Source organism: Pantoea sp. XAF26B01_ASV70 (genome assembly GCF_054512635.1).
In genome coordinates this window covers 2002569-2116412 of sequence record NZ_CM137251.1, presented here as the reverse complement: position 1 = coordinate 2116412, position 113844 = coordinate 2002569, and the positions used below count along the sequence as shown (strand labels likewise).

107 protein-coding genes, 2 pseudogenes and 1 other annotated feature (2 of these 110 running past the window's edge) are annotated in these 113844 nt (G+C 55.0%); of the genes and pseudogenes, 56 read left to right on the top strand and 53 right to left on the bottom strand.

All coding sequences use genetic code 11. From position 1 onward, the window contains the following. Positions 1-737 carry the 3' portion of a LysR substrate-binding domain-containing protein gene (locus ACX8ZY_RS09870; RefSeq protein WP_010670205.1) on the top strand. Its footprint begins 184 nt before the window's first position, so 737 of the gene's 921 nt are visible here — the last part of the coding sequence; its start codon lies beyond the left edge, outside the window; it ends in the stop codon at positions 735-737. Here ACX8ZY_RS09870 and smrA read toward each other — a convergent pair. Next, a complete protein-coding gene (gene smrA / locus ACX8ZY_RS09865; RefSeq protein ID WP_045140320.1) occupies positions 734-1300 on the bottom strand; it encodes a DNA endonuclease SmrA in 567 nt (188 codons plus the stop codon). The two genes, ACX8ZY_RS09870 and smrA, sit on opposite strands and share 4 nt — an antisense overlap. Before the next feature lie 317 nt (positions 1301-1617). Between smrA and ACX8ZY_RS09860 the strand changes: the two genes are divergently transcribed. Continuing rightward, entirely contained in the window at positions 1618-2370 is a 753-nt protein-coding gene (locus ACX8ZY_RS09860; RefSeq protein WP_010244686.1) for an FNR family transcription factor, read from the top strand. A 117-nt stretch (positions 2371-2487) separates the two neighbouring features. Next, positions 2488-3444, top strand: coding sequence for a universal stress protein UspE (gene uspE, locus ACX8ZY_RS09855; protein ID WP_010244683.1), 957 nt, complete (start codon positions 2488-2490; stop codon positions 3442-3444). A gap of 46 nt (positions 3445-3490) precedes the next feature. Here uspE and pntB read toward each other — a convergent pair whose 3' ends face one another. Next, positions 3491-4879: a Re/Si-specific NAD(P)(+) transhydrogenase subunit beta gene (gene pntB, locus ACX8ZY_RS09850; protein ID WP_010670206.1), complete on the bottom strand. Its 1389-nt coding sequence runs from the start codon at positions 4877-4879 to the stop codon at positions 3491-3493. Positions 4880-4882: 3 nt separating this feature from the next. Further along, the gene (pntA, locus tag ACX8ZY_RS09845) at positions 4883-6415 is read right to left on the bottom strand and encodes a Re/Si-specific NAD(P)(+) transhydrogenase subunit alpha (protein WP_010670207.1); all 1533 of its coding nucleotides are present in this window, start codon (positions 6413-6415) and stop codon (positions 4883-4885) included. Positions 6416-6955: 540 nt separating this feature from the next. Here pntA and ydgH point away from each other — a divergent pair. Beyond that, positions 6956-7909, top strand: coding sequence for a DUF1471 family protein YdgH (gene ydgH / locus ACX8ZY_RS09840; RefSeq protein ID WP_010244673.1), 954 nt, complete (start codon positions 6956-6958; stop codon positions 7907-7909). Between the two features lie 206 nt (positions 7910-8115). After that, positions 8116-9507, top strand: a complete 1392-nt coding sequence (locus ACX8ZY_RS09835; protein ID WP_010244671.1) for a basic amino acid/polyamine antiporter — start codon at positions 8116-8118, stop codon at positions 9505-9507. Positions 9508-9649: 142 nt separating this feature from the next. Here the strand turns inward: ACX8ZY_RS09835 and ACX8ZY_RS09830 are convergent, their stop codons facing one another. After that, positions 9650-10063, bottom strand: a complete 414-nt coding sequence (locus ACX8ZY_RS09830) for a hypothetical protein (RefSeq protein WP_010244668.1) — start codon at positions 10061-10063, stop codon at positions 9650-9652. Between the two features lie 178 nt (positions 10064-10241). Between ACX8ZY_RS09830 and rstA the strand changes: the two genes are divergently transcribed. From rstA to ACX8ZY_RS09800, 6 genes are all read left to right on the top strand, one after another. After that, positions 10242-10967, top strand: coding sequence for a two-component system response regulator RstA (rstA, locus tag ACX8ZY_RS09825; protein WP_010244666.1), 726 nt, complete (start codon positions 10242-10244; stop codon positions 10965-10967). Beyond that, positions 10964-12265, top strand: coding sequence for a two-component system sensor histidine kinase RstB (rstB, locus tag ACX8ZY_RS09820; RefSeq protein ID WP_421665373.1), 1302 nt, complete (start codon positions 10964-10966; stop codon positions 12263-12265). The genes rstA and rstB overlap by 4 nt, the downstream gene beginning before the upstream one ends. A 19-nt stretch (positions 12266-12284) precedes the next feature. Further along, a complete protein-coding gene (locus tag ACX8ZY_RS09815) occupies positions 12285-13772 on the top strand; it encodes a carboxypeptidase M32 (protein WP_421665372.1) in 1488 nt (495 codons plus the stop codon). A gap of 159 nt (positions 13773-13931) precedes the next feature. Further along, entirely contained in the window at positions 13932-14459 is a 528-nt protein-coding gene (asr, locus tag ACX8ZY_RS09810; protein ID WP_071785070.1) for an acid resistance repetitive basic protein Asr, read from the top strand. 81 nt (positions 14460-14540) lie between these two features. Further along, positions 14541-14621 (top strand): small membrane protein YdgU, encoded by an 81-nt coding sequence (gene ydgU / locus ACX8ZY_RS09805; RefSeq protein ID WP_010244657.1) that lies wholly within the window; start codon positions 14541-14543, stop codon positions 14619-14621. Positions 14622-14736: 115 nt separating this feature from the next. Continuing rightward, positions 14737-15546, top strand: coding sequence for a trypsin-like serine peptidase (locus tag ACX8ZY_RS09800; protein WP_010670211.1), 810 nt, complete (start codon positions 14737-14739; stop codon positions 15544-15546). 58 nt (positions 15547-15604) lie between these two features. Here the strand turns inward: ACX8ZY_RS09800 and hrpA are convergent, their stop codons facing one another. Next, positions 15605-19507 carry an ATP-dependent RNA helicase HrpA gene (gene hrpA, locus ACX8ZY_RS09795; RefSeq protein WP_421665371.1) on the bottom strand — a complete coding sequence of 1301 codons (3903 nt, stop codon included), beginning with the start codon at positions 19505-19507 and terminating at the stop codon, positions 15605-15607. Positions 19508-19765: 258 nt separating this feature from the next. Between hrpA and azoR the strand changes: the two genes are divergently transcribed. After that, positions 19766-20365, top strand: a complete 600-nt coding sequence (gene azoR, locus ACX8ZY_RS09790) for an FMN-dependent NADH-azoreductase (protein WP_010244651.1) — start codon at positions 19766-19768, stop codon at positions 20363-20365. Positions 20366-20429: 64 nt separating this feature from the next. Here azoR and ACX8ZY_RS09785 read toward each other — a convergent pair whose 3' ends face one another. From ACX8ZY_RS09785 to ACX8ZY_RS09775, 3 genes are read right to left on the bottom strand one after another with little or no spacing between them, the layout of a single operon-like run. Continuing rightward, positions 20430-20768: a YdbL family probable chaperone protein gene (locus ACX8ZY_RS09785; RefSeq protein ID WP_010244649.1), complete on the bottom strand. Its 339-nt coding sequence runs from the start codon at positions 20766-20768 to the stop codon at positions 20430-20432. Positions 20769-20779: 11 nt separating this feature from the next. Next, the gene (locus ACX8ZY_RS09780) at positions 20780-20968 is read right to left on the bottom strand and encodes a YnbE family lipoprotein (RefSeq protein ID WP_009090058.1); all 189 of its coding nucleotides are present in this window, start codon (positions 20966-20968) and stop codon (positions 20780-20782) included. Further along, the gene (locus tag ACX8ZY_RS09775) at positions 20965-23595 is read right to left on the bottom strand and encodes a YdbH family protein (RefSeq protein WP_421665370.1); all 2631 of its coding nucleotides are present in this window, start codon (positions 23593-23595) and stop codon (positions 20965-20967) included. Before ACX8ZY_RS09775 ends, ACX8ZY_RS09780 begins: the two co-directional genes overlap by 4 nt. Before the next feature lie 146 nt (positions 23596-23741). On the opposite strand from ACX8ZY_RS09775, the gene ACX8ZY_RS09770 reads away from it, so the two are divergent. Continuing rightward, the gene (locus tag ACX8ZY_RS09770; protein ID WP_010244644.1) at positions 23742-24734 is read left to right on the top strand and encodes a 2-hydroxyacid dehydrogenase; all 993 of its coding nucleotides are present in this window, start codon (positions 23742-23744) and stop codon (positions 24732-24734) included. A 31-nt stretch (positions 24735-24765) separates the two neighbouring features. Here ACX8ZY_RS09770 and ACX8ZY_RS09765 read toward each other — a convergent pair whose 3' ends face one another. After that, entirely contained in the window at positions 24766-25041 is a 276-nt protein-coding gene (locus ACX8ZY_RS09765) for a putative hemolysin (protein WP_003853763.1), read from the bottom strand. Between the two features lie 184 nt (positions 25042-25225). On the opposite strand from ACX8ZY_RS09765, the gene ACX8ZY_RS09760 reads away from it, so the two are divergent. The 4 genes from ACX8ZY_RS09760 (at position 25226) to ttcA (ending at position 28446) form a co-directional block, all read left to right on the top strand. Continuing rightward, the gene (locus ACX8ZY_RS09760) at positions 25226-25882 is read left to right on the top strand and encodes an MgtC/SapB family protein (protein ID WP_010244641.1); all 657 of its coding nucleotides are present in this window, start codon (positions 25226-25228) and stop codon (positions 25880-25882) included. A gap of 213 nt (positions 25883-26095) precedes the next feature. Then, complete coding sequence (locus ACX8ZY_RS09755) at positions 26096-26356, top strand: hypothetical protein (protein ID WP_010670215.1); 261 nt, start codon at positions 26096-26098, stop codon at positions 26354-26356. Positions 26357-27045: 689 nt separating this feature from the next. After that, complete coding sequence (locus ACX8ZY_RS09750; protein WP_010670216.1) at positions 27046-27204, top strand: hypothetical protein; 159 nt, start codon at positions 27046-27048, stop codon at positions 27202-27204. A 306-nt stretch (positions 27205-27510) separates the two neighbouring features. Beyond that, positions 27511-28446 carry a tRNA 2-thiocytidine(32) synthetase TtcA gene (gene ttcA / locus ACX8ZY_RS09745; protein WP_033767345.1) on the top strand — a complete coding sequence of 312 codons (936 nt, stop codon included), beginning with the start codon at positions 27511-27513 and terminating at the stop codon, positions 28444-28446. Positions 28447-28932: 486 nt separating this feature from the next. On the opposite strand, the gene zntB is transcribed toward ttcA, so the two are convergent. After that, positions 28933-29916 (bottom strand): zinc transporter ZntB, encoded by a 984-nt coding sequence (zntB, locus tag ACX8ZY_RS09740; RefSeq protein ID WP_010244630.1) that lies wholly within the window; start codon positions 29914-29916, stop codon positions 28933-28935. 117 nt (positions 29917-30033) lie between these two features. Further along, a complete protein-coding gene (locus ACX8ZY_RS09735) occupies positions 30034-31653 on the bottom strand; it encodes a peptide ABC transporter substrate-binding protein (protein ID WP_010670219.1) in 1620 nt (539 codons plus the stop codon). A gap of 152 nt (positions 31654-31805) precedes the next feature. On the opposite strand from ACX8ZY_RS09735, the gene mpaA reads away from it, so the two are divergent. Further along, entirely contained in the window at positions 31806-32513 is a 708-nt protein-coding gene (gene mpaA, locus ACX8ZY_RS09730) for a murein tripeptide amidase MpaA (protein ID WP_010670220.1), read from the top strand. Here mpaA and ycjG read toward each other — a convergent pair. After that, positions 32488-33471 (bottom strand): L-Ala-D/L-Glu epimerase, encoded by a 984-nt coding sequence (ycjG, locus tag ACX8ZY_RS09725; protein WP_064691347.1) that lies wholly within the window; start codon positions 33469-33471, stop codon positions 32488-32490. The genes mpaA and ycjG overlap by 26 nt on opposite strands. 146 nt (positions 33472-33617) lie before the next feature. On the opposite strand from ycjG, the gene tpx reads away from it, so the two are divergent. Further along, the gene (tpx, locus tag ACX8ZY_RS09720; RefSeq protein ID WP_010244619.1) at positions 33618-34121 is read left to right on the top strand and encodes a thiol peroxidase; all 504 of its coding nucleotides are present in this window, start codon (positions 33618-33620) and stop codon (positions 34119-34121) included. Between the two features lie 291 nt (positions 34122-34412). Here tpx and tyrR read toward each other — a convergent pair whose 3' ends face one another. The 7 genes from tyrR to pspA form a co-directional block, all read right to left on the bottom strand. Next, positions 34413-35978 carry a transcriptional regulator TyrR gene (gene tyrR, locus ACX8ZY_RS09715; protein ID WP_010244616.1) on the bottom strand — a complete coding sequence of 522 codons (1566 nt, stop codon included), beginning with the start codon at positions 35976-35978 and terminating at the stop codon, positions 34413-34415. 336 nt (positions 35979-36314) lie between these two features. Further along, positions 36315-37376 (bottom strand): YcjF family protein, encoded by a 1062-nt coding sequence (locus ACX8ZY_RS09710; protein WP_060680277.1) that lies wholly within the window; start codon positions 37374-37376, stop codon positions 36315-36317. Continuing rightward, entirely contained in the window at positions 37373-38770 is a 1398-nt protein-coding gene (locus ACX8ZY_RS09705) for a YcjX family GTP-binding protein (RefSeq protein WP_010244602.1), read from the bottom strand. The genes ACX8ZY_RS09710 and ACX8ZY_RS09705 overlap by 4 nt, the downstream gene beginning before the upstream one ends. Beyond that, on the bottom strand, positions 38751-38999 hold the full coding sequence (gene pspD / locus ACX8ZY_RS09700) for a phage shock protein PspD (protein ID WP_010670225.1): 249 nt from the start codon (positions 38997-38999) through the stop codon (positions 38751-38753). Before pspD ends, ACX8ZY_RS09705 begins: the two co-directional genes overlap by 20 nt. 61 nt (positions 39000-39060) lie before the next feature. Then, positions 39061-39411 (bottom strand): envelope stress response membrane protein PspC, encoded by a 351-nt coding sequence (gene pspC, locus ACX8ZY_RS09695; protein WP_010244595.1) that lies wholly within the window; start codon positions 39409-39411, stop codon positions 39061-39063. Continuing rightward, positions 39408-39635 carry an envelope stress response membrane protein PspB gene (pspB, locus tag ACX8ZY_RS09690; protein WP_010670226.1) on the bottom strand — a complete coding sequence of 76 codons (228 nt, stop codon included), beginning with the start codon at positions 39633-39635 and terminating at the stop codon, positions 39408-39410. The genes pspC and pspB overlap by 4 nt, the downstream gene beginning before the upstream one ends. Positions 39636-39670: 35 nt before the next feature. After that, on the bottom strand, positions 39671-40336 hold the full coding sequence (gene pspA / locus ACX8ZY_RS09685) for a phage shock protein PspA (protein WP_052271819.1): 666 nt from the start codon (positions 40334-40336) through the stop codon (positions 39671-39673). 164 nt (positions 40337-40500) lie between these two features. On the opposite strand from pspA, the gene pspF reads away from it, so the two are divergent. Beyond that, entirely contained in the window at positions 40501-41502 is a 1002-nt protein-coding gene (gene pspF, locus ACX8ZY_RS09680) for a phage shock protein operon transcriptional activator (RefSeq protein ID WP_010670227.1), read from the top strand. Between the two features lie 92 nt (positions 41503-41594). Here pspF and ACX8ZY_RS09675 read toward each other — a convergent pair whose 3' ends face one another. Together ACX8ZY_RS09675 and ACX8ZY_RS09670 are read right to left on the bottom strand one after the other, a co-directional pair. Then, the gene (locus ACX8ZY_RS09675) at positions 41595-42830 is read right to left on the bottom strand and encodes an MFS transporter (RefSeq protein ID WP_060680283.1); all 1236 of its coding nucleotides are present in this window, start codon (positions 42828-42830) and stop codon (positions 41595-41597) included. A gap of 162 nt (positions 42831-42992) precedes the next feature. Next, positions 42993-43166, bottom strand: coding sequence for a hypothetical protein (locus tag ACX8ZY_RS09670; RefSeq protein WP_199267454.1), 174 nt, complete (start codon positions 43164-43166; stop codon positions 42993-42995). 171 nt (positions 43167-43337) lie between these two features. Between ACX8ZY_RS09670 and sapA the strand changes: the two genes are divergently transcribed. The 4 genes from sapA to ACX8ZY_RS09650 all read left to right on the top strand — a co-directional run bounded on the left by sapA (position 43338) and on the right by ACX8ZY_RS09650 (position 47470). Then, positions 43338-44960, top strand: a complete 1623-nt coding sequence (gene sapA / locus ACX8ZY_RS09665) for an ABC transporter substrate-binding protein SapA (RefSeq protein WP_031292936.1) — start codon at positions 43338-43340, stop codon at positions 44958-44960. Then, complete coding sequence (gene sapB / locus ACX8ZY_RS09660) at positions 44961-45926, top strand: putrescine export ABC transporter permease SapB (RefSeq protein WP_010244573.1); 966 nt, start codon at positions 44961-44963, stop codon at positions 45924-45926. It begins immediately after the preceding gene. A gap of 151 nt (positions 45927-46077) precedes the next feature. Continuing rightward, a complete protein-coding gene (locus tag ACX8ZY_RS09655) occupies positions 46078-46284 on the top strand; it encodes a TraR/DksA C4-type zinc finger protein (RefSeq protein WP_010244571.1) in 207 nt (68 codons plus the stop codon). A gap of 295 nt (positions 46285-46579) precedes the next feature. Then, positions 46580-47470 (top strand): GNAT family protein, encoded by an 891-nt coding sequence (locus ACX8ZY_RS09650; protein ID WP_060680287.1) that lies wholly within the window; start codon positions 46580-46582, stop codon positions 47468-47470. Positions 47471-47675: 205 nt separating this feature from the next. On the opposite strand, the gene ACX8ZY_RS09645 is transcribed toward ACX8ZY_RS09650, so the two are convergent. Then, complete coding sequence (locus ACX8ZY_RS09645) at positions 47676-48086, bottom strand: helix-turn-helix domain-containing protein (protein ID WP_158131662.1); 411 nt, start codon at positions 48084-48086, stop codon at positions 47676-47678. 583 nt (positions 48087-48669) lie between these two features. Here ACX8ZY_RS09645 and ACX8ZY_RS09640 point away from each other — a divergent pair. After that, positions 48670-48873, top strand: coding sequence for a hypothetical protein (locus tag ACX8ZY_RS09640; RefSeq protein WP_010244562.1), 204 nt, complete (start codon positions 48670-48672; stop codon positions 48871-48873). 68 nt (positions 48874-48941) lie between these two features. Here ACX8ZY_RS09640 and ACX8ZY_RS09635 read toward each other — a convergent pair. Continuing rightward, a pseudogene (locus ACX8ZY_RS09635) lies at positions 48942-49222 on the bottom strand (Arm DNA-binding domain-containing protein); the annotation flags it as partial. A gap of 174 nt (positions 49223-49396) precedes the next feature. Here ACX8ZY_RS09635 and sapC point away from each other — a divergent pair. From sapC to ACX8ZY_RS09610, 5 genes are all read left to right on the top strand, one after another. Then, positions 49397-50287, top strand: coding sequence for a putrescine export ABC transporter permease SapC (sapC, locus tag ACX8ZY_RS09630; protein ID WP_010670235.1), 891 nt, complete (start codon positions 49397-49399; stop codon positions 50285-50287). Then, a complete protein-coding gene (sapD, locus tag ACX8ZY_RS09625) occupies positions 50288-51283 on the top strand; it encodes a putrescine export ABC transporter ATP-binding protein SapD (protein WP_010244553.1) in 996 nt (331 codons plus the stop codon). It begins immediately after the preceding gene. A 1-nt stretch (position 51284) separates the two neighbouring features. Continuing rightward, positions 51285-52088 (top strand): putrescine export ABC transporter ATP-binding protein SapF, encoded by an 804-nt coding sequence (sapF, locus tag ACX8ZY_RS09620; RefSeq protein WP_010244550.1) that lies wholly within the window; start codon positions 51285-51287, stop codon positions 52086-52088. A 141-nt stretch (positions 52089-52229) separates the two neighbouring features. Beyond that, on the top strand, positions 52230-53018 hold the full coding sequence (fabI, locus tag ACX8ZY_RS09615; protein ID WP_010244547.1) for an enoyl-ACP reductase FabI: 789 nt from the start codon (positions 52230-52232) through the stop codon (positions 53016-53018). Between the two features lie 217 nt (positions 53019-53235). Continuing rightward, positions 53236-54348 carry a CMD domain-containing protein gene (locus ACX8ZY_RS09610; protein WP_158131661.1) on the top strand — a complete coding sequence of 371 codons (1113 nt, stop codon included), beginning with the start codon at positions 53236-53238 and terminating at the stop codon, positions 54346-54348. Between the two features lie 6 nt (positions 54349-54354). Here the strand turns inward: ACX8ZY_RS09610 and ACX8ZY_RS09605 are convergent, their stop codons facing one another. The 4 genes from ACX8ZY_RS09605 to ACX8ZY_RS09590 all read right to left on the bottom strand — a co-directional run bounded on the left by ACX8ZY_RS09605 (position 54355) and on the right by ACX8ZY_RS09590 (position 59643). Further along, positions 54355-55251: a LysR family transcriptional regulator gene (locus tag ACX8ZY_RS09605; protein ID WP_031292934.1), complete on the bottom strand. Its 897-nt coding sequence runs from the start codon at positions 55249-55251 to the stop codon at positions 54355-54357. A 191-nt stretch (positions 55252-55442) separates the two neighbouring features. After that, the gene (locus tag ACX8ZY_RS09600) at positions 55443-56174 is read right to left on the bottom strand and encodes a YoaK family protein (RefSeq protein ID WP_050679877.1); all 732 of its coding nucleotides are present in this window, start codon (positions 56172-56174) and stop codon (positions 55443-55445) included. Between the two features lie 151 nt (positions 56175-56325). Then, the gene (locus tag ACX8ZY_RS09595; protein WP_010244535.1) at positions 56326-57870 is read right to left on the bottom strand and encodes a methyl-accepting chemotaxis protein; all 1545 of its coding nucleotides are present in this window, start codon (positions 57868-57870) and stop codon (positions 56326-56328) included. 186 nt (positions 57871-58056) lie between these two features. Continuing rightward, positions 58057-59643: a PTS transporter subunit EIIC gene (locus ACX8ZY_RS09590; RefSeq protein ID WP_086905469.1), complete on the bottom strand. Its 1587-nt coding sequence runs from the start codon at positions 59641-59643 to the stop codon at positions 58057-58059. Between the two features lie 261 nt (positions 59644-59904). Here ACX8ZY_RS09590 and ACX8ZY_RS09585 point away from each other — a divergent pair, with 261 nt between their 5' ends. From ACX8ZY_RS09585 to pdeR, 5 genes are all read left to right on the top strand, one after another. Beyond that, complete coding sequence (locus tag ACX8ZY_RS09585) at positions 59905-62208, top strand: FdhF/YdeP family oxidoreductase (protein ID WP_033757827.1); 2304 nt, start codon at positions 59905-59907, stop codon at positions 62206-62208. 112 nt (positions 62209-62320) lie between these two features. After that, the gene (locus ACX8ZY_RS09580) at positions 62321-64255 is read left to right on the top strand and encodes an exoribonuclease II (RefSeq protein ID WP_158131660.1); all 1935 of its coding nucleotides are present in this window, start codon (positions 62321-62323) and stop codon (positions 64253-64255) included. A gap of 201 nt (positions 64256-64456) precedes the next feature. Then, positions 64457-66526, top strand: a complete 2070-nt coding sequence (locus ACX8ZY_RS09575) for a carbon starvation CstA family protein (RefSeq protein ID WP_010244523.1) — start codon at positions 64457-64459, stop codon at positions 66524-66526. Then, positions 66519-66809, top strand: coding sequence for a YbdD/YjiX family protein (locus tag ACX8ZY_RS09570; protein WP_010244521.1), 291 nt, complete (start codon positions 66519-66521; stop codon positions 66807-66809). The genes ACX8ZY_RS09575 and ACX8ZY_RS09570 overlap by 8 nt, the downstream gene beginning before the upstream one ends. A gap of 159 nt (positions 66810-66968) precedes the next feature. Next, positions 66969-68954 (top strand): cyclic di-GMP phosphodiesterase, encoded by a 1986-nt coding sequence (gene pdeR, locus ACX8ZY_RS09565; RefSeq protein ID WP_010244518.1) that lies wholly within the window; start codon positions 66969-66971, stop codon positions 68952-68954. A 12-nt stretch (positions 68955-68966) separates the two neighbouring features. Here pdeR and ACX8ZY_RS09560 read toward each other — a convergent pair whose 3' ends face one another. The 3 genes from ACX8ZY_RS09560 to araD form a co-directional block, all read right to left on the bottom strand. Further along, positions 68967-69833, bottom strand: coding sequence for a crotonase/enoyl-CoA hydratase family protein (locus ACX8ZY_RS09560; protein ID WP_003853843.1), 867 nt, complete (start codon positions 69831-69833; stop codon positions 68967-68969). Between the two features lie 144 nt (positions 69834-69977). Then, positions 69978-70961 carry a 2-keto-3-deoxygluconate transporter gene (kdgT, locus tag ACX8ZY_RS09555; RefSeq protein ID WP_010244511.1) on the bottom strand — a complete coding sequence of 328 codons (984 nt, stop codon included), beginning with the start codon at positions 70959-70961 and terminating at the stop codon, positions 69978-69980. A gap of 218 nt (positions 70962-71179) precedes the next feature. Next, entirely contained in the window at positions 71180-71878 is a 699-nt protein-coding gene (gene araD / locus ACX8ZY_RS09550) for an L-ribulose-5-phosphate 4-epimerase (protein WP_010244508.1), read from the bottom strand. 347 nt (positions 71879-72225) lie between these two features. Between araD and osmB the strand changes: the two genes are divergently transcribed. Beyond that, positions 72226-72441 (top strand): osmotically-inducible lipoprotein OsmB, encoded by a 216-nt coding sequence (gene osmB / locus ACX8ZY_RS09545; protein WP_003853848.1) that lies wholly within the window; start codon positions 72226-72228, stop codon positions 72439-72441. A gap of 77 nt (positions 72442-72518) precedes the next feature. Here osmB and yciH read toward each other — a convergent pair whose 3' ends face one another. The 5 genes from yciH to pgpB all read right to left on the bottom strand — a co-directional run bounded on the left by yciH (position 72519) and on the right by pgpB (position 76137). Beyond that, positions 72519-72842 (bottom strand): stress response translation initiation inhibitor YciH, encoded by a 324-nt coding sequence (yciH, locus tag ACX8ZY_RS09540; protein WP_010244495.1) that lies wholly within the window; start codon positions 72840-72842, stop codon positions 72519-72521. Next, positions 72842-73561, bottom strand: coding sequence for an orotidine-5'-phosphate decarboxylase (gene pyrF / locus ACX8ZY_RS09535; protein ID WP_346460887.1), 720 nt, complete (start codon positions 73559-73561; stop codon positions 72842-72844). Before pyrF ends, yciH begins: the two co-directional genes overlap by 1 nt. 198 nt (positions 73562-73759) lie before the next feature. Next, complete coding sequence (gene lapB / locus ACX8ZY_RS09530; RefSeq protein WP_346448489.1) at positions 73760-74929, bottom strand: lipopolysaccharide assembly protein LapB; 1170 nt, start codon at positions 74927-74929, stop codon at positions 73760-73762. 6 nt (positions 74930-74935) lie between these two features. Continuing rightward, complete coding sequence (locus ACX8ZY_RS09525; protein WP_010670247.1) at positions 74936-75244, bottom strand: LapA family protein; 309 nt, start codon at positions 75242-75244, stop codon at positions 74936-74938. Positions 75245-75378: 134 nt separating this feature from the next. Further along, positions 75379-76137, bottom strand: a complete 759-nt coding sequence (gene pgpB / locus ACX8ZY_RS09520) for a phosphatidylglycerophosphatase B (protein WP_060680299.1) — start codon at positions 76135-76137, stop codon at positions 75379-75381. Between the two features lie 227 nt (positions 76138-76364). On the opposite strand from pgpB, the gene ribA reads away from it, so the two are divergent. Next, a complete protein-coding gene (gene ribA / locus ACX8ZY_RS09515) occupies positions 76365-76958 on the top strand; it encodes a GTP cyclohydrolase II (protein ID WP_010244482.1) in 594 nt (197 codons plus the stop codon). A 343-nt stretch (positions 76959-77301) separates the two neighbouring features. On the opposite strand, the gene acnA is transcribed toward ribA, so the two are convergent. From acnA to topA, 4 genes are all read right to left on the bottom strand, one after another. Next, a complete protein-coding gene (gene acnA, locus ACX8ZY_RS09510; RefSeq protein WP_089414143.1) occupies positions 77302-79983 on the bottom strand; it encodes an aconitate hydratase AcnA in 2682 nt (893 codons plus the stop codon). Positions 79984-80584: 601 nt separating this feature from the next. Then, positions 80585-80743 carry a YmiA family putative membrane protein gene (locus ACX8ZY_RS09505; RefSeq protein ID WP_071778593.1) on the bottom strand — a complete coding sequence of 53 codons (159 nt, stop codon included), beginning with the start codon at positions 80741-80743 and terminating at the stop codon, positions 80585-80587. 496 nt (positions 80744-81239) lie between these two features. Then, positions 81240-82214 carry an HTH-type transcriptional regulator CysB gene (cysB, locus tag ACX8ZY_RS09500; RefSeq protein ID WP_003853865.1) on the bottom strand — a complete coding sequence of 325 codons (975 nt, stop codon included), beginning with the start codon at positions 82212-82214 and terminating at the stop codon, positions 81240-81242. A 184-nt stretch (positions 82215-82398) separates the two neighbouring features. After that, on the bottom strand, positions 82399-84996 hold the full coding sequence (topA, locus tag ACX8ZY_RS09495; RefSeq protein ID WP_421665369.1) for a type I DNA topoisomerase: 2598 nt from the start codon (positions 84994-84996) through the stop codon (positions 82399-82401). A gap of 371 nt (positions 84997-85367) precedes the next feature. Between topA and ACX8ZY_RS09490 the strand changes: the two genes are divergently transcribed. Then, the gene (locus tag ACX8ZY_RS09490; protein ID WP_033757844.1) at positions 85368-85616 is read left to right on the top strand and encodes a YciN family protein; all 249 of its coding nucleotides are present in this window, start codon (positions 85368-85370) and stop codon (positions 85614-85616) included. Between the two features lie 39 nt (positions 85617-85655). Here ACX8ZY_RS09490 and sohB read toward each other — a convergent pair whose 3' ends face one another. Next, positions 85656-86702, bottom strand: coding sequence for a protease SohB (sohB, locus tag ACX8ZY_RS09485; RefSeq protein WP_010244469.1), 1047 nt, complete (start codon positions 86700-86702; stop codon positions 85656-85658). Between the two features lie 173 nt (positions 86703-86875). Between sohB and ACX8ZY_RS09480 the strand changes: the two genes are divergently transcribed. Together ACX8ZY_RS09480 and cobO are read left to right on the top strand one after the other, a co-directional pair. Next, complete coding sequence (locus tag ACX8ZY_RS09480; RefSeq protein WP_010670249.1) at positions 86876-87637, top strand: YciK family oxidoreductase; 762 nt, start codon at positions 86876-86878, stop codon at positions 87635-87637. Next, complete coding sequence (gene cobO / locus ACX8ZY_RS09475) at positions 87637-88227, top strand: cob(I)yrinic acid a,c-diamide adenosyltransferase (RefSeq protein ID WP_010670250.1); 591 nt, start codon at positions 87637-87639, stop codon at positions 88225-88227. The genes ACX8ZY_RS09480 and cobO overlap by 1 nt, the downstream gene beginning before the upstream one ends. Positions 88228-88281: 54 nt before the next feature. Here cobO and rluB read toward each other — a convergent pair whose 3' ends face one another. Then, positions 88282-89172: a 23S rRNA pseudouridine(2605) synthase RluB gene (gene rluB, locus ACX8ZY_RS09470; protein ID WP_010670251.1), complete on the bottom strand. Its 891-nt coding sequence runs from the start codon at positions 89170-89172 to the stop codon at positions 88282-88284. A 779-nt stretch (positions 89173-89951) separates the two neighbouring features. On the opposite strand from rluB, the gene ACX8ZY_RS09465 reads away from it, so the two are divergent. Beyond that, complete coding sequence (locus ACX8ZY_RS09465) at positions 89952-90599, top strand: hypothetical protein (protein WP_010244455.1); 648 nt, start codon at positions 89952-89954, stop codon at positions 90597-90599. A 10-nt stretch (positions 90600-90609) separates the two neighbouring features. On the opposite strand, the gene ACX8ZY_RS09460 is transcribed toward ACX8ZY_RS09465, so the two are convergent. Both ACX8ZY_RS09460 and rnm read right to left on the bottom strand, forming a co-directional pair. After that, positions 90610-91230, bottom strand: coding sequence for an L-threonylcarbamoyladenylate synthase (locus tag ACX8ZY_RS09460; RefSeq protein ID WP_003853883.1), 621 nt, complete (start codon positions 91228-91230; stop codon positions 90610-90612). A 12-nt stretch (positions 91231-91242) separates the two neighbouring features. Continuing rightward, positions 91243-92127 (bottom strand): RNase RNM, encoded by an 885-nt coding sequence (rnm, locus tag ACX8ZY_RS09455; protein ID WP_163763012.1) that lies wholly within the window; start codon positions 92125-92127, stop codon positions 91243-91245. A 153-nt stretch (positions 92128-92280) separates the two neighbouring features. Continuing rightward, positions 92281-92382: a sequence feature (Trp leader region), on the top strand. 23 nt (positions 92383-92405) lie between these two features. Between rnm and ACX8ZY_RS09450 the strand changes: the two genes are divergently transcribed. The 6 genes and pseudogenes from ACX8ZY_RS09450 to ACX8ZY_RS09425 all read left to right on the top strand — a co-directional run bounded on the left by ACX8ZY_RS09450 (position 92406) and on the right by ACX8ZY_RS09425 (position 99433). Then, a complete protein-coding gene (locus ACX8ZY_RS09450; RefSeq protein WP_421665368.1) occupies positions 92406-93971 on the top strand; it encodes an anthranilate synthase component 1 in 1566 nt (521 codons plus the stop codon). Continuing rightward, positions 93971-95565: pseudogene (gene trpD, locus ACX8ZY_RS09445) on the top strand (bifunctional anthranilate synthase glutamate amidotransferase component TrpG/anthranilate phosphoribosyltransferase TrpD). The gene ACX8ZY_RS09450 and the pseudogene trpD overlap by 1 nt, the downstream one beginning before the upstream one ends. 2 nt (positions 95566-95567) lie before the next feature. Next, positions 95568-96929, top strand: coding sequence for a bifunctional indole-3-glycerol-phosphate synthase TrpC/phosphoribosylanthranilate isomerase TrpF (gene trpCF, locus ACX8ZY_RS09440; protein ID WP_010244438.1), 1362 nt, complete (start codon positions 95568-95570; stop codon positions 96927-96929). Positions 96930-96975: 46 nt separating this feature from the next. Next, positions 96976-98166 carry a tryptophan synthase subunit beta gene (gene trpB, locus ACX8ZY_RS09435; protein ID WP_010244436.1) on the top strand — a complete coding sequence of 397 codons (1191 nt, stop codon included), beginning with the start codon at positions 96976-96978 and terminating at the stop codon, positions 98164-98166. Continuing rightward, entirely contained in the window at positions 98166-98969 is an 804-nt protein-coding gene (gene trpA, locus ACX8ZY_RS09430) for a tryptophan synthase subunit alpha (RefSeq protein ID WP_010244433.1), read from the top strand. Before trpB ends, trpA begins: the two co-directional genes overlap by 1 nt. A 149-nt stretch (positions 98970-99118) precedes the next feature. Continuing rightward, positions 99119-99433 (top strand): BON domain-containing protein, encoded by a 315-nt coding sequence (locus ACX8ZY_RS09425; protein WP_010244430.1) that lies wholly within the window; start codon positions 99119-99121, stop codon positions 99431-99433. Between the two features lie 57 nt (positions 99434-99490). Here the strand turns inward: ACX8ZY_RS09425 and ompW are convergent, their stop codons facing one another. Beyond that, the gene (ompW, locus tag ACX8ZY_RS09420) at positions 99491-100126 is read right to left on the bottom strand and encodes an outer membrane protein OmpW (protein WP_029519099.1); all 636 of its coding nucleotides are present in this window, start codon (positions 100124-100126) and stop codon (positions 99491-99493) included. 249 nt (positions 100127-100375) lie between these two features. On the opposite strand from ompW, the gene ACX8ZY_RS09415 reads away from it, so the two are divergent. Genes ACX8ZY_RS09415 through yciA form a run of 4 tightly spaced genes read left to right on the top strand, consistent with a single transcriptional unit; the run spans position 100376 to position 102626 of the window. Continuing rightward, entirely contained in the window at positions 100376-100792 is a 417-nt protein-coding gene (locus ACX8ZY_RS09415) for a YkgJ family cysteine cluster protein (RefSeq protein WP_033757852.1), read from the top strand. 27 nt (positions 100793-100819) lie between these two features. Continuing rightward, the gene (locus ACX8ZY_RS09410; RefSeq protein WP_010244420.1) at positions 100820-101554 is read left to right on the top strand and encodes a YciC family protein; all 735 of its coding nucleotides are present in this window, start codon (positions 100820-100822) and stop codon (positions 101552-101554) included. Positions 101555-101605: 51 nt separating this feature from the next. Then, positions 101606-102145: a septation protein A gene (locus tag ACX8ZY_RS09405; RefSeq protein WP_010244416.1), complete on the top strand. Its 540-nt coding sequence runs from the start codon at positions 101606-101608 to the stop codon at positions 102143-102145. A 58-nt stretch (positions 102146-102203) separates the two neighbouring features. Further along, the gene (gene yciA / locus ACX8ZY_RS09400; protein ID WP_010244413.1) at positions 102204-102626 is read left to right on the top strand and encodes an acyl-CoA thioester hydrolase YciA; all 423 of its coding nucleotides are present in this window, start codon (positions 102204-102206) and stop codon (positions 102624-102626) included. A gap of 36 nt (positions 102627-102662) precedes the next feature. Here yciA and tonB read toward each other — a convergent pair whose 3' ends face one another. Further along, a complete protein-coding gene (gene tonB, locus ACX8ZY_RS09395; protein WP_029519522.1) occupies positions 102663-103418 on the bottom strand; it encodes a TonB system transport protein TonB in 756 nt (251 codons plus the stop codon). A gap of 197 nt (positions 103419-103615) precedes the next feature. Between tonB and ACX8ZY_RS09390 the strand changes: the two genes are divergently transcribed. Continuing rightward, positions 103616-103912, top strand: coding sequence for a YciI family protein (locus ACX8ZY_RS09390; RefSeq protein ID WP_010244407.1), 297 nt, complete (start codon positions 103616-103618; stop codon positions 103910-103912). A gap of 77 nt (positions 103913-103989) precedes the next feature. Continuing rightward, entirely contained in the window at positions 103990-104175 is a 186-nt protein-coding gene (locus tag ACX8ZY_RS09385; protein WP_010670260.1) for a hypothetical protein, read from the top strand. Positions 104176-104400: 225 nt separating this feature from the next. On the opposite strand, the gene ycgZ is transcribed toward ACX8ZY_RS09385, so the two are convergent. Beyond that, positions 104401-104643, bottom strand: coding sequence for a regulatory protein YcgZ (gene ycgZ, locus ACX8ZY_RS09380; RefSeq protein ID WP_010244401.1), 243 nt, complete (start codon positions 104641-104643; stop codon positions 104401-104403). A 448-nt stretch (positions 104644-105091) separates the two neighbouring features. Between ycgZ and ACX8ZY_RS09375 the strand changes: the two genes are divergently transcribed. Further along, positions 105092-105319: a hypothetical protein gene (locus ACX8ZY_RS09375; protein WP_223565405.1), complete on the top strand. Its 228-nt coding sequence runs from the start codon at positions 105092-105094 to the stop codon at positions 105317-105319. 54 nt (positions 105320-105373) lie between these two features. Here the strand turns inward: ACX8ZY_RS09375 and ACX8ZY_RS09370 are convergent, their stop codons facing one another. Then, positions 105374-105547, bottom strand: a complete 174-nt coding sequence (locus ACX8ZY_RS09370) for a YciY family protein (RefSeq protein ID WP_003853917.1) — start codon at positions 105545-105547, stop codon at positions 105374-105376. Positions 105548-105717: 170 nt separating this feature from the next. On the opposite strand from ACX8ZY_RS09370, the gene cls reads away from it, so the two are divergent. Beyond that, positions 105718-107178 (top strand): cardiolipin synthase, encoded by a 1461-nt coding sequence (gene cls, locus ACX8ZY_RS09365; RefSeq protein WP_010244396.1) that lies wholly within the window; start codon positions 105718-105720, stop codon positions 107176-107178. 45 nt (positions 107179-107223) lie between these two features. Then, positions 107224-107547, top strand: a complete 324-nt coding sequence (locus tag ACX8ZY_RS09360; protein ID WP_003853921.1) for an HI1450 family dsDNA-mimic protein — start codon at positions 107224-107226, stop codon at positions 107545-107547. Positions 107548-107595: 48 nt separating this feature from the next. Here the strand turns inward: ACX8ZY_RS09360 and oppF are convergent, their stop codons facing one another. The 6 genes from oppF to ACX8ZY_RS09330 form a co-directional block, all read right to left on the bottom strand. Continuing rightward, positions 107596-108597, bottom strand: a complete 1002-nt coding sequence (gene oppF, locus ACX8ZY_RS09355; RefSeq protein ID WP_010244389.1) for a murein tripeptide/oligopeptide ABC transporter ATP binding protein OppF — start codon at positions 108595-108597, stop codon at positions 107596-107598. Then, positions 108594-109607 carry an ABC transporter ATP-binding protein gene (gene oppD / locus ACX8ZY_RS09350; protein WP_010244386.1) on the bottom strand — a complete coding sequence of 338 codons (1014 nt, stop codon included), beginning with the start codon at positions 109605-109607 and terminating at the stop codon, positions 108594-108596. Before oppD ends, oppF begins: the two co-directional genes overlap by 4 nt. Before the next feature lie 11 nt (positions 109608-109618). Then, positions 109619-110527, bottom strand: a complete 909-nt coding sequence (gene oppC / locus ACX8ZY_RS09345; protein ID WP_010244382.1) for an oligopeptide ABC transporter permease OppC — start codon at positions 110525-110527, stop codon at positions 109619-109621. Positions 110528-110541: 14 nt separating this feature from the next. Beyond that, positions 110542-111462, bottom strand: a complete 921-nt coding sequence (gene oppB, locus ACX8ZY_RS09340) for an oligopeptide ABC transporter permease OppB (protein WP_010244379.1) — start codon at positions 111460-111462, stop codon at positions 110542-110544. Positions 111463-111554: 92 nt separating this feature from the next. Then, positions 111555-113195, bottom strand: a complete 1641-nt coding sequence (gene oppA / locus ACX8ZY_RS09335; protein ID WP_010244375.1) for an oligopeptide ABC transporter substrate-binding protein OppA — start codon at positions 113193-113195, stop codon at positions 111555-111557. A gap of 156 nt (positions 113196-113351) precedes the next feature. Then, positions 113352-113844 carry the end of an ABC transporter substrate-binding protein gene (locus ACX8ZY_RS09330; RefSeq protein WP_421665367.1) on the bottom strand. 1133 nt of this gene lie beyond the right edge of the window, so only the last 493 of its 1626 coding nucleotides appear in the window; its start codon lies beyond the right edge, outside the window; it ends in the stop codon at positions 113352-113354.

Genomic DNA, 113844 nt, shown 5'->3' with positions numbered 1-113844 from the left:
GGCTGGGCGCGCAGCTTACCACCATGGGAGAGCAGTTTTTGACCCATGCGGTACGGGTACTCGACGCGCTGAACCATGCCGGACAGAGTTTTAATGAGCAGCCGGGCGATGCGCCGGTGATTATCCGGCTGGGGGCATTGACCACTGCTGCGATGGGGATGCTGCCACGCATCCTGGATCGTTTTCATCAATTGCAGCCCAACACCACCATTCAGGTGGCGACACTTCACAATAATGTGCTGCTGGCGGGCTTGCGCGGCGGTGAGTTCGACATCGGCATTGGCCGGATGGCGGACAGCGCCATGATGACCGGGCTGACCTATGAATTGCTGTTTCTGGAGTCACTCAAGCTGGTAGTCAGGCCGGAACACCCGCTGTTAAGTGACAACGTCACGCTTTCGCGTGCGATGCAGTGGCCGGTAGTGATATCGCCCGAGGGCACCGCTCCGCGCCGGATTGCCCAGCAGATGCTGGATGAACAGGGCTGCACCCTTCCGCCTCACTGCATTGAGACCTCTTCGACTTCACTGGCACGCCAGCTGGCTCTTCGCTACGACTACATCTGGTTCGTCCCTTCAGGGGCGATTAAAGAGGATCTGAGCCACAACGCGGTTTGTGCGCTGCCGATCGCCTCTTCCGGGCCGGGCGAACCGGTGGGCATCATTACCCGCACCGGCGCAGAGCTGAGCCTGAGTGCTGAAGTGCTGATGTCCACCATCCGTAAGTTTCACAGTTAGCGGCTGCGTTTCGCATGCCGCTCGCGGTTTTCAAGGCGTGCTTTATCGGTTTTGCGCAATCCGACATAAAGCGCCCCGGCCCCGCCATGCCGGGTCTGGGCCACGCAAAAGGTCTGTACGTCATCAAACTGCTTTAGCCAGCGCGCCAGATAGCTGCGCACAATGTTGGCATGCGATTCATCATCACGACCTTTGCCGTGGATGATCAGCAGATTGCGCATTCCCTGTTTGTGCGCCTGCATCATAAAGTTAAAGAGCGCCTGACGACAGGTTTCGACCGGTTGCCGCAACAGGTTGAGGCTGGCATCCAGCTGATACTCTCCTCTGCGCAGTTTATCCAGAATCCCCTGCTGAATGCCGTCGGCTTTATATTCCAGCGGGGTATTGAGTGAAACGATCTCCAGATCGCCCCGGGTCAGGAAATTCTCCTCCTCCGATTCACCTGGCGGTTTTCGTGGCGCCTTCGTTGAGGGTGCTTTAAGCCACAAGGTTGTGGTGGTGTCTTTTAACGGCGTGACATCGCCCATGGCATCCCGAAAGAGATCATTATCATCAAGGTTCATGGTTTTCTCACACCTGGTTAAAATTGATGGAATGTGCAAATCACGCTTTACCCGTTAGCGTAGCAAAAGCTGGAATCAACGGCCCACCCCACTTTTTCGAAAGTCACTGCCAGTGCAGAAGCGTGTGACAGATCACATAAGCGGAAAGTTTTCTTGACAGTCGGCCCTGTCGGGATTCTGAGAAGCCCGTCACATCAGCGTTTGTCGTTGTGTGCTTAGTCCATAATATTTGTAAGTGTAAAACTGCTCGGATGAGTTCCCTTCAGCACAAAAAATGTTAAAATTGACCCCAGTCAATAATCGTCGAGCAAACCATTATGATCCCTGAAAAACGCAGCATTCGTCGTATTCAGTCGGGCGGTTGTGCCATTCACTGCCAGGATTGCAGCATCAGTCAGCTCTGCATCCCCTTTACGCTAAATGAACATGAGCTGGATCAGCTCGACAATATCATTGAGCGTAAAAAACCCATTCAGAAAGGGCAAACGCTTTTCAAAGCAGGCGATGAACTCAAGTCTCTGTATGCGATTCGCTCCGGCACCATTAAAAGCTACACCATCACTGAACAGGGTGATGAGCAGATCACCGGTTTCCATCTGGCGGGCGATTTAGTCGGCTTTGACGCGATTATGGGCTCCAGCCACCCCAGCTTTGCGCAGGCGCTGGAAACGGCAATGGTGTGTGAGATTCCTTTTGAAACGCTTGATGATTTGTCGGGCAAAATGCCGGCCCTGCGTCAGCAGATGATGCGTCTGATGAGCGGTGAAATCAAAGGCGATCAGGACATGATCCTGCTGCTGTCGAAGAAAAATGCTGAAGAGCGCCTGGCGGCGTTTATCTGGAATCTTTCCCGTCGCTTTGGCCAGCGCGGCTTTTCACAGCGCGAATTCCGCCTCACCATGACGCGTGGCGATATCGGTAATTACCTGGGCCTGACGGTTGAAACCATCAGCCGCCTGCTGGGGCGTTTTCAGAAGTCCGGTATGCTGGCGGTGAAAGGCAAGTACATCACGATTGAAAACCATGCCCTGCTGGAAGAGCTCGCGGGTCAGAGCCACCAGGCCGCCTGATCCTCAGCCGGATCAATAAATCTTATTTTGTTGATCCGGCAGTAACTTTTTCACTTCTTCCGCTGTGCAACATAGGCTATCTTTATTCCAGTCGCTCTGGTTTAAGGAGAACGCCTCATGTCCCAGTACCAAAATGTTCTGGTCGCCATTGATGCCCAGCAAGACGATCAGCCCGCGCTGCGACGTGCGGTCTATCTGAATCAACGTCTTGGCGGAAGAATTAAAGCCTTCCTGCCTATCTATGACTTCTCATATGAGATGACCACCCTGCTTTCGCCGGATGAGCGCGCGTCGATGCGCCAGGGCGTGATCAGCCAGCGTACCGAATGGATCCGCGAGCAGGCCCGCGCTTACCTTGATGCCGGTGTCGAAATTGACATCAAAGTGATCTGGCACAACCGTCCCTACGAAGCCATTATTCAGGAAGTGCTCGCCCATCAGCATGACCTGGTGCTGAAGATGGCGCATCAGCACGATCGCCTTGAGTCAGTGATTTTCACTCCAACCGACTGGCACCTGCTGCGTAAATGCCCGTGTCCGGTGTGGATGGTCAAAGATCAGCCGTGGCCGGAAGGCGGTAAAGCGATTGTCGCGGTCAATCTTGCCAGCGAAGAGCCGCATCACGATGGCCTGAATCAGAAGCTGATTCGTGAAACGGTGATCCTGGCGGAAAAGGTGAATCAGACTGAAGTGCATCTGGTCGGTGCTTACCCGATTACCCCTATCAATATTGCTATCGAACTGCCCGATTTTGATCCCAGCGTCTACAACGACGCGATCCGTGGTCAGCATCTGGTGGCAATGAAAGCGCTACGGCAGAAGTTCTCGATTGGTGAAGAGTTCACCCATGTGGCTAAGGGCCTGCCGGAAGAGGTCATCCCCGATCTGGCGGCACATCTGGGAGCTGGTGTGGTGGTGCTGGGCACGATTGGACGCACCGGACTGTCGGCGGCATTCCTCGGCAATACGGCGGAACAGGTGATTGATCATCTGCGTTGCGATCTGCTGGCGCTTAAGCCGGACGATTTCAAATCGCCGATTGACCTGGATGATGAAGAGGATGAGGAGGATTAATCCTCCTCAGAAACAGAGAGGGCGGCTGATTAGCCGCCCTTTTTTATTACAGCGCTTTAAGAATCGCTTCCACGCTGGCTTTGGCATCGCCAAACAGCATCTGGCTATTCTCTTTGAAGAACAGCGGATTCTGCACCCCGGCATAGCCGGTGTTCATTGAGCGTTTGAACACTATCACGTTGTGCGCCTTCCACACTTCCAGCACCGGCATGCCCGCAATCGGACTGCGGGGATCATCCTGCGCCGCCGGGTTGACCGTGTCGTTAGCGCCAATGACCAGCACCGTGTCGGTGTCGCTGAAATCGTCGTTGATCTCATCCATCTCCAGCACCACGTCATAAGGCACTTTCGCCTCTGCCAGCAGCACGTTCATGTGACCCGGCAGACGCCCCGCCACCGGATGGATACCGAAGCGCACTTTGATGCCAAGCGCACGCAGTCGGGCAGTCATTTCCGCGACCGGATACTGCGCCTGCGCTACCGCCATGCCGTAGCCTGGTGTGATAATCACCGAGCTGGAAGCCTTGAGCATCTCAGCGGTCTCTTCAGCCGTAATCTCACGATGCTCGCCCGCTTCCTGACTTTCATCGCCACTGCTGGCTTCAGTACCAAAGCCGCCCGCGATCACGCTGATAAACGAACGGTTCATCGCTTTACACATAATGTAGGAGAGGATCGCACCGGATGACCCCACCAGCGCACCGGTCACAATCAGCAGATCGTTGCTCAACATGAAACCAGCAGCGGCGGCGGCCCAGCCTGAATAGGAGTTAAGCATCGACACCACGACCGGCATATCCGCGCCGCCAATCGACGCGACGAGATGCCAGCCAAACGCCAGCGCAATGACCGTCATCAGCAAGAGTGCAAACACCTGCACAGCCGTGCTGCTGGTGTTAACAAACCACAACAGCAGCAGGAACGAAACCACCAGCGCCAGCAGATTCAGCTTGTGACGATGCGGTAACGCTAACGGCCGTGAAGAGATTTTGCCGCACAGTTTGCCAAACGCCACCAGCGAGCCGGTGAAGGTGACGGCACCGATAAAGATACCGATAAACACTTCGCTGAGATGGATATTCTCCATCACCGCTGGCAGGCCAGGCGCATGGTCGATATAGCTGTTGATGCCCACCAGCACTGCGGCCAGGCCAACAAAGCTGTGCAGAATCGCCACCAGCTCTGGCATTTCCGTCATTTCGACTTTCTTCGCCAGACGAATGCCGATAGCGCCGCCGATGACCATCGCCAGCAGGATCCAGACCACATTACCGCTGTCCGGGCCAAATATGGTGGCGATCAGCGCAATCGCCATACCGCTGATACCGAAAATATTACCCCGCTTTGAGGTCTCATGACGCGAAAGACCAGCAAGGCTACAGATGAACAGAATCGCAGCCACAATATAGGCTGCAGTGACTAATCCGCCAGACATGTGTTACCCCTTACGAAACATTTTCAGCATGCGCTGGGTGACGGTGAAGCCACCAAAGATATTGATGCTGGCAATCAGCACGGCAATAAAGGAGATAAAGGTGACCCAGCCACCGTGGCCCATCTGCAAGACCGCACCGATAACGATGATGCCGGAAATGGCATTGGTTACGGACATCAGCGGTGTATGCAGCGCATGACTGACGTTCCAGACCACGTAATACCCCACCACGCAGGCGAGCGCGAACACGGTAAAATGGGAGAGGAAGTCGGCCGGTGCCACGTTTGCCAGGCAGCCAAACAGCACAATAGCCAGGGCGATCAGCAGATATTTACGCCACGGTGAAACGGGCTTCGCCTCAATCTTTTCTGACGGTTTCGCGGCGGCAGCGGCAGCCTGTGGCGCGGCGGAGACCTGAATCGGCGGGGCTGGCCAGGTCACTTCGCCATCGCGTACCACGGTGACGCCACGCACCACCACATCTTCGAAATCGACCTGGATTTCGCCATTCTTCTCTTTACACAGCAGCTTGATCAGATTGACCAGATTGGTGCCGTAGAGCTGGGAGGATTGTGTCGCCAGACGGCTGGGCAGATCGGTGTAACCGATGATTTTCACGCCATTCGGCGTGACGGTAACCTGGTCAGCGACGGTCAGCGCGCAGTTGCCGCCGGTCTGCGCCGCCAGATCAACAATGACGCTGCCCGGCTTCATGCTGGCGACCATCTCTTCGGTGATCAGTTTCGGAGCCGGTTTGCCTGGGATCAGCGCCGTGGTGACAATGATGTCCACGTCTCTGGCCTGACTGGCAAACAGCGCCATCTCAGCTTTGATGAAAGCCTCGGACATGACTTTGGCATAGCCGTCGCCGCTGCCCGCTTCCTCTTCAAAGTCGAGCTCGAGGAATTCGGCGCCCATACTCTGCACCTGCTCTTTGACTTCGGGACGGGTATCAAACGCCCGGACAATCGCGCCCAGGCTGCCCGCTGCGCCAATCGCGGCCAGCCCGGCAACACCGGCCCCAATCACCATCACTTTTGCCGGTGGCACTTTACCGGCTGCGGTGATCTGACCGGTAAAGAAGCGACCAAATTCATGGGCGGCTTCGACAATGGCGCGATAACCGGCAATGTTCGCCATAGAGCTCAGGGCATCCAGCGACTGCGCCCGTGAAATACGCGGCACTGAATCCATTGCCATTACCGTGACCTGACGTGCGGCCAGTTTTGACAGCAGTTCGGGATTCTGTGCGGGCCAGATAAAACTGACCAGCGTGCTGCCCGCACGCGTCAGCGCAATCTCTTCGTCATCCGGCGCATTCACCTTCAGCACGATATCGGACTGCCAGACCTGCTCTCTGTCGCTGAGTGTGGCACCGGCTGCGATATAGCTTTCATCATCGAAGCTGGCGCGTTTACCGGCGTCATGCTCAAGGGTGACGCTGAAACCCAGCTTGATGAGTTGTTCCACGGTCTTAGGCGTGGCGGCCACGCGCGACTCGTTTGGCAACCTTTCCTTGGGTATTCCAATTAACATAGTGTTTCCTTTCATCGGTTAAAGGATGATGGCCCGAACCTGCACCACGAGAGCGCGACTGAAACGCGATTTCAGCCGCTTTTGGACGAAACGCAGGTATTTCAAAGTGTTTATAACCTACTGAAAATGTGACGAGCGATCTACAGCGACTAGGCAGAGTGATGACATTCACCCAATTATGCAGTGTTCTGTTAAGAAACCTGCGTTATCCCACTGCAAAATAGTCTCACAGGCAGATAATCTGCCAGAGATAATTGTACCCGGACGAATTAATCAACAACAAAAACCTTTATTTAACAATGCATTAACTATTTTATCGCTAACAGTTACCGCTTTTAGTGGTAACTATCACTAAAACTGGCCATAACTGCGTTTGATGACAAACAAATGAAAAAATCATGGTTGAATAACGCGATCTGACACAAAAAATCGCTGCGACAGTCTGTTTATAACATGCAATAATCAGCGGCTATTCTGTTATACATCAAGAGTCCAGCACGTTTTCGTACTCATTTTTGCGTAAGGCGAAGGATTATTTTTATGAAGCTGAAGAACACTATTCTGGCGACCACTCTGTTGTCCCTGCTGGCAGCCAACGCATTCGCTGCGCAGGAACTTACGCCAGAAAAAGCGGCCGCGTTGAAGCCATTCGAACGTATTAATATCACCGGCCGTTTCAACGCAATTGGCGACGCTGCCGATGCGGTATCTAAGCGTGCAGATCAGATGGGCGCGGCCTCTTATTACATCCAGGCGATCAACGACAGCAACGGTAACAGCGGTAACTGGCGCGTTACGGCTGACCTCTATAAAGCCGATGCCCCGGCAGCCACAGAGTCAACGACTTACCGTCGTTTCAACGGCGTAAACGAACTGCCAAAAGCAGAAGCATATAAACTCGAACCCTTTGATACCGTTTCGGTCAGCGGCTTCTTTGCCAGCCAGCCGGATGTAAACGACGCAATTTCGAAAGCCGCAAAACAGAAAGGCGCAGCCTCCTTCTTTATCGTTCGCCAGATCGATGCCAACAGCGGCGGCAATCAGTATGTCACCGCCTATGTCTATAAAGCGGATGCTAAAGAGCGCGCGGTGCAGACACCGAATGCGATTCCTGCCGATTCAGAAGCGGGTAAAGCCGCACTGGCAACCGGTGGCGCTGCGGCGGCTAACGTAGAGATTCCAGGCGTGGCCTCGTCTGAAACGCCAAGCAACAAAGTGGGCCGTTTCTTCGAAACCCAAAGCTCTACCGGCAAGCGCTATACCGTTAATCTGCCAAACGGCAAATCGGTGCAGGAAGTGAATGCCATTACTGCTGCGCAGATGCAGCCGTTCGATACCGTAACCTTCACCGGTCACTTCGGTACGCCAACTGAGATTTCAGAAGAAGTGGCGAAGCGTGCGGCGGACAAAGGTGCCAAGTTCTACCACGTTACCCGTCAGTGGCAGAACCAGAGTGGCGGTAACCTGACCGTCACGGCTGACCTGTTTAAGTAATCCTCCTCAGGGCGGCGCCTGCCGCCCTGCTGTTTGCATAATTCCTGCGCTGTTTTGCATAGTCACGCATTGCCATCCCCTGCCACACTCCGTAAAATCCTCCGCCTGTTTTACCGGATATTGTCCCTGTATTGTGCCTTTGGTGTGACATAACCCAGCGACAGAATCCGATTTACCCAGCCATATATGCTAGCGGGAAGGTTGTTTTGGAGAAAAAATTAGGTCTCGGTGCGCTGACGGCGCTGGTGCTCAGCTCTATGCTGGGCGCAGGCGTGTTCAGTCTGCCGCAAAATATGGCTGCAGTGGCCGGTCCGGCGGCGCTGCTGCTGGGCTGGCTGATTACCGGCGTCGGCATCATCTTTCTGTCGCTGGCGATGCTGCTGCTGACCCGCCTTAAACCCGAGCTGGATGGCGGCATCTTTACCTATGCCCGTGCCGGTTTCGGCGAGCTGATGGGCTTCTGCTCCGCGTGGGGCTACTGGCTGTGCGCCGTGATCGCCAACGTCTCCTATCTGGTGATTGTCTTCTCTGCCCTGAGCTTCTTCACCGATACGCCGGACCGGATTATCTTTGGCGATGGCAACACCTGGCAGGCGATGCTGGGTGCCTCCGTGCTGTTGTGGCTGGTTCACTGGCTGGTGCTGCGCGGCGTTCAGACCGCTGCCAGCATTAATCTGATGGCGACGCTCGGCAAGCTGGTGCCGCTGCTGCTGTTTATTGTGCTGGCGGTGATGGCGTTCAACTATGATCGCTTCCGCTTTGACTTTTCCGGCATCACGCTGGGGCAACCGCTATGGGAGCAGGTCAAGCAGACCATGCTGATTACCCTGTGGGTCTTTATTGGCGTCGAGGGGGCGGTGGTGGTCTCTGCACGCGCGCGCCAGAAAAAGGATGTGGGCCGGGCTACATTATTCGCCGTGCTGGCAGCGTTGCTGGTCTATCTGCTGGTGACACTGCTGTCGCTTGGCGTGGTTCCACGTGCTGAACTGGCTCAGATGCGTAACCCCTCCATGGCGGGATTGATGACCCGACTGATGGGCAACTGGGGCGATGCGGTGATTGCGGTGGGTCTGGTTATCTCGGTGTGCGGTGCCTATCTGAGCTGGACGATTATGGCCGCTGAAGTGCCCCTGATTGCTGCGCAACAGGGTGCATTTCCACGCAGTATCGCCCGGCAAAACCGCCATAACGCGCCAGCCGCCTCACTGTGGCTGACCAACGGCAGTATTCAGCTCTGCCTGATCCTGATTGCCCTGACCGGTGCGAACTACAACAACCTGCTGACCATCGCCTCTGAGATGATTCTGGTGCCCTATCTGCTGGTGGGGTTATATCTGATCAAAGTGGTACGCGGACAGCATAAGCCGCTGGCGATGGCGACCGGTATCGGTGCCAGCCTGTATGGCATCTGGCTGCTTTACGCCTCGGGGCCATTGCACCTGATGATGTCTGTGGTGCTCTATACACCGGGCCTGCTGCTGTTTCTGTTTGCACGACGCGGTGGCCGCGCAGAGTTTGCGCTGACTTCGCTGGAGCGGATTGCAATGGGGTTGCTGATTGCCGCGACGCTGCCCGCCGTGTGGCAGCTGACGACTTAGCGCCTGGCCCGGCAGGCGTAATGGTTGCAGGCACTCCGGACCCGGCCAGCGCGTAGCAACCAGGCGTACAGATAGTACGTGAGGATGGTGAGCACTGCCCAGGTTCAGACTGAGAAATCAGATAGCCTGATGGGAGAGGCTATCAGTGCGACTGCACAGGTATTGAGACACACAGCAGGTCATCCTGCTGTGTCAGATTCAGCGGCCTGGAATATTCATGATGGATCGCGTCCAGCTGCTCCGCCGAAAGCGGATAAGGAAGCTGAATATCGAAGCGACTAATCTGCTGTTGTTCCGCAAGGGTAATCAGGCGTGCGATATTAATTTCGTCGCTGACCTGAGTAGAAATGATTTGTAATGCTAATTCTTTTAACGGGTCGTCACTGCCCTGTAAGCGGTGTGCCGATTTACGTGTCACCATGCCAAATATCGGCATCACACCATAAATAGCATCGACGAAGCTCCAGCGCTTTTTGCAGGAAGCGGAGAGAAAGTCACTGTAATTGAAGCAGATGCGGTCGGGGTATATGGCTGATGCCAGCTCTTTATCAGACACACTAACGCTCCTCATGATAATCATCAATATCCCAAACCTGGCGCAAAAAGGCCGCGCTAATGATTGCACATTTTGCCGGTTATATACCAGCAAGCCACGGATATTTCGTGCGGTAACGTAGAGCTCAGGACCAGGAAAAGATATGCTTCCGTCCATCCCTGTCTCTGCTTTGTGAACTATGAACAAAATTGTTTATGTAGAAGATGAACCCGAAGTGGGCTCACTGATTGCGGCCTATCTGGGTCGTCATGATATTGAGGTGATTGTCGAGATGCGCGGCGACCGTGCTGAAGCGGTCATTGCCGAACAGCAGCCCGATCTGGTGATGCTGGATATCATGTTGCCAGGCAAAGATGGCATGACTATCTGCCGTGACCTGCGGGCCAACTGGCAGGGGCCGATCGTGCTGCTCACCTCACTGGACAGCGACATGAACCATATTCTGGCCCTGGAGATGGGTGCGCAGGATTACATTCTGAAAACCACGCCGCCGGCGGTACTGCTGGCCCGCCTGCGCCTTCATCTGCGTCAGTCGCAGCAGGGACAGCCGGACGATGCGCCCAGCGCACCCGCCGCCAACCGTATGCTGCGTTTTGGCTCGCTGACCATCGATGCGCTGAACCGCCAGGTCACGCTGTTTGACGAGCAGATCGCCCTTTCCACCGCGGATTTCGATCTGCTGTGGGTACTCGCCAGCCATGCAGGCCAGACGCTTAACCGTGATGCGCTGCTGAAAACGTTGCGCGGGGTCAGCTATGACGGCCTTGACCGCAGCATCGACGTGGCCATCTCCCGGTTGCGCAAAAAGCTGCACGACAGCGCCACCGAGCCGTTCCGCATTAAAACCATTCGTAACAAAGGTTATCTGTTTGCGCCCCAGGCCTGGGATACCCGCGGACTATGAGAAAGCTTTTTATTCAGTTTTATCTGCTGCTGTTTGTCTGCTTTCTGGTGATGGCGCTGCTGGTGGGGCTGGTCTACAAGTTCACCGCTGAACGTGCGGGCCGCCAGTCAATGAATGACCTGATGGCCAGTTCGCTCTACCTGATCCGCAGCGAACTGCGCGAGATCCCGCCGCGTGACTGGAATAAAACCATCAAGAGTCTCGATCTCGGCCTGTCGTTCGACCTGCACATCGAGCCGATGAATAAATATCAGCTTGATGAAGGCAACATGCGTCGGTTGCGCGCCGGAGAGATCGTGGCGCTCGACGATCAATACACCTTTTTGCAGCACATTCCGCGCAGCCACTACGTATTGTCAGTCGGGCCGATTCCCTATCTCTTCTATCTGCATCAGATGCGACTGCTGGATATTGCCCTGCTGATCTTTATAGGGATGTCACTGGCGCTGCCGGTGTTTATCTGGCTGCGCCCCCACTGGCAGGAGATGCAGCGACTGGAAAAAGCGGCTCAGCGCTTTGGCCGTGGCGAGCTGGACGTGCGCACCCATTTCGACAGCACCTCCAGCCTTTTCCGGCTCGGTATCGCCTTTAACCAGATGGCCGAGAACATCAATACGCTGGTTGCCAGTAAGAAGCAGTTGATTGACGGTATTGCGCATGAGCTGCGCACACCGCTGGTGCGCCTGCGTTACCGGCTGGAGATGAGCGACAACCTCACGGATGGCGAACGGGTGGCGCTGAATCGCGATATCGGCCAGCTAGAAAGCCTGATTGAGGAGCTGCTGACCTATGCGCGTCTTGATCGGCCGCGCGTCGATCTCAATCTGAAAACACTGGATTTGGCCAACTGGCTGCGCGAGCGGCTTGACGATTTCCGCACTATCAATCCCGACGTGCGACTCGACCTTGAGCTGCCGCAGCGTGAAAACATCGGCATTTCTGATACCCGCCTGATGGAGCGGGTACTGGATAACCTGGTGAACAATGCGCTGCGTTATGCGCAACAGCGGCTGCGCGTCAGTTTGTGGTTCGACGGTCCGATAGGGTGTCTGCAGGTGGAAGATGACGGTCCCGGCATTCCGCCTGAAGAGCGTGAACGGGTTTTCGAACCCTTTGTCCGGCTGGACCCCAGCCGCGATCGCGCTACAGGTGGCTGCGGACTGGGACTTGCGATTGTGCACTCTATTGCCCAGGCGCTGAGCGGCAATGTGACTATTGAATCCAGTCCGCTGGGCGGCGCCAGCGTTCGCTTTTGCTGGCCGGTTGATCTAACCTTGCGGGGAATTCCGCTGCGTTAAAAACCACAAGGAGTCTTACGTGACCTCAGCGTATCAACAACTTACCAAGACGTTCCAGCGCCTTTCCCGTTTCAGCCACGTCACGGCCATCGCCGGATGTGACATGCAAACCACCATGCCGCCAGGCGGCAGTCAGGCGCGTGGTGAAGCGCTGGCCGAAATGAGCGTGTTGCAGCACCAGATCCTCACTGCCCCTCGGGTTGGTGAGTGGCTCAGGGCCGCAGAGCAGCAGTCACTCAACGATGTTGAGCGGGCCAATCTCAACGAGATGCAGCGCGCTTACCAGCAGGCCACTCTGCTGCCTGATGATTTTGTTGAAGCCAAATCAATCGCCGGTTCGGTATGTGAACATGCATGGCGCACTCAGCGTCCGGCCAACGACTGGCAGGGCTTCGCCGCCAATCTCAAAGAGGTGGTGCGTCTGAGCCGCGAAGAGGCCCAGCGCCGCGCCGACGCCACTGGCTGCTCGCGTTACGATGCGCTGCTGGATCTTTATGAGCCGGGGATGACCCGCGTCCGGCTGGATGAAACCTTTGGCGAACTGAAAACCTGGCTGCCCGATCTGTTACAGCAGGTCGTGGAAAAACAGGCGAAACAGACTGTTGTCACGCCGCAGGGACCGTTCGCCCTGCCTGCTCAGCGTCAGCTCGGCCTGAGCATCATGGAAACGCTGGGTTTCGACTTTAACCATGGCCGGCTGGATATCAGTGCGCATCCCTTCTGCGGTGGCGTGCCGGAAGATGTGCGCATTACCACCCGTTACAACGAGAATGAGTTTCTCAGCGCCCTGATGGGCGTGATCCACGAAACCGGCCACGCCCGCTATGAGCAGAATCTGCCGCAGCAGTGGCGCGGGCAGCCGGTGGCGCTGGCGCGCTCCACCGCTATCCACGAATCACAAAGCCTGTTTATGGAGATGCAGCTTGGTCGCAGCCGCGAATTCCTGCAGCGCATTCTGCCGCAGGTGATCGCCACCTTTGGCGATCAGCCTGCCCTGCAGGCGGATAATTTTGTGCGCCTGACCCAGCAGGTTAAGCCTGGACTGATCCGGGTTGACGCCGATGAGCTCAGCTATCCGGCGCATGTCATTCTGCGCTATGAAATCGAGCAGGCGCTGATTGAAGGCGAGATTGAGGTTGAGGATATCCCGGCGCTGTGGGATGAGAAAATGATGCAGTCGCTGGGTCTGGATACCCGGGGTAACTACCGCGATGGCTGTATGCAGGATATCCACTGGACCGACGGCGCCTTTGGCTACTTCCCGACCTATACGCTGGGCGCGATGTACGCCGCACAGCTGTTCCGCTCGGTACATCTTGCGATTCCTCAGCTCAGCGAGCTGATTCAGCACGGTGAGCTGCAGCCGGTATTCGACTGGCTGCAACAGAACATCTGGCAGCACGGCAGCCGTTTCTCTACCGATCAGCTGCTGATCAACGCCACCGGCGAAGCGCTGAATCCGGCTTTCTTCCGCCAGCACCTTGAACAACGTTACCTGAATAGCTAAGCTCTCGGGCGGTCTGCTGACCGCCCTTTCCCGCCTTTGTACAATCGGTTACACGCCGATACCAAACACCCACGGACACCGTTCATTGATATCCCTATAGTCTCTTCACCGGCCCCGCAGTGGGCTACACATGAAAAAATAGTCTTCGAGGGATTTGCAATGAAAAAATTATTTGCACTGGTTGTCGCCGCTGCTATGGGTATGTCTTCTGTTGCTTTCGCTGCTGACACCACAGCTGCTCCAGCTGCTGCGCCAGCCGCAACAACCACTACTACCGCTGCAGCACCGGCTAAAACCGTTCACAAAACTGCGCACAAGAAACACCATAAAGCGGCTCAGAAAGCGCAGGCTGCTAAGAAACACCACAAAAAAGCTGTGAAAAAAGATGCCGCGCAGAAAGCGCAGGCTGCTAAAAAAGTTCACCACAAAAAAGTAGCTAAACCTGCTGCACAGAAAGCGCAGGCTGCTAAAAAAGTTCACCACAAAAAAGTCACTAAACCAGCTGCTCAGAAAGCCCAGGCCGCTAAAAAAGTTCACCACAAAAAAGCCACTCAGCCAGCCGCTCAGAAAGCCCAGGCTGCTAAAAAAGTTCACCACAAAAAAGTAGCTAAACCAGCTGCACAGAAAGCTCAGGCTGCTAAAAAAGTTCACCACAAAAAAGTTGTGAAACCAGCAGCTAAAAACTAAGGTCGCCTTCAGCGCACGGCCACGAGATGATGATTAAAAACACCCGGTTCTGCCGGGTGTTTCTTTACTGGAGTGGATGATATGGTGCGTCGCTATCGCTTCGAAATTATTCTGCTGGTGATGATCCTGTGTGGCATTGTTGCAGCAAGCTTTTTTGTTTAACCGCTGTAGCGTACTGATTAACCAATAAAACTCCCTTTTTCAACGCTCACCGACTATAGTTACCGTACTTACGTAATAACAATAACGTTAATTTTTTCTCGCCATTGAGATTTCTATGCGCCTGGCTACCCTGTTAATGGTTGGACTCTTCAGCTTTGCCACCACGGTTCATGCCGATGATGACGATGACTCGCCTACTCCTGCTGAAATTAAGATGCTGTTTTTCGGTAAGGATCATCGCCAGGCAATCACCGATATTACCGCTGCCCCCTGGGATGCCATTGGTCAGCTGGAAACCGAAAGCGGCAACCTCTGTACTGCCACACTCATCTCTCCGCATCTGGCGCTGACCGCCGGACACTGCCTGCTTGCCCCGCCGGGTAATTTCGATAAGCCGGTTGCGCTGCGATTTATGGCCAGCGATAAAGGCTGGCGCTACGAGCTTCATGATATTGATGCGCGGGTTGAACCCTCGCTGGCGTCAAAGTTAAAAGCGGATGGTGAAGGCTGGATCGTGCCGAGCAGTGCAGCCCCCTATGATTACGGCATCGTGATTTTACGCAATCCGCCCTCAGCGATTACGCCTATTCCGCTGTTCGATGGCTCACGCAGCGATCTCACTGCGGCGCTGAAGCTGACCGGACGCAAAGTGACGCAGGCAGGCTATCCGGCTGATCATCTGGACACGCTTTACTCCCACAGCGATTGCCTGATCACCGGCTGGGCGCAGCGCGCCGTGTTGTCGCATCAGTGTGACACCCTGCCAGGTGACAGTGGTTCGCCACTGCTGCTCAATAGCGATAAAGGCTGGCAGTTAATCGCGGTACAAAGCTCAGCACCGGCAGCGAAAGATCGCTATCTGGCTGATAACCGCGCGATTTCGGTCACCTCGTTTAAAGATAAGCTGGAATCCCTCGCGCAGTAGTCCGCACTCTCACTCCCCATCATCGGATGCGCGCCGGTTACGGCGCGCATCCCGGCGTTTAACCCGCTATCTGCTCCATCATCTGCAGAATACGCTTATCTGAGATGGGATAAGGCGTACCCAGCTGCTGAGCAAAGTAACTGATTCGCAGCTCTTCGATCATCCAGCGGATGCTCTGCACCTCTTCATCATCCTGACGCTGCGGCGGCAACTTGTTGCGCCACGCCTGATAAGCCTGCTCCACTGCCTGCACTTTTAACATCCGCGCACGATCGCTGTGCGGATCGGCAGGCAGTTTTTCCAGTCGGCGCTCAATCCCATGCAGATAACGCAGCGTATCGGCCAGTCGCTGCCAGCCGTTGCCGGTGACAAAGCCGCGATAAACCAGGCCACTTAACTGCGCTTTGATGTCAGATAACGCCAGCGCCATGGTCATATCGACCCGGCCCTTCAGACGCTTATTAATGTTGAAGACTGCCGTCAGGATCTGCTCGACCTGCTTCGCGATGGCCACCACGGTTTCGTTAAGTTCGCCGCGCACTTTGTCACGCAACTGCTCAAAAGAGGTTTGATCCCAGGCCGGTCCGCCCGCTTCCCCCATCAGCTTGTCGATGCCACAGGCGATGCAGTCGTCAATCAGCTCCAGCACTTTGCCATAAGGGTTAAAGTAAAGTCCGAGCTTGGCTTTGTTCGGCAGCTTCTCGTGCAGATACTTAACCGGTGACGGCACGTTCAGCAGCAGCAGACGACGCTGACCGCGCCACATCATTTTTTGCTGCTCCTGCTCGCTGTCAAACAGACGAATGGCGACGCTCTCTTTCTCGTCGACCAGCGCAGGCCAGGCTTTAACCTGGTAGCTGCCGCGCTTCTGTTCATAACTGCGTGGCAGATCGCCAAAACTCCAGATATGCAGCCCGCTCTGCTCCAGCCCGTCATCCGCCACTTTCGACAGCGTTTCCTGCACTTTGTCTTTCAGCTGTGCCTTAAGCGCAGTGAGATCTTTGCCTTCCAGTAGCTTACGATTGTGCTCGTCGACTACCCGGAACGTCATTTTCAGATGATCGGGCACCTGTTCCCACTGCCAGTTTTCCCGCTCCAGCGTGACGCCGGTCATGCGGCGGAATTCCCGCGCCAGCGCATCAGGCAGCGGCATCTCCATCGCTTTCACCCTTCCTAAAAACGCCTCGGCGTAGTTGGGCGCCGGCACCAGGTTACGGCGCAGCGGCTTGGGCAGAGACTTAATCAGTGCGATGATCAGTTCACGGCGCACACCGGGGATCTGCCACTCAAAACCGCTATCCTCTACCTGGTTCAGCAGCGGCAGCGGAATATGTACCGTCACGCCATCCGCATCTGCGCCAGGCTCAAACTGATAACTCAGCTTAAGTTTGAGGTTGCCCTGATGCCAGAAGTTGGGGTAGTCGAGCTGACTGACTTTATCCGCACCCTCTTTGATCAGCATCTGCTTGTCGAAATTCAGCAGTTCTGCGTTTTCGCGACTGGCCTGTTTCCACCAGCTGTCGAAATGCTTCGCCGAGACCACCTCTTTGCCAATGCGCTGGTCATAAAAAGCAAACAGCGTTTCGTCATCGACCAGAATGTCGCGACGACGGGATTTGTGTTCCAGATCTTCCACTTCGCTGCGCAGCTTCTGGTTTGCGCGGAAGAAGGCGTGTCGGGTCTGCCAGTCGCCCTCCACCAGCGCGTGACGAATAAACAGTTCACGGCTCAGGGTGGGATCGATGCTGCCATAGTTAACTTTACGGGCGGCGACAATCGGCAGGCCATAGAGCGTGACTTTTTCGGTGGCCATCACTGCGCCCTGCGATTTCTCCCAGTGCGGTTCACTGTAGCTACGCTTGATCAGATGCTGTGCCAGCGGCTCAATCCACTCCGGTTCAATACGGCCCGCCGTGCGGCCCCACAGGCGGCTGGTCTCGACCAGTTCCGCCACCATGGTCCACTTCGGCGGCTTTTTAAACAGCCCGGAGCCAGGGAAGATCGCGAAGCGGGTATTGCGCGCGCCGGTATACTCCTGCTTATCGGTGTCTTTCTGCCCGATATGCGACAGCAGACCGCTTAACAGCGCGCAGTGGACGGGCTGCAGCTCAGCCGGTTCACTGTTAACCGGAATGCCAAGTTCACGCACCACCTGCCGCAGCTGGGTGTAGATATCCTGCCATTCCCGCACGCGCAGATAGTTAAGGAAATCGCTTTTGCACTGGCGGCGGAAAACATTACCGGACAGCGCTTTCTGCTGCTCCGCCAGGTAGTTCCAGAGGTTCACATAGGCGAGGAAGTCGGAGTCTTTGTCGGCAAAGCGCCGGTGCTTTTCATCGGACGCCTGTTTTTTATCTGCCGGACGCTCACGCGGATCCTGAATCGACAGGCCTGCGGTGATAATCATCACTTCACGCACGCAGCCAAATTTCTGCGCTTCCAGCACCATCCGCGCCAGGCGGGGATCCACCGGCAGCTGCGCCAGCTGACGCCCGGAACCGGTAAGCTTGTAGTGACCGGTCTCTTCGTTCAGGGTCAGCGCGCCCAGCTCTTCCAGCAGGCGGACGCCATCCTGGATATTGCGCTTATCGGGCGCTTCCACAAACGGGAAGGCGGCGATATCGCCGAGGCCCAGCGAGGTCATCTGCAGGATGACTGACGCCAGGTTGGTGCGCAGGATTTCAGGATCGGTAAAGGCCGGACGACTCAGGAAGTCATCTTCCGCGTAGAGACGGATACAGATACCGTCTGAAACGCGGCCGCAACGCCCTTTACGCTGGTTGGCAGACGCCTGTGATATCGGTTCAATCGGCAGGCGCTGCACTTTGGTACGGAAACTGTAACGACTGATACGCGCCGTACCGGGATCGATCACATATTTAATTCCAGGCACCGTCAGCGAGGTTTCCGCGACGTTGGTCGCCAGCACGATACGACGGCCACTGTGCGACTGAAACACCCGGTTCTGTTCGGCGTTCGACAGCCGTGCATAGAGCGGCAGCACTTCGGTGTGTGGCAGATCGCGTTTGTTCAGCGCGTCGGCGGTATCACGTATTTCACGCTCACCACTCATGAAGATCAGGATATCGCCCCGACTTTCCCGGCCCAGCTCATCCACGGCATCAAAAATCGCCTGCAGCTGGTCACGATCGCCATCATCCGCCTCTTCGATCACCGGCCGATAGCGCACTTCAACCGGATAGGTCCGGCCTGAGACTTCAATCACCGGCGCATTATTGAAATGACGCGAGAAACGCTGTGGATCGATGGTGGCGGAAGTGATAATCACTTTCAGATCGGGGCGACGTGGCAGCAGCTCACGCAGATAACCGAGCAGGAAATCGATATTCAGGCTGCGTTCGTGCGCTTCATCAATAATGATGGTGTCATATTGCATCAGCAGACGATCCTGCTGGATCTCCGCCAGCAGAATCCCGTCGGTCATCAGTTTAATCTGCGTCAGGTCACTGACCTGGTCGTTAAACCGTACTTTATAGCCGACGCAGCCGCCCAGCGAAGTGCTGAGCTCATCCGCAATGCGATTCGCCACGGTACGTGCGGCCAGACGGCGCGGCTGCGTATGACCAATCAGACCCGTCACACCACGTCCCAGCGCCAGACAGATTTTCGGCAGCTGCGTGGTTTTACCCGAGCCGGTTTCACCGGCGACAATCACTACCTGGTGATCGCGAATCGCCTCAGCAATATCCTGCTGCTTCTGACTGACCGGCAGATTGTCCGGGAAGGTAATGGCTGGCGTGGCCGCACGGCGCTGGGCCACGCGCTGCTCGGCAGCGATAAAGTCCTGCTCAAGCTCGCTGGCAATGCCCTGCTGTGCCTCGGGATTTTTAGCTTTTCTGGCACCCTGTAAACGGCGCTGTAACCGCTGGCGATCGCGCAGCATTACACCGTCGAGGCGTGACCAGAGCGCTGCCAGTGGGGAAGTATCGGGAGATGACATAATAGTGACGTACCTTACTCAGACGGTGTCGCTGCCTGAAGCAGCGCCCTGCAAGCCGGGATAACCAGCTGATTCAATAAAAAATAATTGCGCGCATCATAGCACATTCTGAACTGTTCCGGCGGCTGGCCCCGGTTACGCTTATTCAATAAATTCGAACATGGGTCTCGAAATATTGCGCTTTCACCGCGCCATCGATAACCGTAGAGTGTAAACCATTGAGCGGAAAGTCTTCCGCGTAACAGACAGGAAACCACCATGAGCAAAGTTTTAGTTCTGAAATCAAGCATTCTTGCAGGCTATTCACAATCAAGCCAGCTCGCTGACTTCTACATCGAACAGGCAAAGGCCCAGGGTAAAGAGGTTACCGTACGTGACCTGGCGGCTAACCCGATCCCGGTACTGGATGGCGAATTAGTGGGTGCAATGCGTCCCTCTGATACCCCGCTGTCACCTCGTCAGCAGGAGGCTCTGGACCTGTCTGATGAACTGATTGCAGAACTGCAGGCTCATGATGAAGTGGTGATTGCCGCGCCAATGTACAACTTCAACATCCCGACGCAGCTGAAAAACTATTTCGACCTGATTGCCCGTGCTGGCGTGACGTTCCGCTACACCGAAGCAGGCCCGGAAGGTCTGGTTAAAGGCAAAACGGCAGTCGTTATCTCCAGCCGTGGCGGCATTCATAAAGATACCCCAACTGACCTGCTGACCCCTTACGTCAAGCTGTTCCTGGGCTTCATCGGCATCACTGACGTTGAGTTCGTGTTTGCTGAAGGCATCGCTTACGGTCCGGAAGTGGCCAGCAAAGCGACCGCTGAAGCGAAAGACGCTATCAAGCAGATCGTGACGGCATAAGTCTCACTCATCTCAGGATGACGCTGTAAAAGACCGGGCCATGCGCCCGGTTTTTTTTCGCCGGTTACTGACTGCTCTCTGCCGTTTTTCTCAGCCACTGACCGTTAATGCCGCGCACATATTCCCCCGCTGCCGCACGGCTCACCAGCTTCTGTCCGGCAATACTGGCGACATCGGCCGTGGAGAGATTATTCTGTTCTGCCAGTCGCTGATACTCCTGCTGACGTCCGGCATTAATACGCTGCACCAGTGCCAGCGTTTCACTATCCTGCGCACGTGCCGCCAGATAGCCGGAGAGCGTTTCACCTGCCCGCCCCGATTGCCGCGCCTGATCCAGCGTCAGTGCCCAGGCAGGCTGCGCCATCGTCAGGGCGAGGAACAGCACCGCGCTTATGCGTTTCATCGTTGCTCTCCTCAGAACAGACCGCTCTGGTTTTTCAGTAGCGCTTCCACGTCTTTATCGACTTTGATGTGGATCTCATGTTCGATTTTCACGTTCATGTTGATGGTGATGGGATCTTTAGGTGCCGTGACTTCAATGCGCGGCACGCAGCCGATGCTCAGCAGTCCGGCCGCCAGAACCAGTAGTGCCCTCAGGCTCATGGTGAAGTGTCCTTGTTGGATGGCAAATTCGCATGTTGCTCTAACCAGGATTGCAAATTATCGCCAAAGCGCAGGCTGCGCCAGAGCTGAAACAGATTTTCCTGATGATGATAGTTGAGATTAACCGTCTGACGACGGTTACTGAACTGGCTGACGCCCTGCACCTGCGCCTCCATGGTGAGGTCGCCAAGATTATCCAGATTGATCGTGGCCCAGCTGCGGGAGACTTCCATATAGCGTAACCAGTCCAGCGCGGCGCCCGTCGCCACGTTATTGCGGGTAATCGCATCCGCCATATCTTTATCCAGCCGGAAGGTCAGCGGACCGCTGTTGGCAATCCACCCTTTCTCCACCAGCCAGTGTGGATTATTGAGCCACAGCGGCAGCTCACCGTTGACCTTGCCCGACATGGCAAACTGTTTAGGTTTCAGCGCCGTCACCAGCTCGCTGAGGCTGATATTGCGCAGCGACACCCGGGCTGGCTCATGCTGCGGCATGCGCAAAGCGGGCAGCGTAATTTGTCCGCCCAGCAGATCAAGGCTGACATCCTGCAACGTCAGCGGCGCCTGTTCGGACCACGGCCAGTTACCCTGCAGGTCAGCGCGAATATTCTGCATCGCAAACTGGTTCTTAACCTCGGCAATGCGCAGTGATACCGGGCCATGCTGACCAAATTGCCATTGCTGCTCATGGAATCTGAACGGCAGCGAGAAGTCGATACCGTTAACCTGGCTGTCAGGCGTCCAGATGCTGCCCTGTTTTACCGTCCAGTGGCCTCCCGCCTGGAAACCCTGTTCACTTGCGGCGGAAAAAGCGACCTGTGCCTGCAAACGGCCGCCCTGGATCTGCATTTTCATGTCGGGGCTGAGCAACGGCTGAAACACCGTCAGCGACTGTGCCGGCCACCAGGCTTGGCCGCGCAGCCGTTCGCCATCCCAGCGGCCGTTAACACGCAGCGGGCCAACCTTGCCCGCCTGTAAACTGCCTCGCCAGATAAAATAGCCGGGATCACGACCTTTAGCCTCAAAGTCGAGCGTGGAGTCTGCCAGATGTCCGCCATAGCTGAAGCGGGTCTCTCCTGCCTGCAGGCGGAAATGCCCATTGAACGCCGGATGCGCCGCATCACGCTGCCAGTTTACCGGTTTAGTCAGTGTCAGACGCGGTTTTGCAACGTTGACACTGCCATACGCCAGCTGATTAAAACCGGTGGACAAGGTATCCAGATGGATCAGGGTGTCGTGCCAGCCGCCCGTGCCTTTAACATCCCAGCGCGCCTGCAGCGGCAGCATCTCGCCACCTCCCCAGTAGCGCCAGTTCCATTCGCCCTTATCGGGCCAGAAATCATTGGCGCGGCCATCGAGATGCAACCGGAAGCGGCCAAAACTGGCATCGTGCGCATTCAGAATGGCCTGCAGGCGGCCATCAATACCCTGCGAGGAGAGTCGTACGCCCGCCAGCGGCCAGCGCGCTTCGTCCACTTCCAGCGTTGACAGCAACCGGCCCCGCAGGCGCAGCAGCGATTTAGGTTGCAGCACCAGTTGAGGATCGAGGATCGAGCCGCTGAGCACGCCCGGAATGGAGCCGTAAAGTTGCAGGTCGGCCAGCTTGCTTTCGCCCGTTAGCTGAAACGGCAGGTTGCTGTTGGTCAGGCTGAGGTTGCCGGGACCGACGCCGAGCACCACGTTGCCCTTGCCGCCGCGTCCCTGGGTCAGCAGGTTAACGCGACCGCTAATCTGGCTACTTTCAAGGCCAGACTGCCAGTTATCCAGCGTCAGGTTAACAAACCCTGATAGCGGCTGAGCCTCCAGCGGCCAGAAGTATTCGCCCTTTTCAATCCGAATCTGATCGCGGCTGATCTGCCACGGCAGTCTGAGAAGCGGCCTGGTCACTTCGGCCATTGCCACGCGTAGCTCGCCCTGCTGCTGCTGCCAGTAAAGCGTCAGCTTCAGGGGATGCGGCAGCGCGTCCAGCGCCAGCTGTCCGGTCACCTCGCCGTTCACCGGCAGATCAGTGGCAAAGGTGGGTAACGCCAGATGACCACTCAGCGTGACGGGTTCAGGAATTGCAGGATGGGTGAGCGTCAGGCGACTGATAGCGAGCTGCTGACCGGTCAGCGTTGCCGCCAGCTGCAGATTATCGCCCTGGTAACTGAGTTGCTGACGATCTTTTTCCAGCGTCAGATCCAGCGCGCCCGCATACGTCTGCCACGGCGTAACGATTAATTTGCCCAGATGAACGTCGGCGCCAGGCAGCATTGCCTGCCATTCGGCCAGCGTTTTGGGGGCTGCCGTGCTGCCATCACTGGCAGGTAATTTTTGCAGGCAGGTGCTATCCAGCGTCAGCTCTGACGCATTCAGTTTCCAGCGCGACTGATGCCAGCCCAGCGATACCCCCTTTACCGTTGCCAGGGAGCAATCCCCTGCGAGATAACGAAGTTGTGGCAACCACAGGCCACCTTCCCGCCAGCGCGGTGCGCCCGACAGCTCAATGCGGGTATCTTCAGGTAGCCAGATGCCGACCAGGCGCGGCAGCCATTGCGTGACAGTCAAGATCAGGCCGAGCAGCAGCAGAATCAGCGCCAGAATGGCGGCCAGCCGTCGCCGGAACATCCGTGGCATAAAAGCCATAATCCTTTTCCTTACAGTATCCTGACAACGATGATGGCATGTAATCTGCCAGAGGTGAAGGTCTGCGCCGGACACAAGTCAGCTGTTTCAGCAAAGTCAGTCAGAAAACGTTATCCTTGCTCTATCACCTCTGCAGGAGCACAACGATGAAAATCGCGGTTTACAGCACCAAACATTACGATCAGAAATATCTTGAGCAGGTCAATCAGCAGTTCGGCTTTGAACTGGTGTTTTTTGACTTTTTACTCTCTGAAAGCACCGCCAAAACCGCTGTGGGTTGCGATGCTGTCTGTATCTTTGTAAACGATGACGGCAGCCGCCCGGTGCTGGAAGAGCTGGCCGGGCTGGGTGTGAAATATATCGCGCTGCGCTGTGCCGGTTTCAATAATGTTGATCTGGCTGCTGCAAAAGAGCTGGGTCTGGAAGTGGTGCGCGTGCCGGCCTACTCACCGGAAGCGGTCGCTGAACATACTATCGGCCTGATGATGACCCTGAATCGCCGTATTCATCGCGCTTATCAGCGTACCCGTGACGCAAACTTTTCGCTCGACGGCCTGACCGGTTTCAACATGCATAACAAAACCGCGGGTGTTATCGGTACCGGTAAAATCGGGATCGCGACGATGCGGATTCTGAAAGGTTTTGGTATGCGGCTGCTGGCGTATGATCCCTACCCGAGTGAGCAGGCGCTCGAACTGGGCGCGGAATATGTCGATCTGAAGACGCTGTTTGCTGAATCCCACGTCATTACCCTGCACTGTCCGCTGACGCCGGAAAATCATCATCTGCTCAACGCCGACGCGTTTAAACAGATGCGCGATGGGGTAATGGTTATCAACACCAGTCGGGGTGGTCTGATTGATTCACAGGCGGCGATTGACGCGCTGAAACAGCAGAAAATCGGCGCGCTCGGCATGGATGTTTATGAGAATGAACGTGATCTGTTCTTTGAAGATAAGTCGAATGATGTGATTCAGGACGATGTGTTCCGCCGTCTGTCGGCGTGCCATAACGTGTTGTTCACCGGCCATCAGGCGTTTTTAACCGCCGAAGCGCTGACCGCCATTTCTGAAACGACACTGAATAATCTCAGCCAGCTCGACCGGGGTGAAAACTGCCCGAACCGACTCTCTGCCTGACTGTGCGGGCCGGAGCGATCCGGCCTGATCATCAGCGCGCGCAATTCCCGCCAATTAACGCCTGCTCATCACAGCGACGTCCATTGACTAACTGACACATCCCCACTCTTGAGCCATCCAGCTGATGCGAAAATGCCAGCGTTCCGCCCGCATTCGAACAGGTGCTTTCTGCCAGGGAAGACATCACCACCCGTGGCTGGATGTGGGCGGCGGTGGCTTGTTGCGGTGGCTCGTTATCATCACTGTTGCTGCTGCAGGCAGAGAGTAATAATGCGGCACCGGCCAGCAAAAAGGTGGCTGCTTTCATCAGTCGGACTCCGGGAAGTGGGGGAAAAGGCTGGCTCAGCATATGTCAGGCAGCACAACGGGTCGAGAGGTGAAACAGCTTTTTACAAAATTCTCCGGCGTCATTTGCAAGCAGAATTATCTTGTTTACCTGTTATAGCTGAATTGTCACCCTTTTTCGGCCCTTATTAATTCGGAGTAAAGCCATGTTAATGGATATGTTAATTCGCATAGCGCTGGCCGGTATTCTTGGCGGCCTGATCGGCATGGAGCGCCAGATGCGGGCCAAAGAAGCGGGACTGCGTACCCATATTCTGGTCGGTATCGGCAGTGCGATGTTTATGCTGGTATCGAAATATGGCTTCGCCGATATGCTCAATAGTGACCATGTGGCACTGGATCCCAGCCGTATTGCTGCCCAGGTAGTCAGCGGCATGGGTTTCCTTGGCGCAGGCACCATTATGATTCAGAAGCAGGTGGTGAAAGGCTTAACCACGGCGGCGGGATTATGGGTGACTGCGGCGATTGGTCTGGTGATTGGCAGCGGCATGTATGAGATCGGCATTTATGGCACGGTGCTGGCGCTGGTGGTGCTGGAAGTGTTCCGCCGCCTGAGCCATTTTCTCATCGGTAAACATCATACGCTGCTGGTTTTTCTTAAGCCCAAAAGTGTGCCGCTGGTGCTGCTGGTCATGCAGCGGGAAGGCATTCGCTACGGCAATGTGACGGTGATTAACCGGGATGAGGAGAGTGGTCTGTGTGAGCTCAGCGTTCAGGTGACGCTGTCCCGCAAATCAAACGATGCTCACCTCTATGATAAGGTCATGGAGATCAAAGGAGTTCAGTCGCTGGAGATGATGTAAATTCCTTTCCATAAAGATCATTCCTGCTGAACACAGGCCGTTCAGCGCCAGGACGTTGCAGAAGGGAGTTATCGGTACGCACTGCCTTCTGCCCTCTCCATCAGATTCATCTATTATCAGAATCATGCAGCCTGACCTGAGATATAGAGCCCGCCGGGAATTAATGTCATAATCCGTGATTGTTTATTAAGGTAACCATTTATCCGGTGAAAAATGCGCCAGAACTCTGACCATCGTGACGAAACCCTGTCCGCTTCTGTACGTAAAAGTAGCTGGCCGGTACTGAGCATGCTTATCTTTACGCTGATTGCGGGCGCTATGACCATCATGATGATCCTGGATCATCGTAATTCCGTAAATAATGCGCTTGAGACCGGACAGTGTCTGGTGGGGGAAGGCGCTGAAAGTTTGCTGGAAGTGCTCAGACATTTTTTACATCATGCTTATCGCTGGATTTTTAAAGCCTGTGGCTAGCAATAATAAATTCAGTGCAGCAGGAAATGCAGTAATCCGTGTCGGTTTACCAGCAACAAAACGCCGCAATACATGACTGCAACATAGCAGAGTAAAAAGAGTATCAGCGTCAATATAAATCGGACACCATAATTTTTTATATCGTGAGTGTTTACCGGATGTCTCATCGAATTTAAAGTTTGCTCCGTCCTTATTCACCTATATAGCCAGCAATTTAACGATTTGTTACGCTGCCCGCATTACCATGATGTGCGGAACGATGAAGTCACAGCTGGTCTCTCAGGAAAAACAGTTATGAGTGTAAAAATTAAAGCCGCCCTTTTTAACTTTCATATTCATGTTAATGGCTTTAATTTCACCCGTCTGCTTTGAAAAGCAACAGTTTTGGACGTGGTGATATCTGCCAGTAAAATCGATTCAGATTTAATGGGATACAAAAAAACAGTGATGCCTGTGCATCTTACGCATTCCCAATTATAACCCGGCAGTGTCAACGCATATTCAACAGCAGTGTTTTTCAGATTCAGGCGTTAATGAAATTAACAGTACATCAGGATATTTAACTCCCTGCGAATTTATAGCAACAATTCGAAGGAAAATTTCAAATCAGATAAGCATAAACAGGACTCCGTTTATGCATGATTGATTAATAGCGGTGCATGCTCTTTTTTTGCTTACTGGTCGCTCTGATGAAATATCTGTTAATTATCTCAATCATTTTTATGACTGCGGGTTGTGCGGCAAAAAAAGAGAATGCGCGGGCTGATGCTTACCAGGCATCACTGCCATCCTGTTCTGCGCACAATGATGAAATCGATTGCCAGTGGAAAGATGTGCCAGCCAGCTGACATCGTATAGTTGAACGCTATCCGTGACACATCAGCCCGCAATTATTGAGTAATGACCTGGTAAGGCCTGCCCTCTTTTTTCACTGAGTACCGCCGCATCGATTTACGTCGCTGCTCCCTTAACGGGTAGTCTCTGCCGGATTCCCCGGGCGGCTATCCGCTGATTACTTCACTCCAGTACTGGCATTCGCGGCAACAATCCGTACCATACGCTGCATATTCGTGACACCGCAGTGAAGTGTCTGGCTGAACGCGCACGGCAATTTGCCCTTTAGCTACGCTTTCTGGATTTTGAGATAGGTAAAAATGCAAGATAATCAAACGGTTGACAAGAAAGAACAGTACAACCTCAATAAACTGCAAAAACGTCTGCGTCGTAACGTCGGCGAAGCCATTGCAGATTTTAATATGATTGAAGAAGGCGACCGCATCATGGTCTGCCTGTCGGGCGGCAAAGACAGCTACACCATGCTGGAAATTTTGCGCAGTCTGCAAAAAAGTGCGCCGGTCAACTTCAGTCTTATTGCCGTTAACCTCGACCAGAAACAGCCGGGCTTCCCTGAGCATATCCTGCCGGAATATCTTGAGTCGCAGGGCGTTGAGTATCGGATTATCGAAGAAGATACCTACTCCATCGTCAAAGATAAGATCCCGGAAGGCAAAACCACCTGCTCACTCTGCTCGCGCCTGCGCCGTGGCATTCTCTATCGCGTCGCAACTGAGCTGGGCTGCACTAAAATTGCGCTGGGCCACCATCGCGATGACATTCTGCAGACGCTGTTCCTGAACATGTTTTACGGCGGAAAAATGAAAGGCATGCCGCCAAAGCTGATGAGCGACGATGGCAAGCAGATTGTGATCCGTCCGCTGGCTTACTGCCGCGAGAAAGATATCATCCGCTTCTCTGAAGCGCGTCAGTTCCCGATTATTCCGTGTAACCTCTGCGGTTCTCAGCCGAACCTGCAGCGTCAGGTGGTGGCCGATATGCTGCGAGACTGGGATAAGCGCTATCCTGGCCGTATCGAAACCATGTTCAGCGCGATGCAGAATGTGGTGCCGTCACATATGGCGGATATCAACCTGTTCGATTTTAAAGGCATTAAGCATGGCGATGCGGTGGTTGACGGCGGGGATCTCGCCTTTGACCGGGAATCTCTGCCGCTGCAGCCAATTGGCTGGCGGGCTGATGAAGAGGATGCCCCGGATACCAGCGCGCGTCTGGATGTGATTCAGATTAAATAAGTGCTGGAAAGGTTAAGGGCGTGCTGCTGGCAGCACGCCCTTTTTTTATATGTTGCGATGCGGTGGTGGATCCATTATCGGCGGAAATTCCGGATCTGTCGGCGGATCAGGCTGGGGTTGTGGCTGAGGAATAGGCTCAGGAATCGGGATCGGATCCGTGGGGATCGGCTCGCTGTTAAGAATCGCGCTCATGCCGTACTCCTTTTGTTGCGAATGGACTTTAAGCTTAGGTAAGGAACGGCGTTACAGCCAGGCGGGCAAAAAAAAAGCCGGCACACGGGCCGGCATGTTTCGAATTAAATGTGCTATGCATTAATTCTAAATTAGGAAGTAAGACAATATGGAGCGCAACGCCCATCGCTTGACGTTGCATTCACCTGCGGGAGAGAGTTTGCGTCAGCAGCGACAATGGGTTCTTGATGTCGATCAGCTTTTGCGTCCTTTACGGGATTTTCAGCGCAGATAACCGATACGCTACGCATAACGCTAGAGCCAGCGCCGCTTGCGCAGGTACCCCGCTACCCCGACGGCCAGTGCCACCAGCAGCAGACAGAAGATAGAGAAACCGTATCGCCATTCGCCACCCGGAATACCGCCCAGGTTGACGCCAAACAGGCCGGTCAGGAAGGTGGCTGGCAGAAAAATCATCGCCATCAGTGACATGGTGTAGGTACGGCGGTTCATCGACTCCGCCATCGCAGAAGCAACCTCATCAGCCAGAATCGCGGTACGCGCCACCCCCGCATCCAGATCATCCAGCCCGCGTCCCAGCCGATCGGCGATTTCCTGCATCCGGCGGCGTTCGGTGTCATCCATCCAGGCCAGTTTTTCACTGGCCAGCCGCGCATAGACATCCCGCTGCGGTGCCATATACCGCCGCATCACAATCAGCTGTTTGCGCAGCAGGCCGAGTTCACCTCGTGCCGGCATCCGCTGGTCAAGCAGCGCATCTTCCAGCTCAATGATTTTGTCATGTAAATCTTCGATAAACTCGCTGGTGTGATCGGTCAGGGCATCACAGATATCGACCAGCCAGCTGCCGCAGTCAATCGGGCCATTACCATTCTGCAAATCCGTGAGGACTTCATCGACGGCAGAAACTTTACGCCGCCGGGTCGAGACGATGAGCTTATCGTTGATAAACACCCGCATCACCACCAGCTGGTCGCGACGCGCATCGCTGTTGTGGTTGACGCTGCGCAGCACGATCATAAAGCCGTCGCCCAGCCGGCTGACGCGTGGACGCATACTGTCGCCCGCTAAAGCGTCTCGCACGGCATCAGGGATTTGTGTCGTCGACTGCAGCCATTCCGCGCTCTTACGGTGGGTATAGTTCAGATGGAGCCAGCAGGGCTGCTCACACTGGATGACTTCATCTTCAGCAATCGGGATCATCCCGCCCTTGCCATCCAGCTGGCAGGAAATTATGGCATCTGAAACCTGTAACGCTTTTCCTTCAATTACGTCCACACCGTCGCCTCACCACTAAAATCAATACGATACAGTCTAGCGTGACGGTGTTGAGTTGCAATCTCCGGGCTGTGTAGAAAGATGTCAGAGGGTGGCCGGTTGACCGGCCACCTGCACTCAGTGCTTTTCAATCCACAGTTCGCGACTGTAGGCGACATCTTCAGGGTTAGTGATGGGATAGCCTTTGACCCAGGGTTTAATCAGGCGGCCATTGGTGTACTGATAGATGGGGGCGATCGGAGCCTGCTCAGCCAGGATCTGCTCGGCACGGTTGTAATCGCTGTTACGTACCTGATCGCTGGTCTCCCGGCTGGCTTTGGCGATAACCGCATCATAATCCGCGTTGTTAAAGCGCGCGATGTTGCTGCTGTTGCCCGACGTCAGCAGATTCAGGAAGGTGGAGGGTTCATTGTAGTCACCGACCCACGAGGCGCGGATCACATCGAAGTTTCCGCTGTTACGGCTGTCGATATAGGTTTTCCACTCCTGGTTCTCCAGCGTGACATCCACACCGAGGTTCTTTTTCCACATCGAGGCCACTGCAATCGCAATCTTCTGGTGGCTCTCAGAGGTGTTGTAGAGCAGTTTGAGTTTCAGCGGCTTGCCGGGACCGTAACCGGCAGCAGCGAGCAGCGATTTAGCCTGTGCATTCAGGCTGTTCTGATCGTGCTGTTGCATGAATGTGGGCAGTGGCTTAAAGCCTGCTGTCACATCTGGCGTAAAGTGCCACGCCGGTTTCTCACCGGTGCCCAGCACTTTTTCAGCAATCACTTTCCGGTCGATAGACCAGGAGAGCGCTTTGCGAACCCGCACATCGGCCGTCGGCCCTTTCTGCGTGTTAAACGCGTAGTAATAGGTGCCTAACTGGTCAGGTGTGTAGACCTCTCCGGGCAGGGTTTTCTTCAGTAGTGCATACATGTTTTTCGGGAAGGATTCGGTGATATCAATATCGTTGGATCGATAACGTTTAGTGGCGCTCGACTCTTCATTAATCGGCACGAAAGTCACTTTCGTCAGCACCGAATGGGCATCATCCCAGTAGTGAGGATTACGTGTCAGTACGATTTTTTCGTTCACTACGCGTTCGCTAAGCTGATAGGCCCCGTTGCCCACCAGTTTGCCGGGTGACGTCCAGCTGTCACCCTGTTGCGCAATAATTTTCTGCGGCACCGGGAAAAGCGCCACGTTAGCCACCAGCGCCGGGAACCACGGCACCGGACGATCCAGCGTCACCTTCAGCTGGTTTTTACTCTGGGCGACCACACCCAGCTTGTCGGGCGTCATTTCGCCTTTGGTTATCGCTGCCGCATTTTGAATACCGCTTAAGCCCGCGAACCAGGCAAAGGCTGAACTGTTTTTCGGATCGACCAGGCGCTGCCAGCTGTAGACAAAATCCTGAGCCGTAACCGGATCACCATTCGACCAGCGCGCGTTATTACGCAGCGTAAAGACCCAGGTTTTGTTATCACTGCTGCTCCAGCTCTGCGCCACGCCCGGCACGATTTTGCCCTGCGCATCCTGATTGGTCAGCCCTTCAAACAGATCGCGTATCACCTGAATTTCAGGCAGTCCTACCGCTTTAAGCGGATCGAGCGAAGCGGGTTCATCTTTAATATGGCGAACGATCTGCTGCTGTTCAGCCAGCTGTGCGCCAGCGGGTGGATTCGCCGCGATGGCGGGTGTGATGATGCTGCTCAGGCTGATTGCTGCCAGCGTCATGCGAAAGGTCTTGACCATTATCACTCCTTTACCCCAAAGAAGCGCTGCATCAGTCTGTTGCCGATGCAACTTGTGCAGGGCACTTTAGCGCAAATGGCTGACAGATAAATAGCTATTTTCCGCGCACGGCTTTTCCGCTACTTTTAGTAAAACCCTTTGAGGAAATAACTATGTCGCCACTCCATCCACGTCCCCTGCGCGGCAAACTGGACGTCCCCTATCAGCAGTATGGCCGCTCAGTGCTGGGCGCGCCGCTGCTCTGGTTTCCGGCGCCGCTGGGCGATCCCGAGAGCGGGTTGATTCTGGCGGGCACTCACGGTGATGAGAATGCGGCCATCGCCACCCTCTCCGCCGCATTACGGACGCTGCCTGATGGAATGCGTCGGCACCACGTGGTGTTGGCGGTCAATCCTGATGGCTGTCAGCTCGGACTGCGCGCGAACGCTAACGGCGTCGATCTCAACCGCAACTTTCCGGCGGCGAACTGGCAGTCAGGCGAGACGGTGTATCGCTGGAACAGCGCTGCCGATGAGCGTGATGTGGCGCTCTCGACCGGGGCTCATCCGGCTTCTGAACCGGAAACCCAGGCGCTCTGCGCGCTGATTCATCAGCTGAAACCACGCTGGATCGTCTCATGGCATGAACCGCTGGGCTGTATTGACGACCCGCATCAGGCAGAGATTGGTGGTTGGCTGGCCAGCCACACCGGCCTTCCGCGGGTCAGCAGCGTTGGTTATGACACACCAGGCTCATTCGGCAGCTGGTGTAAAGATCTCAGCCTGCCCTGCGTGACCGCTGAAATGCCGGTGATTTCAGTGGATGAAGCCACTGAAACCTACCTGGAGATGATGGTTAATCTGCTGCGCTGGCAGCAATGATCAGCTGACCGTTGCGCACTTTAATCGCCGGTTCTGCATCCACCGCCAGCCAGGTCGGCCCGTCGAGATCGGCAAAGCGGGTCTGCGGCACCAGCGGCAGTGCGGCGCGTATCGCCCGCGAGGTGCAGAGCATGCAGCCGAGCATGACCGCAAAACCCTGCTGCAGAGCCGCATTGGCCAGCGCCAGCGCCTCGGTCAGCCCGCCCGCTTTATCCAGCTTAATGTTGACCATCTCATAACGACCTCGCAGTGCCGCCAGACTTTCGCGGGTGTGACAGCTCTCATCGGCGCAGATCGGTAATGGATGGATAAAGTTCTCCAGCGCCGCATCCTCACCCGCTGGCAGGGGCTGTTCCAGCATCGCCACATTGATGTCCGCCAGCAGCTGACAGCGCGCCGCCAGACCTTCGGCGTGCCAGGATTCATTGGCATCCACAATCAGGGTCGCGTCCGGCACGGCGGCGCGAATCGCCATCAGCCGTTCGGTAATGAAATTATTATCCAGCTTAATCTTCAGTAGTGTTGCCCCATGCTGCCACAGCGCCAGCGCGCTGCTGGCCATCGCCTCGGGAGTATCAATGCTGACGGTCTGCGCGGTCACCACATCCTCCGGTGCAGTCACGCCACTAAGCTGCCAGAGGCTGCTCTGCTGCTGGTGTGAGGCGAGATCCCATAGTGCGCTGTCAATGGCGTTGCGCGCCGCCCCGGCGGGCAGCGCCTGTTGTAACGCCTCGCGCGTCATGCCCTGTTGCAGCGCGGGCAGCAGCGCGGCGATTTGCGCCAGCACCGACGCCTCGCTTTCACCATAGCGCGCATAAGGCGTCGCTTCGCCAACGCCTTTTACTCCGTCTTCCTCAATTTCAACCACCACCACTTTGACTTCAGTCCGGGTTCCACGGGCAATGACAAACGGCGTGTGCAACGGCCAGGCTTCGGGATAACTTTTTACCGTTCTCATTTCCACTCCACAATGTGTGACGCAGTGGCAGACCGCCACGTTAAATTCCACAATTGAACTCGTAAACCCTTAACATTTATGTCATAAACAACGGCTATCTTTAGCCGTTTTGTGTCAGATCTTCTTTATCATTAAAAGGAATCACTATGTCTCAGACTGTTCATTTTCAGGGTAATGCCGTACCGGTTGCTGGTCAGTTTCCTCAGGCTGGCGATAAAGCCAAAGCTTTCACGCTGGTAGCGAAAAACCTGGTTAACGTCGCGCTCTCTGAGTATGCAGGAAAACGCAAAATTCTGAACATTTTCCCGAGCGTAGATACCGGTGTCTGTGCTTCATCGGTGCGCAAGTTCAATCAGGCTGCAAGCGAACTGAATAACACCGTGGTGTTATGCATCTCTGCCGATCTGCCGTTTGCCCAGTCGCGCTTCTGTGGCGCAGAAAACCTGAACAACGTGGTGACGTTGTCGACGCTGCGCGGCTCAGAGTTTAAATATGATTATGGCGTGGAAATTGCCGATGGTGCGCTGGAAGGTCTGACCGCACGTGCCGTGATTGTGCTGGATGAGAACGATAAAGTGATCTACAGCCAGCTGGTTGATGAAATCACCACTGAGCCTGATTATGACGCTGCGCTGACCGCGCTGAAGTAATAAAAAAAAGCGGATAACCAGGTTATCCGCTTCAAACTGCTGGCAAACCCGTATCAGGGTGGTTCTGGCAGCAACGAAGAAGCTCAACGCACAGGGAACCGGGTCAGAAGAGGAAAGCGTCACGCGCCAGGGAAGGCGCGTGCCGAGCGTGTCAGGGATGACGCCTTTTGCGTCTTTCCGATCTGACCCGGTTCCCTGAGCAGGCTCAGCCTCAAAGCCAGATGGGCCAGACTCTATCGACCATATCCAACGGATAATCAGCTTACCCACTTCTCACCTGCAGTCCGTCCCTTATTCGCTTTCGGTGCGCTTCTGCCCCAGACCATACTCCCGCAATTTATTCGCAATCGCCGTATGCGACACACCAAGCCGTTTTGCCAGTTTTCGGGTGCTGGGATAGGAGAGATAGAGCCGCGTCAGAATCGACCGTTCGAAACGACTGGTGATCTGATCCAGCGTCCCTTCCAGCGCCTCATCGCCCAGTGACACATCCAGTGCCTGTTCAGGCAACACGATATCCTGCGGACGCAGTTCGTAACCTTCCAGTTGGGTTAACGCCCGATAAAGCGCATTTTTCAGCTGACGCACGTTGCCAGGCCAGGCGTAGCGGGTCAGAAAAGCGTTAAGCTGCGGCGAGAGTCGCGGACGCGCCATTCCCTGCTCATCCGCAAAGCGGGCAACAAACATCTCGGTCAGCGGCAGTATATCCTGCGGACGATCGCGCAGAGGCGGCAGTTGCAGCGTCAGCACATTGAGCCGGTAAAAGAGATCCTCGCGGAATTCCCCGCGCTGCACCAGCTCAATCAGGTTTTTCTGCGTAGCGCAGATTACCCGCACATTGACATGCACTTCATGCTCTTCACCGACGCGGCGGAAGGTGCCATCATTGAGAAAACGCAGCAGCTTGGTCTGCATTCTCGGCGACATCTCACCAATCTCATCCAGCAGCACAGAGCCGCCGTTAGCCTGCTCAAAAAAGCCTTTCTTGCCTTCCAGCGCATTCGGATAGGCTCCGGCGGCATGACCAAACAGCTCGCTTTCGGCGACGTCATCGGGCAGAGAGGCACAGTTCAACGCCAGGAAGGGATTCTTGCCGCGGGCACTGCGCAGATGGCAGGCGCGTGCCAGCATATCTTTCCCGGTGCCGGTGTCGCCAACAATCAGTAAAGGCGCATCGAGCATCGCCAGTTTCCGCGCCTGATCCACCACCTGACGCATCTTCGGCGTGACAGCAATGATATGGTCAAACTCCGATTCATCGGTGACCACCAGATTCTGCAACTGACGACCCATGCGGGCTGTCGACTTCAGCATCACCATCGCCCCCACTGGCCTGTTGATCTGGCCCTCTTCGCCCGGCAGATAAATAGGACGCGCTTCCATCAGAAAATCGCGGCCCTCAATGACCACATGCTGCGCCTGCGCTTCAACCCGATCGCTCTCCAGCCAGCGCATGAAGTTGAAGCCGTTAATCAGATTACCGGCGCTAAAGTTGCGCATCTTCTCTTCATCGAGATTAAACAGGTTCTGTGCGGCCGGATTAGCCAGTTCAACCTTGCTTTTCAGATCGATGGAGAAAACCGGATCCGGCATCGCCACCAGCAGGGCGCTCAGCGCACGATGCTCGCGTTCAGAGGGCATGTACGCTACCGTGCGCACATCTGTTACGCCCGGTGTACGCCGGATTTCCGCCATCAGATTGCTGAAGGCATCAAACTCCAGTGCAGAAAAGTTCAGGTAGATGCGGCCCAGCGCCGTGATTTCGATACCGCGTAAATCAATGTTGCGGGCCACCAGCAGATCGAGTAGTTCACGCGTCAGACCGAGTCGGTCCTGACAGAACACTTCCAGACGCATTGCGTTCGCCTTAATCAGGTTCAGATAACACAATAATACGCTAAGTCGCGCACCTGCAGAAAGGGATCTGTCAGGAAAAGTTGACAGCTCCGGCGCGTATGGCGGACTTTTGTACTGCCCGAGAAAATCCTGATGAGTGGTCACAAATGTTTGCCGGGATGGCGCATTTTATCAGGGAGAAAAATGGAATGGCCTAGACGCTGCCAGCGGATCCGGTGATCACTGATGAGTCGGGCTGTCCGGGTGAGTGTCTGGTCATCGACTCCCGACAGGTGCTGCGCCAGCCACACTAAAGAATAAAGGCGGCAATGCCGCCTTTAATTTGTCACGAGAGCGTCAGGCTGACTTATTGCCACCCTTCTGCAACGCCTCTTTCAACTGGCCCAGCAGCTCACGACGGAAATCGCCGAGCCGTGGTTTATCCTGCTCCAGCCACGGCAGTGGACGGCACAGCTCCATCGCTTTGATGCCCAGCCGTGCGGTCAGCAAACCTGCGCCAATGCCCTGCGCGGCGCGCGTGGAAAGCCGGGCGGCGATATCCTGCGACATCCAGTCCATACCCACTTCCCGCACCAGTTCGGAAGCTCCGGCAAAGGCCATATTGAGCAGCACCAGTCGGAACAGCCGGATGCGGCTGAAGTAGCCCAGCTCAATGCCGTAAATAGCCGCGATGCGATTGACCAGCCGCAGATTACGCCAGGCGATAAACGCCATATCCACCAGCGCCAGCGGGCTGACCGCAATCATCAGCGTGGCTTCTGCAGCATGACGGCTGATTTCGCGCCGCGCCTGCCGATCCAGCACCGGCTGCACCAGTTGCGCATATAAGCGGACAATTTCACTGTCATTGTGGGTTTCGTGCAGCGAGGCATGCCAGCGCTGCAGGGCCGGATGCGCCTGATCCAGCTCTGCCTGCTGCGCCAGTTTTTCGCAGAAGGACCGGCCTTTGCCGATGCCATGACTGTGCAGCAACTCACGGCCCACATCCCGCTCCTCGGCGCGCTGACGCAGCTGATAGAGACGACGCCACTCGGTGGTCAGCGCACCCACACCCGCCAGGACGATCAGACCACCCGCCACGCCGCTCCCCAGTGAAAACCAGTCGCGGGCCAGCCAGGCGTCATGTGTCCACTGGACACCCTGCGCAATCACGCTGACGCCAAACAGCAGCGCGCCAGCGGTCACCAGTTTGCGCCACAGGCTGCGCTTAGGTTTCAGCGCAGCCTCCACCGCCCGTTCACCTGCGCCCTCCTCTTCGACAGCGACTTCTTCATCCTGCACCGCCAGAAACGCCGCCTGCGCTTCCGCTTCAAAAGTCTGCGCCGGGCGCAGCGGCGTGGTGCTGCTCTGATCCAGCGGACGGGCAAAATCGATACGCGGCTTCAGCGGATCACTCATCGCAATTTATCTCCCAATAAAAATTCCAGCGCGGCATCCATGCGGATATGTGGCAGCGGGCGATCGACGTCAAGCTGCTGCGGCCGGAACTGTTCAAACTGAAAACCCTGCTGCTGCCAGAAGGCATTACCAGGCAGACGCGGCGGGACTTCACCCGGATAGACGGTGAGCGGCTCACCATCATCCAGCCGGTTTCCGCGCAGGGCCGGGATCTTCTCGCCCCGGTGATCGACCAGCCCGCTCTGCGTCGCCTGCACCGACGCCAGCCCGATGCAATCCATGCTAATCCCCTCAAACGCCGCGTTCTGCCAGGCATCCTGCACCAGCTGCTGCAACAGTGACACCATATTGCCGTGCTGATCGCTGGTGATGTGATCGGCCTTGGTGGCGGCAAACAGCAATTTGTCGATTACCGGTGAAAAGAGCCGACGAAACAGGGTTCGCTGACCGTAATGAAAACTCTGCATCAGCTGCGTCAGTGCCAGCCGCATATCGTTAAACGCCTGGGGTCCGCTGTTAAGTGGTTGCAGGCAGTCAACCAGCACAATCTGGCGGTCAAAACGCAGGAAATGATTTTTATAGAAACCTTTCACCACATGCTGACAGTAGTAGTTAAACCGCTGCTGCAGCATGCTGAAGTTACTGCCCTTGTCCGCCTGTGCCAGCTTAGTGAGTTGCGCTTCATCAGCCGTCGGCCAGGGGAAGAACTGCAGCGCGGGGGCGCCTGCCATATCGCCAGGCAGCACGAAGCGACCGGGCTGAATAAAGTGTAAGCCTTCAGATTTGCAGCGATGCAGATAGTCGGTCCAGGCAGCGGCAATCTCTGCCAGCTGGGTTTCATCGGCGGGTGCAAGCGGGTCGAGTTTTTCGCAGAGGGTTCGCCATGGCTTTGCCCACTCAGCACGATCGCCCTGCAGCAGACCGTTCATCTGCCGGGACCAGGCGAGATAATCCTGCGCCAGCATCGGCAGATCCAGCAGCCATTCGCCGGGATAGTCGACAATCTCCAGATAGAGTGTCGCGGTCTCTTTCAGGTGACGCAGCAGCGAATCATTGGGACGATAACGCAGCGCCAGGCGCATTTCGCTGACGCCGCGTGTGGGTGTGGGCCAGGCAGGCGGCGTGCTGTAAAGCTGTGCCAGCCCTTCGTCATAGGTGAAACGGGCCGTGCCCATGTCACGCTGGGGCACCCGCTTTACGCCTAACAGGCGCTCATCCCGCACCACGGAAAACAGCGGCAAACGCGCGCCGCTGTGAACGGTTAAAAGCTGATTAACCAGTGAGGTGATGAAGGCGGTTTTACCGCTGCGGCTTAATCCGGTTACCGCCAGCCGCAGGTGGCGATCAACGCCACGGTTCATCAACGCCATCAATTCAGTTTGCAGTCTTTTCATCTTTCTCCCTGATGAAGCGCGATGCCACCCGGTTCATCACGCGTTTCAGCAATGGCTCAAGCGCCACAGCCAGCAGCAGACGTAACGGACGTCGCGCTACCGATTTCACTGCCCAGCCAGTGACACCGGCAGGACCGTAGGTAACGGCATTAATAATGATGAATTTAGCGGCCGACTTCAATGCAGGTGCCGCGCGGTGACGAAAAGCAGTGGATCGCGAAAAAGACATCAACACCTCCATTGAGTGAGCGAACGGGCCTGAAACAGGCCCGGCAATAACAGTAGCAGAATCAAATCTGGCGGAAGCGGCTGCGCACGCTGAAGGTTTCAGACGTCACATAGCGTTCCAGGTCGCGCACGCTGCGCTCATCCCGTTGCAGGGTGCTCTCCAGCTGATCCAGCAGTTCACTGGCGCTGGGCTGGCGCTCAGTCTGGGAGGCAGAGGCGGGTTTCACATCCAGCACAAAACCCAGCACAAAGTAGGCGATCACCGTAAAGAGAAACAGGCCAAAGAACAGTGATAACACCACGATGACACGCAGCAGACGAACCGGAATATCGAGATACTCTGCCAGGCCTGCGCAGACACCCATAAATTTCCCTTCATCTGGCTTGCGCCACAACTTGCGTCCTTTAATCATGGCTGCCTCCAGTTTGGATGTTCGGCGTCCAGAATCGCTTCCAGCGCGTCAATACGTTCGCGCATCCGCTGCGCGTCCTGGGTCACGCGCTGCAGGCGCTGGATTTCGTTTTGCGACAGTTCCGAACCGCCGTTGCGTTTGTTGTTGTAATGCAGCCATAACCAGATCGGTGCGACAAACAACACGAAGATCGTTAACGGTATGGCGAAAAAAAGTGCGCTCATTGACTCTCCTTAATCACTTATCGCAACGTCGATGATTACTCACTGCGGTTCATTTTGGCTTTCAGCGCATTAAGCTGCTCGCTGATTTCATCGTCCGCTTTCAGGTCAGTAAACTCCTGGTTCAGCGTCTTTGGTTTACCAAAACCATGGCTTTCTGCTTCCGCTTCCATATGGTCGATGCGACGTTCAAAAGATTCAAACCGTGCCATTGCTTCGTCGATCTTACCGCTGTCCAGCTGACGACGAACATCGCGTGATGAAGAGGCCGCCTGATGACGCAGCGTCAACGCCTGCTGGCGGGCACGTGTCTCACTCAGTTTTTTCTCCAGCTCGCTGATTTCGCCTTTCATGCGCTCCAGCGTCTCTTCAACATGACCCACTTCCTGTTTCAGGGAGGCGATAAGATCGGTGAGTTTCTGTTTTTCAATCAGCGCTGATCGGGCCAGATCATCTTTATCTTTGCGCAGCGCCAGCTCCGCTTTTTCCTGCCACTCAGCCTGCTGAATCTCCGCTTGCTCAATACGGCGTGACAACTGTTTCTTTTCAGCCAGTGCGCGTGCAGAGGTGGAGCGCACTTCAACTAAGGTGTCTTCCATTTCCTGAATCATCAGCCGGACCAGTTTCTGCGGATCTTCCGCACGCTCCAGCAGAGAATTAATGTTGGCATTAACGATGTCGGCGAAACGAGAAAAAATACCCATAATGATGTTCCTCTTTTAATGTTTTAAAACGTGAAGTCCTGCTGAGTTAATACAAAATGCGTGCCAATTTTATAATTTATTGATTTTTATCATATTTTAAATTTTACAGCCTTTCCCGCTTGTTTTAAGATAGTCAAAATGATTAAGGGGTGGCGAAATTCATCATGACAGGCACTAGCGATAATCTCCTGGGGGAGTCAAACAATTTTCTTGAGGTGCTGGAGCAGGTTTCCAAACTGGCTCCTCTTGAGAAACCGGTACTGGTGATTGGCGAGCGTGGAACGGGCAAAGAGCTGATCGCCAGCCGACTGCACTATCTCTCTGACCGCTGGCAGGGGCCGTTTATCTCGCTGAACTGTGCCGCGCTGAATGAAAATCTGCTCGATTCTGAACTGTTTGGTCATGAGGCTGGCGCCTTCACCGGCGCGCAGAAGCGCCATCTTGGCCGTTTTGAACGTGCTGACGGCGGCACGCTGTTCCTGGATGAGCTGGCAACGGCACCGATGCTGGTTCAGGAAAAGCTGCTCAGGGTAATTGAATATGGACAGCTGGAGCGGGTCGGCGGCAATCACTCCCTGCAGGTAAATGTGCGACTGGTCTGTGCGACCAACGAAGACCTGCCCGCGCTGGCGGCGGCGGGAAAATTCCGCGCCGATTTGCTGGATCGTCTTGCCTTTGATGTGGTGCAGTTACCGCCACTGCGCGAACGACGCAGCGATATACTGGTGATGGCCGATCATTTCGCTATCCAGATGTGTCGCGAGCTCGGCCTGTTACTTTTTCCCGGCTTTACCCCACGGGCACAGCAGGCTCTGCTTGATTACCACTGGCCCGGCAACGTTCGCGAACTTAAAAATGTGGTGGAGCGCTCGGTCTATCGTCATAACAGCAGCGAGCAGCCGCTGGATAATGTGATTATCAACCCGTTTGCTTCACGCCCTGAACCGATTGCTGTCATCCGGACCAGTCAGGAGGCGGATAGCAGCGCGCTGCCTGCCCTGCCGCTGGATCTGCGTCAATGGCAGAATCAGCAGGAGCGGGATCTGGTGGAAGCCAGCCTGCAACAGGCACGTTATAACCAACGCCGTGCGGCTGGCTTATTAGGCGTCACCTATCATCAGTTGCGCGCAATGATGAAGAAGCACGATATAAAAGCAGAGAGTTAATTAACGCCACCCCAACCTATGATTTTTTCTCGTCCTTGTGAATTAACAACCCGGTATAAACCGGGCTTTTTTCACGTTGAGCCACCTATCCATTATGTGTTGTGCGACTTAGTCCCCATTTTTTCAGGTTGCCTGATGGCAGGAACCAGACCGACGCCAGCGGTAGCCATCACCACGGCCAGCGCTGACATCAGCAATACAGCACTCATACCAAAGTGTGTTGCCAGCGGCCCCGCGACCAGTTGTCCAAAGGGAATGGCGATAAAGGAACCCATCGCATCATAAGCGTACACGCGAGCCAGCTTATCCGGTGGGATATGAGTCTGTAATGAGTGCGCCCAGGTTACGCCGAACAGGCCCAATGACATGCCAGCAATGAAGAACCCTACTATCAGCAGTGCTGCTGACGCATTCTGGCTCAGCATAAATATTGGGAGTGCGTAAAGACCTGCCAGCATCGCGCCAATAAAGAGATCACGACGTGGATGCCATTTCATAGCCAGAAATGAACCTGCAATTAAACCCGCGCTATGGGCAGCCACAATAATTCCCCATCGCGCCCGTCCGAAAGAGGCGTCGGCAATCATCGGGCCAAGTACCACCACAATGCCATTAAACGCGACGTTGATAATGGCGAACTGAAGGACTATCGACCAAATCCAGCTTCGTCCGGCGAACTCTGCCCAGCCTTCTTTGATATCGCGCAGCATATTGCCTTGCGAAGCCGCGGCTTTATTCGATTTCACACGGATCAGGAAATAGAGCGGCGCGGAAACGGCAAAACCCATCGCATCAATTGCCAGCCCCCAGCCCGGCCCGACAGCGCTGGTGATAATTCCCCCCAGCGATGCCCCCATTACCGTACCGCCATAAATCCCGAGCTGAATTAACGCGTTAGCCTGACGCAAATCCGTTGCAGGAACTACCTGCGGAACCAGCGCAGACGATGCAGGCAGTGCGATGCCTGCCGCCGCACCATTCAGAGCACCCAGCAAAGTCAGGCTAATGACGGTTGCAGAGCCATCAAGCACAGACCAGGCGACGATAGCCTGAGAAACAGCGGCAACCACTGCCGATGAAACTAATACCCGACTGCGTGAGTAGCGATCGGCGGCAACACCGCCCACCAGCAGGAAAAGCACGTTACACAGTGAACGGGACGCAACCACTATCCCTAAATCAGAAGCAGACCCGCCAATATCCAGTACCGCAAAAGCCAGCGCAATGGGTGCAATCCCATTGCCCAGCACGGTGAACAGGCGTCCAAAAAAGAGATAGCGAAAGGATGTATGCTGAAAAGCCTGAACGTTTTTTTGGAATTTATTCATTGCCAGGAAGTGGGTGATCAGAAGATGAGCTTATAGTACCTGCGTTTTTGTAATAGTTAAGTGCGGTTTAATTCAGGACCCGCTTAGCTAAACGGGAGGCCAGCAGAGATAACATCAGCATTACCTCACTTTTCTCTCCCTTTTTTCATCGCCACACCGCATTCAAAGCGCCGGCTCTTTCAGCAGCTTTCCCTTCCCCGTCCAGGCAGACATGCCACTCTGCAAAAGCCAAAAAAAGCCCGCCAACAGGCGGGCAACGATACTGGAAGCAATGTGAGCAATGTCGTGCTCTTCTTCGGCAGAGCCACCGTCGAAGCGCAGACGAATAATAATCATTCTTATTATCATCTGTAAACAAGTTATTGAGAATTTTTCTCATTACCACACCTTCTGTACGCTCTTTTTACCGCCGCGATGATGAAAATCAGTCTGGCAGCGGTTGCAGGTTTTGGGACAATGCCCGCTTTGCGATACACTCTGTTTAATGCCTCAAAATCGTTGAGTTCTATGTCAAAACTAATATGTTCGCTGTTGCTAAGCCTCAGCGTGTTGAGTGCCCCTGCGTGGTCAGCGCCTGCGGGTGATATCCGCCAGACCGGCTTCGTCTATTGCGTCAGCGGCACGCTGAACACCTTTAATCCGCAGATGGCCAGCAGCGGGCTGACTGTCGATACGCTGGCGGCACAACTCTATGACCGCCTGCTGGATGTCGATCCTTACACCTATCGTCTCAAGCCCGATCTGGCGTCCAGCTGGGAAGTGCGCGATAACGGCGCAACGTATCGCTTTCATCTGCGCAGCGGCGTGCAGTTTCAGCAGACGAATCAGTTCCGCCCCACCCGGGCGCTGAACGCCGACGATGTCGTGTTCAGCTTCGCCCGGATGTTTGACCGCAATCACCCCTGGCACAACGTCAATGGCGGCAACTATCCCTACTTTGACAGTCTGCAATTTTCAGACTCCGTGCAGAGCGTGAAGAAAATCGATAACAGAACGGTTGAGTTCAGGTTAAACAGCCCGGATGCGTCGTTCCTGTGGCACATGGCGACCCACTATGCGCCAGTGCTGTCGAAAGAGTATGCCGACCAGCTCACCGCGCAGGGCCGGCAGGAAGAGATGGACAGACAACCGGTTGGCACCGGTCCTTATCAGCTCAGTGAATACCGTACCGGTCAGTACATCCGCCTGGCGCGCAATCCTCACTACTGGAAAGGGGTGCCGCGTCTGCAACAGGCGGTGATCGATCTCGGCTCGGGCGGCACCGGGCGGCTTTCCAAGCTTCTGACCGGTGAATGTGACGTGCTTGCCTATCCCGCGGCCAGCCAGCTCACCATCCTGCGCGATGACCCGCGCCTGCGGATGACGCTGCGTCCCGGCATGAACATCGCCTATCTGGCCTTTAATACCCGCAAGCCGCCGCTCGACCGCCCTGAGGTGCGTCACGCGCTGGCGCTGGCGATCAACAATGAGCGGTTGATGGAGTCAATCTATTACGGCACCGCCGAAACCGCCGCCTCGATATTACCTCGCGCCTCATGGGCATATGATAATGATGCGCGCATCACAAGCTATGATCCGGAGAAGTCCCGTGCCGCACTGGCGGCTCTGGGCATCAGCGATCTGCATCTGCGGCTGGTGGTGCCTGCCGCGTCGCAGTCGTGGAATCCCAGCCCGCTGAAAACCGCCGAACTGTTGCAGGCGGATCTGGCGCAGGTCGGCGTCCGGCTGACCATTGTGCCGGTTGAGGGCCGTTTTCAGGAGGCGCAGCTGATGGCGATGAATCATGATCTGACACTGTCAGGCTGGGCCACCGACAGTAACGATCCAGACAGTTTCTTCCGGCCGCTGCTCAGTTGTGCGGCGATTCGCTCGCAGACCAATTACGCGCACTGGTGCTCGCCGGCCTTTGACGAAACGCTGCAGAACGCTCTGTTATCACAACAACTCTCTGGCCGCATCGACAGTTATGACAAAGCGCAGCAGATTCTGGCGCAGGAGTTGCCGGTGCTGCCGCTGGCATCCTCTCTGCGACTGCAGGCGTTTCGTCATGATATTAAAGGGCTGGTCCTGAGTCCGTTTGGCAACGCCTCGTTTGCCGGGGTTTATCGTGAAAGCGATAAGGAAAAGTAAGTGATTATCTATATTTTGCGGCGCCTGCTGCTACTGATCATTACCCTGTTTCTGCTGTCGCTGGTGAGCTTCAGTCTGAGCTACTTTACACCTGACGCCCCGCTGGAAGGCGCGGCGCTCTCGGACGCCTGGTGGTTCTGGTTTAAAGGGATGCTGCAGTTTGATTTCGGCGTCTCCAGCACCAACGGTCAGGAGATTGGCCTGCAATTGCGTGAAGTTTTCCCGGCCACCATGGAGTTGTGCATCCTGGCGTTTCTGTTCGCGCTGCTGGTCGGGATACCGCTGGGGATCTGTGCCGGCGTGATGCGCAATAAATGGCAGGACAAAACCATCAGTGCGCTGGCGCTGATCGGCTTTTCTGCGCCAATTTTCTGGCTGGCGCTGCTGCTGACGCTGTTCTTCTCGCTGACGCTGGGCTGGCTGCCGGTGTCCGGTCGTCACGACCTGCTCTATCCGGTGCAGAGTGTCACGGGCTTTGCGCTGATTGATGCCTGGATGAGTCCTTCGCCCTGGCGACATGAGATGATAATCAGCGTCCTGAACCACCTGATTTTACCGGTGCTGGTGCTGGCGATGGCGCCGACGACGGAAGTGATCCGCCTGCTGCGCAACAGCACCAGCGACGTGATGGACAAAAATTATGTCAAAGCGGCGGCCACGCGGGGTCTTTCGCCGTTTACCGTGATCCGCCGCCACGTGCTGCATAATGCGCTGCCGCCGGTGATCCCGCGTCTGGGTCTGCAATTTTCCACCATGCTGACGCTGGCGATGATCACCGAGATGGTCTTTAACTGGCCGGGTCTGGGCCGCTGGTTGATAAACGCGATTCGACAGCAGGATTACGCGGCGATCTCCGCTGGCGTGATGGTGATTGGCGGGCTGGTGATTCTGGTCAATGTGATTTCTGACGTGATTGGTGCGGCCATGAATCCGCTGAAACATAAGGAATGGTATGCCCTGCGCTAACGCTCAGGGCGCTAAGGCAAACATAGAATAAACATATGACTTTTGTCTTTCAGAAGTCGTGCTGCAAGCAGGAATTGATGTACACGAATATTGTTCCTGCAGAAACCGATTTAAGTTCGAAGCGTAAACATTAATGAGGAGATGAACATTTATGGATGAAGTTGATCTGGCACAGGAGCGTGAAGAAGCGCATCTCGCTGCCTCTCTGGCAGCTCGTAAGGCCAAACTTAAAAGCCCAAACGGCTTATGCATCTGGTGTAAAGATGAGCCCGTAGTGGCTGAAACTGCTTTCTGTTCAAGCGAGTGTGATGAGGATTATCACAAGCATCGCCGGGAGCAGAGCCAGCGGATTGTTTGAAAGAGAATGAAGTCACCCGGTCAGGCTATTACGCGGGTGACTCAGATAAACTTGATATAAATGTCAGGCAGCCCTCACAAATATAAAGCAATAAAACGACATCGCTTGATAGATTCTTGATATTTCCTTGCCTTTACGTTGATAAAAAAAATACATAATGCCCTGATTAAAATGTCACAGCAGAGACCATCTGTCCGGAGTTAGTGACAGGAAAAAATAGCATAGGGTGGCTGACATTCAGGAGCCATCTTTTTAACTCGATTTATCAGAACAACTATCAGGTTTAACATTTTATATGAGCCACTTCAAAAGAATGCTTTACGGCTGGGAAAAATCCGACGCTGGCATTTATGAGCACTGTTTTAACCGTTTTGGCGGGAGTGTTAATATGCATCCTGACGTGATCAGGTTTTTCTCATCTCGCACAGGTCATGAGGCAACGTATTTTCATAAAGTAAAGCAAGGTGGCTATATTGCCGCATATGCCCTGCTGGATCACTCACGGATAGGTGTCGATCAATGGAAAAAATTCCCGCTATCTTATGATGAGATCATGGTGCCGGCGGCTAAAAATGCCTCGATGCTTTTCCCTGAAAGAACCAATAAAATGTCACATTTCAACAAGCACAATTTCATAAACTTTAACTTTTCCTTTGCCCGAAAAAATAAAGTGTGCTTTGTAAAAGAGAGCTATTCAGTTAAAACAGAAAAGAATCGCCGCAACGAATACAACCGGTTCATACGTGCGGGTGGCCGCTGCTGTGATATGAATCAATTCAGCCCTGAAGAGCTGGCAGACTATTATATCTTCCTTTTTAAATCCCGTTTTTCTGACAACATAACCTGTTATTCCAGGGAGAACCTGATCACGCTTATCATTGCCTTGAAAAGGATGCTCTTCGGCTATATTCTTTTTGTAGGTAACGAGCCGTGCGCGATGGATCTGCTCTTCATGGCTGAGAGTGAACACATTATCTATTTTGATGTGCCAAACGGCGGCGTTAACATGAAATATTCGGACCTTAGCCCGGGTAGTTTGCTTATGTGGAAAAACATTGGTGCGGCAAGGGACTTCTGTAAACAGACGGGCAAGGAGATGAGGCTTTCAATCGGTTCACTTGATAAAGAATGGACGTATAAGCTTCGCTGGGCGGATGCGCACTCCACGGGGAAAACAATTTTTTAATCTTTCTTAGGAATCAGGCTTATTTTCTGCAACAAAGCGGCTAAAAATTAGCACAAAACCGCGCGTTCCTGAATTGCCAGGCACCAATGAAGGGTGTTTAAAGATAAAACGTTTAATCTCAGGGCCGATTTTAATTTTTTATGCATCGCGGTCCTTCCCCGCCGTCCTGTAGATAATAATTTTCTGCGGATGCAATCAGGTAAACCTATGGCATTACGTAAGCTCTCAATCGCTGCCTGAAAATGGTGTCATCGCTGGGGAAGCAGAGAGAGTCCTTATCTGATTTTTTTGCAGCATCAGTGATTCGCCAGATGCCGGGAGGCATACCAAAATGTCGTGAGAAGGCGCGAGTGAACGTTTGCTGTGAGTCGTAGTTGAACTGATCAGCCACCTCTGCAATAGTGGCTTCAGTAAACCTTAAACTCAGCGAGGCCGCCTGCATTCTGGTGTTATTAATATATTTCCCGAGGCTGACTCCGCAATGCTTTGTGAACATTCTGTTGAGGTGCCATTTTGAATATCCACTTTTTTTAGCCACTTTATCCAGGCTTATTTTTTCATCCGCATGATCATCAATCCATTTTATTAATGCATTAAAGAAGTTTTTATCTGTCATGCCATCCCCCTTTTGCGTTTTTTGCGGTCTCTTTTAATTCAAATCCATTATCACACAAAATTTAATTCTATATTGATCGTTTGCAATTCCCTTGTCTAAGCTCCTTTCATTTTATTCTCGCCACCGATTTATCTCCTTTAGTAAAAGGCTCTATCTCAGCACGAGACTATCCCCTAAAGTCATCAATGAACAATCAGGAAATCATGAAGAATCTGTCAATGCTGCACAAAAAGTGATCTCTGTTGAGGCGAACGTCTTAGGTGTTGGATGATCCGTCTTCCGTGGAAGATTTACGGTGTATTACTCATGCAGCATCATGAACGATTTCCTGTGCGGGTTCCGGCAGGGTTTCAGTAGTGGGCCATTCGCGCATAGCATCTGCACCTGAAATCGCCAGGCGGGCATGCTTCCACAGCGGTCTGAACACCGGGACACCTGAAGCCAGCCGGTAATCGCGCATAATATCGGCATGAAGTAATCCACTGAGATGCCTGGTATTTTCAGGATAGGCTAAAATTCTTTATGTAAGCGTCAGCAACAAACCTCGCGGTAACGACGCGGTTTATCAGAAAGAGGACGAAAAATGAAATTCGCTGTAATTTTTGAAGATACCGGCGTTGAAGAGGAACATGAGTTTGACACCAAACCTGTTGCCGGAGATTTAGTGACGTTAACGCGCGATGGGATAGGTAAAGATTATATCGTGATCATTGAGCCGGATCCTGACCACACCCATGACGATGGGCCTGACGGACACCCGACAAAGGCCAGGGTCCGGCCAGCGTAGCCTCTGCTAAGATCTACTCCGCCGCCCAACAGGGCGGTTTTTATTGCCTGTTATCCGGAGGTGAATATGACTTTTTTCAGTCTGTTCAGGATGATATGCCGACGCGGATCATAACCCTTTGCAATCCAGAGCCGAAATTGCTGACGCCGTTTCCTTGCCTGTAACAGGGATATCGACGGATAATCCCCTGTAGTCAGCTGACGGGCTAAGCCTCCCAGCGATAACGGTAGAAAAATGTCACGCCGCCTCGAATGGAGAGCCTGACATTCAGTCCGGACGAGTCGAAGATAACCTCTGCTTTGTCGCGGCGCTTACCCAGCGCTTTCCTGAGCTTAGTGTCTGTCTGCAATGTGGACATCTTCTTTGCGTCTACGCAGAGGCGTACACAAAACACATAAATTAACGCTACTCAGAGTCAGCCATGATAAAGAAACATAAAGCATGTCCTCAGGATAACCCTCTGATATGAATTATTTTTATAAAGAAATGTTGTCCGAACTCAAGCACAATAAAGTGAAAGCGTATGCCCTCCGATAATATCTACGCCGAAAAACGCCTGCCCAGCGCGTTTCGTCAGAGCTGGCACCATTTCTATGGCAACCCGATTTCGATGGTCGGGCTGTATGGCTTTGGCGCACTGCTGCTGCTCTGTCTGTTTGGCGGGCTGATAGCGCCATACGATATCGATCAGCAGTTCCTGGGTTATCAGTTGCTGCCGCCGTCCTGGTCACACTACGGCGATGTCTCCTTCTTTCTCGGCACTGACGATCTGGGTCGGGATGTGCTGAGCCGCCTGCTGAGCGGTGCGGGCCCGACGGTGGGTTCGGCGATTCTGGTGACGCTGTTCGCCACGCTTGGCGCGCTGGTGCTGGGCGTACTGGCGGGCATGACGCATGGCATACGCTCGGCGGTGATGAACCACGTTCTGGACACCCTGCTCTCTATTCCGTCGCTGTTACTGGCGATTATCGTGGTGGCGTTTCTCGGGCCACGACTCGAGCACGCATTGCTGGCGGTCTGGCTGGCGCTGATTCCACGTCTGGTGCGCGAGATTTACAGTGCCGTGCATGATGAGCTGGAAAAAGAGTATGTGGTGGCGGCACGTCTGGACGGTGCCAGAGGCCGCAACATCCTGCGCTACGCCATTTTGCCTAACATTTTACCGTTGCTGATCACCGAAATTACCCGCGCGCTATCGATGGCGATTCTGGATATAGCCGCACTCGGGTTTCTCGACCTTGGCGCGCAGCTGCCTTCGCCCGAATGGGGAGCGATGCTGGGTGATTCGCTGGAGCTGATCTACGTCGCCCCCTGGACCGTTATGCTGCCGGGTGTGGCGCTGATGGTCAGCGTATTAATTGTTAACCTGCTCGGTGACGGCATCCGTCGCGCCGTCGAAGCGGGAGTGGAATAAATGCCGTTACTCGATATCCGTAATCTGACCATTGAATTTATGACCGCTGACGGACCGGTCAAAGCGGTCGATCGCGTCAATCTGACGCTGGGCGAAGGTGAAATCCGTGGCCTGGTCGGTGAGTCCGGCTCTGGTAAGAGTCTGGTTGCCAAGGCGATCTGCGGCGTAACTAACGATAACTGGCGTGTCACCGCCGATCGCATGGTATTTGATGATGTCGACCTGCTGCGCCTGTCGTCGCGCGAGCGCCGCCGCATTATCGGACATAACGTCTCGATGATTTTTCAGGAGCCGCAATCCTGTCTGGATCCCTCTGAAAGCATCGGTCGTCAGCTGATGCAGGTGATCCCGCGCTGGACGTATAAAGGTCCGTGGCTGAAACGCTTCTGGTTCTGGCGCAAAACCCGCGCCATCGAACTGCTGCATCGCGTCGGCATTAAAGATCACAAAGATATAATGCGCAGCTTCCCCTATGAGCTGACCGAAGGCGAATGCCAGAAAGTGATGATCGCGATTGCGCTGGCTAATCAGCCGCGTCTGCTGATTGCCGATGAGCCGACGAATGCCATGGAACCCACTACGCAGGCGCAGATTTTCCGCCTGCTGAGCCGTCTGAACCAGAATAACAACACCACCATTCTGTTGATCAGTCATGACCTGCGCACCATGAGCCAGTGGGCGGACCGTATCAACGTGATGTACTGTGGTCAGACGGTAGAAACCGCCCAGAGCGAAGATTTAATGAGTACGCCGCACCATCCTTATACTCAGGCGCTGATTCGGGCGATGCCCGATTTTGGACGATCCCTGCCGCACAAAAGCCGTCTCAATACTTTGTCAGGAGCGATCCCGTCGCTGGAGAGCCTGCCGATTGGTTGTCGTCTGGGGCCACGTTGCCCTTATGCGCAGCGCAAATGTATTGAAACGCCACGGCTAACCGGCAGCAAAACGCATCTTTATGCCTGTCATTTCCCGCTGAATATGGAGGGCCAGTAGCATGGAGACTCTGCTGGAAGTGCGCAACCTGAGTAAAACCTTCCGTTATCGTACGGGCCTGTTCCGCCGTCAGCACGTTGAGGCGGTGAAGTCGGTCAGTTTTACCCTACGCGAGAGGCAGACGCTGGCAATAATCGGCGAAAATGGCTCCGGCAAGTCCACGCTGGCGAAGATGCTCAGCGGCATGGTCGCCCCTACCGAAGGTGAGATTCTGATAGACGATCATCCGCTGACCTTTGGCGATTATGGTTATCGCAGTCAGCGCATCCGCATGATTTTCCAGGACCCCTCAACCTCGCTGAATCCGCGTCAGCGTATCAGCCAGATTCTGGAGTTCCCGCTGCGGCTCAATACCGATCTCAGCGCGGAGGATCGAGAGAAACGCATTATCGCCACCCTGCGTCAGGTGGGATTACTGCGCGATCACGCCGGCTATTATCCGCACATGCTGGCACCCGGTCAGAAGCAGCGTCTGGGGCTGGCCCGCGCGTTGATTTTGCAACCCAAAGTGATTGTGGCCGATGAAGCGCTGGCCTCACTGGATATGACGATGCGTTCCCAACTGGTGAATCTGATGCTGGAACTGCAGGAGAAGCATGGGATCGCTTACATTTATGTTACCCAGCATCTGGGGATGATGAAGCACATCAGTGACAAGGTGCTGGTGATGCATCAGGGCGAAGTGGTCGAGCGCGGCGGCACCGCTGACGTACTGGCCTCCCCGCTGCACGATCTGACCCGACGACTGATCAGCAGCCACTTTGGCGAAGCATTGAGTGCCGAAGCCTGGCGGCGCGAGCGTTGATTTTTGCTGCATATCGCGGAAATTGCGGGGCGATTTACCTGATTTATGAGAGACGTGCTAGAATCCGCACGTCGATTAACGTCGGTCGCTTACTTTTTAACCATGCGGCCGCCAACTACAATGACCATAAGGATTACAGCTATGGGTTTTCTTTCCGGTAAGCGCATTCTGATTACTGGCGTTGCCAGTAAACTTTCCATCGCCTACGGTATTGCACAGGCGATGCACAAACAGGGCGCAGAACTGGCTTTCACCTACCAGAACGACAAATTAAAAGGTCGTGTGGAAGAGTTTGCCAAAGATTTGGGTTCAGACATCGTGCTGCCATGTGACGTAGCCGAAGATGAGAGCATCAAGTCTCTGTTCACTGAACTGGCAAAAACCTGGCCGAAATTTGACGGTTTCGTTCACTCTATCGGTTTCGCCCCTGGCGAGCAGCTGGTTGGCGACTACGTGAACGCCGTTACCCGCGAAGGCTTTAAAATCGCGCATGACATCAGTGCTTACAGCTTCGTCGCGATGGCCAAAGAGTGCCGCGAGATGCTGAATCCACACTCTGCGCTGCTGACTCTCTCTTACCTGGGTGCTGAGCGCGCGATCCCGAACTACAACGTGATGGGTCTGGCGAAAGCGTCGCTGGAAGCCAACGTGCGCTACATGGCAAACGCCATGGGCCCGGAAGGCGTGCGTGTTAACGCCGTTTCTGCCGGTCCAATCCGCACCCTGGCAGCATCAGGCATCAAAGATTTCCGTAAGATGCTGGCACACTGCGAAGCGGTCACCCCGATTCGCCGTACCGTTACCATCGAAGATGTCGGCAACTCAGCAGCATTCCTCTGCTCTGACCTGGCTGGCGGCATCACCGGTGAAGTAGTACACGTTGATGGCGGCTTCAGCATCGCCGCAATGAACGAACTGGAACTGAAATAAGTTCTGCAAGGGCGAGCCTGGCTCGCCCTTCTCTTTGCTCCCGCCTCGCCCTTCCTGCCTGATTTCGCTGCCGTTATACCGTAACGCTATTAATTATCACCGATCAATCTTTTGCCCCGGACTGGCCATCAGCGACGATAAGCCTGCCCTTCGGTTTATGCACATTTTCAGATTCTGCCGCCTGCATACCGAACCCGAATTTGCAAAAGGATTGATCATGGAACAACGCCGCTATCCGGGCCATAACCACTGGTTTTACGAGAGCCAGACCAGTCCACGTACCTCACAGGCCGCACCGCTGGTGCCAGAGGCCGCCCATATCGATGACCGTTTTTTGCTGGGATGTTACACCGATGACAACGTGGTGCAGTCACTGCTGCGCACTAATCAGCCCGCCCTGCTGGCGGCGCGCGATCTGGCACAGCTGCTGTTCCCCGACCGCGTCGTCACCACGCTCACGCATACCTTAACGCTTTACGATCGCCTCAGCACGGCGCTGACGGTGGCGCAGGTGGCGGGTGTACAGCGGCTGTGTAATCACTACTCTGCCCGCCTCAATCCGTTGCCCGGGCCCGACTCCTCACGTGAAAGTAATAATCGCCTCACCCAGATTACGCAATATGCACGCCAGCTGGCGATGCAGCCTGAGCTGATCAGCGCCAGCGCAATCACTGCCCTGGATGCAGTCGGCCTGACAGAGCCCGATATTGTGACGCTGAATCAGGTGATCGGCTTTGTCAGTTATCAGGCGCGGGTGGTCGCCGGTTTACAGGCGCTGCAGGCCCAGCCGGTACGCTGGCTGCCCGGCAGCACTGCACCACCCGATGCTGAGGCCACAGGTTTTGATCAGCCTGCCCGCTGGCAGCCGGTGCTGAAACCGCTGGAGTTGCGGTATGCCAGTGCTGAGCAGCTCGCTGCCATTACCCGCTGTCAATCGCTGCCGGGAATGCAGGACGCGGTATGGCTGCTGGCACACGATCCCTCAGTGCTCTATGGCTGGGCGCAACTGCGTCAGCATCTCACTCAGAACAATACTCTGGCAGAAGCGACAGCCGCCCGTATTCTGGGCAGTCGCTGGGCATTCCGGCTGCTGCCCGGAAATGAGATCTTAATTGAGGGCGTGGATGACGCGGCAGCAAAAGAGGAAGAGCAGCAGATTATTGCGCTGGCGGCACAACTGACCCGCTCGCCCGAGCGATTCAGCGCGGCTCACCTGCAACCGCTGATGGAGGCGGGCTGGGAAGCTGAGGCGCTGTTCGCACTGATACAGAGCGTGGCGATAGGCAACTGGAACAGCCGCCTGTTTTATGCGCTGGGCGAGGCGCAGTAACTGGAATTACACCGGCAGCAGGCCCCGTGCTTCATCGAAAAAGTGCTGCGCCAGCGGTGTGGCTCGGCCCGGTTCGGCAATTACCAGCGCCGCCTGGCGCGCCATCGGCGGCAGAGTAATAGCGCGCTGCTGCAGCCCCTGTAATGAAGCGGACAGCAGATGACCGACCGGCGACACCAACAGCCCCAGGCCGACCTGCGCGCACTGCATCAGCTGCATGACAGAGGCGCTCTCCACAATCACCCGGGGCACCAGCGCCGCCTCGCGAAAAGCCATATCAAGGTAACGCCGGAAATAACGCGTCGGCTCCGCCAGGCAGAGCGGCTGTTGTGCCACTTCCTCAAGCGTCAGCGCGGTTTCCCCCACCAGCTCAGGAAAATGGTCGGGATGGAATATGGCTTCAACGCCCCGATCTGCCAGCATCTCGGTCTGAAAATGGAGTTCACGCAGGGTTGCCATCTCGAAAAAACCGATCCCGACATCCACGGTGTGGCTGTTGAGTGCTTCCAGCAACTGGTCAGCACTCAGTACCGCAATGCGATAGTCGAGCTGAGGATAACGCGCCTGCACCGCTTTCAGCAGCAGCGGCAGTGCCATGCTGCACTGCGGCACCACGCCAACCCGCAGCGTACCGTTCACCCCATGCTTCAGCGATTCCACTTCCAGCTTCAGCCCCTGATAGACCGAAACAATTTCCCGCGCCCACGCCAGCACACGGTCGCCCTCTGGGGTAAATCCGGCAAAGTTATTGCTGCGGTTAATCAGCGGCAGGCCCAGCTCGCGCTCAAGGTTTTTCAGGCGCATAGAGAGGGTTGGCTGTGTAACAAAACTGGCTTCCGCGGCCCGCCCGAAATGGCGTTCACGCTCCAGGTTACACAAGTAAATGAGTTGTTTAATGTCGATGTTAATTTTCCATCAGCAGGTTGAAGGCTGTTCGCATTACTGTCTCGTTCGCAGGATCAACCAGAGTATAAGGCTGAATGTTACCCCGCGCAGGCTCGGATGTTTTAACCGCACGGTTCATTTGCGCAGGCGGATCGATGAAATCAGGACTCCGCGCCGCCCTGGTTTAAGCATCAGTGAGGGTAGCGCACTTAAATCATCGCGCCCTGTTGTTTTGCTGGCTTAGTAAAGATGGCATTCAGCGCCAGACAGATTAACCCGAACCCTACTGGCAGCAGGAAATCGTAGCTAAGCAGCCGGTAAAGCCCGATTCCGGCTATCCCTCCTGCAAGGAAAGAAAGCAGGGTCAGACAGTGCAGTCGCAGCCGGCTCAGATAGAGCGGTGCCTCTTTCGGTGACGCTTTACGCCGCAGCACCTCAAACAGCATTGCCAGCTCAATCCCGATATCGGTCGCCGTGCCGGAGATATGGGTAGTGCGAACGCGGGCATTGGAGATACGCGTCACCACCGCATTCTGCAACCCCATTAAAAAGCTCAGGCTCATAATTAACACCACACCGGGCGACTGCGGCGGAAAGTGATTTTCAATCACCCCCAGTGCAATCAGCGCGCTGCCCTCAATCAGGATGACAAAGGCATAGATAGTGCGGATATTTCTGCGGTGCCCGGCATTAATGATCAGCGTTGAAAACATGGAACCCGCAATAAACAGAAGCACGATCGACAGAAAAAACAGGCCAGGCCCCAGATTCGCTTTTGCCAGGTGATCGGACAGCAGCGAGACATTCCCGGTCATGTTGGCTGAAAAAAAACCGACGATCTCAAAGGCTGCGGTATTCAGTGCGCCTGCGGCAGCGGCAAGCGTGCAGGCCAGTCGGGTATCCGCGCTGTTGCTGCGGGCACTTTCCGTGCTGATTAGCATGACCACCCCATATTTACTGGAAAGCCTTATAATCCGCCGATTAGCCCTGCGCCACAAGGCACTGAATCAAACTCTCCCTTCTCTGTCGGGCATTACTCAGCATCGGGGCTCCGGACTCCGCGCTGCATAAACTCAGCGCGGAGAGCCCTGATTAACTGTTTGCCAGACGGAAGGTGGAGACCGACTGCGTCAGATACTGCACCTGCTCTTCCAGCGAGGCAGATGCCGCGGCAGACTCCTGCACCAGCGCCGAGTTCTGCTGTGTGACGCTGTCCATCTCGGTAACCGCCTGCTCAATCTGACCGATACCGCGACTCTGTTCATCAGAAGCGGTTGAGATGTGCTCCATCAGCAGATTCACGCGGCTGACAGAGGAGATAATGGCGCTCATCGCCTCACCGGTCCGGCTGACCTGATCGGAACCGGCGTGGATGATCGAAACAGATTCCGCAATCAGCCCCTCAATCTCTTTGGCTGCGGTAGCGCTGCGCTGGGCCAGATTACGGACTTCCCCTGCCACCACCGCAAAACCGCGACCCTGTTCACCCGCCCTGGCGGCTTCGACTGCCGCGTTCAGCGCCAGAATATTGGTCTGGAAGGCGATGCTGTCGATCACGGTGGTGATCTCCTCGATCTTCTTCGAGCTGGCATTAATCAGCGCCATCGATGTCACCACTTCCTGCGAGACCTTTTCGCCGCTTTCCGCGTTTTTCACCGCTTCACTGGTCAGGCGGCAGGCTTCAAAGACGTTTTCAGTGTTCTGTTTCACCGTTGCGCCCAGCTGCTCCATGCTGGCAGCGGTTTCCGTCAGCGCGGCAGCCTGCTGTTCGGTTCGCGAGGCGAGATCGATGTTGCCCGCCGCAATCTCCTGAGAGGCGGTGGAGACTGAGCGGGTTGAATCGCGCACCTGGAGAATAATAGCGGTCAGCGCGCTGCGCATCTGCTCCAGCGAGCCCATCAGCAACTGAATCTCACTGCGCGAACCGGCTTTGACCGGCACCGTGGTATCCAGGACGCCCGCCGCAATCAGCTTGCAGTGTTCCTGCGCATCATTGATCGGCGAAAGCACATAGCGCTTCATGAAGATGTAAATGGCGACGATGATGGCGAAAAACAGCACCCCAAACAGCCCCAGCAGGGTAATGCCGGAGGTAAAGTGACTCTGTGCATCGCTGTTAAGCTTTTTGGCATAGGTTTCATGCTGAGCCAGCACCCGGTCCAGTATGATTTCATACTGTCGATCAAGGCGAACCACGGTGGCAATCTGATTTTTAAAGCGCACCTGATCGTGCGCCTCTGCCGCCTCAATCAACGGCTGTAAACCCTGCTGACGATAGGCCTGATAAGCCTGGCTATAGGCGTCGGCTTCCGCCTCTTCGCCCGGCAGACGCGGCGCGTTCATATAGGCCTGAAATGCAGCATCCGCTTTGCCGGCCACGGTCCGAACGCTGTCCAGCGTGGCGGGATTATTTGCGTCACTGCCCTCAATCTCCTTCATGTACTCCATCAGACGCACACGCAGCGTGCGGCTGTGGTTGATTGGGTCAATCACCGAGAGCACCACACGGATCTCTTTGTTAACCGCATTCAGCGAGTGATTGCTCTGGATCAGCAGCCAGGTGCTGATTGCCACGCTGGTGAGAAACAGCGCCAGCAGGAAGGAGAAGATAATCAGGGAGGATTTTTTTAACGACATCGCGGTGTTCCGAAAAGTAAGAGGATTAGTCGCTATATCGGCAGAAAGGTACGGCCCATTAGGGCTGGGCTTTTTTTAGTTACAATAAGCGGGACGGCAGCGGGCGGAGCGTGCCCTGGAACAGGCGCTAACCGCCCACGGGCGTCGGGCGGTTAGCGTTGTGACGAAGAGTGAAACAGGCTGCCGTTAAGCGACGCCCAGTGCCATTTTTACCTCGTTGGCGATCTTCTCGACCTGCGGGCCGTAGATCACCTGAATGTCGTGCTCGCTGACGCGATTGACCCCGTTGGCACCGGTGCTCATCAGCGTCTGATCGACCACCTGATTCATCTCTTTGACCCGCACGCGCAGCCGGGTAAAGCAGCAATCGACATCCTCGATATTGGCCTGCCCGCCCAGCCCGCTGATAATGACCTGAGTCCGTTCATCCGCGGCGACCTGTTGCGGTTTCTCATCCTCCGATTCACGGCCCGGCGTTTCAACATTCATCCGGGTGATCACCAGCCGGAAAGCGTAGTAGTAGATCGGCGCATAGATCACGCCCAGCGCCAGCGTCCACCACCAGTGGGTTTTTGCCCCGCCCAGCATGCCGAACACCACCAGGTCGATAACACCGCCCTGCACGTTGCCAATCATCAGATGCAGCATCGACATCAGCATAAACGACAGGCCGGTCAGGAAAGCGTGTAGCAGATAGAGCACCGGCGAGACAAAGATAAAGCAGAACTCCAGCGGTTCGGTGATGCCGGTGGTGAAGGAGGTCAGCGCCCCCGCCATGACCAGTGCTTTGACCCGCTGTTTATGCTCGGGTCGGGCGGTGTGATAGATCGCCAGCGCCGCGGCGGGCAGGCCGAACATCATCACCGGAATCTTGCCCTGCGCCAGAAACTGCGTGGCCGTGCGCAGCGTCTCATCGGGAATCGATCCCGGATGAGTCAGCGACGCGTTGAAGATGTTCAGTGCACCAACCACGGTCTGGCCATCGACCACCGCCATGCCGCCAATAGGCGTGAAACGCACGGTTTCGTTAAGGATGTGATGCAGGCCGGTGGGGATCAGGATGCGCTCAAAGGCTCCCAGCAGAAAAGCGCCATACTGCCCGCTTTTGCCAATCATCTGTCCAATCCAGGCGATACCGTCGCCAATGGTCGGCCAGATCAGCGCCAGCAATACTCCAATCAGTGGCAGACAGACCACGGTCACAATCGGCACAAAACGCCGTCCGCCAAAGAAGCTGATCGCGGTAGGCAGTTGCTGGGTATAAAAGCGATTGTGCAGCGCCACCGTTACCAGTCCGGCAATCACCCCGCCCAGTACGCTCATGTTGTAGGTAAAGACGCCCAGCATGTTGATATATTCCGCCGAGGTCATCATGGCGGTGGTCTGGTCCATGCCCGCCTGCTGCAGGGCTGCAGGTGTGGTGGTGGCGGCGGTGATCCCTTTGGCCGCCAGCGTCGCGCTGATACCGACGTTCATCACGATATAGCCAATCACCGCGGCAAAGGCGGCGGTAGGTTTTTCCGCTTTCGCCAGTCCGATGGCACTCGCTACCGCAAAGAAGACCGGCAGATTAGCGAATAGCGCTCCGGCAACCTTGCGAATAAAGCCGATAATTAACTGCGGCACCTGCATCTGCGCAAAGGCATCGCCGGTGACCGCCGGGTTCTGCATGGCCGCCGCCAGCCCAAGGAAGATACCTGCGGCAGCGATGACCGAGATTGGCATCATCAACGCTTTGCCAAATGCATGAATCTGGCTGGTCAGCTGTTTCATGGAGTCGTGCCCTCTCTGATTGTGAACAGCAAGTATTAGCCTGTTGTCGGGAGAACTCCCGTTATCAGCAGGTTAAAGGCGGGTAAAATCTGACCAGCATCACATTTCTGGCTTATGCACGATAAACGCCAGCTATCGCACCATTAAGTCAATCAATTAGACAAGGTATGAGGATAGCTGCAGACTTCCTTTCACCATCAGGATATAACCTGATAACAAACACCAAACAATAATTCCTACTATAAAAAGCCTGCACTCAATATGAAATTTAAACGCCAAATCAAACCCTATCGCGCGGCAGCGGGCGGCTGGGGTTCACTGGAAGCCACCACGCGTTTCGTTCTTGACAGCAAAGCGGCCCTGAAAAATATGCGCAACCTGATGCGCATGAACAAAGCACGCGGTTTTGACTGTCCGGGCTGCGCCTGGGGCGATGACAATAAAAGTACCTTCAGCTTCTGTGAGAACGGCGCCAAAGCGGTGACCTGGGAAGCGACGCGCCGGATGGTCGACACCGACTTTTTCGCTAAACACAGCGTGACCACGCTCTATACCCAGAGTGACTACTTCCTGGAGTATCAGGGACGCCTGACTCATCCGCTGCGCTACAACGCGGAAACCGATCACTACGAGCCCATCAGCTGGGATGATGCGTTTGCGCTGATCGCGCAGCACATCAAGGCGATGGATCATCCGGATCAGATGGAGCTTTACACCTCCGGTCGCGCCAGCAATGAAGCCTCCTGGCTCTATCAGCTGTTTGGTCGCCTGATGGGGACCAATAACTTCCCTGACTGCTCCAATATGTGCCACGAAGCCAGCGGCACCGGCCTGAAGCGCAGCATTGGCGTCGGTAAAGGCACCATTCGTCTGGATGATTTCGACCACGCAGATGCCATTTTTGTCTTCGGTCAGAATCCCGGCACTAACCATCCGCGTATGCTGCACAGCCTGCGTCACGCTGCCGATCACGGTGCGAAAATCGTCACCTTTAATACCCTGCGTGAACGCGGTCTGGAACGTTTTGCCGATCCGCAGAAACCGCTGGAAGTGGTGACTTCGAAAGCGGGCAACATCAGCTCCTCCTATTACCAGCCGAACCTGGGCGGTGATATGGCGGCGGTGCGCGGCATGGTGAAATCCCTGCTGGAAACCCACCGCGCGCGTCTGGCGGCTGGCGAAAGCGGCCTGTTCGATCAGACCTTTATCAATGCTAAAACCAACGGCATTGAGGCGTATCTCGACGCCGTGGATAACACCAGCTGGATGCAGATTGTGGCGCAGTCGGGCCTGACGCAGGCGCAGATCCGTGAAGCCGCGGCGATCTACCAGAGCGCTGACCGGGTGATCTGTACCTGGGCGATGGGTATCACCCAGCACAAACACTCTGTCGACACGGTGCGCGAGATCACCAACCTGCAGTTGCTGTTTGGCCAGCTGGGTAAAAAAGGCGCAGGCCTCTGCCCGGTTCGTGGTCACAGTAATGTGCAGGGCAACCGCACCATGGGCATCGATGAGAAACCGGCGAAAGCCTTCCTGGATGCGCTGGGGAATCATTTCAATTTCGAGCCCCCGCGTGCGGCAGGCCACAACACCGTGGAAGCGCTGAACGCCATGCTGCGTGATGAAGTGAAAGTGCTGATCGCGCTGGGTGGCAACCTGGCGGCGGCCGCACCCGACTCACCGCGCACCGAAGAGGCGATGTCACGCTGTGGTCTGACCGTGCATATCAGCACCAAACTGAACCGCAGCCATCTGGTGCCGGGTCACGATGGGCTGATTCTGCCGACGCTGGGCCGCACCGAGCGCGATCTGCAGGCCACCGGCAATCAGTTTATTACCGTGGAAGACTCTTTCAGCATGGTGCACGCCTCTGAAGGGATCGGTATTCCGCTGGCGGAAACGCAGCGTTCAGAGACCTGGATTGTTGCCGGTATCGCCGAGGCGGTGCTGGGTGATGAAAAAGTGAAATGGCGCGAGCTGGCGGGTGATTACAACCTGATCCGTGAGCACATCGCCGCGACGATTCCGGGCTTTGCCGACTTTAACGCCAAATGTGACATCCCGGGCGGTTTCTATCTGGGCAACGCAGCAGCCGAGTTGCGCTTCAATACGCCGAGCCAGAAAGCGGAGTTCAACGCCTCGGCGCTGCCGACCTCACTGTTCCCGAATCTTGATCAGGACGTGCCTTTTACCCTGCAGACACTGCGTTCGCACGACCAGTACAACACCACCATTTACGGCCTCGATGACCGTTACCGTGGCGTGTTTGGTCAGCGTGAAGTGGTGTTCATCAACCCGGACGATATGGCAGACCTGGGCTTTACCGAAGGCCAGAATGTCGATATCGAAACGCTGTGGAATGATGGCATTACCCGTCGCGTCAGCGGATTCAAACTGGTTCCCTACAATATTCCGCGCGGTAACCTGGCGGCCTATTATCCGGAAACCAACCCGCTGGTGCCGCTGAACAGCTTTGGTGATGACAGTGGTACACCGACCTCTAAATCGGTGCCGGTGAAGCTGGAACTCTCTGAGGCACTGGCCGATCAGCGCATCGCCTGACAGCCCTTTCACTCCCCCCTAAAAAGCCGGCTCGTCCGGCTTTTTGCCTTGCCGCGCGACGTCGATTCGCGTAAAACTGTCAGCCGCAATCAGCCAACGAAACGTAAAAATTATGTTCCAGGATAACCCGCTGCTCGCGCAGCTGAAAGAGAAGCTCCATTCGCAAACGCCTCGTGCTGAAGGCGTCGTAAAAGGCACTGAAAAAGGCTTCGGCTTTCTGGAAGTCGATGCGCAAAAAAGCTACTTCATTCCGCCACCGCAGATGAAGAAAGTGATGCACGGCGATCGCATCACCGCCGTGATCCACAGCGATAAAGATCGCGAAAGCGCTGAGCCGGAAACCCTGGTTGAGCCGTTCCTGAGCCGCTTTGTTGGCCGGGTTCAGAAGAAAGACGATCGCCTGTCGATTGTGCCGGATCATCCCCTGCTGAAGGATGCGATCCAGTGTCGCCCTGCGCGCGATGTCAGCCATGAGTTTGAAAATGGTGACTGGGCCGTGGCGGAGATGCGTCGCCATCCGCTGAAAGGCGATCGCGGCTTTTATGCCGAACTCACCGATTTTATTGTCAAAGCTGATGACGATCTGGCGCCGTGGTGGGTGACGCTGTCGCGTCATAACCTTGAGCGTGAAGCGCCCGATGTCAGTTTTGGCGAGATGCTGGATGAAAATCTGACGCGTGAAGATCTGACCGCGCTGGATTTCGTTACCATCGACAGCGCCAGCACCCAGGATATGGATGATGCGCTCTTTGTGGAAGCCCTGGACGATGGCGCCCTGCGTCTGACCATCGCTATCGCCGACCCTACCGCCTATGTGCCGGAAGGCAGTCAGCTCGATAAGCTGGCGGCGCAGCGTGCGTTTACCAACTACCTGCCGGGCTTTAACATCCCGATGCTGCCTCGCGAACTCTCTGATGATGTCTGCTCGCTGCGTCCGAATGTGCGCCGTCCGGCCCTGGCCTGCCGCGTGACCGTGGCAGCCGATGGCAACTTAGGTGATGACGTTGAGTTCTTTGCCGCCTGGATCGAATCCAAAGCCAAGCTGGCGTATGACGACGTCTCTGACTGGCTGGAAAACAGCGGCGCATGGCAGCCGGAAAGTGAGGCGATTGCTGAACAGATTCGCCTGCTGCATCGCCTCTGCCTGGCGCGCAGCGAGTGGCGTCAGACTCACGCGCTGGTGTTTAAAGATCGCCCGGATTACCGCTTCCTGCTGGGTGAAAAAGGTGAAGTGCTGGAGATTGTGGCTGAACCGCGCCGCATCGCTAACCGCATTGTCGAAGAGTCTATGATTCTGGCCAACGTCTGCGCGGCGAAAGTGCTGCGTGACCGTCTCGGTTTTGGTATCTACAACGTCCATGCCGGTTTCGATGCCACCAATGCTGAACAGGCCGCGGCCGTGCTGGCCAACCATGGTATTACCGTGGATGCGCAGGCGATCACTACGCTGGAAGGCTTCCGCGTGCTGCGTCGTGAGCTTGATGCCCAGCCGACCCAGTTCCTCGACAGCCGGATCCGTCGCTTCCAGACCTTCGCTGAGATCAGCACCGAGCCTGGCCCGCACTTTGGCCTGGGACTTGAGGCTTACGCCACATGGACCTCACCGATTCGTAAGTTCGGCGACATGGTCAACCATCGTCTGCTGAAAGCGATTATTCGCGGTGAGCAGATCGCTCGTCCGGATGATGCGCTGACGGTGACGATGAGTGAGCGCCGCCGCCTGAACCGCATGGCGGAACGTGATGTTGGCGACTGGCTCTACGCCCGTTATCTGGCGCCGTTTGCAGCAACCGACCGTCGCTTCAGCGCCGAGATTATCGATGTGTCACGTGGTGGCATGCGTGTTCGCCTGCTGGAGTTTGGCGCGGTCGCCTTTATCCCGGCGCCGTTCATTCACGCGGTGCGTGATGAGCTGGTCTGCAGCCAGGAAAATGGCAGCGTTCAGATCAAAGGCGAAGTGGTTTACCGTGTGACCGATGTGATTGATGTCACCATCGCCGAAGTCCGCATGGAAACCCGCAGCGTCGTGGCGCGTCCCGCCGTCTGAGTAGTGACGTACTGAGCAGTCAATCGGGCGGGATAACTCCGGTTATCCCGTCTGTTTCCACCCCGCCCGCATTGCAAAAAAGTTAAATTTGTACCCCGCTTCACACTTCTCCACTGATTAACTTTCACTTACATTCCATTACATTAAGTTTGACTCGTTGTTTTCGATCGCTTTCCTCTCGGTCCTCACAAGGAGTTAGTCATGAAAAACGTCAAAACCAGTGCGATCTGGTTAGTGGTGGCGTTAATCGGCGCGGGCGCTTTCGCCATGCTGGCCCTCAGCCGCGGCGAACACGTCAACGCAGTCTGGCTGGTGATAGCCGCTGTCGCCTGTTACAGCATCGCTTATCGCTTCTACAGCCTGTTTATCGCCCGCAATATTTTCGAACTGGACGACCGCCGGATGACGCCTGCCGAGCGGCTGAGCGACGGGCTCGATTATGTCCCGACCAATAAATGGGTGCTGTTTGGTCACCACTTTGCGGCTATTGCCGGTGCCGGCCCGCTGGTGGGTCCGATTCTGGCGGCGCAGATGGGCTTTCTGCCTGGCACCATCTGGATCCTGGTCGGGGTGATGCTGGCGGGTGCGGTACAGGATTTCCTGATCCTGTTTATCTCAACCCGTCGTGATGGCCGTTCACTGGGCGAGATGGCGCGGCAGGAGCTGGGTGCGTTTGCCGGTGTGGTGACCATGCTCGGCGCGCTGGGCGTCATGATCATTATCCTGTCGGCGCTGGCGCTGGTGGTGGTCAAGGCGCTGGCGAACAGTCCGTGGGGACTGTTTACCATCGCGGCCACCATTCCGATTGCGCTGTTTATGGGCGTCTACATGCGCTTTATCCGGCCCGGTAAAATCGCCGAAGTTTCACTGATTGGCTTTGTGCTGATGATGGCGGCGATTATCTATGGTGGTGACGTAGCCCAGCATCCTTACTGGGGGCCCTTCTTTACCCTGAAAGGCACCTCACTGACCTGGGTGCTGGTGATCTACGGCTTTATTGCCTCCGTGCTGCCGGTCTGGCTGCTGCTGGCTCCGCGTGACTACCTTTCGACCTTTCTTAAAATCGGCGTGATTGTCGGGCTGGCGGTGGGGATTGTCTTTGCCATGCCAGAGATGAAAATGCCGGCGGTCACCAAATTTATCGACGGCACCGGCCCGGTCTTCTCCGGCGCGATGTTCCCGTTCCTGTTTATTACTATTGCCTGCGGCGCCATCTCCGGCTTCCATGCGCTGGTCTCCAGCGGCACCACGCCAAAACTGGTGGAGCGGGAAAGTCATATCCGCTTTATTGGCTATGGCGCGATGCTGATGGAATCCTTTGTGGCGATCATGGCGCTGATTTGTGCCTCAGTGCTCGATCCGGGCGTCTACTTTGCCATGAACTCCCCGGCTGCGCTGATTGGTACCACCGTTGAAAGCGCCTCTCAGGTGATCAACGGCTGGGGCTTTGTCGTCACGCCGGAAATGCTGAGCGGCATCGCCCGTGACGTGGGTGAAGGCTCGATCCTGTCCCGCGCAGGCGGCGCGCCAACCTTCGCGGTGGGGATGGCCCACATCATTACCGAGATCTTTAACAGCCGGGCGATGATGGCGTTCTGGTATCACTTCGCCATTCTGTTTGAAGCGCTGTTCATTCTGACGGCGGTCGATGCCGGTACCCGCGCCTGCCGCTTTATGGTGCAGGATCTGGCAGGCACCGTGGTGCCTTCTATGGCGAATAACCGCTCCTGGCTGGGCAATATGGCCGGCACGACCGTGGCGGTCGCGGGCTGGGGCTTCTTTGTCTATCAGGGCGTGGTCGATCCGCTCGGCGGCATTAACACTCTGTGGCCGCTGTTTGGTATCGGCAATCAGATGCTGGCGTCCATGGCGCTGATCCTCGGCACCGTGGTGCTGTTCAAAATGAAAAAGCAGCGTTACGCCTGGGTGACTATCCTGCCAACTGTCTGGCTGTTTATCACCTCGATGACTGCCGGCTGGCAGAAAATCTTCCATGAAAAACCGTCGATTGGCTTCCTGGCGCAGGCGAATAAGTTCCGCAAAGGGCTGGATGAAGGCGTGATCATCGCCCCGGCAAAAAGCGTGGCAGATATGCAGACCATCGTCTTCAGCAATCAGATTAACGCGGCCCTGTGCGCCTTCTTTATGCTGGTGGCGGTCACGATGCTCATCTCTGCGTTCTTTGTCATTCGCCGGGCGCTGCGCAGCGATCTTCCTACTACGCATGAGTCCGTTGTGACGCTGCGCAACAAGGAGGTGCGTCATGTCTGATGCTATTCATCAGTCCCAGCGTCCGCAGGGAGAGTGGCAGATTATCCGCTGCCAGCCTGCCGCCGCCCCACAGCCACAGACATTCAGCTGGCGGGGATTCTGGCGCGGCCTGCAACAGTGTTTTCGCTTAATGGTCGGGGTGCAGGATTATCAAAAATATCTGCAGCATATGCGACTCCATCATCCCGATCAGCCGCCGATGAATGAGCGCGATTTCCACCGTTACTGTCTGGATGCCCGCTTCCCCAGCCAGGCAGGCAAACTGGGTAAATGTCCCTGCTGACCGCACTAAACAGCCCCGCACCGTCGGGGCTTTTTTGTGCCATTCTTATCTGGATGGGAAAATATATTCGGTTTGCATCTTGTGCTGGCGTCAGATGATGAATACTGTTGCTAAAATAATGAGATAACGCCTGCAGAGCACTTCCCGGAGGAAGTTTCCATGACCGATGAACAAGGGCAAACGTTGTTGTACACCCTTTTCGGTACAACCAGCCCTCATTGGCGTCTGACCGCGGACAGCGATGCGTTGCATTTTGCCGAAGATGAGTCGTCACAAACTAATATCGCCCTGCCGTTAACCCCCGGCCAGGCAGCCATGATACGCGCGATGCCGGTCATCACTTCAAGCATCAATCTGACTATGACGCTGCAGGGCATTGATGTTCCGATGCATTTTGTCGGACGCAAAGTGAACCAGGCGACCTGGGCAGGAACCGCTTCTGCCTGGGGCGATACCTCAGCGGTCGCCCGCGACTTAACCCTGGGTCTTTCATTCGCCGAACAGGTGGTTTCTGAAGCCAACTCGGTGATTGTGATCCTCGATCAGCGCGGCAATATTCAGCGTTTTAACCGTCTTAGTGAAGAATACACCGGTCTGAATGAGCATGAGGTTATCGGCCGTAACGTCTTTCAGCTCTTTATGACCAAACAGGAGGCCTCTCAGTCACGACGCAACATTGCGGGCTTCTTCCGTGACGGTAACTCCTATGAGGTGGAGCGCTGGGTTAAAACCAAAAAAGGTCAGCGACTGTTTCTGTTTCGTAATAAGTTTGTTCACAGCGGCAGTGGTAAAAATGAAATTTTCCTCATCTGTTCTGGCACCGACATAACCGAGGAGCGACGCGCCCAGGAACGCCTCCGGGTGCTGGCAAACACCGATACGGTGACCGGTTTGCCTAATCGCAACGCAATTCATCAACAGATTAGCCTGGCGCTGGAGCGATCTGAGCGCGATGAGACCGGTGTGGTCTACCTCGATCTCGATAATTTCAAAAAAGTGAACGACGCCTACGGTCATATGTTCGGCGATCAGTTACTGCAGGCGGTATCACTGGCGATTCTTAGCTGTCTGGGTAAAGACCAGACCCTGGGCCGGCTGGGTGGCGATGAGTTTGTGGTGCTGGCTGAGCACACCAGCCAGGCTGCGCTGGAGGCGATGTCCTCCCGCATTCTTGAGCGCCTGCGTCAGCCTTTCCGTATCGGACTAATCGAAGTGTACAGCGGCTGCTCTATCGGGATCGCTTTCGCGCCGCTGCATGGTGAAGATCGCGAGAGCCTTATTCGCAATGCTGACACCGCGATGTATCACGCCAAAGAGAACGGTCGTGGCAAGTTCTGTGTCTTCGCGGCAGAGATGAACCAGCGGGTCTTTGAATACCTGTGGCTGGACACCAATCTGCGTAAAGCGCTGGAGCTGGATCACCTGCTGGTGCATTACCAGCCGAAAATCGACAGTGATGGTGAAGTCCGCAGCGCCGAAGCGCTGGTACGCTGGAACTCACCCGAGCGCGGCCTGGTCTCCCCTGCTGATTTCATTCCCTACGCCGAAGAGTCGGGACTGATTGTGCCGCTGGGACGCTGGGTCATGCTCAATGTGCTGAAACAGATTATCGTCTGGCGCCAGCAGGGCATTTTTCTGCGCGTCGCCGTCAACGTGTCGGCACGTCAGCTGATTGATCAAAGCATCTATACTGACCTGAAACAGGCACTGCATGAGGCGAATATCACCGACTGTCCTATCGATATTGAGCTCACAGAAAGCTGCCTGATAGAGAATGAAGCTGAAGCCCTGCGGCTGATGAAGCAGTTTCAGGAGCTGGGCGCACAGGTTCATCTGGATGACTTCGGCACCGGTTACTCGTCGCTTTCTCAGCTCGCACGTGTGCCGATCAATGCCATCAAGCTCGACCAAAGCTTTATCCGCGATATTAATAAACAGCCCGTCTCACAATCGCTGGTACGAGCTATCGTCGCCGTCGCCAAGGCGCTCGATTTGCAGGTGATTGCAGAGGGTATTGAGACCCCGGATGAAGAGAAGTTTGTCCTTAACAGTGGTGTCGATGGGCGTCAGGGCTACTACTACGCAAAACCAATGCCCGCGGAACAGTTTGGGCATTGGCTGGCTAAGCATCCTGCCCGCGTTTAACGCTAATTCAGATTAACCCGCTTTACGCAGTGATGCGCTGTGGCGGTTTTGTAACTGAACCAAGCGTTCCATGTAAGCAATGTCTTTAGGTTCGATGGTAAAGGCGTAATCGACCCAATCTTCGGTAATATCCATCAGCTCAGCGCGTGACAATTGCAGCACGCGCTGACGCGCTTTCAGCATAGCCCGCACGCCGTTGAGTTTAGGACGTAACGTATCGATAAAGGTGCGGGTGGCGCGGTAGCTGTCGCCAGGCTGGAAGACTTTATCCACCAGTCCGCGCGTTTCATACCACTCTGCGCTGTGGGACTCCCCTTCACAAATTAACTCTTCTGCCAGTTTCATGCCGGAACGACGCGCGACCAGTGAGTAGCCGCCCATGCCGGGAAAGAGGTTAAAAGCAATTTCCGGAAAGCCCATCCGCGCGTTGTTCTGCGCCAGAATGAAGTGATGTGCCAGCGCCGCTTCGAATCCGCCGCCTAAGGCACTGCCCTCAATCATCGCCAGCGTCACCGCGCCGGTATCAAACCCCCGTGCTGCCGAATGGATGCAGTCAACGCAGGCACGGGCATAGGCCCGCAGCGCCTCACGGCGGTTATTGCGAATGCACTCGACAAAGAAGCGCAGATCGCCACCGGCGTTGAACATCTGTGGCACCAGAGAGCCGGTAACCCAGAAGTCGATCGGCAGACCGGAACGCTGAGCGGCGTAGCTCAGATTCATGATCTCCTCAATCAGTTCATGGTTAAAGCTCGGACGGGGCTGTGCACGCAACATCATCCACATAGTACGGCGCCCTTCTTCGTAATAGGCGACTAACTGCGTGGTGTTGCCGACTTCGGTAAATAATCTGCACGTTGCTTGGTTAATAACTGTCATTGTCTCATCCTCTGTTTATATTTGATGCGTTAAATACGCCACATCAGCGTAATGCAGAGTGAGGCCAGACCAAATGAGAGATTGATTTACAACACAAAATCCAGAGAGATCCCCGACTCGCGCGTCGGGGATTGATTAGGCGGGTTACTTAATAGCGGCACGCTGCTCCACGGCAACATGAAGACGCTTAACACGTTTTGAATAGATGGCCGTGATGATCGGCACCAGCACGGAGGTCACAATCACGGACGTTGCCACCAGCGCCGTGGCAGCAGGGGCAATCGGTTTAAACTGCGGCAGCATCTCGGCAATCAGCACCGGTGTCGCCACCGCTGCGCCTGCCGTACTGGATGCAGCTATGCCAGCCGTGCCATCCCCGCCCCCAATCAGTCGATCGGTCAGAATGAGTGGGATACCGGTAATAATGATCACCGACACGCCCAGCATGATGCCCAGCAGTCCGGTTTCCGCAATGACACCCAGGTTAATGGTGTTACCCAGAGCAAAGGCGAAGAAAGGAATCAGCGTATGGACCGCTTTTCCGAAGAAGTCGCGCAGCTCCGGATCAAGATTCCCTAATGCAAATCCCACAATAAACGGCAGGACCGCCCCCACAAACACGTGCGGCTCGAATGAGGCGATGCCGGCGGTGCCCAGGATAACCATGGTCATTAATGGCCCGGACTCCAGAGACATCAGCACAAACGCACCGGCCTCCTCTTTGGAACCATATTGCTGCATGATCGAGGCATAAAGGCCGCCATTGGTCATATCCATGGCAGCCACCAGCGCCAGCGTCGATAACCCGGCAAACATCCCTACTTCTACGCCATTCTCCGGCATCACCCGAGAGGCGATGGCAGCCACAACCCAGGCGACGGCAATCTTGGTAAGCACCAGCGTGCCCGATTTACGCAGTACCGTCCCGGTGGCGCTGAGTTTAATCGACGCGCCCATACAGAAAAACCAGACGGCCAGAATGGGTACCGTGCCGGTCATCAGGCCGTTGGTGAAAGAACCGAAATATTTCCCGGCGCCTGGAGAAAACGTATGACAGAGTGCGCCGATAAAGAGCGGAATGAGCATCATACCGCCCGGAATTTTGTCTATTGCACGTTTGATATGCATATGGATGTCACCTTTGCTATGCCAGAGGGTGGAGCAGGAAGTGCCCGAAGGCGATGCAAGCAAAGTAGTGACTTGAGGTAATCAAAACAGTGATCGCCTCGATAAAATGAAACGCTGTTTTATTTTTAATGACCTGTTGTTTTGATAACTATGATGGAGATCGCCATACCAGTCTCAGATGAGACTAAAAAAAACGGGACGCCGTGGCGTCCCGCTCGCTATTTTTGCCCGTACCAGGCGTTCTCGCCATGCTTTCGCAGGTAGTGCAGGTCAAGCAGTGTCTGGTTAATCGGCGGCAGATTAGCGGTCAGTTGCTGGCTGAACAGGCCCATATACGCCACCTCCTCCAGCACAACCGCGCTGTGTACCGCAGCATGAGCGTCTTTCCCCCAGGCAAACGGGCCATGAGAGTTGACCAGTACCGCCGGGATCGCAGAAGGAGACAACCCACGTTGCGCAAAAGTCTCAATAATCACCTCACCGGTGTTCCACTCGTAGTCGTGCTGAATCTCTTCATTGCGCATCGACCGGGTACAGGGGATCTCACCATAGAAGTCATCGGCGTGGGTGGTTCCCCAGGCAGGAATCGGTCGTCCTGCCTGGGCCCAGATGGTCGCATGCCGCGAATGGGTATGGACAATGCCACCCACCTCCGGCCAGGCGAGGTAAAGCGCGCGGTGTGTCGCCGTGTCCGAGGAGGGGCGTTTATCCCCTTCCACCACGTCGCCACTCGCCAGATCGACCACGACCATGTCGTCGCGCTTCATCACTTCATAGCGCACGCCGGAAGGTTTAATAACCAGCAAACCCTGTTCGCGATCAACAGCGCTGACATTGCCCCAGGTGAAGGTCACCAGGTTGTATTTGGGTAGATCCAGATTCGCTTCCAGAACCTGTTGTTTCAGGTGTTCCAGCATCTATTTTCTCCTGCTGACAATCGTCCCTGAATTTTGCGGAGTCGGACGCGAAAGGGTTATGGAGCAAATGGCTATAAACGCAGAAGGAATGGCTGTGAATGCAAAAATGTGTCGTGATTTCAGAATTTTCTATCTTCGGAATTTAACCAGAACGCTTAGAATCCTCTCAGGCAATGCGTGGCCCTGTCGGGTTTGCATTGCGACTCTCCCGCTACAAACGGTTTGTCCATGGTGATCACATTTCCATGCCGACACGGATGCGGCAATGATGCGACACAAGCGGGCTGAGGAAATATCGGAGCTATACTAAGAGTGTTGCCTCTGTGAGCACATCAAAGGAGAAGTGTATGACAACAACAATGAAACGAATCACTGCCGTTGTACTGGCAACCACGTTAGCTGTTGCACTGAGCGGCTGTTCTAACTGGTCTAAACGTGACCGCAACACCGCTATTGGCGCGGGCGCGGGCGCGATTGGGGGTTCAGTATTGACCAATGGTAGCGCACTCGGCACAGTCGGTGGCGCCGCTGTCGGTGGTATTATCGGTCATCAGGTCCACTAAAGACCTTATTAAAAAAATAATCGGCTACGCTAAGCATCTACACAACAATCGGGCTACTTCGGTAGCCCGATTTTTTTTCAGCCACCCGCCAGTTTGACCTTCATGCCTTTGGCTTCCAGCAGGCTTTTCAGTAAATCGCGCTTATCCCCCTGAATCTCGATAACGCCCTCTTTCACCGAACCCCCACAGCCGCACTTCTTTTTGAGTTCGGCCGCCAGCAGCGTCAATGCCGCGTCGTCCAGGTCGATACCGGTAATCAGGCAGACGCCTTTTCCCTTGCGACCACTGGTCTGGCGCTGGATGCGCACAATGCCATCCCCTTTTGGCCGCTCCTTCGCCGGCTCCGGCTGGGTAATGCGCCCGCTGTCGGTTGAGTAAACCAGTGGATTATCCTTCGCCATTATTGTGTCTCCAGACTGTGCAGGATCGCCTGCAGAGTGGCGGCGGGATCGGCGGATTGGGTGATCGGACGCCCGATAACCATATAGTCCACACCCGCCTGCTTCGCCTGCTCAGGTGTCATGATGCGACGCTGATCGCCAGCATCACTGCCTGCCGGGCGAATCCCCGGCGTGACCAGCGCAAACTCCTGACCTAAAACCTGTTTGAAGCGGACAGCCTCATGGGCGGAACAGACCACACCATCCAGCCCGCACGACAGTGTCAGCTTCGCCAGTCGCTCTGCCTGTTCGGCAGGAGAAAGCGTAATGCCCAGCCCTTTGAGATCCTCTGCATCCATACTGGTCAGTACAGTCACCGCAATAAGCAGGGGCGCCTCTTTACCAAAGGGAAGCAGCGCTTCACGCGCCGCGTTCATCATCCGAGCCCCACCACTGGCATGGACGTTGACCATCCAGACCCCGAGATCGGCAGCGGCCGCCACGGCATGAGCGGTGGTGTTGGGAATATCGTGGAATTTAAGATCGAGGAAGATTTCAAAGCCGCGCTGCTGCAGAGTGTTAACCAGCGAGGGGCCAAATAGCGTAAACATCTCTTTGCCTACTTTAAGGCGGCAACTGCGGGGATCGATCTGGTCGACGAAACGCAGTGCGCTGTCGAGGTTATGATAATCCAGCGCTACCAGAATCGGCGAAGCGGTCACGTTGTGGGGTGAAGGCATGGCATTTCCTCTGCAACAGGCGCCCGCAGGCGCATTAGACAAACGGCAAGCATTCTACCTGCGGTGTCTGACCATCACAATCGCCATTGCCCTCCTGCCTGGCAAATTATGCACTGTCGCTGAGGTCTGTAAGCTAACCTGCTCTCTAGTATGTTGTAACTATAATGGGCTATTAACAGTGCAGCTGTAACGGCCGGTTTACTGGCCGTCGAGGCCACGGATGGGCTTAACTGAAGACCAGGTGCGGCAGGATGGGCAGTGCCAGTAGAGTGCGTGGGCGGTAAAGCCACACTTCTGGCAGCGATAGCGCGGCTTGGTGCGGATCTGTTCGCCAACCATGTCGCGCAACACCATCAGGCTCTCTTTCGCGCGGCCATCTTCCGCCTCATGCAGGTTTAAATCCATCAGGCGGTGGAACACCCGCATGGTAGGATGACGCTGCAGCTGACGGCTGATGTAATTCTGGGCCGCTTCGGGCCCCTGCTGCTGCTCAAGGATGTCAGACAGATAGAGCTCCGCCGCTGCGCCGGTGTTCTCTTCAACACAGCGATGAAGAAACTCTGACCAGGCGTCTGGCTGATTGAGCTGCTGGAAACAGGTCTCCAGCATCCCCAGCGTTTCACTCACCAGCTCTTTATCCTGGTCCAGCACCCGCTGCAGATGGCCCACCGCTTTAGCGTAATCGCCTTTTTCCATCAGGATACGGCCCATCATGATCGAGATACGTGCGCTGTTGCGATCGGCCGACTCCCCTTTCTTAAGCAGGCTCATGGCACGATCGAGATCGTCGCTGCTCATCGCCTGCAGAGCCAGCTCGCAGTAGAAGTGGGCTATTTCGCCTTTCTGCTTCTCTTTGCCAAGCTTAACCAGCCGCTCTGCGACTTCAATCGCCTGCTGCCAGTCGCTGGTTGCCTGGTGGATCAGCAGCAGTTGCTGCAGCGCACCCACCCGAAAGTCAGTTTCATCGATGAGCTGCTTAAACATGTCTTCCGCGCGGTCATATAAGCCCGCCGCCATATAGTCGCGGCCCAGTTGCTGTACGGCGAGCAGTCGCTGCTCATAGCTCAGGGAGGCGCTTTCCATTAAAGCCTGATGGATGCGGATGGCGCGGTCGACTTCCCCGCGCGAACGGAACAGATTGCCCAGCGTCAGGTGTGCTTCAACCGTGCCGCTGTCCTCTTTCAGCATCTCAAGGAAGAGGTCGACCGCTTTGTCCTGCTGATTGGAGAGCAGGAAGTTTACGCCAGCGACATATTCACGTGACAGTCGGTTGGCTTCCTGTTGCTTATCCTGATGCGCGCTGCGACGGCCCATATACCAGCCATACGCTGCCGCCACCGGCAGTAACAGAAACAGCAATTCATGCATCAGGGATTATTCCCGGCCAGCCGGAGAAGATGGCGTGGTCGCCAGGGTAGTACTCTGCTCGATTTGGGTCTGCATACGCTTAATTTTCCGGTTGGCATTCGCCAGGGAGACGCGGGTCCGTAACCAGAACAGACCGCAGATGATCCAGCCAAGCACGAAACCTGCGCCAAACAGGGATGCCAGTAAGGTCGAGATGCTGAACTCACCCTGCGCCAGCAGATAGTTAAAAGTAATGACCTGATCGTTATGCGCACCCAGGGTGACGGAAATAATGAAAATGACCAGTACCACTAAAAAAATCAGCAAATATTTCACAGTGCATCCTGTTGTGAGGTTGTCGGGTAGAATTATGCCAAAACTCCAGCAAAAATGCTGCTCCCAGCAGCATCGGGCGGGTCGCTTTTACGCAGGCCCGTCTAATAATATGGGGTCTTACGGGTGAATTACAATCAGGGCTCCCGCTGCGCCACCTCTTTTTGCTCTTCCGGCGGCAGCGTCAGCGGGCCACAGAATCGCTGCGCCAGCCAGGTGGCAATGGTGACCAGTAGCCAGGAGAGTATGGTTGCCATCGCCAGATCCCGTGGCCAGTGCATGCCCAGCAGCAGACGACTCGCCATTACGCCAGTGGCCCATAGAAAGATCACCACCACGGTTTTATAGTGCCGACGCGGCCAGAGCAGACCCAATGCCAGCAGCGCCCAGCTGGCGGCAAACATAGTATGTCCCGAAGGGAAAGCGAAACCGGTTTCAAACGCCCAGTGCCGTTTCAGCCAGCCGGGGATCTGTGTCTCATCGGCAATCAGTGAGGTTACCATCTCGCCACGCTGTTTGCGCTTCAGCTCGTAGAAGGTCTTTTCATCCAGCCCGTGATGCTGTTCCAGCCAGATCACATAGGGACGCGGTTCCTGAATCTGCTCTTTGATATAGGATTTGGTGTATTGCCCGGCCAGAATGGTGGCGTTCATGATCAGCAGCAGCAGGATGGCTGGCTTCAGCCGAAAGCGCAGGCACCAGAGCATCCAGGCACTCAGCACGACGCTGGTAACAATGCCCCAGGGGTTGGTGACGGTCTCGGTCATCCAGAAGAGACCTTTCAGCAGCGCATTGCTTTCGCCTGGTTGCCAGCGCCAGCCGCTCAGCCAGACTGCAACCGGCATGATCAGCAGCAGCAGCATTCCAAAGGTGGTACGACGTGAAATCTTAAACATCCTCTTCCCTTATCCCGGCGTCAAAAGAGAGCAATTGCATAACTTTAGCTTAAAAAAGAATAACATAACCGTTGCCGATTGGATAATTGTGCTTTATCACTGCAATTGGTATCAGAGATTACCAGCCCGCTTGCGGGTTGTGGCACAATATTGCACGTTTGTCGGGCCACACTGGCCTGTGCACTATCATGATGATAGTGCATCCTCTGAAGGTTCTGGAGAGTCACATGCAGCTTAAACGGGTGGCAGAAGCCAAACTGCCCACGCCATGGGGAGATTTCCTGATGGTTGGTTTTGAAGAACTGGCAACCGGACATGACCACGTTGCACTGGTTTTTGGCGATATTAATGATAACGAGCCGGTACTGGCGCGCGTTCACTCTGAATGCCTGACCGGCGATGCACTCTTCAGCCTGCGTTGCGACTGTGGTTTTCAGCTGGAAGCCGCCCTCAATGCCATCGCAGAAGAGGGTCGCGGCGCACTGCTCTATCACCGTCAGGAAGGCCGTAACATCGGTCTGCTGAATAAGATCCGCGCCTATGCGTTGCAGGACAAAGGGTATGACACGGTAGAAGCGAACCATCAGCTGGGCTTTGCCGCCGATGAGCGCGACTTCACGCTGTGCGCCGATATGTTCAAACTGCTGGGCGTCAATGAAGTGCGACTGCTGACCAATAACCCGCGTAAAGTGGAGATCCTCAGCGAAGCCGGGATCAACATTGTTGAACGCGTGCCGCTGGTCGTGGGACGTAATCCGAAGAATGCGCACTATCTGGATACGAAAGCGGAAAAGATGGGGCATCTGCTGCCGAAGTCATAAATAAGCTGGGATTCACTGGCATCTGACCCTTGAAGAAGCCCAATCTGAGAGAATCCTCAAGCAACGGATTAGCTCAACGCGCAGGGGGCACGGTCAGAAGAAGAAAGCGTCCCGCCGCCCGGATAAAAACGCCGGGAGCGTTTTTGAACAACGCAAAGCGTTGGCCCGGTACGGGCGCACCTCAGGGATGAGGTGCGTAATTGCCCGGGCCGGGCATGTCATGGAGGACGGCTTTTGCGTCTTTCCGATCTGACCGTGTTCCCTGTGCAGCCACGGTCTCACAGCTTCTTATTACAGACGTTGTAAGCTACATAAAAAAGCCGGGTTTCCCCGGCTTTTTTTATCAGTCCAGCATATTGCGGATAACGTAGTGCAGGATGCCGTCATTGCGGTAATAGGTCAGCTCATTACCGGTATCGATGCGACAGCGAGTGTCCAGCTCTTCCTTACTGCCGTCGGCACGGGTCAGCGTCACTTTAACGCTGCAGCCAGGCGTCAGTGCCTGAAGATTTTCCACGTCAATGCGCTCCTCACCGGTCAGCCCCAGACTTTTGCGGGTCACGCCCTGCGGAAACTCCAGTGGCAGAATGCCCATCCCAATCAGGTTTGAGCGGTGAATACGCTCAAAAGATTCCGCAATTACTACCCTGACCCCCTGCAGACGTGGTCCTTTCGCCGCCCAGTCGCGACTTGAACCAGAGCCATACTCAAGACCCGCGATGACCGCCAGCGGCACGCCTTCCGCCTGATATTTCATTGCCGCATCATAGATGGCCAGCTGTTCGCCACTTGGGTAGTGTCGGGTATAACCGCCCTCCACGCCGGGTACCATCTCATTGCGGATACGGATGTTGGCGAACGTACCGCGCATCATCACTTCATGGTTACCGCGACGCGAACCATAGGAGTTAAAGTCTGTACGCTCCACGCCGTGTGACAGCAGATACCGTCCGGCCGGACTTTCCGCTTTGATGCTGCCCGCCGGTGAGATATGGTCAGTGGTGACCGAGTCGCCCAGCATGGCCAGCACCCGCGCACCGCGAATATCCTGCACCGGCTTAGGCTCTTTCTCCATATCGTCAAAGAAAGGCGACAGACGAATATAAGTCGAGCCCTCATCCCAGTCGTAAGTCGCGGCTTCACTCACCTTAATCTCCTGCCACTCTGGCGTACCGTCGAAGACTTCAGCGTACTCTTTATGGAACATGTCGCTGGTGACCTGCTGCACGGCCGTAGCGATCTCTTCCGGTGAAGGCCAGATATCTTTCAGGTAGACCGGCTGGCCCTGACGATCGTGGCCCAGCGGCTCGGTCTGCAGGTTAATCTTCATGTTACCCGCCAGCGCGTAGGCCACCACCAGCGGCGGCGACGCCAGCCAGTTGGTTTTAATCAGCGGATGAATACGGCCTTCAAAGTTGCGGTTGCCGGAAAGCACAGCACCCACCGTAAGGTCGCCGGCTTTAATCGCAGACTCGATCTCATCTTTCAGCGGGCCGGAGTTACCGATACAGGTGGTGCAGCCATAACCAACCAGATTAAAGCCCAGCTCGTCGAGATAAGAGGTCAGTTGCGCGACGGCCAGGTAATCTGAAACCACTTTAGAACCGGGTGCCAGCGAGGCTTTGACCCACGGCTGACGTTTCAGACCCCGCTCGACCGCTTTCTTCGCCAGTAAACCGGCCGCCATTAAGACGCTGGGGTTGGAGGTGTTAGTACAGGAGGTAATCGCACTGATCACCACCGCCCCATCGGTCAGCTTATGCGTCAGCCCGGTATCACTGTCGGTATACTCAACGATTTTATGGGGTTTCTGCGCCTGATTCACTTCCAGCTCATTGCTGGCATCAAACGCGGCGGGCACATCGCCCAGCGACACCCGATCCTGCGGACGTTTTGGTCCTGCGAGACTCGATTCCACCTCATTCATATCCAGCGCCAGAGTGCTGGTAAAACGCGGCTCATCGCCAGGGTTGCGCCACAGACCCTGCGCTTTGGCATAGGCTTCAACTAACGCTACCTGTTCGGCATCGCGTCCGGTCAGGGTCATGTAGCTCAGCGTGACGTCATCAACCGGGAAGAATCCGCAGGTTGCGCCATATTCCGGTGCCATGTTGGCGATGGTCGCGCGGTCTGCCAGCGGCAGATCGGCCAGGCCATCACCGTAAAATTCAACGAATTTACCGACAACGCCGTGCTTACGCAGCATCTGGGTAACGGTCAACACGAGGTCGGTTGCCGTAATGCCCGCCCGCAGTTTGCCGGTGAGTTTGAAACCCACCACATCCGGGATAAGCATTGAGACAGGCTGACCGAGCATGGCGGCTTCGGCTTCGATTCCCCCTACTCCCCACCCCAGCACGCCAAGCGCGTTGATCATGGTAGTGTGAGAGTCCGTACCGACCAGCGTATCGGGCCAGGCATACTCTTCACCATCAACGGTTTCATGCCAGATTGCCTTGCCGAGATATTCCAGGTTCACCTGATGGCAAATACCGGTTCCTGGTGGCACCACGCGGAATTTATCAAACGCCTTCTGGCCCCAGCGGAGAAAGACGTAGCGCTCATGGTTTCGCTCCATCTCCAGCCGGACGTTCTCTTCAAAGGCGTCATCATTGCCAAAATGGTCGACAGTCACCGAGTGGTCGATAACCAGATCAACCGGTGACAGCGGATTAACTTTCGCCACATCGCCGCCTAGCCGATTCACTGCTTCTCGCATCGCAGCAAGGTCGACTACCGCAGGCACGCCAGTAAAGTCCTGCATCAATACACGGGCTGGCCGGTAGGCAATTTCACGATCGGCGTGGGCATCTTTTTGCCAGTCAACCAGCGCCTGGATGTCCTCCGTCGTAACAGAGTCACCATCCTGATAGCGCAGTAAATTTTCCAGCAGGACCTTGAGGGATTTTGGCAGGCGATCGATATTGCCAAGGTGTTGAGCAGCATGGGGAAGACTGAAGATGTGATATTTTTTGGTGTCGACCTGCAGTACTTCCTGACTCTGCTCGCGTAGGGTAGACGACATAGCTCCTCCTTTCATTCATGGTCTTTAAACCTCAGAGAGACAAAGGTTTATGTTAAAGATAGACCACAATTTCGTTAACGTTTTGATTACAACACAAATTGCTACAATCGATCGCAAACGAAAATGCCCCGTGAAGTCACGAGGCATCATGAAAAGGTGATTTTAATTCAAATTACAGGGTTATCCACACCGCCGCAGACCAGAACGCAAAGGAGAATGCATACGCGCTGAGCCAGGACATTTTAATAATATTCATTTGGTTCACTCCTTCGCCGGAATCGGGCGTAAAAGTTTTTGCGGTCACCTTATAGAAAGAGGCGACACCCTTTGGTCGTACAGGATGTGGTAAGGGCATTTATAGGCCCACCGGAAATTCCGGTTTTAAGAGAACAGTGACGAAGAAATGGTCTGACAACGTTATTTGTTTTTAGGGTCCAGAAACGACTCAATAAAAAGTCTCTGGTTATCACTCAAATCCCATGAATCGGGGATAGACACTTTTTCGTCCTTTGCAAGGGGTTCTTTTCCTTTACAGGAGACCGTCTTGTGCTGACCCGAGGTCAGGGAACGTTTATGGCTGAGTGTATTTGCCCACATGGCTTTAGCCCCAGATACGCCAAATCATTAACGCGACAACTACCCAAAACAGCGCAGAGGCAGCGAATACGGTTAACCAGGCTTTGCGACGAGTGTTGCCGGTACGCTCAACCTTGGTGCTTTTTGCCGGGAAACCCGGTTGTACAGTCAGTCGTGTATTCATAGTTTTTGATAATCACTCTCAACAAAATGATTGATAACATCGATTAAGATTTAGGAGGAATCCTAAACGCGTTAAGGCCAAAAATCCAGTTATTTTTATTGAGTAAAACGATTAACGGTATTAATCAATGAGCTTAAGTAACGTAAGAAATCATTAATCCCGGAACCAATATTTAATTAAAAGACCCGCTTAAAAATTTGAGTTAATTTAAAAACAGATCCACTTAAAACTATAGAGACAACTTAAGAACCTTATGTTTACTGGCTTCCCACATCAGCTCTTAACTGGAGTATGGGAATAATCCTGGCAAGCCGCAAAGTAACATAGTTAAAAATGTGTTGTAATTCGCATTTAAGAAAGACCGATGGAGAAACATGTGATCAATGTTTCATTTACAAAAAAATCATAAAAACTTTTGATTCTCATTTGGCGCTAAAGCCTGGAGACAGAAAAGGCTGCACCAGGCAGCCTTATGTTTACGCGGGGAGGTTAAATTCTATTTAAACGGCAGTTTGATATCTTTAAACATCGCCTCAATGTCTTCATTGGAGCGCAGCGCAACCGCGGTATCTACCACATCGCGCGTCAGGTGTGGCGCAAAACGTTGGATAAAATCATACATATAGCTACGCAGGAAGGTGCTGCGGCGGAAACCAATCTTAGTGGTGCTATTGGTAAAGATATCGGCGGCTTCAATGCGAATCAGGTCAGGATCGGCCACCGGATCTACTGCCATGCTGGCGATAACGCCAACCCCCAGACCTAAGCGGACATAGGTTTTGATTACGTCGGCGTCGGTCGCGGTAAAGACGATGCGTGGCGTTAAACCTGCACGATTGAAGGCCGTATCCAGTTCTGAACGCCCGGTAAAGCCAAAGGTGTAGGTTACCAGCGGATATTCGGCCAGCTCCTCAATGGTGACCTGACCTTTTCCGGCCAGCGGATGGTCGGCAGTCACCACAATCGCCCGATTCCAGTGGTAGCACGGCAGCATGATTAAATCGTCATAGAGATGCAGGGCTTCGGTGGCGATGGCAAAATCTGCATTACCTTTGGAGACGGCTTCGGCGATCTGAGTTGGAGAACCCTGATGCATGTGCAAAGAGACGCGAGGATAGCGCTCAATAAATCCTTTGATCACACCAGGCAGCGCGTAGCGAGCCTGGGTGTGCGTGGTTGCGACATAGAGCGAGCCTTTATCAGGCCAGGTGTGTTCACCGGCTACCGATTTAATCGCATCCACTTTGGAGAGAACTTCTCGCGCTATACGGATGATCTCTTCCCCTGCAGGCGTGACCTGGGTGAGATGTTTACCGCTGCGGGCAAAGATTTGCACGCCCAGTTCATCTTCCAGCATACGCACCTGTTTACTGATGCCGGGTTGAGAGGTGTAGAGACCTTCCGCCGTCGAAGAGACGTTGAGATTGTGATTGACCACTTCAACGATATAGCGCAACTGCTGTAATTTCATATCTATTCCATCCCGGTAAGTTACAGAGTCGCATCCCCGGTTGACGTATAGTCGCGAGGGTAAAAAGATGCTATGCATCAGGAAAGGTCGGAAATGCTATAACAACTATATCAGTTTAAGTGAGAGAGTAGAACGGATTGATATAAGGCTCAGAAAAAGGCCAGCGAGCGCTGGCCTTCAGGGATTACTTTTTCGCTTCCTGCCATTTGCCATCTATATAGAAGGCGGACCAGCCGGTTGCCTTGCCCTCTTTTTCTGAGGAGACATACTGCTGTTTGGTCTTGCGGCTGAACCGCACCAGCGTTTTGTTGCCTTCCGGATCGGCTGCTGGCGCGTCGGCCAGATATTTCAACTTCTCAGGCAGACGATCTTTGAAGCGCTGAAGCTCTTCCACCAGCGGCGCACGCGTCTCGCGTGATTTCGGGAAGGTGTTGGCCGCGAGGAAAACGCCCGCCGCACCGTCACGCAACACGAAGTAAGCATCTGACTTCTCACACGCCAGCTCTGGCAGCGGAACCGGATCCTCTTTCGGCGGAGCAACTTCACCACTACGCAGGATCTTGCGGGTGTTTTTGCACTCTTCATTGGTACACGCCATGTACTTACCAAAGCGTCCCATCTTCAGGTGCATCTCCGAACCACACTTCTCGCACTCCACTACCGGGCCGTCATAGCCTTTGATGCGGAATTCGCCCTTCTCAATCTCGTAACCATCACACTCCGGGTTATTACCACAGACATGCAGTTTACGTTCGTTATCGATCAGGTAGCTGTCCATGGCCGTGCCACACTTCTGGCAGCGACGACGGGCACGCAGGGCGTTGGTTTCAGCATCATCCCCTTCCAGAATATTGAGAACTTCATTTTCCGGGATCAGGTTGATGGTCTGTTTGCAGCGCTCTTTAGGCGGCAGCGCATAGCCGGAACAGCCCAGGAAGACGCCGGTACTGGCAGTTCGAATCCCCATCGGACGGCTACAGGTCGGACAGTCAATCGAGGTCAGCACCATCTGATTCGGCTGCATTCCGCCCTCTTCAGGATCTTTCTCAGCCAGTTCAAGCTGCTGGGTAAAATCGGTGAAGAAGTGGTCGAGTACCGCTTTCCATTGCGCCTGGTTATTGGCAACCTGATCAAGGTTGCTCTCCATGCGGGCGGTGAAATCATAATTCATCAGTTCGCGGAAGTTCTCTTCCAGACGATCGGTGACGATTTCACCCATTTTTTCCGCATAAAAACGGCGGTTTTCAACCCGTACGTAGCCACGATCCTGAATCGTCGAGGTAATGGCGGCGTAGGTGGATGGACGACCAATTCCGCGCTTCTCCAGCTCGCGCACCAGTGACGCTTCGCTGAAGCGCGCCGGTGGCTTGGTGAAGTGCTGACCGGGCAGCAGTTGCTGCAGGTCCAGAACATCACCCACGCTTACCGCAGGCAGCGTACGATCTTCATCATTCTTACGCAGCGCAGGCATCACTTTGGTCCAGCCGTCGAAACGCAGAATACGGCCTTTCGCTTTGAGCCGGAAATCACCGGCGGCGGCAGTAATGGTGCTGGAGTCATATTTTGCTGGTGTCATCTGACAGGCAACAAACTGACGCCAGATCAGCTGATAGAGTTTCTGCGCATCCGCTTCCATATCTTTCAGCTTTTCCGCCACCACTTCCACATCAGAAGGACGAATCGCTTCGTGCGCTTCCTGGGAGTTCTCTTTGCTGGCGTAAGTTATGGCGTTTTCAGGCAGATACTTTTTACCGAAATTGCTTTCGATATAGCCACGCGCCATGGCGACCGCATCCTGACTCAGGTTGGTCGAATCGGTACGCATATAAGTAATGTGGCCCGCTTCATACAGCCGCTGGGCCATCATCATGGTCTTCTTAACGCCAAAGCCGAGACGGGTGCTGGCAGCCTGCTGCAGTGTCGAGGTGATATAAGGCGCGCCCGGCTTGCTGCTGGTCGGCTTATCTTCACGATCCACGATCTCATAGCGCGCTTTTTCCAGCAGCGCGACGGCGGCATACGTCTCGTCGCGGTTGACCGGACGGAAGGCTTTATCGCCTTTGTGCGTCACGTCCATCGACAGCTCATCGCCTTTCGGCGTGGTCAGCGCGGCATTAACTTCCCAGTACTCTTCGGGAACAAAAGCTTTAATCTCACGTTCACGTTCCACCACCAGGCGAACGGCAACGGATTGCACACGCCCGGCAGAGAGACCACGAGCGATCTTTTTCCACAGCAGTGGCGAGACCATGTAGCCCACCACGCGGTCCATAAAGCGACGCGCCTGCTGAGCATTAACCCGATCAATATTCAGTTCGCCCGGCTTTTCAAACGCCTGACGAATCGCATTCTTGGTTATTTCGTTAAACACGACGCGACTGAAGCGCGAGTCATCACCACCAATCACTTCCCGCAGGTGCCAGGCAATGGCTTCCCCTTCGCGGTCAAGGTCGGTTGCGAGATAGATGTGGTCAGCATTGGCGGCTAACGCCTTCAGTTCGGCAACCACTTTCTCTTTGCCGGGCAGAATCTGATAGTCCGCTTCCCAGCCGTGATAGGGATCAACACCCATGCGGCTGACGAGTGCGGCCTTCTCATCTTTTTTAACTTTTTTGACTTTCTTATCTGTCGAGGCGTCAGCACTTTTCTTCGCGGTTGAACCACTGGTCGGCAGATCCCGGATATGACCCACGCTGGATTTAACCACGTAATCACTACCCAGGTATTTATTGATTGTTTTAGCCTTTGCCGGGGACTCAACAATAACGAGTGCTTTACCCATATTTACCTTTACCTAATGAAAACATCCTGCTTAACGGGAGAGGATTGGATGCCCAAAAACCCAATGGGTTCAATATTGCTGCGCCTGTTTAACATTTCAAGGCGGAGGGGTCAATCTCAGATCAGATGATGTGGCGTTATGCAACTGCATGATAAAGAGTGCTTTTTCTATCTGAACTCATCGCACATCCTGGTGCAAAATCCCTGAAATCGGAATCGCCCACACTCTACCTGATAAAATCTGTTACGCAACTTAATTAGCACTCAGCCCGGACTTACGCCAGGTTTTCATCGATTACACCGATTTGTCACAGCGTGTGACTCGCCAGTAATATAGAAAGGATTGGAGTACTGTCAAACAGGAGTCAATAAATGCAGAGTTCAACTCAGGCTATTTCCCGCCAGGCGTTGCTGGAAAAGGCCAATGCGCTGATCAAAGAACATGATGATTATTTAGCGGGAATGCAGGCGGATGAGGTGATTCAGCAGGGAGAAGTGCTGGTATTTCGCGGACCGTTTTTTCTCGATGCCGATGGAGTGCCGACGGCTAAAACCACGGCGGTGTTTAACGTGTTCAAACACCTTGCCGTGGTGCTGTCGCCGCTCTACCACCTGGAATGAAAAAACCCGGCGCAGGCCGGGTTTAGCATCATCAGATCATCAGAGCAGTGGCTTTTCGCCGCGCTGCCAGAGTTTCAGCAGCAGGCGCTCTGCCACCGAGCCGGCGCTCTGCGTAAAGCGATCCATCACCTTACGGCGGCGGGCATAATGCACGCCGAGCACGCTGAACTTATCCATCTGACGGATGATCAGATCATCGCTGGTGCCGATTTCGTCAACCAAGCCGAGGTCCAGCGCCTGGCGGCCATACCAGTGTTCACCGGTTGCCACCTGATCGATGTCGAGTGACGGGCGCATCTGGTGGACAAACTGCTTGAACAGCAGGTGCGTTTCGTCGAGATCTTCCTGGAATTTCTCACGTCCCTCTTCGGTGTTTTCACCAAACAGCGTCAGCGTGCGCTTGTACTGTCCGGCGGTATGCAGCTCAATATCAATATCGTTCCGTTTCAGCAAGCGGTTGAAATTGGGGATCTGCGCGACCACGCCGATGGAGCCAATAATCGAGAAAGGTGCTGCCACAATACGATCGGCTACGCAGGCCATCATGTAACCGCCGCTGGCCGCCACTTTATCCACGGCCGCCGTGATGCGCAGACCCTGATCGCGCAGACGCTGCAGCTGCGAGGCTGCCAGGCCATAGCCATGAACCACGCCACCAGGGCTTTCAAGACGCAGCAGCACTTCATCGCCAGGCTGTTTCACAGCCAGCACGGCTGAAATCTCTTCACGCAGTGAGGTCACCTCATGGGCGTCCATGCTGCCTTTGAAATCGAGTACATAGAGCGTGGGCTTCGCACTGTCTGTCTGCCCCTGCTTCGCCGCCTGCTTTTCCGCTTTGGCTTTCAGCTTTTCACTTTTCTTATGATTTTTCAGCCAGACTTTTTGTGCCTGAGGCTTCATTTTTGCCAGCTGCAAATCCTCTTTCATCTGTTGATAGTCATCATCCAGATGAGTCAGTCGAAGCTGACCGTTTTGTGCCCGTTTGCGTAATGCGGCATTCATCACAATCATGACAATCACAGCGACGGCAACCACCAGTGTCACCACTTTCGCTAAAAACAGTCCATACGTTGAAATAAAATCCATAGGTCGCCTTAGTAAACTGAGAATCAAAAACAGTTCGCCAGTTTAGCCGTTTTGCCCCGCTTCGTCGCCTGAAATGCCAGCAGCTGGCACAGAATGCGTGGGTTGGCGATTGCGCCCATTCGTAAATTCAGGCATAAAGCGGAATCATGCTGTTTTCGCTGGAGGACCCCGCTGTGCATTATCAACCGAAAAGCGACCTGCTCAATCATCGCATTATCCTGGTCACTGGCGCTTCAGATGGCATTGGCCGGGAAGCGGCGCTGACTTATGCCCGCTATGGCGCAGAAGTGATCCTGATGGGCCGTAACCCTGAGAAGCTTCAGCAGGTCGAACAGGCGATCAATCAACTCAATCTCTGCCCTGCTCACACTGTGGTGTTCGATCTGGCCGAAGCGACACCGGAACGTTGCCAGCAGGTGGCAGAACAGCTGGCCCAGCAGTTTCCGCGTCTTGACGGCGTGCTGCATAACGCCGGTATCCTCGGTGAGATTGTGCCGCTGGCTGAACTCGACCCACAGGTCTGGCAGCAGGTGATGAACATCAACCTGGACGCCACCTTCTTCCTGACGCAGGCGCTGTTGCCGCTGCTGTTAAAATCGGATGCCGGTTCACTGGTGTTTACCACCTCCAGCGTGGGCCGCACCGGTCGCGCGGGCTGGGGGGCTTACGCCGTCTCTAAATTTGCTACCGAAGGCATGATGCAGGTACTGGCTGATGAGTATAAGAACCAGTCGCTGCGGGTGAACTGTATTAATCCGGGCGGGACGCGAACCAAAATGCGTGCCAGCGCGTTCCCGCAGGAAGATGCCAATAAGCTGAAAACCCCTGCCGATTTGATGCCGCTCTACCTTTATCTGATGGGTGATGATAGCCGTCGTAAAACCGGGATCAGCTTTGATGCCCAGCCAGGCAGAAAACCGGGAGCCGCTGAATAATGGCTGACGATCGTCATCAACAGCGTCAGCAGCGGTTAAAAGAACAGGTAGATGCGCGTATTGCTGCAGCCACGGAGGTTCGTGGCATCCTGATGGTCTTTACCGGCAATGGCAAAGGCAAAACGACTGCGGCCTTTGGCACCGCACTCCGCGCCACCGGTCATGGCAAACGCGTGGCGGCTATCCAGTTCATTAAAGGTGACTGGCCGAATGGCGAGCGAAACCTGCTGGAACAGCACGGTGTTGAATTTCAGGTGATGGCAACCGGCTTTACCTGGGATACGCAGAACCGCGAAACGGATACCGCCGCCTGTCTGGCGGTGTGGCAGCATGCAAAACGGATGCTGGCCGATGAGCAGCTGGATCTGGTGGTGCTCGACGAAATCACCTATATGGTCAGCATGGATTATCTGCCACTGGAAGAGCTGATAGCGGCCCTGCAACAGCGCCCGGCGCATCAGAGCGTCATCATTACCGGACGTGGCTGTCATCGCAGCCTGACTGAGATGGCGGATACGGTGACTGAGATGCGGCCGGTTAAGCACGCTTTTGATGCCGGGATACAGGCTCAGCAGGGAATTGACTGGTAACAGAAAAAGAAAACGCAGCCCTGGGGCTGCGTTTTTAGCGATCGGGCAACGTGATTAACCGGAGTTACGTTTGCTGCCCGGATTGCGGCGTGGTGCACGTGGGGTGCTGCTCACTTTACTGTGACGTTTCACGGCACGACGAATCTGGTTCGCTTTGGTGCGACGACGATCTTTTTCGACCACCAGTTTGGTAACCGTTTCATCATCCATCTCCACCAGATTACGCAGGTAGTTAACCGCAGGCAGATCCAGTTCGGTCCAGCCACCGCGTGGCAGGCCTTTTGGTAAGGTGATATCGCCGTAGCGAACACGCATCAGACGACTGACCTGCACGCCGACCGCTTCCCATAAACGACGCACTTCACGGTTGCGTCCTTCGGTCAGGGTCACGTTGTACCACTGGTTGATCCCTTCTCCACCGCCAAATTTCAGGGTTTTAAAGGCAGCCGGGCCATCTTCCAGCTGAACGCCCTTGCTCAGCTGACGAATTTTATCATCGTCGACCTGACCAAAGACGCGCACCGCATATTCACGTTCCACTTCACGGCTCGGATGCATCAGGCGGTTCGCCAGTTCACCGTCAGTGGTGAAGAGCATCAGACCACAGGTGTTCACATCCAGACGGCCAACGGCAATCCAGCGTGAACCGCGCAGACGAGGCAGACGGTCAAATACCGTTGGGCGCCCTTCAGGATCGCTGCGGGTACAGAGTTCACCTTCTGGTTTGTAGTAAGCCAGCACGCGGCAAACTTCGGTTGCTGATTCAGCAATCGAGACCAGATGGCCATCAATACGGATTTTCAGAGATTTGCTGCTTTCAACGCGGTCGCCCAGGGTGGCGATCTTGCCGTCGACGCTGACACGGCCAGCGGCAATCATTGATTCGATTTCACGACGCGAGCCATGACCGGCACGCGCTAAGACTTTCTGTAACTTTTCGCTCATTGAGCTTCCTCTTTGTCGCCTTCCCAGGCGTCACGGTAGGGTGATAATTCTTTCTGAATCAATAGGTTAACCTATTAATTCGGCCCCATTATACAGGCATTTACCCCTGAAGTAACGCGCTTTATGAGTGGGCCTGAAGCGAATTAAGAAGGGTCAGCCTCTGATAGTTTTAGATCTGATAATATCTGACGCTGATTTAAATAATCCCCGTGCATCTGACAGGAATAAGATTAATAAAATGCATGTATTAAAAACTTTATAGCTGATGACAATTAAATTTTCTAACCACTTCAGTTTCATCAACGTAATGTTCTGGTGATAAAAACCTTAACACTATCTTACACTTTCGCTGGTTTTCCCTTGCTTTTATTCTTCTTAAAAAAACACTAAAGCCAGCACAAAAAACTGTTTTAATGATTTAATCCATTATAACCGCTCGGTAAATACAAAAAACCCAGATTTTTTCTAACGCAGATTTATTTAAGGCCTTATTTTCAAGGACATTTGATTCTTATTAGCTTTAATAAATTGTACGACACTATTAAGCTGATATACTTTATTCCTGTAGCACAATAAAAAGCAGGACTCACGACAGAGGGGTCTTGCAACAATGAAGTCCGGCTTTTGTTATTCGTTTATAAAAATAGTCTTTTTAGATTAATCCAATAAACCGGCGCATCCGGAGTTGTTGCGTTAATACGGTTCAGTGATGAACCTTGCTTGCATGTCAAAAATCTTCACCAGGGATTTCCCGACATGCCTGAATAAAGAAACCCATCATGAAAAACCTGTTGCTGTGCCCGGTGCTTGCTGCACTGGTGCTGAGCGGGTGTTCTGTGGGCCATACTGAGTACAGTCGTACGGCGATGCAGCACGTAGATATGAGCGTGACTGGCATTCCGACGATCCTCGGTCTCGGCACACTGGGCACCAGCATTCCTCTGACGCCTGAATATAGCCTGACAGCTGCGCACGTTGCCAAAACTGCCGTGCAGCGCGTCAAGTCTTATCACCCTTATTGCGACCTTGCGATTATTTATCACAAGAATGACGCCAGCACGCTGACTAAGTTCCGCAGCAGCGACATCGGCGATCCGGTTAAAATGTATGGCTACAGTTTTATTTCAGCGATGCCGGTTGAATCGACCGGAGTTAATTTAGCGCGTACGGCTATTCGGAATAACTGGAATAAAAGTCCCTGTATAGCCATGGCCTCCAATGCAGGTGTTGTTCAGGGGATGTCGGGCGGCGGCGTTTATAACCGTGATGATACGCTGGGCGGCGTGATTGTTGGCTATTCTGACTCGATTAAAAATGGGCGTAATAACAAAGTGATCCTGAAAGATGTGTCACTTTATATTCCTTACGGCCAGTTTAAAAGCTGGTTAGAGTCGAATCTGGCCCAGACACCGACACGCGGTGCCTGAGCCTGAGGGCTTACAGGAACGGGCGGGTATCGCCCACCCCTTCACGCACAATTTCCGGCGCATCGGTGGTCAGATCGACCACCGTGGTCGGCTGCTGGCCCAGCGTGCCGCCGTCGATAATCAGATCGACCAGCTTGCCGATGCTGTGCTGGATCTCTTCCGGATCGGACTCGGTGAAATCGTTGCCCGGCAGAATTAATGAGGTCGACATCATCGGCTGATTCAGTGCTTCCAGCAGCGCCAGCGCCACGGGATTAGAGGGCACGCGCAGACCAATGGTCTTACGTTTTTCATTCATCAGGCGGCGCGGCACCTCTTTGGTCGCCTTGAGAATAAAGGTGTAGTTGCCTGGCGTGTTGTTTTTCAGCAGGCGAAACGCTGAGTTGCCCACCTGCGAATAGACCGACAGCTCAGAGAGATCCCGGCACATCAGGGTAAAGTTGTGGTGCCCGTCGAGCTGACGGATACGACAGATACGCTCCATCGCGCCCTTCTCCTCCAGCCGACAGCCCAGCGCATAGCCGGAATCGGTTGGATAAACAATGACGCTGCCTTTGTTCAGGTAGTCAACCGCCTGATTAATCAGGCGGGGCTGTGGGTTGTCCGGATGAATATGAAACAATTGACTCATAGAAACCTCGTGTCACCTTTCCGTGATTGCCAGTCTGGGAGCCAGATCCGGGAAGCGTTCCCAGACCGGCTCAACCGCCGCGGGCAGCCAGAGTTTGCGGCCCAGTTCAATCCACGGACAGGGTTGATGAAAATCAGAACCTTGTGATGCGGCCAGTTCATTATCTCTGGCGTATTGCGCCAGCGTCGTGCGCTCATTAGGCGGCTGCTGGCACTGCGCGACTTCCATCGCATCGCCGCCCGCTTCGCGGAAATGGGCGACCAGCCGTTTGAGCCACTTTGCCGATAAACCGTAACGGCCAGGATGCGCCAGCACGGCGCAGCCACCAGAATGATGAATAGCATCAATAGCTTGTTTAATTGTACACCATTGTGGCGGCACGTAACCGGTTTTGCCACGCGCCAGATAATTTTTGAACACCTGCGCCATATTCTCTGCTTTACCCTGTTCAATCAGGAAGCGGGCAAAGTGACCGCGGGTAATGATGCCGCCATCAGCCAGTCGCGTGGCTCCCGCCAGCGCATCCGGGATACGTGCCTTCGCCAGTCGCTCACCAATCTCTTCTGCACGTGCTTGCCGACAGGCATGTTGTCCGGCCAGAAACGCCACCATCGCCGGATGGCGGATATCAATGTTCAGTCCCACGATATGAATCTCATGGTTTTCCCACAGGGTGGAGATTTCTGCGCCCGCCAGCACTTTTATCGGTAAATCGTGATCGATTGCCGTTTGCTGCGCTTCATCTACCCCTGCAACGCTGTCGTGATCGGTGATCGCCAGTACGCCGACGCGCATCTCAACCGCTCGCTGCACCAGGGCGGCTGGCGTCAGTAAGCCGTCAGAGGCACGCGTGTGGCTGTGTAAATCATAAACCGGGAAACGGGCGATATCGCTCAAGAGAACTCCTGCAAAAACTAAACCGGCCAGCATGATAACGATTTTCACGGTCAGTGAAAAAGTGTATTGACATTTCCGCCCTGAACCCGTTAACTAGTACACAAGTTCACACGTAACGGGTATTCAATCATGGCTGTTGTAATCACGCATTTAAACGGTTGGCGCGATGTTCCCGAAAACGGGCGACAGGGTCGTGCACACTTTGCGTAAACGCTGTGCTAATACCTGAGCCCGCCACCGAGCGGGCTTTTTTTTGAGCGAAATTCAGAGAAATCATCATGCCAAATGCGAAACCTACAGTGAAGTTGATTACCGGCACCGCACCCTACCGCGAAGATCCGGCCGCAGTGTTTCACCAGCTGTGCGGCGCACGTCCGGCAACCCTGCTGCTTGAATCCGCTGACATCGACAGCAAGCGCAACTTAAAAAGCCTGCTGATTGTCGACAGCGCGCTGCGCGTCAGCGCAATGGGCAATAATGTCACCGTTCACGCGTTGTCAGAAAATGGCCGCGCCCTGCTGCCGCTGCTGGATGAGGCCCTGCCTGCGTCGGTCAGCAATCAGGTTCGTCCCGATGGACGCGAGCTGACTTTCCCGCAGAGCACCGACCATCAGCAGGATGAAGATTCCCGCCTCAAGGCCCTGTCGGTGTTTGATGCTTTGCGTCTGATTCCACAACTGGTCAACTCCCCTGCCGATGAGCGCGAAGCCGTGCTGCTGGGTGGCCTGTTTGCTTATGATCTGGTTGCCGGTTTTGAAACCCTGCCGGAGCTGGATAATCAGCAACGCTGCCCCGACTACTGTTTTTACCTGGCAGAAACCTTACTGGTGATCGATCACCAGACCCGCAGTGCGCGTCTGCAGGCCAGCCTGTTCTGCCCGTCCACCAGCGAGTTCCAGCGCCTGCAGCGCCGCATCGAGCAGTTGCACGGCCAGATGCTGCAGCCGGCACCAGCTCTGCCGGTCCAGCCAGTTGAACAGATGATGCTGACCACCAGCCAGAGTGATGAAGAGTATTGCGACGTAGTTCGCACCCTTCAGCAGGCGGTTCGCATCGGCGAAATTTTCCAGGTCGTGCCGTCACGTCGCTTCTCGCTGCCGTGCCCGTCGCCGCTGGCTGCTTATGAGACACTGAAAAACAGCAATCCCAGCCCCTACATGTTTTTCATGCAGGATCAGGATTTCTCCCTGTTTGGCGCGTCGCCGGAGAGTTCGCTGAAGTATGACGCCACCTCCCGTCAGATTGAGATCTACCCGATCGCCGGTACCCGCCCGCGTGGCCGCCATGCTGATGGCTCACTGGACCGCGATCTCGACAGCCGCATTGAGCTGGAGATGCGTACCGACCATAAAGAGCTGGCTGAGCATCTGATGCTGGTGGATCTGGCGCGTAACGATCTGGCGCGTATCTGCGTGCCCGGCAGCCGTTACGTGGCTGACCTGACCAAAGTCGACCGCTACTCGTTTGTGATGCATCTGGTTTCCCGCGTGGTGGGTACGCTGCGCGCGGATCTCGATGTGCTGCACGCGTATCGTGCCTGTATGAACATGGGCACGCTGAGCGGAGCACCAAAAGTTCGCGCCATGCAGTTGATTGCCGGGGCTGAACGCACCCGTCGCGGCAGCTACGGCGGCGCGGTGGGCTACTTCACCGCCCAGGGCGATCTCGATACCTGTATCGTTATCCGCTCCGCCTATGTAGAAGATGGCGTCGCCACCGTTCAGGCGGGCGCTGGTGTGGTGCTGGATTCTAATCCGCAGGCTGAAGCTGATGAAAGCCGCAACAAAGCGCGCGCCGTACTGCGCGCTATCGCGACTGCCCATCACTGCAAGGAGATCTTCTGATGGCCGATATTCTGCTGCTCGATAACATCGACTCTTTTACCTATAACCTGGTTGATCAGCTGCGGACCTTTGGTCACAACGTGGTGATTTACCGCAACAACCTGCCCGCCGAACTGCTTATTGAACAGCTGCAGCGGATGGAGAACCCGGTGCTGATGCTCTCTCCCGGTCCCGGCGCGCCAAAAGATGCTGGCTGTATGCCGGAGCTGCTGCGGGTGCTGCGCGGTCGTCTGCCAATTATCGGTATCTGTCTGGGTCACCAGGCGATTGTCGAAGCTTATGGCGGCCATGTGGGCCAGGCAGGCGAGATCCTGCACGGCAAAGCCTCTTCAATCGACCATGACGGCGAGGCGATGTTTGCCGGTCTGAGCAATCCGCTGCCGGTGGCGCGCTATCACTCGCTGGTGGGCAGCAACACGCCGGAAGAGCTGACGGTGAACGCCAGTTACAACGGGATGGTGATGGCCGTTCGCCATGAAACCGATCGCGTATGCGGGTTTCAGTTCCATCCTGAATCGATTTTGACTTCTCAGGGCGCGCGCCTGCTTGAGCAGACGCTGGCCTGGGCGCTGGCGAAGTAACAGGGAGAATAAACATGCAACAGACACTGGAAAAACTTTACCAGGCGCAGACGCTGAATCAGGCTGAGAGTCATCAGCTGTTCAGCGCCATCATTACCGGACAGCTGGAGCCAACGCAGCTCGCTGCCGCGCTGATCGCCATGAAGGTGCGCGGTGAAACGCCGGAAGAGATCGCCGGAGCCGCCACCGCGCTGCTGGAAGATGCCAAACCTTTTCCCCGCCCTGATTATGCGTTTGCCGACATTGTGGGCACCGGCGGCGATGGCAGTAACAGCATTAATATCTCGACTGCCAGCGCCTTTGTCGCCGCGACCTGCGGTCTGAAAGTGGCGAAGCACGGCAACCGCAGCGTCTCCAGCAAATCGGGCTCCTCCGATCTGCTGGCCGCCTTTGGCATCAATCTCGATATGCCCGCTGACCGGGCGCGCCAGGCGCTGGACGATCTGAATGTCTGCTTCCTGTTTGCGCCGCAGTATCACACCGGTTTTCGCCACGCGATGCCGGTCCGCCAGCAGCTTAAGACCCGTACGCTGTTTAACGTGCTGGGCCCGCTGATCAACCCGGCACGCCCGCCACTGGCAGTGATTGGCGTTTACAGCCCGGAACTGGTAATGCCGATTGCCCAGACGCTGAAAGTGCTGGGTTATCAGCGCGCGGCGGTGGTTCACGGTGGCGGAATGGATGAGGTGGCGCTGCACGACGTGACCCATGTGGCCGAACTGCGTGAAGGTGAAATTACGCGCTATCAGCTCTCGCCAGAGGACTTTGGTTTTGGCTTCCATCCCAAAGAGGCGCTGGCGGGCGGCACGCCGGAAGAAAATCGTGACATTCTGACCTCTTTACTCCAGGGTAATGGCCAGCAGGCCCATGAGGAGGCCGTCGCCGTCAACGTGGCGATGTTGCTTAAAGTATTCGGTCAGGAAGATCTGCGTGAAAACGCACAGCAGGCGCTTAACGCCATCCGCAGCGGACAGGCTTATGAGCGTGTCGTCGCACTGGCAGCAAGAGGATAATCATGAAAGGCACCGTGTTAGAAAAAATTGTTCAGGACAAAGCGATTTGGGTTGAAGCCCGTCAGCAGCAGCAGCCTCTCTCTACCTTTCAGAACAGCATTGAACCCGCCAGCCGTCATTTCTACGACGCGCTGCAGGGTGCAAGAACCGCGTTTATCCTGGAGTGTAAAAAGGCCTCTCCCTCGAAAGGCATTATTCGCGAGGATTTCGATCCAGCCGCCATTGCCGGAGTCTACCGCCACTACGCTTCCGCGGTATCTGTGCTGACCGATGAGAAATATTTTCAGGGCGACTTCGCCTTTCTGCCGATTGTCAGCGCGGCCATCACCCAGCCGGTGCTGTGCAAAGATTTTATCATCGACCCTTATCAGATCTATCTGGCACGTTACTACCAGGCTGATGCGATTCTGCTGATGCTGTCAGTGCTGGATGATGAGCAGTATCGTCAGCTGGCCGCCGTGGCGCACAGCCTGAAGATGGGCATTCTGACTGAAGTGAGTAATGAAGAGGAACTGGAGCGGGCTATCGCGCTGCAGGCCAAAGTTGTGGGTATCAACAACCGCGATCTGCGTGACCTCTCTATCGATCTTAACCGCACCCGTCAGCTGGCACCGCGCCTGTCACACGGCGTCACAGTAATCAGCGAATCAGGCATTAACAGCTATGCCGATATTCGCGAGCTGAGCCACTTTGCCAACGGCTTCCTGATTGGTTCTGCACTGATGGAAGAAGCCGACCTGACCGCAGCGGTGCGTCGGGTCACGCTGGGCAGCAATAAAGTGTGCGGCCTGACCCGTGCCGAAGATGCGCGCGCCGCCTATGAAGCCGGGGCAATCTATGGTGGTCTGATCTTCGCGGAAGGTTCCCCGCGCCAGATTGACACCGCTACGGCGCAGACCGTTATCGCTGCGGCCCCGCTGCGCTACGTCGGCGTGTTCCGCAATGCCGCTATGAGTGACATTGTCACGCAAGCCGGTGCGCTTTCACTCTCTGCGGTGCAGCTGCATGGCAACGAGACGCCGGCGTTTGTGGCTGAACTGCGTGCGGCTCTGCCAGCAGAGATTCAAATCTGGAAGGCGTTGCGCATTGAAGGCACCTTGCCGGCGCGCGACTGGCCTCATGTTGACCGTTATGTGTTTGATAATGGCGACGGTGGAACCGGACAGCGTTTCGACTGGTCGCTGTTGCAGGGACAGACGCTCAACAATGTTCTGCTGGCCGGTGGCCTGAGCGCGGATAACTGTGTTGAAGCCGCGCAGCTCGGCTGTGCCGGCCTGGACTTCAACTCTGGCGTGGAAAGCGCGCCTGGCATCAAAGATGCCCGTAAAATTGCCGCTGTGTTTCAGACACTGCGAGCCTACTGATTTGCCTGGCCTGCTCAACGGCGGGCCCGAGAAAGGAAGATAAAAAATGACGTTACTTAATCCCTACTTTGGCGAATTTGGCGGAATGTATGTTCCGCAAATCCTGATGCCAGCCCTGCGCCAGCTGGAACAGGCGTTTGTCGACGCCCAGAAAGATCCTGAGTTTCAGGCCGAGTTTACCGACCTGCTGAAGAACTATGCGGGTCGCCCTACCGCCCTGACGCTGTGCAAAAACCTGACTAAAGGCACCAAAACCCGCCTCTATCTTAAGCGTGAAGATCTGCTGCACGGTGGCGCGCACAAGACCAACCAGGTGCTGGGTCAGGCGCTGTTAGCCAAACGCATGGGCAAAAACGAAATCATTGCCGAAACCGGTGCGGGTCAGCACGGCGTAGCTTCAGCGCTGGCCTGTGCTCTGCTGGGCATGAAATGCCGCATCTATATGGGCGCAAAAGATGTGGAGCGTCAGTCACCCAACGTCTTCCGTATGCGTCTGATGGGCGCAGAAGTGATCCCGGTGCACAGCGGCTCCGCCACGCTGAAAGATGCCTGTAATGAAGCGCTGCGTGACTGGTCTGGCAGCTACGAGACATCACACTATATGCTCGGCACCGCGGCGGGTCCGCATCCCTTCCCGACGATTGTGCGTGAGTTCCAGCGCATGATTGGCGAAGAGACTAAAAAGCAGATTCTGGAAAGAGAGGGTCGCCTGCCCGATGCGATCCTCGCCTGTGTGGGCGGCGGCTCCAACGCCATCGGCATGTTTGCCGACTTTATCGATGAGACCAGCGTGAAGCTGATCGGCGTAGAGCCTGCGGGCCACGGCATTGAGACCGGCGAGCATGGCGCGCCGCTCAAGCACGGTCGCGTCGGCATCTACTTCGGTATGAAATCGCCGATGATGCAGACCCATGATGGCCAGATTGAGGAGTCTTACTCGATCTCTGCCGGCCTCGACTTCCCGTCGGTAGGCCCGCAGCATGCGCACCTGAACAGCATCGGTCGTGCGGAATATGTCTCCATCACCGATAACGAAGCGCTGGCCGCCTTTAAACAGCTCTGTCGCGATGAAGGTATCATTCCGGCGCTGGAGTCATCCCACGCCCTGGCGCACGCGATGAAGATGATTCAGGCCGAGCCGGAAAAAGAGCAGTTGATTGTGGTCAACCTCTCTGGCCGCGGCGACAAAGATATTTTCACCGTTCATGACATTTTGACAGCGCAGGGAGAAATCTGATGGAACGTTACAATCAACTGTTTACGCGTCTGTCAGCGAATAACGAAGGGGCTTTCGTTCCTTTTGTTACGCTGGGCGATCCGTCACCGGAGCTTTCACTGCGTGTGATTGATGCCCTGGTGGAAGGAGGCGCGGATGCACTGGAGCTGGGTATTCCCTTTTCCGATCCCCTTGCAGATGGCCCGACCATCCAGAATGCGACGTTACGCGCCTTTGCGGCGGGCACCAACACCAGCCAATGCTTTGAAATGCTGGCCACTATCCGCCGTAAGTATCCGGATCTGCCGATTGGATTGCTGATGTACGCCAATCTGGTCTTCACCAACGGTGTGGATGAGTTCTATGCCCGTTGTGCAGAGGCGGGTGTGGATTCGGTGCTGGTGGCGGATGTGCCCGTTGAAGAGTCCGCGCCCTTCCGTCAGGCGGCGCTGCGTCATGGCATAGCACCCATCTTCATCTGTCCGCCTAACGCCAGCGATGAGCTGCTGCGCGAGATCGCTTCACACGGACGGGGTTACACCTACCTGCTGTCGCGCGCGGGCGTGACCGGTGCTGAAAACCGCGCCAGCCTGCCGTTGCAGCATCTGATCGACAAGCTGCGTGAATACCATGCAGCCCCGCCGCTGCAGGGCTTTGGTATCTCTGAGCCTGAACAGGTTAAGGAAGCGATCGCCGCGGGCGCTGCGGGCGCGATCTCCGGCTCTGCGATTGTCAGAATCATCGAAAAACATCATTCAGAGCCTGAGGTGATGCTGAGCGAGCTGAAGAACTTTGTCAGCCGTCTTAAAGCCGCCAGCCGTTAATCCTGCCAGCATGCCTTATCGCGCGATAAGGCATGATTTGTTTCCTTTTTTTTCATTCCCCCATTTGCCCTTTTTGCAAAATCTGCACCACAATGACAATGCGCCGTTACGGTAACGTCGCATCCATTTTGTGACAGGGAGAGAAAGCAATGAAATTCGTTAAACTGCTGACAGGTGCTGTACTGGCGGGCGTGGTTGCGCTGACACTGAGCGCCTGTGCGCCAACCGCAACCAAAGAGGGAACCGGTGGCTATATTGATGACACCGTGGTGACCACAAAAGTTAAAGGTGAACTGCTGAAAGATGACTCGCTGAAATCAACTGAAATCAACGTAGAAACCTTCAAAGGTAAAGTTCAGCTGAGCGGTTTTGTTTCATCACCACAGATGGCTAACCGTGCCGTTCAGGTTACGCGCAGCGTGGCGGGTGTGAAGTCCGTTGTTAACAATATGCAGATCAAATAACGTCTTAACAGACAAAAAAAGGCCGCTGATTCAGCGGCTTTTTTATTATCTTTATCCTCAGAAACGGTAACCCGCTCCGAAGAAGAAGACCCAGGGATCGATGCGCATATTGATATTCTGCTGCTCGCCACCCGCTTTAAACTTCACTTCCGTATCAATATCCATGTACCACACCGACGCATTCAGCATCCAGTCACGGTTAATCTGATAATCCAGACCGACCTGACCCGCCACACCCCAGGAATCCTTCACGCTGAGATCGGTCAGGCCCGCATCGCGGCCCGTTTGATTGAAATCGGCATCGTAAAAGGTGGTGTAGTTGATACCTACGCCAACGTAAGGACGCGCTTTGCTCTTGCTGTCAAAGAAGTAGTACTGCGCCATCAGCGTAGGCGGTAACTGGCGTACTGTTGCCAGTGTTCCGGTCGGGCCCAGGCCCACTTTGTGACGGAACGGTGTGGCGGCCAGTAATTCAACACCAATGTTGTCCGTTGCCATGTAAGTAAACGTCAGGCCCAGCTGCGTGTCGTTGGATGCGCTGAACTCGCCCATCCCTAACACATTATCGGAACCTTCGGTGGGCCGGACGGTGGCACTACCGGCTCGCATAAAGAAGTCGCCTGCTTCGTGGGCCATCGACAGTTGCGGAAAAGCCAGAGCCAGCAGCATCGCGCATTTTGCCAGTTTCATCATCACTCCTTTGCTTAATGTTAATGTCGCGAACGTCATCGCTTTTTGCTGGCAAATATTTAACGTGATTTACAGAAAATTGCACTCTGTACCCTTCAGATAAATTACTTAAAAAACAATGAATTGATTTAGATCAATTTCGGCTCTGGCTGGCGCAGCAAAATTCCCCTTGCTGAATAATTTCGCCGGGCCTATTTTGCTTATCTTCTCTGGTGATTTTGGTTCGATGCCCTGGGAGGGGCGGGTGATCAAATGAGTGAAATAACTAACCCTTGTGTCAGCTGTGGCGCCTGCTGCGCCCATTTCCGCGTCTCATTTTACTGGGCCGAAGCCGATGATGCCGGCGGCCCGGTGCCAACCGCATTAACCGAACCGCTCAGCCTGTTAATGCGCAATATGCGTGGAACGAACGATCGCGCGCCGCGCTGCGTTGCCCTTGAGGGCGAGATTGGCGGCTGTGTCTCCTGCGGAATTTACGAACAACGTCCGACGCCCTGTCGGGAATTTTCGATGTCGGGCGAAGCGGGTATCCACAATGAAGCCTGCGATCGCGCCCGCGCCCGCTATGGTCTTCCCGCCCTTTTTTCTCCATCTTTACCTGTCATGACAGAAAGTTATGCCGCAGCGGGTGCCCGCGAGCTGTCAGAACATGTACAATCGCCGGGTTAATTAACCCGGTTCCTCAAAGGAGTGTACATGTCTATCACGGCAAGCTCGTTATACCGTGACACAGGAAATTTCGCGCGCCATCAACTGGCTACGGTGCTGTTGATGTCGCTGCTGGCCGCTTTTATCACCGTCATGCTGGTGCATGTGCTGACGCCAGGTGCCGATCAGATGGCCCTCCTGCAACAGGGTGACGATAGCGCCGGTTCGCTGTTTGAGATGGTGCAGAATATGTCACCGGAACAGCAGCAGGTGCTGCTGCGCGCCTCGGCGGCCAGCACCTTCGCTGCGCTGATGGGGAACACGCTGCTGCTTGGCGGAATGCTCTATCTGATCCCGATGGTCTCTTCCGGCCAGCGTGTCAGTGCGTTGCGGGCGATTGGTGCTTCAGCGCCGCTGCTGCCAAAGCTGCTGCTGCTCACCTTCCTGATGACGCTGGTGGCGCAACTGGGCTTTATGGTGCTGGTGGTGCCAGGGATTCTGCTGACGATTCTGCTGTCGCTGGCTCCGGTGATGGTGGCCAGTGAGAAGATGGGTGTCTTTGCCGCTATGCGGGCCAGCATGCGGATGGCGTGGAAGAATGTGAAGCTGATTGCCCCCGCGATTCTGCTCTGGCTGCTGGCCAAAGTGGTGGTGATGCTGTTCTTCTCTTCGCTGACGGTTTTACCGCTGAATGTCTCGTCGGTGATTTTCACCGCGGCAGGCAATGTGGTTTCGGCGATGTTGATTATCTATCTTTATCGGCTCTATATGCTGTTACGTTGATTGACGATGTGCCTTCGGGCACATTTGCAGCCAACTCTGAATGGAAAAACTATGAAGCAGCTACTCGACTTTCTTCCCCTGGTGGTCTTTTTCATCTTCTACAAGCTGTATGACATTTTTGTCGCCTCGGGCGCGCTGATTGTCGCGACCGGTCTGGCGCTGGTTGTCAGCTGGGTGCTCTATCGCAAGCTGGAAAAGATGACGATTTTCACCTTTGTGCTGGTGGCGGTTTTTGGCACCCTGACGCTGGTGTTCCACAACGATGAGTTCATTAAGTGGAAAGTCACGGTTATCTACAGCCTGTTTGCCGCCGCCCTGCTCTACAGCCAGTGGTTTATGGAGCAGACGCTGATTCAGCGCATGCTGGGCAAAGAGCTGCAGCTGCCCGACGCGGTCTGGCGCCGGCTCAACGTTGCCTGGGCGCTGTTCTTCTTTATCTGCGGCCTGGTAAACATCTATGTCGCCTTTTGGTTATCTCAGGCGTTTTGGGTTAACTTTAAAGTGTTCGGTCTCTCCGGTCTGACCTTACTGTTTACCCTGCTCAGCGGGCTTTACATCTGGCGACAGATGCCGCAGCAGGAACAAAAATAATCATCTGCCCGGTCCGCCGGGCATTTTTTTAGCATTCACCTGCATAGAAGTGGAAGCAATGGGCGAAAAACATACATTGCCGAAAGGCGAAATGGTGCTGCGTACGCTCGCCATGCCAGCAGATACCAACGCCAACGGCGATATTTTTGGTGGCTGGCTGATGTCACAGATGGATATGGGTGGCGCTATCCTGGCGAAAGAGATCGCTGAAGGACGCGTGGTGACGGTTCGCGTCGACGGCATGTCATTTATGAAGCCCGTCGCGGTGGGCGATGTGGTGAGCTGCCATGCGAGCTGTCTTCGTACCGGCAACAGTTCCATGACGATTAATGTGGAAGTGTGGATCAAAAAAGTGTCGTCTGAGCCGATTGGACAAACTTACATTGCGACGGAAGCGGTGTTTATTTATGTGGCGGTCGACAATGAGGGTAATTCCCGTCCTCTGCCAGCCGGTCGTGCCAACCAGCAACCCGGCGAATGAAAAACAGGTCAGGCTGTTTCAGCCTGACCTGACGCTTTATTCCAGGCTGGCCCCACCATTAATCTTAAACACGATATTCATGGTCAGACCCTGCCCTGGCCGTCCGCTCTGATAGCGCCACTTTTTCATCGCCTGCTTAACTTCACGCTCAAACATATTGCGCGGCTCAGCAGAGAGGATCTGGATGTTATCCACCCGTCCCTCACTGTCCACATCAAACTTCACCCGTACCCGCCCCTCTACACGCAGTGCAAATGCGCGTTGTGGATAGCCAGGCTTACTGACGTTCAGTGCTTTTGGGCCGGTTGAGGCCGATGAGGTGGGTGACGGCGTAGATTTTGGCGCCGTGGTCGGTTTGTTCTGCGTCGCCGGGGCTTCCTGCTTAAACGGATCGGCCTGCGGTTTGCTTTCCTGACGCGGCTTCACCTCGCGTTTAGGCTGCTCCCGCTTGTGCTCTGGTTTCGGTTTGGGCTTTGGCTTAGGCTCAGGTTTGGGAATCGGCACCGGCTCCGCTTTCGGCGGTTCGGGCACGGGCTGAGGTTCCGGCACCGGTTCAGGTTCTGGCTGAGGTTCTGGCTGTGGTGCAGGCGGCTCCACGATGGCCGGTGCAGGCTCAGGCTGGACTTCAGGGGCGACCATGGTAACGCTGATGGGCTGCGACGCTTTGGGCACCTCAATCACCTGCTGGAATGAAGCATACAGAATTCCGGCTATCACGGCCCCATGCAAAGCAACAGACAACAACATGGAGACAGGCGTGCGTTTAGGTAATGGCATAGTCAGCGTGGTCATAACAGTCGCAGTGATTGAATGAAGCAGCGATTTTAAATGCAAATAGCAATCAGTTTCAATAACTCCCGCCATCCCGCCTGAAGAAAAGCGCTTTTTAGCCCTTTATGCTGAGCCTTTCACCACTCTGAGGTTTCGTTTGCACTCTGAGGGGCAATCCCTTAACGTGTTGCGAAATTCTGGTTAATGGGAGTTCCTTAGTGCTTTACGTCATTTATGCAGAAGATACTGCAGATTCACTGGAAAAACGTAACGCCGTGCGCCCTGCCCATCTGGCACGGCTCAAACTGCTGCAGGAAGAGGGACGCCTGATCATTGCAGGCCCGATGCCTGCTGTCGACAGCAACGATCCTGGTGTAGCGGGCTTTACCGGCTCAACCGTGATTGCTGAATTCCCGTCATTAGAAGAAGCACAATCCTGGGCACAGGATGATCCCTACTTCGCCGCGGGCGTCTATAAGCAGGTTTCGGTTAAGCCGTTTAAACGCGTCTTCTGATCGTGACTCAGCATTGAAAATGGCTTCTGTGCCAGGCACAGAAGCCATTTTTATTTTGATCGTTCAAGAGAGGAAAGATGCAGATAATCATTCTGGGGCTATTGGCCATTATCGCTTTACTGATCGGCAGCGCGGTTTATCTCTGGCGAACTCAGGGCTGGCGTAATAAAAAGCAGTGGATTGTCATGCTGATCGTGCTGGCGGCGGCACTGCAGCTGGTGAACGTAACGCTGATGATGACGACACAACGTCTCGCTGGTTAATCAGACCTGAGGTTTCATTGCGACAGAGCAGCACATCACTCTCTGTCGCAGCAACCGGCCGGTCTGAATATTCTGCCTCGCGAATAAACGCAGCGACCAATTGATCTTAATAAATTAAAGCGTTGTTCTGAACGACATTGATAATAAACCGGCAGTACACCGGCCTGGTCTTTCAGTAATACACGCTCTCTTAATTTTCCCGCCACAGCTATTTTCAGCGATGAGTTAACCGCGATCCAGAATCAGGCCAATCAGCGCATGATAGTGCTGTTCTTCTTCCGGACTGGTGACATGCTGTAAACGGCCGATCAGTTTTGAGCAGATCGCTTTACGATTCAGACTACGGCCAGAACTGATAATTTCTGTCACGACGGAGCCAAGAATGGCCTGTTGTGAGGGCTGCGCGGCGCTGTGTAAATACGCGGAGATGTCAGAGACTGAAGCGGGAATACGAACGTTAGTCTGCATGGTTGACCCTCATAGGATTCATTTAAGATTAATAACCGATGCGATAAAGTTATACAACAACGAGCTATCTGTACAGATATTTAGCTTAAAAAATCAGATCGTCACGTTTTAATGACAATAAACTCATAAATAACAGCACATTACAACATTGTAAAGTTGTACAACTTGTTAGCCTGCGGTTTTTATCCTGTTAATATTCCCTCTTTAGTCCGCGCCTGAATGACCTGTTTTACTATTAAAATATGATCTTTCCGCCCTTTTTTTAGTATTAAAGAGGAATTATCTCGCAGAGCTGTCTACATTTACCCCTTGTGAGTTGAACCTCTGAATGGATGCACAGCACAGTCGCGGGCACATTATGCATAAAACTTATTCTGGCCAGTCCCTTACATTGCTCGACCCGCTGTTATCCCGGCTCCTTTCTATTGTTGACCCCAAAATAGAAGTAATGAGTGGTTACCCTGCTAATTGCTCAGTGTGGCTCACTGTTTATTATCAGCGTAAATCGCGTAAGTGGTCTTACGAATGGTACGATCGTGTGGGTTACCACAGGCCGACTGAGCTGGGCAGCTCAATGGAATGTCTGATGCGCGAAGTCAGCGATCGTGGCGCGTCGCATCAGGAGCACCTGATAGCGCGACGGGCGATGGCAGAATCGGTTTTTTTTGAAGCCTGATTTGAAGTCTGAATAGCCTGCTTTGTCCGACAGGCTGAATTCACCGGGCTTTCGCTATATTATCTGCGTAATAAACAGAATCGAACGACGCTGCTGTTGTGCCAGCTGATGGCGAATGCAGTGGATACGCTTATACCGCCGCGACTGCCCTTCCAGCCAGCGTGAGCGGCGGCGATGCACCTGCCGTAACATTCTCCAGCGCGCCACTTCATTTCTGCTTCGTTTCATCACTTCCTCTCTGACGTCATACACACGAGATATACGCGAGGGCATTATAGAGATCTCTGCGGTAATACCAAATCGGATCCTTCATCGAGGATGTCCGGGATAAAGGGTTCCGTTAGCCGTCATCTGCACGTAAACTTGCCGGACGAAAGCGCGAACGGGATGTCCACTTTATGACCACTTTTTATACCCTGATCAGCTGGTTGCTGGTGTTTGGTTACTGGCTGCTGATCGCCGGGGTTACGCTGCGCGTGTTGATGAAGCGACGGGCAGTGACATCCGCGATGGCCTGGCTACTGGTTATCTATATTCTGCCGCTGGTAGGGATTATCGCTTATCTCTCTTTTGGCGAACTCCATCTGGGTAAACGTCGTGCGGAGCGCGCCCGCACCATGTGGCCATCCACTGCCCGCTGGCTTACTGACCTTAAGCAGTGCCGTGAAATTTTTGCCACCGAACACAGCGACGTTGCGCGTTCGCTGTTTGAGCTTTGCTACCATCGTCAGGGCATCGCCGGGGTCAAGGGCAACCAGCTGCAGCTGCTCACCAGCGCCGACGACGTGATGCAGGCGTTGATTCGTGATATCCAGCTGGCCCGCCACAACATTGAGATGGTGTTCTATATATGGCATCCCGGCGGTCTGGCGGATGAAGTGGCGGAATCGCTGATGGCGGCATCACGCCGTGGCGTTCATTGCCGTCTGCTGCTCGACTCTGCGGGCAGTGTTACCTTTTTCCGCAGTCCCTGGGTCGGCATGATGCGCAATGCCGGAATCGATGTGGTGGAAGCGTTGCAGGTCAGCCTGCTGCGCGTCTTCCTGCGACGGATGGATCTGCGTCAGCACCGCAAAATCGTACTCATTGATAACTACATCGCTTATACCGGCAGCATGAACCTGGTCGATCCGCGCTTCTTTAAACAGAGCGCGGGTGTCGGTCAGTGGATTGACCTGATGGCGCGAATGGAAGGCCCGGTGGCGACGGCGATGGGGATTGTTTTCAGCTGCGACTGGGAGATAGAGACCGGCAAACGCATTTTACCGCCGCCGCCCGATCGCAACATTATGCCGTTTGAACAGGAGAGCGGCCACACCGTGCAGGTGATCGCCTCCGGCCCCGGCTTCCCGGAAGATATGATCCATCAGGCGCTGCTGACTGCGGTCTATTCGGCGCGTGAACAGTTGATCATGACCACGCCCTACTTAGTGCCGAGCGACGATCTGCTGCATGCTATCTGTACGGCGGCGCAGCGTGGCGTCAATGTCAGCGTGATTGTGCCTCGTCACAATGACTCGCTGCTGGTTGGCTGGGCCAGCCGCTCCTTCTTCAGTGAGTTGCTGGAAGCGGGCGTGAAAATTTATCAGTTTGAAGATGGCCTGCTGCATACCAAAAGCGTGCTGGTCGACGGACAACTGAGCCTGGTGGGAACCGTGAATCTCGATATGCGCAGTTTATGGCTGAATTTTGAAGTGACGCTGGTGGTTGATGATGCGGGTTTTGGCAGCGATCTCGCCTGTGTGCAGGATGACTATATCGCCCGTTCCCGCCTGCTGGATGGCAAGCGCTGGGCAAAACGTGCCTGGTGGCAACGCATCGTCGAACGACTGTTTTACTTCTTCAGTCCTTTACTGTAAAACGAGCCAGATTGTGTAAATGGCCGCAGGCCGACAGGACAGACTATGGATTTAAATAATCGCCTTACCGAAGATGAAACGCTGGAACAAGCCTACGATATTTTTCTCGAACTGGCAGTCGACAATCTTGATCCGGCAGACGTCATTCTCTTCAATCTGCAGTTCGAAGAGCGCGGTGGCGCAGAGCTGTTCGATCCCTCTGAAGACTGGAAAGATCATGTCGATTTCGATCTGAACCCGGACTTCTTCGCCGAGGTGGTGATTGGGCTGGGTGAAGCGGACGGTGAACCGATCACCGACGTCTTTGCTCGCGTGCTGCTGTGCCGCGAGAAAGACCACAAACTCTGTCATATCCTGTGGCGTGAGTAAGCGTCAGATTTGATAAGAAAACGCCGGGCGATTGCCCGGCGTTTTGCATTATAGCGGGTCGACTTTCAGACAGGAGACCGCGTGATTGAAGCTGCCTTCCAGCAGCGGCCGGGTTTTCGCACACTCCGGACCGGCAATCGGACAACGGGTGCGGAACACGCAGCCTGATGGCGGATTGATCGGCGACGGCAGCTCCCCCTCCAGCAGCTGAATCTGCTTGTTCTTCTCCTTGTCCGGATCGGGGATCGGCACCGCGGACATCAGCGCACGGGTATAAGGATGCTGAGGATTGCTGTAGACCTCTTTGTAGGTGCCCAGCTCCACCGCATGCCCCAGATACATTACCAGCACCCGGTCAGAGATATGTTTCACCACCGCCAGATCGTGCGCAATGAAGATCAGCGATAAGCCCATTTCGCGCTGCAGCTGCTGCAGCAGGTTAACCACCTGGGCCTGAATCGAGACGTCCAGTGCGGAGACAGGCTCATCACAGATAATCAGCTTTGGCTCCAGAATCAGCGCGCGGGCGATACCGATACGCTGACACTGACCGCCTGAGAACTCGTGCGGATAGCGGTTAATCAGGTTAGGCAGCAGCCCCACCTTCATCATCATATTTTTAACGCGGTCTTTCACTTCCTGACGCGCCATTTTTGGATGATAGGTACGCAGTGGCTCTGCGATGATATCGCCGATGGTCATACGCGGATTCAGCGACGCCAGCGGATCCTGGAATATCATCTGGATATCGCTTCGCGCCTTGCGCCACTCCTCTTCACTTTGCCCCAGCAGATCACGGCCTAACCAGGCGACCCGACCTTCGGTCGCCTTCACCAGCCCGATAATGGCGCGCGCCAGGGTCGATTTACCACAGCCAGACTCACCCACCACGCCCAGGGTTTCCCCCTCATACAGACGCAGGCTGACACCATCGACTGCTTTCAGGGTTTTTGATGGCTGCCAGAACCACTGCCTGCCATCTTTGATGTCGAAATGCACCTTGAGGTCGGCGATTTCCAGTAACACTCTTTTTTCAGCTACGGTGCTCATACTAACTCCTCCACCGGCTTAAAGCAGGCGCGCAGACGGCCTTCGCCAAAGGGTTCCAGCGGTGGTGCCTGGGTGCAGATATCCATAGCGTGCGGACAACGCGGCTGGAACGGGCAGCCCTGCGGCAGACGCAGCAGGTTGGGTGGATTACCCGGTATCGTCGTCAGACTTTCCCCTTCCGCATCCAGACGCGGCACCGCATTAAGCAGACCAATCGAGTAAGGATGTGACGGCTGATAAAAGACATCACGGGCACGGCCATACTCCATGGTGCGTCCGGCATACATCACCAGCACTTTGTCGCAGATCCCCGCCACCACACCCAGATCGTGGGTGATCATGATAATGGCGGTGTTGAACTCGCGCTTGAGGTCGTTGAGCAGCGTCATAATCTGCGCCTGGACGGTAACATCCAGCGCAGTGGTCGGCTCGTCGGCAATCAGCAGTTTGGGACGGCACAGCAGCGCCATGGCGATCATGACGCGCTGACGCATACCGCCGGAGAACTCATGCGGATACATCTTCATCCGCTTCCGCGCTTCCGGCATTTTCACCGCATCCAGCATTCTCACCGACTCTTCAAACGCCTGCGCGTTGTTCATCCCTTTATGCAGCTTAAGCACTTCCATCAGCTGCTCGCCCACCCGCATATAGGGGTTCAGCGAGGTCATCGGATCCTGGAAAATCATCGCAATCTGTTCGGCGCGCAGTTTATTGAGCTTGTTCTCGGGCAGATTCAGGATCTCTTTGCCATTGAACATCGCCGAACCGCCAATGCGGCCATTTTTCGCCAGCAGCCCCATCAGGGCAAAGGCGGTTTGTGACTTGCCGGAACCGGACTCACCGACAATGCCCAGCGTCTCACCGGCGCGCAGCGAGAAGTTCAGGTCGTTAACGGCGGTAACATCACCATCGTGCGTGCCAAAGGTAACGCGTAAATCTTTGACCGTAAGTAGCTGTTCGCTTCCCGCGCGGGCCGCCATTGCTGGCTGGAATTCATGAATAGTCATCGGGAAACTCCTTAACGATCTTTCGGGTCGAGGGCATCACGCAGGCCATCGCCGATAAAGTTGAAACAGAACAGCGTGACCACCAGGAAGCCTGCCGGATAGAGCAGCAGCCACGGCGACACTTCCATCGAGTTTGCCCCGTCGCTGAGGAGTGCGCCCCAGCTGCTCAGCGGCTCCTGCGTACCCAGTCCCAGGAAGCTCAGGAAGGATTCAAACAGGATCATGCTCGGCACCAGCAGCGAGGCGTAAACCACCACCACGCCCAGCACGTTCGGCACGATGTGGCGCACCACGATTTTCCAGGTCGATACCCCACCCACATGGGCCGCTTCGATAAACTCTTTGCGCTTCAGGCTCAGCGTCTGGCCGCGCACAATACGCGCCATATCGAGCCACGAAACCATGCCGATGGCGGCAAAAATCAGCAGGATATTGCGACCAAAAAAGGTCACCAGCAGGATCACGAAGAACATAAACGGGAAGGAGTTAAGGATTTCCAGAATACGCATCATCACCGAGTCTGTTTTACCGCCGAGATAGCCAGCAATCGAGCCATAGAGCGTCCCGACAATCACCGCGATCAGCGCAGAAGCCACGCCCACCATCAGCGAGATCCGGCCACCGATAGCCACACGCACCAGCAGGTCACGACCCGAAGAATCGGTGCCGAACCAGTGACCAGAGGTGGTATCGGGCGGCGAGGACATCATGGCCCAGTCAGTATCGTCGTAGGTGAACTGCGCCAGCATCGGCGCAAAGATCACGAACAGGGTGATCAGGAACAGCACCAGCAGGCTGATGGAGGCAGCGCGGTTATGAATAAAACGACGACGCGCGTCCTGCCAGAGACTACGCCCTTCTACTTCCAGCTTCTCACTGAACGCATCAAGAGCTTCGCTGTTTTTCTTACTTAACATCATGGCGAACTCCGCAATCAGTAACGAATTTTGGGATCGATAACGGCATAGAGCACGTCAACAATCGCGTTGAATACGATGGTCAGCAAACCCACCAGAATGGTCAGGCTCATCACCAGTGAGTAGTCACGGTTCAGGGCGCCGTTCACAAACAGCTGACCGATGCCCGGCAGACCGTAGATCGACTCAATCACCATCGACCCGGTGATGATGCCGACAAATGCCGGTCCCATGTAGGAGATCACCGGCAGCAACGCCGGTTTCAGTGCATGACGCATTACAATGCGGCGCAGCGGTAAGCCTTTGGCGCGCGCGGTGCGGATAAAGTTGGAGTGCATCACTTCAATCATCGATCCACGGGTGATACGCGCGATACTGGCGATGTAAGCCAGCGACAGCGCCACCATCGGCAGCAGCATGTAGTTCCACTGCCCGCCGTTCCAGCCGCCGCCCGGCAGCCACTTCAGGGTGATGGCGAACAGCAGAACCAGCAACGGCGCGACCACGAAACTGGGTATCACCACGCCGGTCATTGCCACCCCCATCACCGCAAAATCCCACAAGCTGTTCTGTTTGAGCGCAGCGATAACTCCGGCCGTGACGCCAAGTACCACCGCCAGCAGAAACGCGGCCAGGCCAAGTTTGGCCGAGACCGGGAACGCATGCGCGACCAGGTAGTTGACCGAATAATCTTTGTATTTAAAGGATGGGCCGAAGTCGCCGTGCGCCAGCTGCACCAGGTAATCGACATACTGCTTACCGATAGGATCGTTGAGGTGATATTTCGCCTCAATGTTGGCCATCACTTCCGGTGCCAGGGTGCGCTCGCCGGTAAACGGGCTGCCGGGCGCCAGTCGCATCATAAAGAAGGAGATGGTAATCAGGACGAACAGCGTCGGTAGCGCTTCAAGCAAGCGACGCAGGATGAATTTTAACATTGCCGTACCTACCAGGCTGTTGCTTCACAACATATAAAAAAAAGTAAAAGGCGGCGCCAGACGCGCCGCCACTGCTGATAGCCTGAATGCTATTAGTGTTTGATGATGTAGAAGTTTTTATCCAGGGTTTTATCCAGTGGATCTTTACCGGTATAACCGCCGACATAAGGTTTCACCAGACGGGTATTCACGTAGTAGTAAACCGGGACGATGGTGCTGTCTTTATCCATGATCTGCTCGGCCTGCTGATAGTCAGCTGCACGGGCTTTAGCATCCGGGGCCTTAATCGCGTCGCGAATCACTTTGTCAAACGCATCGCTCTTATAGTGCGAGGTGTTACTGCTGCTGTTGGACAGCATGGTGTTCAGGAAGGAAGTCGGTTCATTGTAGTCCGCACACCATGCCGCACGGGAAACATCGTAGTTACCCTGATGACGGGTATCCAGGAAGGTTTTCCACTCCTGGTTTTCCAGCTTGATGTTCACGCCGATATTTTTCTTCCAGATCGACGAGGCGGCAATTGCCAGCTTCTTGTGCAGATCGGAGGTGTTATAGAGCAGGTTAAAGGTCAGCGGTTTGTCGGCGGTGTAGCCCGCTTCTGCCAGCAGCTTTTTCGCCTCGGCATTACGCTTGTCCTGTGACCATTTGAACCAGTCTGGCGGCAGAATGTCCATGCCGTCGGTCGCTGGTGGCGTGTAGCTATAGGCAGGTTTCTGGCCCTGCGCCAGCACTTTATTCACCATGATGTCACGATCCAGGCCCAGCTTCAGGGCAGCGCGCACGCGCGGATCGGTGAATGGCGCTTTCTGGTTGTTGATTTCGTAATAATAGGTGCAGAGATATGGATCGACGTGCAGCTCTTTACCGTTGTCACGCTGCAGCTTTTTAAACAGCTCAATCGGCAGGTTGTTATAGGTCATGTCGCTGCCGTTCTCGGAGAAGTAGCGGTTAACGTCACTGACTTCTGAACTGATCGGCAGGAAGGTGACTTTGTTCAGCACCGTATGCTCATTGTCCCAGTAGTTCGGGTTACGCACCAGGGTGATACGTTCGTTAATCACGTGCGCTTCAAGCTTAAAGGCACCGTTGCCGACCCAGTTCTGCGGCTGCGTCCACTGATCGCCAAATTTCTCAATCGCCGGTTTGTAAACCGGTGACATGACGGAGTTAATCAGCAGCTTATCAAAATAGGGAACCGGCTCACTCAGGGTGACTTCCAGCGTGTGGTCATCAATAGCTTTTACGCCCAGATCGGTAACTGGTTTTTTACCGGCGATGATGTCATCGACGTTCAGGATATGACCATACTGCGGATAGCTGGCATACGGTGAGGCGGTTTTAGGATCGACCAGACGCTCCCAGCTGTAGACGAAGTCCTGCGCGGTGACCGGCTCGCCATTGGACCATTTGGCATTTTTACGTAAGTGGAAAGTCCACACTTTGAAATCTTTATTTTCATAGCTTTCCGCTACGGCCGGGATCGGTTTACCGTTGCTGTCATTGACCAGCAGACCTTCGTAAAGATCACGCGCTACGTTGTCTTCCGGCACACCTTCAATTTTGTGCGGATCGAGCGACTGCACTTCATCGCCATTGCCGCGAACCAGCTCCTGTTTTGCGGCCAGCTCAACGCCCGCAGGCACCGTTGCTGCGAAAGCCGCATTCCCTGCCAGGGCACTCACTGCGGCGAAAACGCCCGCTGCAATCAGGCTTTTTTTCGTGATGTTGTTCATTATTACACTCCAGTTTTATTTTCGTCACCGTGGCGATGCTCTGCCCCGGCGTCCCCCGTCTACGGGCTCCCTGGCCTGTTACCAGGGAGATTGACCCCAAAAAGTGGTCTGTTTGCTGATGCGCTTTCCGACTGTCTCGCCGAACAGGCGATCAGATCAGTGTTTTTTGATGAAATAGTACTTCAGGTCTGTCATGTCCTGCGGGTCTTTGCCCGTGAAGCCGCCAACCCAGGGCTTCACCAGGCGCACACTTACGCGGTAGTAAACTGGCACAATTGGTGAGTCTTTGTCGAGTTGTGTTTCAGCCTGCTGATACAGGCCGGCGCGCTGCGCCTCGCTGCCCGCCGTCAGCGTCTCCGCCATCAGACGATCAAAGGTCGCGCTGCTGTAAAACGCGGTGTTGATCGAGGCGTTGCTGATCAGCATGTTCAGGAAGGTTGAGGGTTCATTGTAGTCAGCACACCAGGTGGCGCGCACCACGTCATACTGCGCCTGATGACGGGTCTCCAGCATGGTTTTCCACTCCTGATTCTGCAGCGTCACCTTAGCACCCAGGTTTTTCTGCCACATCGACGCGGCCGCAATCGCCTGCCGTTTGTTCTGATCGGAAGTGTTGTAGAGCAGCGTAAAGGTCAGCGGATGGGCAGCA

Excerpts from the sequence above, each read along its gene's own strand:
- pspC (WP_010244595.1), bottom strand. The coding sequence starts at position 39,411 with ATGATTAAAGGACGCAAGTTGTGGCGCAAGCCAGATGAAGGGAAATTT.
- ACX8ZY_RS09360 (WP_003853921.1), top strand. The coding sequence starts at position 107,224 with ATGGATTTAAATAATCGCCTTACCGAAGATGAAACGCTGGAACAAGCC.
- ACX8ZY_RS09460 (WP_003853883.1), bottom strand. The coding sequence starts at position 91,230 with ATGAGTCAATTGTTTCATATTCATCCGGACAACCCACAGCCCCGCCTG.
- ACX8ZY_RS09705 (WP_010244602.1), bottom strand. The coding sequence starts at position 38,770 with ATGAAAAGACTGCAAACTGAATTGATGGCGTTGATGAACCGTGGCGTT.
- ACX8ZY_RS09770 (WP_010244644.1), top strand. The coding sequence starts at position 23,742 with ATGAAAATCGCGGTTTACAGCACCAAACATTACGATCAGAAATATCTT.
- ACX8ZY_RS09675 (WP_060680283.1), bottom strand. The coding sequence starts at position 42,830 with ATGAATAAATTCCAAAAAAACGTTCAGGCTTTTCAGCATACATCCTTT.
- ACX8ZY_RS09775 (WP_421665370.1), bottom strand. The coding sequence starts at position 23,595 with ATGGCTTTTATGCCACGGATGTTCCGGCGACGGCTGGCCGCCATTCTG.
- ACX8ZY_RS09425 (WP_010244430.1), top strand. The coding sequence starts at position 99,119 with ATGAAATTCGTTAAACTGCTGACAGGTGCTGTACTGGCGGGCGTGGTT.
- pyrF (WP_346460887.1), bottom strand. The coding sequence starts at position 73,561 with ATGCCTTCACCCCACAACGTGACCGCTTCGCCGATTCTGGTAGCGCTG.
- smrA (WP_045140320.1), bottom strand. The coding sequence starts at position 1,300 with ATGAACCTTGATGATAATGATCTCTTTCGGGATGCCATGGGCGATGTC.
- topA (WP_421665369.1), bottom strand. The coding sequence starts at position 84,996 with ATGGGTAAAGCACTCGTTATTGTTGAGTCCCCGGCAAAGGCTAAAACA.
- ACX8ZY_RS09655 (WP_010244571.1), top strand. The coding sequence starts at position 46,078 with ATGGATGAAGTTGATCTGGCACAGGAGCGTGAAGAAGCGCATCTCGCT.
- pgpB (WP_060680299.1), bottom strand. The coding sequence starts at position 76,137 with ATGTTTAAGATTTCACGTCGTACCACCTTTGGAATGCTGCTGCTGCTG.
- rstB (WP_421665373.1), top strand. The coding sequence starts at position 10,964 with ATGAGAAAGCTTTTTATTCAGTTTTATCTGCTGCTGTTTGTCTGCTTT.
- tpx (WP_010244619.1), top strand. The coding sequence starts at position 33,618 with ATGTCTCAGACTGTTCATTTTCAGGGTAATGCCGTACCGGTTGCTGGT.
- fabI (WP_010244547.1), top strand. The coding sequence starts at position 52,230 with ATGGGTTTTCTTTCCGGTAAGCGCATTCTGATTACTGGCGTTGCCAGT.
- tyrR (WP_010244616.1), bottom strand. The coding sequence starts at position 35,978 with ATGCGTCTGGAAGTGTTCTGTCAGGACCGACTCGGTCTGACGCGTGAA.
- ACX8ZY_RS09585 (WP_033757827.1), top strand. The coding sequence starts at position 59,905 with ATGAAATTTAAACGCCAAATCAAACCCTATCGCGCGGCAGCGGGCGGC.
- ompW (WP_029519099.1), bottom strand. The coding sequence starts at position 100,126 with ATGATGAAACTGGCAAAATGCGCGATGCTGCTGGCTCTGGCTTTTCCG.
- cysB (WP_003853865.1), bottom strand. The coding sequence starts at position 82,214 with ATGAAATTACAGCAGTTGCGCTATATCGTTGAAGTGGTCAATCACAAT.
- pspB (WP_010670226.1), bottom strand. The coding sequence starts at position 39,635 with ATGAGCGCACTTTTTTTCGCCATACCGTTAACGATCTTCGTGTTGTTT.
- ydgU (WP_010244657.1), top strand. The coding sequence starts at position 14,541 with ATGGTGCGTCGCTATCGCTTCGAAATTATTCTGCTGGTGATGATCCTG.
- pspA (WP_052271819.1), bottom strand. The coding sequence starts at position 40,336 with ATGGGTATTTTTTCTCGTTTCGCCGACATCGTTAATGCCAACATTAAT.
- mpaA (WP_010670220.1), top strand. The coding sequence starts at position 31,806 with ATGTCGCCACTCCATCCACGTCCCCTGCGCGGCAAACTGGACGTCCCC.
- pntB (WP_010670206.1), bottom strand. The coding sequence starts at position 4,879 with ATGTCTGGCGGATTAGTCACTGCAGCCTATATTGTGGCTGCGATTCTG.
- ACX8ZY_RS09780 (WP_009090058.1), bottom strand. The coding sequence starts at position 20,968 with ATGAGCCTGAGGGCACTACTGGTTCTGGCGGCCGGACTGCTGAGCATC.
- ycgZ (WP_010244401.1), bottom strand. The coding sequence starts at position 104,643 with ATGCAGACTAACGTTCGTATTCCCGCTTCAGTCTCTGACATCTCCGCG.
- sapF (WP_010244550.1), top strand. The coding sequence starts at position 51,285 with ATGGAGACTCTGCTGGAAGTGCGCAACCTGAGTAAAACCTTCCGTTAT.
- hrpA (WP_421665371.1), bottom strand. The coding sequence starts at position 19,507 with ATGTCATCTCCCGATACTTCCCCACTGGCAGCGCTCTGGTCACGCCTC.
- azoR (WP_010244651.1), top strand. The coding sequence starts at position 19,766 with ATGAGCAAAGTTTTAGTTCTGAAATCAAGCATTCTTGCAGGCTATTCA.
- ACX8ZY_RS09760 (WP_010244641.1), top strand. The coding sequence starts at position 25,226 with ATGTTAATGGATATGTTAATTCGCATAGCGCTGGCCGGTATTCTTGGC.
- pdeR (WP_010244518.1), top strand. The coding sequence starts at position 66,969 with ATGACCGATGAACAAGGGCAAACGTTGTTGTACACCCTTTTCGGTACA.
- pntA (WP_010670207.1), bottom strand. The coding sequence starts at position 6,415 with ATGTTAATTGGAATACCCAAGGAAAGGTTGCCAAACGAGTCGCGCGTG.
- ACX8ZY_RS09645 (WP_158131662.1), bottom strand. The coding sequence starts at position 48,086 with ATGACAGATAAAAACTTCTTTAATGCATTAATAAAATGGATTGATGAT.
- pspD (WP_010670225.1), bottom strand. The coding sequence starts at position 38,999 with ATGTCTTTTTCGCGATCCACTGCTTTTCGTCACCGCGCGGCACCTGCA.
- ACX8ZY_RS09405 (WP_010244416.1), top strand. The coding sequence starts at position 101,606 with ATGAAGCAGCTACTCGACTTTCTTCCCCTGGTGGTCTTTTTCATCTTC.
- sapD (WP_010244553.1), top strand. The coding sequence starts at position 50,288 with ATGCCGTTACTCGATATCCGTAATCTGACCATTGAATTTATGACCGCT.
- ydgH (WP_010244673.1), top strand. The coding sequence starts at position 6,956 with ATGAAGCTGAAGAACACTATTCTGGCGACCACTCTGTTGTCCCTGCTG.
- trpCF (WP_010244438.1), top strand. The coding sequence starts at position 95,568 with ATGAAAGGCACCGTGTTAGAAAAAATTGTTCAGGACAAAGCGATTTGG.
- tonB (WP_029519522.1), bottom strand. The coding sequence starts at position 103,418 with ATGACCACGCTGACTATGCCATTACCTAAACGCACGCCTGTCTCCATG.
- cobO (WP_010670250.1), top strand. The coding sequence starts at position 87,637 with ATGGCTGACGATCGTCATCAACAGCGTCAGCAGCGGTTAAAAGAACAG.
- ACX8ZY_RS09570 (WP_010244521.1), top strand. The coding sequence starts at position 66,519 with ATGTCTGATGCTATTCATCAGTCCCAGCGTCCGCAGGGAGAGTGGCAG.
- ACX8ZY_RS09415 (WP_033757852.1), top strand. The coding sequence starts at position 100,376 with ATGAGTGAAATAACTAACCCTTGTGTCAGCTGTGGCGCCTGCTGCGCC.
- ACX8ZY_RS09465 (WP_010244455.1), top strand. The coding sequence starts at position 89,952 with ATGAAAAACCTGTTGCTGTGCCCGGTGCTTGCTGCACTGGTGCTGAGC.
- ACX8ZY_RS09375 (WP_223565405.1), top strand. The coding sequence starts at position 105,092 with ATGAGTGGTTACCCTGCTAATTGCTCAGTGTGGCTCACTGTTTATTAT.
- ACX8ZY_RS09410 (WP_010244420.1), top strand. The coding sequence starts at position 100,820 with ATGTCTATCACGGCAAGCTCGTTATACCGTGACACAGGAAATTTCGCG.
- sohB (WP_010244469.1), bottom strand. The coding sequence starts at position 86,702 with ATGGATTTTATTTCAACGTATGGACTGTTTTTAGCGAAAGTGGTGACA.
- acnA (WP_089414143.1), bottom strand. The coding sequence starts at position 79,983 with ATGTCGTCTACCCTACGCGAGCAGAGTCAGGAAGTACTGCAGGTCGAC.
- ACX8ZY_RS09600 (WP_050679877.1), bottom strand. The coding sequence starts at position 56,174 with ATGCTAATCAGCACGGAAAGTGCCCGCAGCAACAGCGCGGATACCCGA.
- oppF (WP_010244389.1), bottom strand. The coding sequence starts at position 108,597 with ATGAGCACCGTAGCTGAAAAAAGAGTGTTACTGGAAATCGCCGACCTC.
- ACX8ZY_RS09800 (WP_010670211.1), top strand. The coding sequence starts at position 14,737 with ATGCGCCTGGCTACCCTGTTAATGGTTGGACTCTTCAGCTTTGCCACC.
- ACX8ZY_RS09385 (WP_010670260.1), top strand. The coding sequence starts at position 103,990 with ATGCAGATAATCATTCTGGGGCTATTGGCCATTATCGCTTTACTGATC.
- trpB (WP_010244436.1), top strand. The coding sequence starts at position 96,976 with ATGACGTTACTTAATCCCTACTTTGGCGAATTTGGCGGAATGTATGTT.
- rluB (WP_010670251.1), bottom strand. The coding sequence starts at position 89,172 with ATGAGCGAAAAGTTACAGAAAGTCTTAGCGCGTGCCGGTCATGGCTCG.
- ACX8ZY_RS09750 (WP_010670216.1), top strand. The coding sequence starts at position 27,046 with ATGAAATATCTGTTAATTATCTCAATCATTTTTATGACTGCGGGTTGT.
- ACX8ZY_RS09640 (WP_010244562.1), top strand. The coding sequence starts at position 48,670 with ATGAAATTCGCTGTAATTTTTGAAGATACCGGCGTTGAAGAGGAACAT.
- ACX8ZY_RS09670 (WP_199267454.1), bottom strand. The coding sequence starts at position 43,166 with ATGATTATTATTCGTCTGCGCTTCGACGGTGGCTCTGCCGAAGAAGAG.
- oppA (WP_010244375.1), bottom strand. The coding sequence starts at position 113,195 with ATGAACAACATCACGAAAAAAAGCCTGATTGCAGCGGGCGTTTTCGCC.
- oppC (WP_010244382.1), bottom strand. The coding sequence starts at position 110,527 with ATGATGTTAAGTAAGAAAAACAGCGAAGCTCTTGATGCGTTCAGTGAG.
- cls (WP_010244396.1), top strand. The coding sequence starts at position 105,718 with ATGACCACTTTTTATACCCTGATCAGCTGGTTGCTGGTGTTTGGTTAC.
- araD (WP_010244508.1), bottom strand. The coding sequence starts at position 71,878 with ATGCTGGAACACCTGAAACAACAGGTTCTGGAAGCGAATCTGGATCTA.
- ACX8ZY_RS09505 (WP_071778593.1), bottom strand. The coding sequence starts at position 80,743 with ATGAATACACGACTGACTGTACAACCGGGTTTCCCGGCAAAAAGCACC.
- uspE (WP_010244683.1), top strand. The coding sequence starts at position 2,488 with ATGTCCCAGTACCAAAATGTTCTGGTCGCCATTGATGCCCAGCAAGAC.
- ttcA (WP_033767345.1), top strand. The coding sequence starts at position 27,511 with ATGCAAGATAATCAAACGGTTGACAAGAAAGAACAGTACAACCTCAAT.
- yciH (WP_010244495.1), bottom strand. The coding sequence starts at position 72,842 with ATGGCGAAGGATAATCCACTGGTTTACTCAACCGACAGCGGGCGCATT.
- ribA (WP_010244482.1), top strand. The coding sequence starts at position 76,365 with ATGCAGCTTAAACGGGTGGCAGAAGCCAAACTGCCCACGCCATGGGGA.
- ACX8ZY_RS09560 (WP_003853843.1), bottom strand. The coding sequence starts at position 69,833 with ATGACAGTTATTAACCAAGCAACGTGCAGATTATTTACCGAAGTCGGC.
- sapC (WP_010670235.1), top strand. The coding sequence starts at position 49,397 with ATGCCCTCCGATAATATCTACGCCGAAAAACGCCTGCCCAGCGCGTTT.
- ACX8ZY_RS09650 (WP_060680287.1), top strand. The coding sequence starts at position 46,580 with ATGAGCCACTTCAAAAGAATGCTTTACGGCTGGGAAAAATCCGACGCT.
- ACX8ZY_RS09575 (WP_010244523.1), top strand. The coding sequence starts at position 64,457 with ATGAAAAACGTCAAAACCAGTGCGATCTGGTTAGTGGTGGCGTTAATC.
- trpA (WP_010244433.1), top strand. The coding sequence starts at position 98,166 with ATGGAACGTTACAATCAACTGTTTACGCGTCTGTCAGCGAATAACGAA.
- ACX8ZY_RS09610 (WP_158131661.1), top strand. The coding sequence starts at position 53,236 with ATGGAACAACGCCGCTATCCGGGCCATAACCACTGGTTTTACGAGAGC.
- oppD (WP_010244386.1), bottom strand. The coding sequence starts at position 109,607 with ATGACTATTCATGAATTCCAGCCAGCAATGGCGGCCCGCGCGGGAAGC.
- kdgT (WP_010244511.1), bottom strand. The coding sequence starts at position 70,961 with ATGCATATCAAACGTGCAATAGACAAAATTCCGGGCGGTATGATGCTC.
- ACX8ZY_RS09580 (WP_158131660.1), top strand. The coding sequence starts at position 62,321 with ATGTTCCAGGATAACCCGCTGCTCGCGCAGCTGAAAGAGAAGCTCCAT.
- ycjG (WP_064691347.1), bottom strand. The coding sequence starts at position 33,471 with ATGAGAACGGTAAAAAGTTATCCCGAAGCCTGGCCGTTGCACACGCCG.
- ACX8ZY_RS09860 (WP_010244686.1), top strand. The coding sequence starts at position 1,618 with ATGATCCCTGAAAAACGCAGCATTCGTCGTATTCAGTCGGGCGGTTGT.
- ACX8ZY_RS09490 (WP_033757844.1), top strand. The coding sequence starts at position 85,368 with ATGCAGAGTTCAACTCAGGCTATTTCCCGCCAGGCGTTGCTGGAAAAG.
- ACX8ZY_RS09735 (WP_010670219.1), bottom strand. The coding sequence starts at position 31,653 with ATGGTCAAGACCTTTCGCATGACGCTGGCAGCAATCAGCCTGAGCAGC.
- ACX8ZY_RS09755 (WP_010670215.1), top strand. The coding sequence starts at position 26,096 with ATGCGCCAGAACTCTGACCATCGTGACGAAACCCTGTCCGCTTCTGTA.
- ACX8ZY_RS09785 (WP_010244649.1), bottom strand. The coding sequence starts at position 20,768 with ATGAAACGCATAAGCGCGGTGCTGTTCCTCGCCCTGACGATGGCGCAG.
- osmB (WP_003853848.1), top strand. The coding sequence starts at position 72,226 with ATGACAACAACAATGAAACGAATCACTGCCGTTGTACTGGCAACCACG.
- sapA (WP_031292936.1), top strand. The coding sequence starts at position 43,338 with ATGTCAAAACTAATATGTTCGCTGTTGCTAAGCCTCAGCGTGTTGAGT.
- ACX8ZY_RS09370 (WP_003853917.1), bottom strand. The coding sequence starts at position 105,547 with ATGAAACGAAGCAGAAATGAAGTGGCGCGCTGGAGAATGTTACGGCAG.
- ACX8ZY_RS09450 (WP_421665368.1), top strand. The coding sequence starts at position 92,406 with ATGCCAAATGCGAAACCTACAGTGAAGTTGATTACCGGCACCGCACCC.
- ACX8ZY_RS09590 (WP_086905469.1), bottom strand. The coding sequence starts at position 59,643 with ATGAAACAGCTGACCAGCCAGATTCATGCATTTGGCAAAGCGTTGATG.
- ACX8ZY_RS09765 (WP_003853763.1), bottom strand. The coding sequence starts at position 25,041 with ATGAAAGCAGCCACCTTTTTGCTGGCCGGTGCCGCATTATTACTCTCT.
- pspF (WP_010670227.1), top strand. The coding sequence starts at position 40,501 with ATGACAGGCACTAGCGATAATCTCCTGGGGGAGTCAAACAATTTTCTT.
- yciA (WP_010244413.1), top strand. The coding sequence starts at position 102,204 with ATGGGCGAAAAACATACATTGCCGAAAGGCGAAATGGTGCTGCGTACG.
- oppB (WP_010244379.1), bottom strand. The coding sequence starts at position 111,462 with ATGTTAAAATTCATCCTGCGTCGCTTGCTTGAAGCGCTACCGACGCTG.
- ACX8ZY_RS09595 (WP_010244535.1), bottom strand. The coding sequence starts at position 57,870 with ATGTCGTTAAAAAAATCCTCCCTGATTATCTTCTCCTTCCTGCTGGCG.
- ACX8ZY_RS09710 (WP_060680277.1), bottom strand. The coding sequence starts at position 37,376 with ATGAGTGATCCGCTGAAGCCGCGTATCGATTTTGCCCGTCCGCTGGAT.
- asr (WP_071785070.1), top strand. The coding sequence starts at position 13,932 with ATGAAAAAATTATTTGCACTGGTTGTCGCCGCTGCTATGGGTATGTCT.
- lapB (WP_346448489.1), bottom strand. The coding sequence starts at position 74,929 with ATGCATGAATTGCTGTTTCTGTTACTGCCGGTGGCGGCAGCGTATGGC.
- rstA (WP_010244666.1), top strand. The coding sequence starts at position 10,242 with ATGAACAAAATTGTTTATGTAGAAGATGAACCCGAAGTGGGCTCACTG.